This window comes from Aeromonas sp. 601039 (assembly GCF_049174415.1).
Classification (GTDB): Bacteria; Pseudomonadota; Gammaproteobacteria; order Enterobacterales; family Aeromonadaceae; genus Aeromonas; species Aeromonas veronii_A.
The window spans coordinates 112031-208724 of sequence record NZ_JAAKTL010000006.1; the positions used below are offsets into that span (position 1 = coordinate 112031).

Annotated in this window: 90 protein-coding genes, 1 tRNA gene and 1 rRNA gene (1 of these 92 only partly in view); 61 read left to right on the forward strand and 31 right to left on the reverse strand. The window is 58.4% G+C overall.

Features of this window, described 5'->3' with window-relative positions; genetic code table 11:
* The 12 genes from murJ to tppA form a co-directional block, all read left to right on the forward strand.
* Nucleotides 1-807, forward strand: partial view of a murein biosynthesis integral membrane protein MurJ gene (gene murJ / locus G5195_RS07495; protein WP_005348927.1) — the 3' portion only. It extends 756 nt beyond the left edge of the window; only the last 807 of its 1563 coding nucleotides appear in the window; the start codon falls outside the window, past its left edge; the stop codon is at nt 805-807.
* A gap of 154 nt (nt 808-961) precedes the next feature.
* On the forward strand, nt 962-1936 hold the full coding sequence (gene ribF, locus G5195_RS07500) for a bifunctional riboflavin kinase/FAD synthetase (RefSeq protein ID WP_019445579.1): 975 nt from the start codon (nt 962-964) through the stop codon (nt 1934-1936).
* Nucleotides 1936-4797, forward strand: a complete 2862-nt coding sequence (gene ileS / locus G5195_RS07505; protein WP_421235998.1) for an isoleucine--tRNA ligase — start codon at nt 1936-1938, stop codon at nt 4795-4797. The genes ribF and ileS overlap by 1 nt, the downstream gene beginning before the upstream one ends.
* On the forward strand, nt 4797-5294 hold the full coding sequence (gene lspA / locus G5195_RS07510) for a signal peptidase II (protein ID WP_043851174.1): 498 nt from the start codon (nt 4797-4799) through the stop codon (nt 5292-5294). The genes ileS and lspA overlap by 1 nt, the downstream gene beginning before the upstream one ends.
* Nucleotides 5291-5743 carry an FKBP-type peptidyl-prolyl cis-trans isomerase gene (gene fkpB / locus G5195_RS07515; RefSeq protein WP_042030732.1) on the forward strand — a complete coding sequence of 151 codons (453 nt, stop codon included), beginning with the start codon at nt 5291-5293 and terminating at the stop codon, nt 5741-5743. The genes lspA and fkpB overlap by 4 nt, the downstream gene beginning before the upstream one ends.
* A complete protein-coding gene (gene ispH / locus G5195_RS07520) occupies nt 5743-6678 on the forward strand; it encodes a 4-hydroxy-3-methylbut-2-enyl diphosphate reductase (RefSeq protein WP_421222233.1) in 936 nt (311 codons plus the stop codon). Before fkpB ends, ispH begins: the two co-directional genes overlap by 1 nt.
* A 253-nt stretch (nt 6679-6931) precedes the next feature.
* Complete coding sequence (gene tppE, locus G5195_RS07525; RefSeq protein WP_421222231.1) at nt 6932-7435, forward strand: type IVa pilus pseudopilin TppE; 504 nt, start codon at nt 6932-6934, stop codon at nt 7433-7435.
* 14 nt (nt 7436-7449) lie between these two features.
* Nucleotides 7450-7845, forward strand: a complete 396-nt coding sequence (gene pilV, locus G5195_RS07530) for a type IV pilus modification protein PilV (RefSeq protein WP_272950156.1) — start codon at nt 7450-7452, stop codon at nt 7843-7845.
* Nucleotides 7842-8942, forward strand: a complete 1101-nt coding sequence (locus G5195_RS07535; protein ID WP_123173791.1) for a PilW family protein — start codon at nt 7842-7844, stop codon at nt 8940-8942. Before pilV ends, G5195_RS07535 begins: the two co-directional genes overlap by 4 nt.
* 11 nt (nt 8943-8953) lie before the next feature.
* Nucleotides 8954-9430 carry a pilus assembly PilX family protein gene (locus G5195_RS07540; protein WP_421222229.1) on the forward strand — a complete coding sequence of 159 codons (477 nt, stop codon included), beginning with the start codon at nt 8954-8956 and terminating at the stop codon, nt 9428-9430.
* Between the two features lie 10 nt (nt 9431-9440).
* On the forward strand, nt 9441-12761 hold the full coding sequence (locus G5195_RS07545; RefSeq protein WP_421222227.1) for a pilus assembly protein: 3321 nt from the start codon (nt 9441-9443) through the stop codon (nt 12759-12761).
* A gap of 8 nt (nt 12762-12769) precedes the next feature.
* The gene (gene tppA / locus G5195_RS07550) at nt 12770-13171 is read left to right on the forward strand and encodes a type IVa pilus pseudopilin TppA (protein WP_100654567.1); all 402 of its coding nucleotides are present in this window, start codon (nt 12770-12772) and stop codon (nt 13169-13171) included.
* Nucleotides 13172-13174: 3 nt separating this feature from the next.
* Here tppA and G5195_RS07555 read toward each other — a convergent pair whose 3' ends face one another.
* Nucleotides 13175-13564, reverse strand: coding sequence for a type IV pilin protein (locus G5195_RS07555; RefSeq protein WP_100654566.1), 390 nt, complete (start codon nt 13562-13564; stop codon nt 13175-13177).
* 95 nt (nt 13565-13659) lie between these two features.
* Here G5195_RS07555 and G5195_RS07560 point away from each other — a divergent pair, with 95 nt between their 5' ends.
* The 8 genes from G5195_RS07560 (at nt 13660) to luxS (ending at nt 21272) form a co-directional block, all read left to right on the forward strand.
* Nucleotides 13660-14211, forward strand: coding sequence for a pilus assembly FimT family protein (locus G5195_RS07560; RefSeq protein ID WP_421222225.1), 552 nt, complete (start codon nt 13660-13662; stop codon nt 14209-14211).
* A 20-nt stretch (nt 14212-14231) separates the two neighbouring features.
* Complete coding sequence (locus G5195_RS07565; RefSeq protein ID WP_216954532.1) at nt 14232-14819, forward strand: PilW family protein; 588 nt, start codon at nt 14232-14234, stop codon at nt 14817-14819.
* Between the two features lie 4 nt (nt 14820-14823).
* The gene (locus G5195_RS07570; protein ID WP_216952861.1) at nt 14824-15930 is read left to right on the forward strand and encodes a PilX N-terminal domain-containing pilus assembly protein; all 1107 of its coding nucleotides are present in this window, start codon (nt 14824-14826) and stop codon (nt 15928-15930) included.
* Between the two features lie 8 nt (nt 15931-15938).
* Nucleotides 15939-18047, forward strand: a complete 2109-nt coding sequence (locus tag G5195_RS07575) for a type IV pilus modification PilV family protein (RefSeq protein ID WP_421222223.1) — start codon at nt 15939-15941, stop codon at nt 18045-18047.
* A gap of 73 nt (nt 18048-18120) precedes the next feature.
* Nucleotides 18121-19743 carry an NAD+ synthase gene (locus G5195_RS07580; RefSeq protein ID WP_421235999.1) on the forward strand — a complete coding sequence of 541 codons (1623 nt, stop codon included), beginning with the start codon at nt 18121-18123 and terminating at the stop codon, nt 19741-19743.
* Nucleotides 19744-19752: 9 nt separating this feature from the next.
* Nucleotides 19753-20091: a nitrogen regulatory protein P-II gene (gene glnB, locus G5195_RS07585; protein WP_005308848.1), complete on the forward strand. Its 339-nt coding sequence runs from the start codon at nt 19753-19755 to the stop codon at nt 20089-20091.
* A 50-nt stretch (nt 20092-20141) separates the two neighbouring features.
* Nucleotides 20142-20744, forward strand: coding sequence for a transglycosylase SLT domain-containing protein (locus G5195_RS07590; protein ID WP_421222221.1), 603 nt, complete (start codon nt 20142-20144; stop codon nt 20742-20744).
* 18 nt (nt 20745-20762) lie between these two features.
* Nucleotides 20763-21272 (forward strand): S-ribosylhomocysteine lyase, encoded by a 510-nt coding sequence (gene luxS / locus G5195_RS07595; RefSeq protein WP_005340462.1) that lies wholly within the window; start codon nt 20763-20765, stop codon nt 21270-21272.
* 324 nt (nt 21273-21596) lie between these two features.
* Here luxS and G5195_RS07600 read toward each other — a convergent pair whose 3' ends face one another.
* On the reverse strand, nt 21597-22214 hold the full coding sequence (locus G5195_RS07600) for a type II secretion system protein (protein ID WP_421172251.1): 618 nt from the start codon (nt 22212-22214) through the stop codon (nt 21597-21599).
* Nucleotides 22215-22255: 41 nt separating this feature from the next.
* Between G5195_RS07600 and G5195_RS07605 the strand changes: the two genes are divergently transcribed.
* From G5195_RS07605 to deoD, 7 genes are all read left to right on the forward strand, one after another.
* On the forward strand, nt 22256-23035 hold the full coding sequence (locus G5195_RS07605; RefSeq protein WP_216952865.1) for a TatD family hydrolase: 780 nt from the start codon (nt 22256-22258) through the stop codon (nt 23033-23035).
* 216 nt (nt 23036-23251) lie between these two features.
* A complete protein-coding gene (locus tag G5195_RS07610; RefSeq protein WP_005340466.1) occupies nt 23252-24526 on the forward strand; it encodes a NupC/NupG family nucleoside CNT transporter in 1275 nt (424 codons plus the stop codon).
* Nucleotides 24527-24651: 125 nt separating this feature from the next.
* Nucleotides 24652-24822, forward strand: coding sequence for a XapX domain-containing protein (locus tag G5195_RS07615; protein WP_005340467.1), 171 nt, complete (start codon nt 24652-24654; stop codon nt 24820-24822).
* A 424-nt stretch (nt 24823-25246) separates the two neighbouring features.
* The gene (deoC, locus tag G5195_RS07620) at nt 25247-26020 is read left to right on the forward strand and encodes a deoxyribose-phosphate aldolase (protein ID WP_005340468.1); all 774 of its coding nucleotides are present in this window, start codon (nt 25247-25249) and stop codon (nt 26018-26020) included.
* 109 nt (nt 26021-26129) lie between these two features.
* Nucleotides 26130-27461 (forward strand): thymidine phosphorylase, encoded by a 1332-nt coding sequence (gene deoA, locus G5195_RS07625; protein WP_421222219.1) that lies wholly within the window; start codon nt 26130-26132, stop codon nt 27459-27461.
* A gap of 14 nt (nt 27462-27475) precedes the next feature.
* On the forward strand, nt 27476-28684 hold the full coding sequence (locus G5195_RS07630; RefSeq protein ID WP_123173778.1) for a phosphopentomutase: 1209 nt from the start codon (nt 27476-27478) through the stop codon (nt 28682-28684).
* 76 nt (nt 28685-28760) lie between these two features.
* Complete coding sequence (gene deoD, locus G5195_RS07635) at nt 28761-29477, forward strand: purine-nucleoside phosphorylase (RefSeq protein WP_005340471.1); 717 nt, start codon at nt 28761-28763, stop codon at nt 29475-29477.
* A gap of 67 nt (nt 29478-29544) precedes the next feature.
* Here the strand turns inward: deoD and G5195_RS07640 are convergent, their stop codons facing one another.
* Nucleotides 29545-30165 (reverse strand): YtjB family periplasmic protein, encoded by a 621-nt coding sequence (locus tag G5195_RS07640; protein WP_005348965.1) that lies wholly within the window; start codon nt 30163-30165, stop codon nt 29545-29547.
* 120 nt (nt 30166-30285) lie between these two features.
* Here G5195_RS07640 and serB point away from each other — a divergent pair, with 120 nt between their 5' ends.
* Entirely contained in the window at nt 30286-31296 is a 1011-nt protein-coding gene (gene serB / locus G5195_RS07645; RefSeq protein WP_421222218.1) for a phosphoserine phosphatase SerB, read from the forward strand.
* A gap of 28 nt (nt 31297-31324) precedes the next feature.
* Nucleotides 31325-32230 (forward strand): alpha/beta fold hydrolase, encoded by a 906-nt coding sequence (locus G5195_RS07650; protein WP_421222217.1) that lies wholly within the window; start codon nt 31325-31327, stop codon nt 32228-32230.
* A gap of 38 nt (nt 32231-32268) precedes the next feature.
* Here G5195_RS07650 and G5195_RS07655 read toward each other — a convergent pair whose 3' ends face one another.
* Nucleotides 32269-34650, reverse strand: a complete 2382-nt coding sequence (locus tag G5195_RS07655; protein WP_421206094.1) for a PilZ domain-containing protein — start codon at nt 34648-34650, stop codon at nt 32269-32271.
* Nucleotides 34651-34750: 100 nt separating this feature from the next.
* Between G5195_RS07655 and radA the strand changes: the two genes are divergently transcribed.
* Nucleotides 34751-36118 carry a DNA repair protein RadA gene (radA, locus tag G5195_RS07660; RefSeq protein ID WP_005341318.1) on the forward strand — a complete coding sequence of 456 codons (1368 nt, stop codon included), beginning with the start codon at nt 34751-34753 and terminating at the stop codon, nt 36116-36118.
* 56 nt (nt 36119-36174) lie between these two features.
* Here radA and G5195_RS07665 read toward each other — a convergent pair whose 3' ends face one another.
* Nucleotides 36175-36555 (reverse strand): PilZ domain-containing protein, encoded by a 381-nt coding sequence (locus G5195_RS07665; protein WP_216952871.1) that lies wholly within the window; start codon nt 36553-36555, stop codon nt 36175-36177.
* 101 nt (nt 36556-36656) lie between these two features.
* A complete protein-coding gene (gene rsd, locus G5195_RS07670) occupies nt 36657-37139 on the reverse strand; it encodes a sigma D regulator (protein WP_216952872.1) in 483 nt (160 codons plus the stop codon).
* Between the two features lie 337 nt (nt 37140-37476).
* Between rsd and hupA the strand changes: the two genes are divergently transcribed.
* Nucleotides 37477-37749 carry a nucleoid-associated protein HU-alpha gene (gene hupA / locus G5195_RS07675; protein ID WP_005340484.1) on the forward strand — a complete coding sequence of 91 codons (273 nt, stop codon included), beginning with the start codon at nt 37477-37479 and terminating at the stop codon, nt 37747-37749.
* Nucleotides 37750-37893: 144 nt separating this feature from the next.
* On the opposite strand, the gene G5195_RS07680 is transcribed toward hupA, so the two are convergent.
* From G5195_RS07680 to G5195_RS07690, 3 genes are all read right to left on the reverse strand, one after another.
* Entirely contained in the window at nt 37894-38337 is a 444-nt protein-coding gene (locus G5195_RS07680; RefSeq protein WP_064337327.1) for a PACE efflux transporter, read from the reverse strand.
* A gap of 163 nt (nt 38338-38500) precedes the next feature.
* A complete protein-coding gene (locus G5195_RS07685; protein ID WP_421222215.1) occupies nt 38501-39358 on the reverse strand; it encodes a hypothetical protein in 858 nt (285 codons plus the stop codon).
* A gap of 111 nt (nt 39359-39469) precedes the next feature.
* Entirely contained in the window at nt 39470-40693 is a 1224-nt protein-coding gene (locus tag G5195_RS07690; RefSeq protein WP_421222213.1) for an Nramp family divalent metal transporter, read from the reverse strand.
* Nucleotides 40694-40930: 237 nt separating this feature from the next.
* Between G5195_RS07690 and rpsF the strand changes: the two genes are divergently transcribed.
* The 4 genes from rpsF (at nt 40931) to G5195_RS07710 (ending at nt 42919) form a co-directional block, all read left to right on the forward strand.
* A complete protein-coding gene (gene rpsF / locus G5195_RS07695; RefSeq protein ID WP_005308887.1) occupies nt 40931-41317 on the forward strand; it encodes a 30S ribosomal protein S6 in 387 nt (128 codons plus the stop codon).
* 30 nt (nt 41318-41347) lie between these two features.
* Complete coding sequence (gene rpsR / locus G5195_RS07700; RefSeq protein ID WP_005308890.1) at nt 41348-41578, forward strand: 30S ribosomal protein S18; 231 nt, start codon at nt 41348-41350, stop codon at nt 41576-41578.
* Nucleotides 41579-41630: 52 nt separating this feature from the next.
* Nucleotides 41631-42077, forward strand: a complete 447-nt coding sequence (rplI, locus tag G5195_RS07705) for a 50S ribosomal protein L9 (RefSeq protein WP_005340490.1) — start codon at nt 41631-41633, stop codon at nt 42075-42077.
* Nucleotides 42078-42178: 101 nt separating this feature from the next.
* Entirely contained in the window at nt 42179-42919 is a 741-nt protein-coding gene (locus G5195_RS07710; RefSeq protein ID WP_157161433.1) for a ferredoxin--NADP reductase, read from the forward strand.
* Between the two features lie 49 nt (nt 42920-42968).
* Here G5195_RS07710 and G5195_RS07715 read toward each other — a convergent pair whose 3' ends face one another.
* Together G5195_RS07715 and G5195_RS07720 are read right to left on the reverse strand one after the other, a co-directional pair.
* Nucleotides 42969-43319, reverse strand: coding sequence for a hypothetical protein (locus G5195_RS07715; RefSeq protein ID WP_042053367.1), 351 nt, complete (start codon nt 43317-43319; stop codon nt 42969-42971).
* Between the two features lie 19 nt (nt 43320-43338).
* Entirely contained in the window at nt 43339-43635 is a 297-nt protein-coding gene (locus tag G5195_RS07720; RefSeq protein ID WP_040067567.1) for a hypothetical protein, read from the reverse strand.
* A 255-nt stretch (nt 43636-43890) separates the two neighbouring features.
* Between G5195_RS07720 and G5195_RS07725 the strand changes: the two genes are divergently transcribed.
* A complete protein-coding gene (locus G5195_RS07725; RefSeq protein ID WP_335863135.1) occupies nt 43891-44901 on the forward strand; it encodes a Preprotein translocase subunit SecY in 1011 nt (336 codons plus the stop codon).
* A 54-nt stretch (nt 44902-44955) separates the two neighbouring features.
* Here the strand turns inward: G5195_RS07725 and G5195_RS07730 are convergent, their stop codons facing one another.
* Nucleotides 44956-45123, reverse strand: coding sequence for a hypothetical protein (locus tag G5195_RS07730; protein WP_005308905.1), 168 nt, complete (start codon nt 45121-45123; stop codon nt 44956-44958).
* Between the two features lie 56 nt (nt 45124-45179).
* On the opposite strand from G5195_RS07730, the gene G5195_RS07735 reads away from it, so the two are divergent.
* From G5195_RS07735 to gshA, 4 genes are all read left to right on the forward strand, one after another.
* A complete protein-coding gene (locus G5195_RS07735; protein ID WP_421222209.1) occupies nt 45180-46157 on the forward strand; it encodes an NADP-dependent oxidoreductase in 978 nt (325 codons plus the stop codon).
* A complete protein-coding gene (locus G5195_RS07740) occupies nt 46154-46591 on the forward strand; it encodes a YqaA family protein (RefSeq protein WP_421222207.1) in 438 nt (145 codons plus the stop codon). The genes G5195_RS07735 and G5195_RS07740 overlap by 4 nt, the downstream gene beginning before the upstream one ends.
* A 27-nt stretch (nt 46592-46618) precedes the next feature.
* A complete protein-coding gene (locus G5195_RS07745; RefSeq protein ID WP_421222205.1) occupies nt 46619-49432 on the forward strand; it encodes a M16 family metallopeptidase in 2814 nt (937 codons plus the stop codon).
* 61 nt (nt 49433-49493) lie between these two features.
* Nucleotides 49494-51092, forward strand: coding sequence for a glutamate--cysteine ligase (gene gshA, locus G5195_RS07750; RefSeq protein ID WP_064338786.1), 1599 nt, complete (start codon nt 49494-49496; stop codon nt 51090-51092).
* Between the two features lie 97 nt (nt 51093-51189).
* On the opposite strand, the gene G5195_RS07755 is transcribed toward gshA, so the two are convergent.
* On the reverse strand, nt 51190-52980 hold the full coding sequence (locus G5195_RS07755; protein ID WP_368225354.1) for a long-chain fatty acid--CoA ligase: 1791 nt from the start codon (nt 52978-52980) through the stop codon (nt 51190-51192).
* 227 nt (nt 52981-53207) lie between these two features.
* Here G5195_RS07755 and G5195_RS07760 point away from each other — a divergent pair, with 227 nt between their 5' ends.
* Nucleotides 53208-53708, forward strand: coding sequence for a hypothetical protein (locus tag G5195_RS07760; protein ID WP_406596058.1), 501 nt, complete (start codon nt 53208-53210; stop codon nt 53706-53708).
* A gap of 7 nt (nt 53709-53715) precedes the next feature.
* On the opposite strand, the gene rimI is transcribed toward G5195_RS07760, so the two are convergent.
* Nucleotides 53716-54165 (reverse strand): ribosomal protein S18-alanine N-acetyltransferase, encoded by a 450-nt coding sequence (gene rimI / locus G5195_RS07765; protein ID WP_216952883.1) that lies wholly within the window; start codon nt 54163-54165, stop codon nt 53716-53718.
* Between the two features lie 102 nt (nt 54166-54267).
* A complete protein-coding gene (locus tag G5195_RS07770) occupies nt 54268-54702 on the reverse strand; it encodes a DNA polymerase III subunit psi (protein ID WP_257696323.1) in 435 nt (144 codons plus the stop codon).
* Nucleotides 54703-55015: 313 nt separating this feature from the next.
* On the opposite strand from G5195_RS07770, the gene G5195_RS07775 reads away from it, so the two are divergent.
* From G5195_RS07775 to prfC, 4 genes are all read left to right on the forward strand, one after another.
* A complete protein-coding gene (locus tag G5195_RS07775; RefSeq protein WP_216952885.1) occupies nt 55016-56629 on the forward strand; it encodes an ATPase RavA domain-containing protein in 1614 nt (537 codons plus the stop codon).
* Nucleotides 56630-56638: 9 nt separating this feature from the next.
* Nucleotides 56639-58093, forward strand: a complete 1455-nt coding sequence (gene viaA / locus G5195_RS07780; protein WP_216952886.1) for an ATPase RavA stimulator ViaA — start codon at nt 56639-56641, stop codon at nt 58091-58093.
* Nucleotides 58094-58288: 195 nt separating this feature from the next.
* Nucleotides 58289-60136: a diguanylate cyclase gene (locus tag G5195_RS07785; protein ID WP_421236000.1), complete on the forward strand. Its 1848-nt coding sequence runs from the start codon at nt 58289-58291 to the stop codon at nt 60134-60136.
* Nucleotides 60137-60355: 219 nt separating this feature from the next.
* A complete protein-coding gene (prfC, locus tag G5195_RS07790; protein ID WP_005340517.1) occupies nt 60356-61942 on the forward strand; it encodes a peptide chain release factor 3 in 1587 nt (528 codons plus the stop codon).
* A gap of 252 nt (nt 61943-62194) precedes the next feature.
* Here prfC and G5195_RS07795 read toward each other — a convergent pair whose 3' ends face one another.
* Complete coding sequence (locus tag G5195_RS07795; protein WP_110304085.1) at nt 62195-63106, reverse strand: bifunctional helix-turn-helix transcriptional regulator/GNAT family N-acetyltransferase; 912 nt, start codon at nt 63104-63106, stop codon at nt 62195-62197.
* Between the two features lie 139 nt (nt 63107-63245).
* Nucleotides 63246-64442 (reverse strand): multidrug efflux MFS transporter MdtH, encoded by a 1197-nt coding sequence (mdtH, locus tag G5195_RS07800; RefSeq protein WP_005340523.1) that lies wholly within the window; start codon nt 64440-64442, stop codon nt 63246-63248.
* Between the two features lie 92 nt (nt 64443-64534).
* On the opposite strand from mdtH, the gene G5195_RS07805 reads away from it, so the two are divergent.
* On the forward strand, nt 64535-65428 hold the full coding sequence (locus tag G5195_RS07805; RefSeq protein WP_421222200.1) for a LysR family transcriptional regulator: 894 nt from the start codon (nt 64535-64537) through the stop codon (nt 65426-65428).
* A gap of 32 nt (nt 65429-65460) precedes the next feature.
* Here the strand turns inward: G5195_RS07805 and G5195_RS07810 are convergent, their stop codons facing one another.
* Nucleotides 65461-67236, reverse strand: coding sequence for a M4 family metallopeptidase (locus tag G5195_RS07810; protein ID WP_421236001.1), 1776 nt, complete (start codon nt 67234-67236; stop codon nt 65461-65463).
* A gap of 346 nt (nt 67237-67582) precedes the next feature.
* Here G5195_RS07810 and G5195_RS07815 point away from each other — a divergent pair, with 346 nt between their 5' ends.
* Nucleotides 67583-68137 (forward strand): GNAT family N-acetyltransferase, encoded by a 555-nt coding sequence (locus G5195_RS07815; RefSeq protein ID WP_058058672.1) that lies wholly within the window; start codon nt 67583-67585, stop codon nt 68135-68137.
* Nucleotides 68137-68688, forward strand: coding sequence for a ribosomal protein S5-alanine N-acetyltransferase (gene rimJ / locus G5195_RS07820; protein WP_421236002.1), 552 nt, complete (start codon nt 68137-68139; stop codon nt 68686-68688). Before G5195_RS07815 ends, rimJ begins: the two co-directional genes overlap by 1 nt.
* Nucleotides 68689-68750: 62 nt before the next feature.
* Here rimJ and G5195_RS07825 read toward each other — a convergent pair whose 3' ends face one another.
* The 3 genes from G5195_RS07825 to G5195_RS07835 all read right to left on the reverse strand — a co-directional run bounded on the left by G5195_RS07825 (nt 68751) and on the right by G5195_RS07835 (nt 71657).
* A complete protein-coding gene (locus G5195_RS07825) occupies nt 68751-68999 on the reverse strand; it encodes a hypothetical protein (protein WP_005340533.1) in 249 nt (82 codons plus the stop codon).
* 309 nt (nt 69000-69308) lie between these two features.
* Entirely contained in the window at nt 69309-70358 is a 1050-nt protein-coding gene (locus G5195_RS07830) for an oxidoreductase (protein WP_421222195.1), read from the reverse strand.
* A gap of 135 nt (nt 70359-70493) precedes the next feature.
* A complete protein-coding gene (locus G5195_RS07835; RefSeq protein ID WP_421236003.1) occupies nt 70494-71657 on the reverse strand; it encodes a multidrug effflux MFS transporter in 1164 nt (387 codons plus the stop codon).
* A gap of 238 nt (nt 71658-71895) precedes the next feature.
* On the opposite strand from G5195_RS07835, the gene rdgB reads away from it, so the two are divergent.
* Together rdgB and hemW are read left to right on the forward strand one after the other, a co-directional pair.
* On the forward strand, nt 71896-72492 hold the full coding sequence (rdgB, locus tag G5195_RS07840; RefSeq protein WP_005340539.1) for an RdgB/HAM1 family non-canonical purine NTP pyrophosphatase: 597 nt from the start codon (nt 71896-71898) through the stop codon (nt 72490-72492).
* Between the two features lie 90 nt (nt 72493-72582).
* Nucleotides 72583-73728, forward strand: coding sequence for a radical SAM family heme chaperone HemW (hemW, locus tag G5195_RS07845; RefSeq protein ID WP_058056772.1), 1146 nt, complete (start codon nt 72583-72585; stop codon nt 73726-73728).
* Between the two features lie 215 nt (nt 73729-73943).
* On the opposite strand, the gene G5195_RS07850 is transcribed toward hemW, so the two are convergent.
* Both G5195_RS07850 and zntR read right to left on the reverse strand, forming a co-directional pair.
* Entirely contained in the window at nt 73944-74183 is a 240-nt protein-coding gene (locus tag G5195_RS07850) for an alternative ribosome-rescue factor A (RefSeq protein ID WP_234926049.1), read from the reverse strand.
* 214 nt (nt 74184-74397) lie between these two features.
* Nucleotides 74398-74853 carry a Zn(2+)-responsive transcriptional regulator gene (zntR, locus tag G5195_RS07855; RefSeq protein WP_005341244.1) on the reverse strand — a complete coding sequence of 152 codons (456 nt, stop codon included), beginning with the start codon at nt 74851-74853 and terminating at the stop codon, nt 74398-74400.
* 416 nt (nt 74854-75269) lie between these two features.
* Here zntR and purH point away from each other — a divergent pair, with 416 nt between their 5' ends.
* The 4 genes from purH to G5195_RS07875 all read left to right on the forward strand — a co-directional run bounded on the left by purH (nt 75270) and on the right by G5195_RS07875 (nt 79453).
* Nucleotides 75270-76862 carry a bifunctional phosphoribosylaminoimidazolecarboxamide formyltransferase/IMP cyclohydrolase gene (purH, locus tag G5195_RS07860; protein ID WP_123173754.1) on the forward strand — a complete coding sequence of 531 codons (1593 nt, stop codon included), beginning with the start codon at nt 75270-75272 and terminating at the stop codon, nt 76860-76862.
* Nucleotides 76863-76976: 114 nt separating this feature from the next.
* Nucleotides 76977-78263 carry a phosphoribosylamine--glycine ligase gene (purD, locus tag G5195_RS07865; protein WP_201987904.1) on the forward strand — a complete coding sequence of 429 codons (1287 nt, stop codon included), beginning with the start codon at nt 76977-76979 and terminating at the stop codon, nt 78261-78263.
* Nucleotides 78264-78540: 277 nt separating this feature from the next.
* Nucleotides 78541-78915: a cytochrome b562 gene (locus G5195_RS07870; RefSeq protein WP_005349056.1), complete on the forward strand. Its 375-nt coding sequence runs from the start codon at nt 78541-78543 to the stop codon at nt 78913-78915.
* Complete coding sequence (locus tag G5195_RS07875) at nt 78896-79453, forward strand: cytochrome b/b6 domain-containing protein (RefSeq protein ID WP_421236004.1); 558 nt, start codon at nt 78896-78898, stop codon at nt 79451-79453. Before G5195_RS07870 ends, G5195_RS07875 begins: the two co-directional genes overlap by 20 nt.
* Nucleotides 79454-79617: 164 nt before the next feature.
* On the opposite strand, the gene G5195_RS07880 is transcribed toward G5195_RS07875, so the two are convergent.
* The 5 genes from G5195_RS07880 to rpsU form a co-directional block, all read right to left on the reverse strand.
* A tRNA-Ile gene (locus G5195_RS07880) sits at nt 79618-79694 on the reverse strand.
* Between the two features lie 187 nt (nt 79695-79881).
* Nucleotides 79882-81777, reverse strand: a complete 1896-nt coding sequence (rpoD, locus tag G5195_RS07885; RefSeq protein ID WP_263718854.1) for an RNA polymerase sigma factor RpoD — start codon at nt 81775-81777, stop codon at nt 79882-79884.
* A 183-nt stretch (nt 81778-81960) separates the two neighbouring features.
* Entirely contained in the window at nt 81961-83748 is a 1788-nt protein-coding gene (dnaG, locus tag G5195_RS07890) for a DNA primase (protein ID WP_421223846.1), read from the reverse strand.
* Between the two features lie 88 nt (nt 83749-83836).
* A complete protein-coding gene (locus G5195_RS07895; protein ID WP_421223848.1) occupies nt 83837-84280 on the reverse strand; it encodes a GatB/YqeY domain-containing protein in 444 nt (147 codons plus the stop codon).
* A gap of 15 nt (nt 84281-84295) precedes the next feature.
* Nucleotides 84296-84511: a 30S ribosomal protein S21 gene (gene rpsU, locus G5195_RS07900; protein WP_005309452.1), complete on the reverse strand. Its 216-nt coding sequence runs from the start codon at nt 84509-84511 to the stop codon at nt 84296-84298.
* Nucleotides 84512-84690: 179 nt separating this feature from the next.
* Here rpsU and tsaD point away from each other — a divergent pair, with 179 nt between their 5' ends.
* The gene (tsaD, locus tag G5195_RS07905) at nt 84691-85704 is read left to right on the forward strand and encodes a tRNA (adenosine(37)-N6)-threonylcarbamoyltransferase complex transferase subunit TsaD (protein WP_323896500.1); all 1014 of its coding nucleotides are present in this window, start codon (nt 84691-84693) and stop codon (nt 85702-85704) included.
* 244 nt (nt 85705-85948) lie between these two features.
* On the opposite strand, the gene G5195_RS07910 is transcribed toward tsaD, so the two are convergent.
* Both G5195_RS07910 and aspA read right to left on the reverse strand, forming a co-directional pair.
* Complete coding sequence (locus G5195_RS07910) at nt 85949-87268, reverse strand: anaerobic C4-dicarboxylate transporter (RefSeq protein WP_021229055.1); 1320 nt, start codon at nt 87266-87268, stop codon at nt 85949-85951.
* Between the two features lie 126 nt (nt 87269-87394).
* Nucleotides 87395-88837 carry an aspartate ammonia-lyase gene (gene aspA, locus G5195_RS07915; RefSeq protein ID WP_005341227.1) on the reverse strand — a complete coding sequence of 481 codons (1443 nt, stop codon included), beginning with the start codon at nt 88835-88837 and terminating at the stop codon, nt 87395-87397.
* A 442-nt stretch (nt 88838-89279) separates the two neighbouring features.
* Here aspA and G5195_RS07920 point away from each other — a divergent pair, with 442 nt between their 5' ends.
* Complete coding sequence (locus tag G5195_RS07920) at nt 89280-89756, forward strand: FxsA family protein (RefSeq protein WP_421223850.1); 477 nt, start codon at nt 89280-89282, stop codon at nt 89754-89756.
* A 47-nt stretch (nt 89757-89803) separates the two neighbouring features.
* Here G5195_RS07920 and G5195_RS07925 read toward each other — a convergent pair whose 3' ends face one another.
* Nucleotides 89804-91138, reverse strand: coding sequence for an MATE family efflux transporter (locus G5195_RS07925; protein WP_266134786.1), 1335 nt, complete (start codon nt 91136-91138; stop codon nt 89804-89806).
* 260 nt (nt 91139-91398) lie between these two features.
* Here G5195_RS07925 and G5195_RS07930 point away from each other — a divergent pair, with 260 nt between their 5' ends.
* From G5195_RS07930 to G5195_RS07950, 5 genes are all read left to right on the forward strand, one after another.
* Nucleotides 91399-91692 carry a co-chaperone GroES gene (locus G5195_RS07930; RefSeq protein WP_005340573.1) on the forward strand — a complete coding sequence of 98 codons (294 nt, stop codon included), beginning with the start codon at nt 91399-91401 and terminating at the stop codon, nt 91690-91692.
* A gap of 43 nt (nt 91693-91735) precedes the next feature.
* Nucleotides 91736-93370: a chaperonin GroEL gene (gene groL / locus G5195_RS07935; protein WP_005341224.1), complete on the forward strand. Its 1635-nt coding sequence runs from the start codon at nt 91736-91738 to the stop codon at nt 93368-93370.
* 104 nt (nt 93371-93474) lie between these two features.
* A complete protein-coding gene (locus tag G5195_RS07940; protein WP_216952894.1) occupies nt 93475-93975 on the forward strand; it encodes a molybdopterin-binding oxidoreductase in 501 nt (166 codons plus the stop codon).
* A 23-nt stretch (nt 93976-93998) separates the two neighbouring features.
* Nucleotides 93999-95930, forward strand: a complete 1932-nt coding sequence (locus G5195_RS07945; protein WP_421223852.1) for a putative bifunctional diguanylate cyclase/phosphodiesterase — start codon at nt 93999-94001, stop codon at nt 95928-95930.
* 453 nt (nt 95931-96383) lie between these two features.
* Nucleotides 96384-96694 (forward strand): 16S ribosomal RNA (locus tag G5195_RS07950); the annotation flags it as partial.

Sequence of the window (96694 nt, forward strand, 5' to 3'; positions counted from 1 at the left end):
CAGATCAACCTGCTGGTCAACACCATGCTGGCTTCCTTCCTGGCGACTGGTGCCATCAGCTATCTCTACTACTCGGATCGCCTGCTGGAGTTCCCCCTCGGGCTGTTTGCGGTGGCCATCAGTACCGTGATCCTGCCAGCGCTGGCCAAGAAGCATGTGGATGCCGATCCGGCGGACTTCTCCCGCACTATGGATTGGGGGGTGCGGATGGTGATGCTGCTCGGCCTGCCCGCCATGATAGGCATTGCGGTCATGCGCGAGCCCATTTTGCGAGTGCTGTTCATGCGCGGCGAATTTGGCCTGCATGAAGTGAGCATGTCGAGCGCCAGCCTGCTGGCCTCCACTACCGGTCTGCTCTCCCTGATGCTGATCAAGGTGCTGGCCCCCGGTTATTACGCCCGTCAGGATACCAAGACGCCGGTGCGGATCGGGGTGATGTCGATGATTGCCAACATGGTCTGCAACCTCATCTTCATCTACCCGCTCGGTTACGTGGGGCTGGCGCTCTCGACCGCCTGCTCGGGCACTCTGAATGCGGCCTTGCTGTTCAAGGGGTTGTACCAGCAGAGCGTCTATCGTCCCTCCCGCCATACTGGCGTGTTCTGCCTCAAGCTGCTGGTCGCCAGCGTGCTGATGGGAGGCGTGCTCGCCTATCTGTCGCCGGATTTGGCCCAGTGGGGGGCGTGGAGCATGGGCAAGGCCAGTTTGCAGCTGACCATGCTGCTGTCGCTGGGGGCTGCGGTCTATGCCGTGGTGTTGCTGCTGCTGGGCATTCGGCCGCGTCACCTTAAATCGGGGCAGCAGTAGCCGTGATCCTGCGGCGCCATGGGGATAGTGCCTCATGGCGCCGCAGGGGGCGTGATTGGGCCCGGATAGTTGAAATCAGGCTATGAGGGCTGACCCTGCCTGCTGCCTGATATATAATCCGCCGATTTCCATGGCAGCAACGCACAAGGCACTGATGGAGCTTATTCGCGGCATTCACAATCTCAAGCCCCGTCACCGGGGATGTGTATTAACCATTGGCAACTTTGATGGGGTTCATCAGGGTCACCATGCGGTATTGGCACGTCTCAAGGAGAAAGCGGCCCAGCTGGGATTGCCCGCCTGCGTCATGCTGTTTGAGCCGCAGCCGCTGGAACTGTTTGCCGGCACGGCAGCGCCCGCCCGGCTGAGCCGGTTGCGGGAAAAGTACGAAGCGCTGCAGGGGCTGCATATCGATCGCATGCTCTGCGTGCGCTTCAGCCACCGTTTTGCCGAGCAGGCGGCCTCGACCTTCATCGAGCAGTTGCTGGTGGAGAAGCTCGGGGTGCGCTATCTGGTGGTCGGCGATGATTTTCGCTTCGGCAAGGGGCGGGAAGGGGATTTCCACCTGCTGGAGGAGGCGGGCCATCGCTTCGGCTTCGAGGTGATCAGCACCCAGAGCTTCCAGCTCGAACGGCAGCGGGTCAGCAGCACCCTGGTGCGTGAAGCCCTTAAGGCGGGCCGGATGGCGGAGGTGGAGCTGATGCTTGGCCGCCCCTACACCATCAGCGGCCGGGTGGCCCACGGCGACAAGCTAGGGCGCACCATAGGTTTTCCCACCGCCAATCTGGCCCTCAAGCGTCAGGTGATCCCGGTCGGTGGCGTGTTTGCGGTGGAAGTGATATGTTCCGGCAAGACCTTCCCCGGTGTAGCCAATGTGGGTGTTCGGCCGACCTTGAGCGGTACACAAGCCAGATTGGAAGTACATCTATTTGATTTTTCTGGTGATCTATATGGTCAGCAGGTCAAGGTGCTGCTTCGCCACAAGCTGCGCGAAGAGCAGAAGTTTGCCTCTTTCACTGCCTTGAAAGAGCAGATCGAACGAGATGCCCTGGCGGCCCGAGCCTGGTTCGGGCTGCCACAATTCAATTTACCCAGCACTCTTTTAGAAAAGAAGGGAACCCAGGACTGATGAGCGACTATAAACACACCCTGAATCTTCCGGAAACCGAGTTTCCGATGCGTGGCGATCTGGCCAAGCGCGAACCCAACATGCTGAAACGTTGGTACGATCAGGATCTCTACGGCGCTATTCGCCGCGCCAAAGCGGGCAAGCCTTCTTTCATTCTGCACGATGGCCCCCCCTATGCGAACGGCAACATTCACATCGGTCACTCGGTCAACAAGATCCTCAAAGACATCATCATCAAGTCCAAGGGCCTCTCCGGTTTCGATTCCCCCTATGTGCCGGGTTGGGATTGCCACGGTCTGCCTATCGAACTGAAAGTGGAAGGCATGGTCGGCAAGCCGGGCGAGAAGGTTTCCGCTGCCGAATTCCGCGCCGAGTGCCGCAAATACGCCAAGACCCAGATCGAAGCGCAGAAGACCGACTTCATCCGTCTGGGTGTGCTGGGCGACTGGGAACATCCCTACCTGACCATGGATTTTGGCACCGAAGCCAACATCATCCGCTCCATGGCCAAGATCGTTGAAAACGGCCACCTGCACAAAGGTTCCAAACCGGTGCACTGGTGTACCGATTGCGGCTCCGCGCTGGCTGAAGCCGAAGTGGAGTACTACGACAAGAACTCCCCCTCCATCGATGTGCGCTTCAAGGCCGTTGATGAGGCATCCGTTGCCGCCAAGTTTGACTGCGCCGAAGGCCACACCGGCAAGGGCCCGATCTCTGCGGTGATCTGGACCACTACCCCGTGGACCCTGCCGGCCAACCGCGCCATCGCCATGCACGCCGATCTGGACTACGCACTGGTTCAGGTTGAAGGGGAGAACCCCGAGCGTCTGATCCTGGCCGCCGAGCTGGTCAAGGATGTGATGGATCGCGCCGGTATCGAGCACTACCACAACCTGGGCTACGCCAAAGGTGCTGCTCTGGAGCTGCTGCGCTTCAACCACCCCTTCTACAGCTTTGATGTGCCTGTGGTACTGGGCGATCACGTCACTCTGGATGCCGGTACCGGTGCCGTTCACACCGCCCCTGGCCACGGTCAGGAAGACTTCGTAGTCGGTCAGAAGTACGGTCTGGAAGTGGCCAACCCGGTTGGCAGCAACGGCGTCTATCTGCCGGATACCGAACTGTTTGCCGGCCAGCACGTATTCAAGGCCAACGCAGCGGTTGTCGAGGTGTTGACCGAGCGTGGCGCCCTGCTGCACCACAAGGTGTTCAACCACTCCTATCCGCACTGCTGGCGTCACAAGACCCCGATCATCTTCCGTGCCACCCCGCAGTGGTTCATCAGCATGGAGCAGAAGGGTCTGCGCAAGCGTGCTCTTGAAGAGATCGAGCGTATCGAGAAAGAGGGCATTGCCCAGCACGGTCAGAGCGGCTGGGTGCCGGCTTGGGGTAAAAACCGCATCCAGGCGATGGTCGAGAACCGTCCTGACTGGTGTATCTCCCGTCAGCGTACCTGGGGCGTGCCTATCTCCCTGTTCGTTCACAAGGAGACTCAGGCACTGCATCCGGAATCTGTACGCCTGATGGAAGAGGTGGCCAAGCGGGTCGAGCAGTCCGGCATCCAGGCTTGGTGGGATCTGGACAAGGCCGAGCTGCTGGGCGCCGATGCCGACAATTACGAGAAAGTGCCTGACACTCTCGACGTCTGGTTTGACTCCGGTTCTACCCACGCATCCGTGGTCGATGCCCGTCCCGAGTTCAACGGCAAGCCGGCCGACATGTATCTGGAAGGTTCTGACCAGCACCGTGGCTGGTTCATGTCCTCCCTGATGATCGGCGTGGCCATGAAAGACAAGGCTCCCTACAACCAGGTGCTGACTCACGGCTTCACCGTGGATGGTCAGGGTCGCAAGATGTCCAAGTCCATCGGCAACGTGGTGAGCCCGCAAGACGTAATGAACAAGCTGGGTGCCGACATCCTGCGTCTGTGGGTAGCGAGCACTGACTACACCGGCGAGATGACCGTCTCCGACGAGATCCTCAAGCGCTCTGCCGATGCTTATCGTCGTATTCGCAACACTGCCCGCTTCCTGCTGGCCAACCTGAACGGCTTCAATCCGGCGACCGATATGGTGGCGCCTGCCGACATGGTAGTGGTGGATCGCTGGGCTGTGGGTCGTGCCAAAGCGGTACAGGCCGAGATCGTGGCTGCGTTCGACGAGTACAACTTCCACGGCGTGACCCAGAAGCTGATGCAGTTCTGCTCCATCGAGATGGGCTCCTTCTATCTGGATGTCATCAAGGACCGTCAGTACACCGCCAAGGCTGACAGCCTGGCACGTCGCTCCTGCCAGACCGCCCTCTATCACATCGCCGAGGCCATGGTGCGCTGGATGGCGCCGATCATGAGCTTCACCGCCGACGAGATCTGGGCTCTGCTGCCGGGTGAGCGCGGTGAGTTCGTCTTCACCGAGGAGTGGTACGATGGCCTGTTCGGGCTGGAAGCGGGCGAAGTGCTGAACGACGAGTTCTGGGCCGAGATCCTCACCGTGCGCGGTGAAGTGAACAAGGCGCTGGAAGTGGCTCGTGGCGAGAAGCGCATCGGTGGTTCCCTGCAGGCCGAGCTGACCCTGTTCGCCAAGCCGGAGCTGGCTGCACGTCTGAACGCGCTGGCCGATGAGCTGCGCTTCGTGCTGCTCACCTCCAAGGCCAAGGTAGTCAGCGTCGATGCCGCACCGGCAGATGCCGTGGCGACCGAGCGCGATGACCTGTGGCTGAGTGTGGCCCAGTCTGCCGCCGCCAAGTGCGACCGCTGCTGGCACCACGTAGAAGATGTGGGCACCATCGCGGGTCACGAAGAGATCTGTGGCCGCTGCGTCACCAACGTCGAGGGTGACGGCGAAACGCGTCAATTTGCCTGATGAACATGACTCAACATAAAAGCGGCCTGCGTTGGCTGTGGCTGGCGGTGCTGGCCTTCGTACTGGACCAGGCGAGCAAGCTCGCCGTGGTCAAGTTGCTGCCATTTGGTTACCCGGGGGTGGAGATCACCCCCTTCTTCAACCTGGTTCACGTCTACAACAAGGGCGCAGCTTTCAGCTTCCTGGCTGATCAGGGGGGCTGGCAGCGCTGGTTCTTTGCCCTACTCGCTTTTGCCATTTGTGGTCTGCTGATCCATTGGTTGCGCAAGCAGTCGGTTGCTCAGCGCTGGAGCGGCATCGCCTATTCGCTGATCATCGGCGGGGCGCTCGGCAACGTGTTTGACCGGCTGGTGTTGGGCCACGTGGTCGATTTCCTCGATTTTTACTGGGGTTCCGCCCACTGGCCTGCGTTCAACCTGGCCGACAGCTTCATCTTCATCGGAGCCGCCATGATCGTGCTGGATGGCTTTCGTGGCGAGAAAAAGGAGCAGGCATGAGCCAGCAGATCACCGCTGACAGCAGCGTGCTGTTTCACTTCACCATCAAGCTGGAAGATGACTCGGTGGCAGACAGCACGGCGCTGCACGGCAAACCGGCCCGTCTGCGGATGGGGGATGGCAGTCTGACGCCGAGCTTCGAGCAGTGCTTGCTGGGGCTGCGCGAAGGAGAGAGCAAGAGCTTTACGCTGGCGCCGGAGGAGGCCTTTGGCCTCTCCAACCCCGACAACATCTACCATCTGGATCGCGCCAAGTTTGGCGCCGATGTGGAGCCCAAGGTTGGCACCATCATCCTGTTCGACCAGCCCAACGGCAGCGAGCTGCCGGGGATCATCCGGGCGGTGGAAGGTATGTCGGTCACTGTCGATTTCAACCACCCCCTGGCCGGTCACACCGTCACCTTCGAGGTGGAGATCCTGGGGGTTGATGACGAGGAGAAGGTTCACTGATGGATATTCTGCTGGCTAACCCCCGTGGCTTCTGCGCCGGTGTCGACCGTGCCATCAGCATCGTCGAGAGTGCGCTGGAGAAGTTCGGTGCTCCCATCTATGTTCGTCACGAAGTGGTACATAACCGCTATGTGGTGAACAAGCTCAAGGAGGCGGGCGCCGTCTTCGTCGAGGAGCTCGATGAGGTGCCGGATGACAGCATCGTCATTTTCTCTGCTCACGGCGTGGCCAAAACAGTGCGCGAGATGGCCAAGTCCCGCGCCCTCAAGGTATTTGATGCCACCTGTCCGCTGGTGACCAAGGTTCACATGGAAGTCCATCGCGCCAGTCGCAAGGGCTCCGAAGCCGTGCTTATCGGTCATGCTGGCCACCCTGAGGTGATCGGGACCATGGGGCAATACGAGAATCGCGAAGGTGGCATGTATCTGGTGGAGACACCGGAAGATGTGGCCAGGCTCAAGGTGAAGAATCCGGATGACCTCTGCTTCGTCACCCAGACTACCCTGAGCGTGGATGAGACCTCTGACGTGATCGATGCGCTGCGCAAGCACTTCCCCAAGATCCAGGGGCCGCGCAAGGACGATATCTGCTACGCCACCCAGAACCGTCAGGATGCGGTGCGGGAGATGGCGGGGCTGGTGGACGCCATGCTGGTGGTGGGGTCTCGCAACTCCTCCAATTCCAACCGTCTGCGCGAGCTGGCCGAGAAGGTGGGCGCCAGAGCCTATCTTATCGACGATGCGTCGATGATTGAGGCGAGCTGGCTGGAAGGGGTGAAGGCGATCGGCGTCACTGCCGGTGCGTCCGCTCCCGAGGTGCTGGTGCAGTCCGTGATTGCCCGCTTGCGGGAGTTGGGTGGCAAGGTGGTCGCCGAGCATCCAGGCCGTGAAGAGAACGTGGTGTTTGAAGTGCCGCCAGAGCTGCGGATCCTCTGATCCCTCTCATCTCGCTGGATGTCGGTTTATTGCCAGAGCCACCTCGTTGAGGTGGCTTTGTTTTTTGGCTCTAACGAGTCCTCTTTGCATGTTCGCAACTAGATTGCAGCAAAAATTGATGATGCAGCTCGAACTTTTGCATTGCCGGGATTGAAACACCAAGTGCCCGGCATAGACTGCCATCAAGCCCTTACTCTGGCTTAGCACACATGGAGTGTGTCTGTCCTCCTGGAACAAATCAGAGCGAAACAGGATGTTTTTGCGTTCAGGTTTTAGCCTTATCGAGCTTATGGTCACCATAGCGCTCGTCTCTTTGTTACTCACGTTGGGGGTTCCTTCCTTCAACGCTTTGCTGCGCACTATTTCTCTCAATTCTCAGGCTAACAACTTTGTTGCGGCCATCAACCTTGCCCGCTCAGAAGCCATTCGCCGCAACACGGTAGTGACCCTCTCCGCCTCTGCCGATAACCTGACCCAGCATCACTGGGAGGCTGGCTGGCAGATCTGGGTCGATGGCAACGGTAACGGCATACTGGATAATGGTGAGTTGTTGCGAGGCTTTCCCGACATGGGGGGCGGGGTATTGAGCAGCAATACCTCCCTGCTGCGTTTTAATAGCGAGGGTTTTCTTGATGGCCGCACTCAGTTGGCACGGGTATTTTCCCTGCGTCCTGATGAGTGTCGGAATGAGCCCTCCCGTGATATCAACATCACAGTGGCTGGTCGCCCTTCCATTACCGAGGCTAGCTGCCCATGATGCGAGAACGGGGTTTGTCACTGCTTGAAATCATGATCTCGGTACTGGTGCTCTCCATCGGTATTCTGGGCATGGCGACTCTGCAACTGCAGGCTCTCAAGAGTAACCAGTCGGCGCTGACGCGTACCGAGGCGACCCAGTATGCATACATGATCAACGACATGATGCGGGCTAATCGCAGCGCGGCTCTGAACGGGCAATACAATATCGACTTGGGCGAAACTGTCTCGGGTAGCTCTATGGCGGTTCAGGATCTGCAACACTGGAAGCGGGTCGTAGCCGAGCTACCAGGTGGCGATGGCGCCGTATCGGTCAGTGCCGGAAGGGCCACCATCACTATTCAGTGGGATAGCAGTCGGCTGTCGACTGATCCTGCGTCGCGCAGCATGATCCTGAGGACGGACCTATGAGCAGGAGCGGTTTGCCGCTACACCAGCACGGGATCGGCTTGGTCGAGGTGATGATCGCCTTGGTGCTCTCGCTGATAACGGTGGGGGTCATGATTCAGGTGTTTCTCGGCAATCACAAAACCTATCTCACTGGCGAGGCCATTGCCCGGGTGCGGGAAGATAGCGGATTTGCCACCAATCTGCTGCAAAAAGAGCTGCGTATGGTGGGCTATCAGGGGTGTCTCAGCAAACAGGGGGTCAATATCACCAATACCCTCAATAACAGTACGGCACTGCCCTACAACTTCACCACCTTTTTGCGTGGTTACGACAATGTGACGTCCACTTTGCCAGCCGAGCTGTCTGCTCTGTTCAGCGGTTCCGAGCCCAGACCCATGCCGGGTAGCGATATCCTGTTGGTTCAGGGGCCGGTTGGGGTTGGGGTTCCGCTCAGTCGTGATAATCATAACAGTGCCGCCCAGCTCTTTGTGCAGCAGCTATCCAGCAAGGCCGACTATTGTGGTTCCGGCGCACAGGGTTATAGCGATCTGTGCGAGGGAGATATTGTCATGGTCTCCGACTGTCAGAAGGCCAGAATATTTCAGGTCACCAAAGTACAGGGCGTGGCAGGGGGGCGTGAGGTCAATATCGTCCACTCCAATGACAACAAATATACGCCAGGCAATGCCAGCAGTTCCTGGGGGGGGGCCAGCAGCCCACCCGAGGAGCGATTCGGTCTTGGCTCGGTCGTGAACAGGGTGGAAACCCGTCTCTACTATATCGCCCGCCCCTCTGCCAGCAGCCCCTACGCGCTTTATCGCAAGAACGGGGTGGCTGCAGGTATGCCCCTTATCGAAGGGGTGGCCAATATGCAACTTACATTCGGCGAGGATCAGAACCGGGATCGGGCGGCAGATCGCTATGTGAGCGCCGCCAGCAATCCAAACTGGAACAATGTACTGGGGATTGGAGTACAGCTTCTTATGCGCAGTAACCAAGGCAATGTGGTGTCGTCTCCGCAGGCCCTTAGCTTTGCCGGAGCCACCTTCCGGGCGACCGATCGCAACTGGTACTGGGTCGCCGAAACCACAGTTGCGCTGCGCAACCGGCTACCTTGAGGAGCCCAGTCATGATGGATCGACAGCAGGGGATGGCGCTGGTGATCAGCCTGATTTTTCTGGTCATGGTGAGCCTGCTGGGTATGGCCAGTATGCGTGGGGCGCAGTTGCAAGAGAAGATGGCGGGTAACCAGAAAGAGGCGCTGCAGGCATTGCAGGCGGCAGAAGCGGGCCTGCGCGCTGCCGAGCGCTATATCGAGGCTGGCAACTCGGGTCCCTATGACAACAGCGCGGGCCTGTATGAATTTATCGACACCGCGGTGGATCCTGCCTCCCCTTCGACCGCTTGGCGTACCTATACCCACAGTGGTCTGGCGGGGCGCGCTCCCGAATACTTTATCGAACGGTTGCCCTATACCCAGGGGGGGAGCGAGGATCTGGCAGTCGATGAGCCCATCAGTGAGCGTCGTCTATATCGTATTACTGCAAGGGGATTTGGTCTCTCTGACGAGAGCCGGGTGCTGTTGCAATCGACCTATAGTCGCTAGGAGGCGGTGTATGGGCAAACTTGGTTTTGGCCTTTCGGTGATGCTCTGCTGTGCTTCGGCACAGGCGGCGCTCGATATTGCCCAGGTTCCCCTCTATCTCGGCACCCGGGCCGATCCCAATATCATGTTTACCCTAGATGATTCGGGTTCGATGCATTTCGAGATCATGCCCGAGTCCTTGATCGAGAACGATGCGCGTTATGTCTATCCACGCGCTAGCCAAGTCTACGGGAGTGATGATTACGACAACTATACGATCACCTTTGCCAGCGACAACGCCCGCAATGCCTACGTGCGCTCCAGCCATAACAACAAGCTCTATTACAACCCGCAGCTGACCTATCGTCCCTGGGCCAATGCGGATGGCTCCTTGATGGCCAATGCCAAAGTGACCTGTGCCCCTCACAACCCTATGAAGACGGCGGCCGGTTGTCGCAACCTGACTGAAACTAATCGGGCTTGGTGGGCCATCTATTACACTGATTTTTCTCCTTATTATTTCAACCGTGACGAGAGTTTCTGGCCGGCTGTCTATTTCGACTATAAGGGTAGCGGTAATGTGAAGCTGGCAAACAGCTATACCCGAGTGGAAATTCAGTCTGGCAAAACATATGGTGACCGTTCCAATCGCAGTGACTGCAAAAACGCTCCCGTTTGTAGCTATGACGAAGAGATCCAGAATTTTGCCAACTGGTATACCTATTACCGCTCGCGGATTTTGGCTGCTCGGGCAGGCGTGGGACGAGCTTTTGCCAGTCAGGGAGAGGGAATTCGGGTCGGCTTTGCCACCATCAATGCCAAGGATAGTGTTATTCGTGGTGTCACCCCTTTTTCGGGTACCGACAGAAGCGCATTTTTCAATGAACTGTATGGCCGCGATATTTTGGCGAAGGGGACACCGCTGCGTACCGGTCTGAAAGAGGTAGGGGAGTATTTTTCCCGCAGTGACAATAATGGCCCTTGGTCTGCCCGTGCCGGCAGCACGCTTCCTCATCTGACTTGCCGCCAGAGCTACAACATCCTGATGACTGATGGTTACTGGAACGGGGATTCGCCCTCGGTCGGCGATCAGGACCTGGATGGCATCAAGAACACCTTGGCGGACGTGGCCTTCAAATACTGGAAAACCGACCTGCGTGCCGATTTGGCCGACAAGGTGCCGGCCAGCACGGCGGATCCTGCCAACTGGCAGCATCTGGTCAACTTTACCGTCGGACTCGGGGTCAACGGGTCGCTCAATCCTGCCAACGGTATCCCGGGCAGTTGGCCGAATCCTTATGATTCCGATGAGTTCAAGATCGACGATCTGTGGCATGCGGCTGTCAACAGCAAGGGGAGCTTTTTCAGCGCGGCAGATCCCGATACCTTCGCCGCAGCCCTGAGCAGTACGCTGGCACAGATTGCCGCCCGTAACAGCTCAGCCAGTTCAGTGACCGCCAACGCAACCCGGCTGGACAGCAATACCCACATCTACCAGGCCCGCTACAACAGCGGCGACTGGTCGGGGCAACTGGTCTCGATCCCGCTGAACAGCGATGGCACCCTTGGGGAGATCGCTTGGGATGCCGCTACCTTGATCCCCGAGCCTTCGGCACGCAATATCTTCACCCGGCAAGATGGTGTCGGCATCCCCTTTCGTTGGGATACGCTGAATGTGACCAACCGGGCTCTATTCAATGTCGCTGGTGACAACCAGGGAGAAAGCCGTGTCGCCTATCTGCGCGGTGATCGCAGTGGTGAGCAGCGCAATGGTGGTGCGTTTCGTAATCGTAGTGATCTGCTCGGCGACATCATCAATTCTGATCCCGTCTACGTGGGCAAGCGTGATTACGGTTACAGCAGTGCAGCCGGTCTGACCCAGACCGAGCGGGAGGGTTACCAGGCTTTTCTAAGCTCGACGGCGATTACCCGCCGCCCACCCATACTCTATGTCGGTGCCAATGACGGTATGCTGCACGGATTTCGAGTCGCCGACGGTGTCGAGCGACTGGCCTATATCCCGTCCAGCCTGCTGGGCGAGCTGAATCAGTTGACCAGACCGAATTACAGCCATCGCTACTATGTGGATGGGACGCCCAGGGTGGGCGATGCCTATCTGGGCAGTCGCTGGAAGAGCATCTTGCTGGGATCCACCGGTGCCGGTGGCAAGGCGGTATTTGCCATCGATGTGACGGCCCCGGATAACTTCACCGCCGACAAGATGCTGTGGGAGTTCACCGATAGCGAAATGGGGGTTGCACTGGCGGCACCCACTCTGGTACGTGTCAAAGCCGACAACAAATGGGTTGCTCTGGTTGCGAATGGTTACAACAGCACCAGTCAGACTGCGAGGCTTTTTGTGCTGGATCTGGCGACTGGCGCCATCATCAAAGAGATTGATACCGAGGTAGGGTCTTCCAGCGAGCCCAACGGTCTATCTTCCCCCTTGCCGGTAGATCAAGACGGGGACAGGGTTGTCGACTATGTCTATGCCGGTGACCTGCACGGCAATCTGTGGAAATTCGATCTGACTGACAGAAACAGTGCCCAGTGGGGAAGTGCTTTGAAAACGGGCAACAAGCCCAAGCCGCTGTTCCAGGCCTGTAATGGCAGCTGCAGTGCCGGTACGCGTCAGCCGATCACCATGCGTCCTTTGGCTATTCGGCACCCTAAAGGGGGGGTTATGGTGATGATGGGGACTGGCAGTTATTTTACCAATGATGACAAACTGGTTCCCGCCACGCCGAGGCTGGAAGCGGTGTACGGTATCTGGGATACGGGGGCTACCGTGCTCAGTAGCCAGCTGTTGCAGCAGATCATCACCCATGAGTTTGTGGCCAACGGCACCACTATCAAGTTCAACGTGAGGGTTGTCTCCAACCGGAATGTCAATTACACCAGCCAAAAGGGTTGGTATCTGCTATTGAAATCGCCAAGCTTGAGCAAGGGGGTCGGTGAGCGGGCCGTCTCCGAGATGCTCTATCGGCATAAGCGACTGATCTTCAATACCTTGATCCCGTCGGCGGATGCCTGTGACTTTGGTGGCCGCTCTTGGTTGATGGAGCTGGATCCCATCTCGGGGGCCAGACTCACCTACTCGGTGTTCGACGTTAACGGCGACGGGGCTGTCAACGATGATGACTACGTCGCGATCAAGGATGATTCTGGTAATGACATCAAGGTGCCGGTCAGCGGCAAGCAATTTGATGAGCTCACCACGACGCCAAGCGTAGTGGAAGATGCCGAGATGGAGCGCAAATATATCAGCGGCTCCAGCGGAAATATCTCGGTCACGCTGGAAGAGGGGGCAGGCGATCTGGGTGGCCGCCAGTCCTGGTTGCAACTGGAGTAGAGGTTGGCATGGAACGTGGTTTTACCCTGATTGAGTTGATGATAGTGGTCGCAGTGGTCGCCATTCTGGCCGCGATCGCGTATCCCAGTTACAACAACTACATGGCGGCTGCCAAGCGGGCCGAAGCCAAGGCAGTGTTGCTGGAAGCGGCGCAATATCTGGAGCGGGAGTTTACTGCCAATGGCAATTACGACGCCGGTAACCTAGCCTCTGCCGGCTTGGCGACCCTGCCGAGGGATGGGGGGGCTGCGTATTACAATGTAGCGCTCAATGCCAGTGGGGCCCGTTATACCCTGACCGCCATTCCGACAGGTGTGATGAATGGCGATCCCTGTGGATTGTTGACTCTCGATCAGAGCGGACTGCAGGGGGTATCACGAGCCACCATGACAGCCACCGAATGCTGGTAGCGTTCAGTTCCAGCACTCGGCAGGCGTCTTGATGTCGGCCTTGTTGATAGTCAGGGTATCACAGGCCGTATTGCCGGCCTTGTCGCCGACCTGGGCCCCCTTGCTGGTGGCCACTAGTGTGTAGGCGGTGGCGCTGGCGCCAGAAATGCTAAAGGTGTAGTAATCGCTGGTTGGGTTGCCCACACTGGCTATCGCACTGCTGTAACTGGCATTGGAGATGCGAAATTCTTCTTGTTTGAGCTGCATGGTCAGCAAGCCCTTGATGGCATCGGCTCGACGAGATTTACGCAGACCGTCAGTAAAGCTCGGGTAGGCGACAGCGGCAATGATGGCAACGATGGCAACGACCACCATCAATTCCAGCAGGGTGATTCCGGATTGTTTGATTCTCATGGGCGCGGCAGGGTTCGTTAAACAGATAGATACTATAGGATAGTACTGACATCATACTCTACTGGCATGTGCGAAAAGAAAGGAGTCTTTAGCCAATGGAATTCGCAGAGGGGCGCTCAGCCGGTTTTACCATGATTGAATTGATGATCGCCATGGCTCTGGTCGCCCTGCTGCTAACCGTAGCCATCCCCAGTTATCAGTCATTGCGCCAGGAGCAGATGGTCAAGGCGGCTACCCAAGCCGTTTACACGGATATCATGCTGCTCAAGTCTGAGGCTATCAAACGTAATAAACCGATAATCTTCAAGATATTCAATGCGGGGCAGGCCAATTGGTGCTATCGCATCGCTCTTGATTCGGCATGTAATAGCTGCTCGGATTCATGTTCTGCTATTGAAGGTCGCAAGGGCGTCGATGCCAGCGAGTTTAACGGCATTACTCTGACGACAAACTATGAATTATCCGGTTCTGAAAATGCTCTTGAAATCAATAACCGTAGAGGCTCATTCAAAGATCTTCACGGCAGTGGCGGTTTGGGCAATGGTTCTATTTGTCTGAAGAACGGGACCTCTGAGCACAGGGTTATTATTGCCACAAATGGGCGAGTGAGAACCGAGTCAGTCACGGGGAGCTCTCCATGCGATTAGGTCTAGCACGAGGCTTTAACATCGTCGAGTTAATGGTGGCCATGGTCGCAGGTCTGTTTTTGGTTGCAGCCGTAACATCCTTGTTCGCCACTATTCTCAAGGCCAATCAAACATCGATGCAGGTAAGTCGTCTAAATCAGGAGTTGCAAAGTATCACGGACATGATTGCCCGTGATGTACAGCGAACTGGTTACGATCAGGGAGCTACTGTGTTTCTCAATGCTGCATCAGGCTCCAGATCCCCCTTCTATTTTGATACTGGCAGCGACCTGATGAATGAGACGATCACTGGTTCCAAGATTTATCGCTGTATCCGGCTGAAATACGATGATGATAACAATGGAACCCTCGGTGCCAATGAGATCTTTATTTACAGCTACGACAGTACCGACAAAGGGGTGCAGCTCGGTACCAGTTGCAGCACGGGGAATTTACTCAGTACCGATGACACCATTGAGGTGACTGACCTCACTTTTTCGCTGCTTGGAAGCAGTGCGTCGGCTGGCGCGAGAACGGTGCGCTTGGCCATATCGGGTCAGTTAAAGGCAAATAGTGCACTTAAACTCACCTTGCAGCGTGATATCAAGCTGCGTAACGACGGGTATTGATGCCATGAAACGTTATCTTGGCTTTACCACATTCACTATTACGCTGCTGCTTATTGTGATCCTGCTTGGCATCTCTTTGCTGGTGGGCAAGCTGATGGTTGCTGACCGTCGTGTCAGTCTTAATGAAGTACAGTACCGGCAGGCGTTGGCACTGGCCGAGCTGGGTCTCTCGGATGGGGTCGGACGGCTTGCGCAGGATGCAGCTTGGCGCACCCCCAGTAGCGGTATATCTATCACTGTTTCGGCTGGCAATTATACCCTGTGGGCTCTGGATGAACCGACCGTGATTGTCGGTGGGGCGAACGTAGTTCCGGTTAAAGTGCGCACTATGGCAACCCTGGTGGACAGTACCGCCAATGCAGAGGTTGAGGTGAAGGCCATCAAGATAAGCGTGTTGGCCGGCACTCCCGCAGCCCCCCTGACAGTTGCCGGTGGTATGGCAGTATCCGGCAACTTCACTGTGGTGGCCAACCCTAACGGTGGGGGGCCAGGGGTTCCGCTATCTGTCTGGACGAATGGCAATGTGGATTTGACCAATGGTTCTGGTCAGACTTGCCACCAGGGAGACTACAGCGGCGGGTGCAGTACCTACATTAGCCAGAAGGGTGATAAGCAGTCGGACATCAAAGATAATGATACGGCATTCCCCACAGACCTGGTCTGGTATCTGTTTAACGAGAATGATGACGCTACGGGGTGGGCCAATCTGGAGTCACGAGCAGTACAACGGTTGAATAATTGTGACTCGCTCTCGACCGCCTCAAGCGGCCTTATTATCGTCGATGGAGACTGCAAACCGGGTGGGTCTATCGGCTCGGTTGCTGCGCCCGTGGTACTCATCGTTCGCAATGGCAATCTGATGGTCAATGGAAGCGCTACCCTCTATGGGCTGGTGTTTGCCTATTCATCCACACCTGCTACGGCGACTACTGATATCAGCTTGAAGGGGGGGGCTATCGTCAACGGTGCCGTGGTGGCCAACTATCAACTGGGCAAAACGGCTAACGGCACCTTTGATGCCAAGTATGATCAGGCGGTGTTGAGCAATATCGAAAATGGGGCTGCGTTTCAGAGCATCAATCTGGTGCCTGGTAGCTGGCGCGACTGGTAGGAGCATGTATGAAACCGCACAAGGGATTTGGGCTGTTAGAGATTTTGATCACCCTGGTTCTGCTGGGAGTGGGGGTCGCAGGACTGGTGGCTATGTCTCGTTCGTTGCTCAATACCTCCCAGGATAGCCGCCGTTATGAGGTAGCCATGCGTCTGGCGGAGTCAAAACTAGATGCGTTTCGTACCTTCAATGGAGTGGTAAGCGCGGTTTCACCGCTTACTGCTTATAACAGTATCGCGGCAGGTTCCAGTTCGGCGACACCTCCTGATGGCGGTGGGACTTATGCCCTTAGTTGGAGCGTCAGTAATCAGTACTGGAATGGCTCTGGCTGGCAGACGGCTATCCCGGCGGGTTATTTGCATGCCTATCCTGGCCGAAAGGTGGTCAATGTCACTGTCAGTTGGAGCGACAGCGTCGGGCAGTCCCATTCCTTGTTGCTTTCCGGTGCGGTATCGCCTGCTGAGTCATTAACCCAGAATCAGTTTAACGGGGGGTTGGATACCAGTCGTGAACCGCCCCATGTGGTTTATACCCCCGGGGTCGCGCCCGATGTCATTTCCATCCAGATTGACCAGGAAGGGCGCAAGCAAGAGACCAGCAAGCCATTGCCCACCGTGACCTCCAAGGATGGTTCTGTTGGCAAACTGGTGCAATTCGAGACTGTTACCTATAAGCCAGACAATGGTGGCAATACTCAACAGGTTCTGCAGGATCTGGCATCGGTCTCCTGTTCCTGCAGTTATGGCTCGAGTGTCAATGCCTACCTGCCCGGTAAGGCCATTTTGACCAGCAGCAACCTGTTGTACTGGAATGTGGGCTCCCAGGTTACCAAGCAGACCGGGGTACTCAACAGCAGTGTCAGAGATCAACCGAGTCTCTGCACCAGTTGCTGCAAGGATCATTTCGATGGCAGCGGCAGCAGTTTCGAACAGTTTTACGCTCCACTCAATACCAGTCGACTGCGTTACAACAGTGGCCTCTCATCGGTCAATAGTGGCGATTATGTGGATGCCTGCCGCTTTGTCAGACTTGATGGTTACTATCGCCCGCTGCCTGACTGGAACCTGATCAAAGTTGTCGTGACCAGCGCTGATTTTCTTGCCAAGCCCGCAAACCAGACCAGCTATCAGAACTACATCAAGTACGTAGTTACTACCTACATCACCTGGCAGAAAAACACCCTCAACTGGACCGCAAACCCCACGGCCACGCCGCCGACGATCACCGAATTTGCGGATTGGTTGCCTGCCAATGCTGCGACAGGGGGAGATACCAGCACCAAGATCACCATGAATACGGGGACCGCCCAGTTGATTGCTAGAGGTATCTACGTGGATCTGCTCGCGCCGGACAGTCTCTCGAAGCTCGATCTGACTTCTCAGGATCTGTTGGCCAAGGTTCCGTTTCAGGATATCAATCTGACCATGCTGGCGGAGTGGAGCTTGGTGCCATTGAGTGGCCAGTTGACTGGCAGTGCCTCTGACTATGTCGGTGTGACCAACGAGCCGGTCAAGACAGTCGTTGATCTTGGCAGCTATTATTTTGGTAGCTACAGCCGTGGTTATCTGTCCGCCAAGAAGAGCACCAAGGATGCATCCAACGTGTTGCAAAGTGCATCGATCAAGGTGACGGCCTACCAAGGTAACTCGGGGATCACAGCTTCACTTATCTCACCGGTAGATCGAAGTGAGGCCAAGGTCGCCACCATGCCTATCTCGATCGATACCAGCTCCCAGACTGTGCCAACTCTCACTGTATCGGGACGCATAGAGTGTCTTGAGCAAGGGAATGGCAACAATACTGCGCCAGTATCTTGCGGCAAAAATACCTTCAGTGGCTTGAATGTCAGTACCACAACTTCGGGGGCTACTTGCCGTATTGATAAACCCCAGGCTAACAACCAGCCGGCTACCTATGTCTGTACGGCAGCGCAAAATAGTAGCTTGGTGGTGAACTTCTCCTACAGTGCACAGGGCAATAAAACTTACTTGTTGAAACCTGCTTCCCTCAGCATCGCCATGACGCCACCCGCCAACGGTCAGGTGATTAGTGGTCCTTGTGCCCTGCTGGTGGATAATGGTGTAACCAATGCAGCTAATCTAAGTTGTACCCCTTGAATCCGGGGCGCTGGCACAGCCAGCGCCTTTTCTTTATCATTCCCCATCATTTTCGAATACAAGATGCATCGCCATGGCAAAAGCCCTCTCTCTGATGCTTGCCCAGTTGAATCTGACGGTAGGCGCCATCGAAGATAACACTGACAAAGTGCTCGCTGCGGCGGCTCAGGCCGAGCAGCAAGGTGCCGATCTGCTGGTCTGCTCCGAGCTGGCCCTGACCGGCTATCCACCGGAAGATCTGCTGCTGCGCGCCGATCTGATGATCCGGGTCGAAGCCGCGTTGGCTCGTGTTGCCGAATGGCAGGGCAACTGTGCCATTTTGGTGGGGCATCCCTGGCGTGAAGGGGAGGCGCTCTACAACGCGGCGTCACTCTATGAGCAGGGCAAGCTGATTGCCCGTTACTTCAAGCAGGACTTGCCCAACTACGGCGTGTTTGATGAGAAGCGCTACTTCACCGCGGCAACCGAGACCTGCGTGGTGCCGTTCCGTGGTCACCAGCTGGGGCTGCTCATCTGTGAAGATCTGTGGCAGCCGGGTCCGGCGCTGGCTGCCAAGGCGGCGGGTGCCGAGCTGCTGCTCACCATCAATGCGTCGCCATACGATCAGGAAAAACCCTGGATCCGCCGCGAGCTGATGGCCGAGCGCTGCGATCAGACCGGTCTGCCGCTGGTTTACCTCAATCAGGTATGCGGTCAGGATGAGCTGATTTTTGACGGCTGCTCCAAGGTGTTCAACAGCCAGGGCGAGTTGACCCACAAACTGGCCCCGTTTGCCGAAGAGCTGGCGCTGGTACGTTTTGCCGATGGCCAGCCGGTGAAAGAACGGGAGCCCGCTGCGCCGCTGGAACCCTTGGCCGAGACCTATCAGGCGCTGGTGCTGGCGGTGCGCGACTATGTCACCAAGAACGGTTTCCATGGTGCCGTACTGGGCCTATCCGGCGGTATCGACTCGGCGCTGACGCTGGCCATCGCGGCCGATGCCATCGGGGCCGACAAGGTGCAGGCGGTGATGATGCCGTTCCGCTATACCGCCCAGATGAGCGTGGAGGATGCCAAGGAGCAGGCCGAGCGGATGGGGGTTGAGTTCAACATCATCTCCATCGAGCCGATGTTCGAAGGATTTATGACCCATCTGGCGCCGTTGTTTGAAGGTACCGCTCGCGATACGACCGAAGAGAACCTGCAGGCCCGCTGCCGCGGCGTGCTGTTGATGGCGCTCTCCAACAAGCGTCGCCGTATCGTGCTGACCACCGGTAACAAGAGCGAAATGGCGGTCGGTTATGCCACCCTGTACGGTGACATGGCGGGCGGTTTCGACGTGCTGAAAGATGTGCCCAAGACGCTGGTATTCAAATTGTGCGAATATCGCAACTCGGTCGACTATGTGATCCCGCAGCGGGTTATCGACCGTCCTCCTTCAGCGGAGCTGGCGCCGGATCAGGTGGATCAGGATAGTCTGCCCCCATACGACATCCTCGATGCCATTCTCAAGTGCTACGTGGAAGAGGATGCCTCGGTCGCCGACATGGTGGCGGAGGGCTTCGAGGAAGCTGTGGTACGCAAGGTGATCCGACTGGTGGATCTCAACGAATACAAGCGCCGTCAGGCGGCGGTCGGGCCCCGCATTACGGCTCGCAACTTTGGTAAGGATCGCCGTTACCCCATTACATCCGGGTTCGGCAAACAGAACTGGTAAGGAGTCACCATGAAGAAGATTGAAGCCATCATCAAACCGTTCAAGCTGGACGATGTGCGCGAGGCCCTGGCAGAGATCGGCATCAACGGCATGACCGTATCCGAAGTCAAAGGCTTCGGCCGCCAGAAGGGCCATACCGAGCTCTATCGCGGCGCCGAATATATGGTCGACTTCCTGCCGAAAGTGAAGGTGGAGCTGGTGGTGCAGGATGAGGATCTCGATGCTTGTCTGGAAGCGATCCAGAACACCGCCCGCACCGGCAAGATTGGTGACGGCAAGATCTTCGTTTGCGAGGTGGAGCGCGTCATTCGTATCCGTACCGGCGAAGAGAACGAAGACGCTATCTGATGTCGTTTTTGCCTCGTTATGTTCAGGAGAGCAAATCAAGTTCTGCTCTGATGTCCCGAAAGCGCATGGTGGCGGTGGCAGGCCTGCTGGCAGTACTCACTGCGTGCAGTACCCGCCCGCCGGCTCAGCCGGAAAACCTGTGCCAGATCTTTCGCGAGAAGCCGGAGTGGCACAAGGCCGCGCTCAAGATGAACGAGAAGTGGGGGACGCCGATCCATGTGGTGATGGCCATGATGTATCAGGAGTCCTCCTTCGTACACGACGCCCAGCCGCCGATGGAGTATTTCCTCTTTATTCCGACCGGGCGGGCGAGCTCGGCTTATGGCTACGCTCAGGTGAAAGACGAGACCTGGGCTGATTACCAGCGAGAGACCGGCAATAGCTGGAGCGATCGCGATGACTTTGCCGACGCCATCGATTTTATGGGCTGGTACACTAACAAGGCCCAGCGGCTCAATGGCACCTCCAAGTGGGATGCCTATGGCCAGTACCTCAACTATCACGAAGGGTGGGGTGGCTACCGGCGTGGCAGCTATCGCAGCAAGGGGTGGTTGATGAAAACCTCGCGCAAGGTAGAGGCTCGCGCCCAGCGCTACGGCGCCCAGTATCGACAATGCAAGGATCAGCTCTCCCGCGGGGGCTGGTTCTGGTAACCCAATCAGGAGTCAGAAATGCCGTTATTGGACAGTTTTACCGTTGACCACACCCGTATGGAAGCGCCAGCGGTGCGTGTGGCCAAGACTATGCAGACCCCGAACAAGGACACCATTACCGTGTTCGACCTGCGTTTCTGTGTGCCGAACCAGGAGATCCTCTCCGAGCGCGGTATCCATACGCTGGAGCACCTGTTCGCCGGTTTTATGCGTGATCACCTGAATGGCAACGGCGTGGAGATCATCGATATCTCCCCCATGGGTTGCCGTACCGGCTTCTACATGAGCCTGATCGGCGCGCCGGACGAAGCCCGTGTTGGCGCAGCCTGGCAGGCGGCCATGAGCGACGTGCTGACCGTGCAGGATCAGGCCAAGATCCCCGAGCTGAACGAGTATCAGTGCGGCACCTACAGCATGCACTCGCTGGAAGAAGCGCACGCCATCGCCCGTCATGTGCTGGAGCGTGGCATCGGTGTTAACCACAACGACGAGTTGGCTCTGCCGGAAGAGAAACTGAAGAGCCTTTGAGGCGGATGAGCTATCGCTCATCTGATAACCTCTTCAGGGAATCTTAAAAGAGCCGGTCAGCCATGCTGACCGGCTCTTTCTATCTCAACCGACCGCAAAAATTGGGATGGCTTGCTCCCCTTGTCGACTCTGATTAGGATGGTTTTTGACCTGAACCTGTTGGCGGAGGTGTGACGATGAAAGGGGTATTGCTGCGTTGGCTGGCCCGTTACGATGCGTGGTGCGAGGAGTGGGGGCTCACTCAGGAGAACCGGCGCTGCTGCACACCGGTTCGTTATAATGAGGACTCAAGCAAAGAGCGAGCTTGCGCAGAAGAGGCTGAGCTCAATCAAAATTGCGGGTCACGGCACCGGTAACACTGTTGTACTCGAAGCCGAGGCCGTTGGGGTGATCCGGGAAGCGGCCGATAGAATCACGCAGGATATAGCGGCAGTTGTGATGCTCTAACCCTCCGATCTCAGTTTGGTCATCTGCAATAATAAGTTCGGAACTATAGTCGGTTTCAGTGTTGTTATTGTCTAAGTCAGGAACAGTCTGCTCTGTATCAAGTAATCCAGTGAAGAGTAGCTTGCAGTCATCTTCGTTGTTAACAGAGATCTGGTTTTCGTTAGAGCCAGGTGGAAATGTTGTATCTGGCGCTTGGTTATAGTCCTCTTTCGTGCCTACAGGCCAACCATAGCGATTAATATCAAGATCGCCTTTGCCAAAGCTACTCAAGTTGTAGAGCCCGATAGACTCCCCCTTCACTTTCACCGACCAGCCGGCATTTGCCAGTTGAACTGCACTGGCAAAGCTGCCAGCAGTCGCCGAGACCGTGCTTTTCAGGGCATCATCCTTGATATTGATAAAGCGTGGCAGGGCGGTGACGGCCAGGATCCCCAGCACTATGATCACCAACACCAGTTCAATCAGGGTAAAGCCGTTGTTTCTGTTGTTCATCATGTTCAATGACCCATTAAATACCGCAAACAGGTGTGAGTGATATGCAGCTGATAGATACCCATTGCCATCTCGACTTTCCGGTGTTCGACCAGGACAGGGAGGCGCTGCTGGCCCGTTGCCGGGCATTAGGGGTGACGCAGTATATCATTCCTGCCATCGCAGAGGATAACTGGACTCGTGTGATGGCACTGGCAGATCAGCATGACGGCCTTTTTTATGGTTTGGGCATTCATCCCTGGTATACCGGTGAGCAGCGGGAGGGGGTGATGGAACGGCTGCGAGCGTTGGTGATGAGTCAACCTGCCAGGCTGGTGGCCATTGGTGAGTGCGGGCTGGACCTCCGTTCTCACGTGCCGCAGGAGGGGCAGCTTGCGCTGTTTGAGGCTCAGATCCGGCTGGCTGCTGATGCTGGGCTCCCCCTGATGATCCACTCGGTGCGCGCCAATGACACTGTGGTCAAGCTGTTGCGCCGCTTCAAGCCGCCTCGTGGCGGGGTGATTCATGCTTTCAGCGGTTCGTTGCAGCAGGCGGAGGCTTTCTGGCAACTGGGCTTTCGGCTCGGGGTGGGCGGGGTAATCAGTTTTGAGCGGGCGAACAAGACGCGAGAGGTATTTCGTGCTATGCCGCTCGAGGCCCTGGTGCTGGAAACCGATTCGCCCGATATGCCGTTACAAGATGAGCAAGGCACTCGGAATACCCCGGAAGCGCTGCCGAAAATAGCTGAAATATTGATGACTTTGCGGGAGGAATCATCGGTAGATGTTGCTAAGGTGTTATTTGAAACTGCCCGGCATATTTTCCATCACGACCCATTGCCATGAAACAAATTCGCAACACCTGATTTAGTTGTCAGGAAAAAAAATGAGCGTAAAAATCGTTTGCTGTCTAATTTTGTGACACTTGGACATTTTGATAACGATAAAATGTGACCAGCATTCTATTTTATCGGACTTTAATTAGTATAATGCGCTCCCCTTGATTAGTTGGGTTTAATAACAACTCGCTAACAAGCCAGGTGCTACTAGAGGAAGATAATAATGAATTTGTTCATGGGTCTGGTAGGGATGGCGACGCTCGTCCTTATCGCGGTGCTGTTCTCCAGCAATCGCAAGGCAATCAACGTGCGTACCGTTGTCGGTGCGTTCGCAATTCAAGCCGGTCTGGGGGCGTTTGTTCTCTATGTTCCGGTTGGTCGCGATATCCTGGTCGGCGTGTCCGACGCGGTATCCAGCGTGATCAGCTACGGCCAGAACGGGATCGACTTCCTGTTTGGCGGTCTGGTCAGCAACAAGATGTTTGAAGTGTTCGGCGGCGGCGGCTTTGTCTTTGCCTTCCGTGTTCTGCCGGTCATCATCTTCTTCTCTTCCCTGATTGCCGTGCTCTACTACCTGGGCATCATGCAGATGGTCATCAAGTTGCTGGGCGGCGGTCTGCAGAAAGTACTGGGAACTTCCCGCACCGAATCCCTGTCTGCAACTGCCAACATCTTCGTCGGTCAGACCGAAGCGCCGCTGGTGGTTCGTCCTTACATCGCCAAGATGACTGACTCCGAGCTGTTCGCTGTCATGTGTGGTGGTCTGGCTTCCGTTGCCGGTTCCGTACTGGCCGGTTACGCCTCCATGGGCGTGAAGATGGAGTACCTGATTGCTGCCTCCTTCATGGCTGCACCGGGTGGTCTGCTGTTCGCCAAGCTGCTGGTTCCCGAGACCGAGACCCCGAACTACGACGAAAGCTCTGCCGATGCCGAGCTGGATGACAAGCCTGCCAACGTCATTGACGCTGCTGCTGCTGGCGCTTCTGCCGGTATGCAACTGGCCCTGAACGTCGGCGCCATGCTGCTGGCCTTCATCGGTCTGATCGCCATGATCAACGGCATCTTCTCCGGTGTGGGTGGCTGGTTCGGTTATCCGCAACTCTCTCTGGAACTGCTGTTGGGCTGGATCTTCTCCCCGCTGGCCTTCCTGATCGGTGTGCCCTGGAATGAAGCAGTGGTTGCCGGTTCCTTCATCGGTCAGAAGCTGGTAGTGAACGAGTTCGTGGCTTACCTGAACTTCGCTCCGTACCTGAAAGACGAAGTGCTGATCAACGGTGTGGCCATGTCCGATCACACCAAGGCGATTATCTCCTTCGCACTGTGTGGTTTTGCCAACCTCTCCTCTGTTGCCATCCTGCTGGGTGGTCTGGGGTCCATGGCGCCGAACCGCCGCGGCACCATTGCACGCTTTGGTCTGAAAGCCGTACTGGCTGGCTCTCTGTCCAACCTGATGTCTGCCACTATCGCAGGCTTCTTCCTGGCACTGTCCGGCATGTAATCGCCGCCTGACTGACAGGGTATAAACACGAACGCCACGGCATCTGCCGTGGCGTTCGCGTATGGAGCGGTGACAACCGTTTTCCTATCTAAACTAATAATAAAATGAGTCAAATCGGAGGTTATATGAATGAAGTGCTACTGGCGATGGTGGCCGGCTTTATAGTTGGTTTGTTGTTTTCTTTCCTCAAATTGCCGATCCCGGCGCCTCCCGTTTTGTCCGGGGTAATGGGGATCGTCGGGGTCTATCTGGGGGGATTGGCCTACTCATGGATCCTGACCCGTTTCTTTTCGTAAGGCTTTTTTAGACCTGGATTTGTCAGATGTGAGGTACCTCTGAAATTGGCAAATCCGGCTTGCAAACAGGGGGTATCTCGGCTGAAATAGGCGTTGCCAGCAGGGTGCTGGCAATGACTAATACTCGATGAAATCGGGTGTTGGCGGTCAAATGGAATTGATTGGGAAGTCGGGTCAGATGTTGTCGGCCTTTCTCAAGTCTTCATGGAACCAAGTCCGCACTTTTGTAAGAAAGTGACAGGGCTCTTGCCTTATTTACAGTCGCAGTGCCTGCAGGGTGTTTTGAATAGCATCCCGATAGTGCCGGTGCCTTCGCACTGTAATTCCATTCCCGTATAGCTGGGGATTACTGCCTGTGCATCCATCGCTGGATGGTATGGTGGTGCCCGGTTATCTGGATTAAATCGAGACTTTGGAGAACAGAATGACTGATCTGAAAGTGGCCGCTCAGCGCGCTCTGAACCTGATGGACCTGACCACCCTGAACGATGACGACACCGATCAGAAGGTGATCGACCTGTGCCATAAGGCCAAGTCACCGGCTGGCCTGACCGCCGCCGTCTGCATCTACCCCCGTTTTATCCCTATCGCTCGCAAGACCCTGCGTGAGATCGGCGCTGCCGACGTACGCATTGCGACCGTGACCAACTTCCCGCACGGCAACGACGACATCGAGATCGCCGTGGCCGAGACCCGTGCCGCGGTCGCCTACGGTGCCGACGAAGTGGACGTAGTGTTCCCGTACCGCGCCTTCATGGCTGGTAATGAACAGATCGGTTTTGATCTGGTCAAAGCCTGTAAAGAGGCCTGCGGTGCCAACGTGCTGCTGAAAGTGATCATCGAAACCGGCGAGCTGAAAGAAGAGGCGCTGATCCGTCGCGCTTCCGAAATCTGTATCGATGCCGGTGCCGACTTCATCAAGACCTCCACCGGCAAGGTGCCGGTCAATGCGACCCCAGAAGCGGCACGCATCATGATGGAAGTGATCAAGGCCAAGAATCCGAAAGTCGGCTTCAAGCCTGCCGGTGGCGTGAAAGATGCCGCCGTTGCCGGTCAGTATCTGGCCATGGCCGAAGAGATCCTCGGCAACGACTGGGTATCTGCCCGTACCTTCCGCTTTGGTGCATCCAGCCTGCTGGCCAGTCTGCTGGCCACTCTGGGGCATGGCGACAAGCCGGCCAACACCAGCGGTTACTAATAGGTTGATGAGAGGGCGGACTGCTGTCCGCCCTGTTAGCCCCCACCATGCGGTGTGCGGGCAAGGATTCAGGCTTGTGTAACGCCAGCAATGGCGGAGGGAATGAAAGATGTTTTTGCCTCAAGAAATTATTCGCAAGAAGCGCAACGGTGAAGCGCTCAGTACCCAAGAAATTCAATTCTTCGTCCAGGGCATTACCAATAACACCATCGGCGAGGGGCAGATCGCTGCACTGGCGATGGCGGTCTACTTCAAAGACATGACCATGGATGAGCGGGTCGCCCTGACCTGCGCCATGCGCGACTCCGGCATGGTGCTAACCTGGGATCACCTCAATCTGGGTGGCCCGATTGTCGACAAACACTCCACCGGCGGTGTGGGTGATGTGGTCTCTCTGATGCTTGGCCCGATGGTCGCTGCCTGTGGCGGTTTCGTGCCGATGATCTCCGGTCGTGGTCTGGGCCATACCGGCGGTACCCTCGACAAGCTGGATGCCATTCCCGGCTACCAGACCTCGGTCGACAACGACCGTTTCCTGAAAGTGGTGAAAGAGGCGGGTGTCGCCATCATCGGCCAGACCGGCGATCTGGCCCCCGCTGACAAGCGTATCTATGCAGTACGTGACATTACTGCAACCGTCGAATCCATCGCCATGATCACCGGCTCCATCCTCTCCAAGAAGCTCGCCTCCGGGCTCGAAGCGCTGGTGATGGATGTGAAAGTGGGCTCCGGCGCCTTTATGCCAACCTTCGAAGCCTCCGAAGAGCTGGCCAAGAGCATTGTGGCAGTGGCCAACGGTGCCGGTTGCCGCACCTCTGCGCTCTTGACCGATATGAACCAGGTGCTGGCCTCCAGCGCCGGTAACGCGGTGGAAGTACGTGAAGCGGTGCGTTACCTGACAGGTGAATACCGCAACCCGCGGATCCACGAAGTGACCATGGCGCTGTGCGCCGAGATGCTGATCTCCGCCGGTCTTGCCAGCGACGAGCGTGATGCCCGTGCCAAGCTGCAGGCGGTGCTGGATAACGGCAAGGCGGCCGAGATCTTCGGTCGCATGGTGACAGGTCTCGGTGGCCCGGCCGATTTTATGGAGCGTTACGACGCTTACCTGCCCAAGGCAGCCATCGTACGCCCGGTCTTCGCGGCCAATAGCGGTTTTGTGACCGCCATGGATACCCGCGATCTGGGGCTGGCCGTGGTCGCCATGGGCGGTGGTCGCCGCGCTGCCGGTGACAAACTTGATTATGCGGTCGGTCTGACCGACTTTATCCGCCTGGGTCAAAGTGTTGATGCTGACAAGCCGATCGCGATGATCCACGCTCAGACTGAAGAGCAATATGCTCAGGCTGCCAGCATGGTGCAGGCGGCTGTCCGGATTGGTGGCGAGCGGCCGGAAGCACTGCCTGAAGTGTACCGCCGTATCACCCTGGCCGATTTGTAACAAGGGGAAGACCCATGAAACGTACCTTTATTCTGATGATGGACTCTTTCGGTATTGGCGCTGCTGCCGACGCCGACAAGTTCGGAGATGTGGGCGCCAACACCCTTGGCCATATCGCCAAGGCGTGTGCGGCAGGTGAAATTGAAGGCCGTGGCGCCCTCAATCTGCCCAACCTCAACAAGCTGGGTCTGGGCCACGCCTGCGAGCAGGCCTCCGGCTACTTCCCGGAAGGGCTGAAGAAAGATATCGAGGTGGTCGGTGCCTACGGCTTTGCTCAGGAGCTCTCCTCCGGCAAGGACACCCCGTCCGGTCACTGGGAGATCGCCGGCGTGCCCGTGCTGTTCGAGTGGGGCTACTTCAAGGATCACCACAACAGCTTCCCGCAGGAGCTGCTGGACGCCATCGTCGAGAAGGCTGGTCTGCCGGGCTATCTCGGTAACTGCCACGCCTCTGGTACCCAGGTGCTGGACGATTTGGGCGAAGAGCACATGAAGACCGGCAAGCCGATCCTCTACACCTCTGCCGACTCCGTGTTCCAGATTGCCTGCCACGAAGAGACCTACGGCCTCGAGAAGCTCTATGAGCTGTGCCACATAGTGCGCGAGCTGCTGGAGCCCTACAACATCGGCCGCGTGATTGCGCGTCCGTTCGTCGGCACTGGCAAGGGCAACTTCAAGCGTACCGGCAACCGCCACGACTACTCAGTGCTGCCGCCGGCGCCGACCGTGCTGGATTACATGAAAGATGCGGGTGGCCAGGTGGTCTCCATCGGCAAGATTGCCGACATCTATGCCCAGCAGGGCATCACCAAGCAGGTGAAAGGGACCGGTCTGACCGAGCTGTGGGATCGCACGCTGGAAGAGGTGAAAGCGGCTGGTGACAACACCATCGTCTTCACCAACTTCGTCGACTTCGACTCCTCCTACGGCCACCGCCGTGACGTTGCCGGTTATGCCGGTGCGCTGGAGTATTTCGATTCCCGCCTGCCGGAGCTGTTTGATCTGCTGCAGGATGGCGACGTGGTGGTGCTGACTGCCGACCACGGCTGTGACCCGACCTGGGGTGGCACCGACCACACCCGCGAATACATTCCGGTGCTGTTCTTCGGCAAGCCGGTCAAGGCTGGCTCCGTTGGTCGTCGTGAGACCTTTGCCGATATCGGCCAGAGCATCGCGGCTTATCACGGCCTGCCGAAACTGGCGTACGGTACCAGCTTCCTGTAATTTACCCGCCCGCCACTTCGGCGGCGGGCAATTTATAAAACAATAAAACTCAACCTAGTGTGAAGGAATCAAGAGAATGGCAACTCCTCATATCAATGCGAAAGATGGCGCCTTTGCTGATACCGTGCTGATGCCGGGCGACCCCCTGCGCGCCAAGTACATCGCTGAAACTTTCCTGGAGAACGTCGAGCAGATCTGCGACGTGCGCAACATGTTCGGTTTCACCGGTACCTACAAGGGCCGTCGTATCTCTGTAATGGGGCACGGCATGGGTATCCCCTCCTGCTCCATCTACGCCAAAGAGCTGATCACCGATTACGGTGTGAAGACCCTGATCCGTGTGGGCTCCTGTGGCGCCGTGCGTGAAGACGTGAAACTGCGTGACGTGGTGATCGGTATGGGTGCCTGCACCGACTCCAAAGTAAACCGTCTGCGCTTCAAGGATCACGACTTCGCTGCCATCGCCGACTTCGACCTGGTTGCCAACGCTGTACAGGCCGCCAAGAACAAGGGCGTTGCCGTGCGTGTGGGTAATATCTTCTCCGCCGACCTGTTCTACACTCCGGACCCCTCCATGTTCGACGTCATGGAAAAATACGGCATCCTGGGTGTCGAGATGGAAGCCGCCGGTATCTACGGCGTGGCTGCAGAGTACGGTGCCAAGGCGCTGACCATCTGCACCGTCTCCGACCATATCCGTACCGGTGAGCAGACCACCTCTGAAGAGCGTCAGCTGACCTTCAACGACATGATCGAAATCGCGCTGGATTCCGTCCTGCTGGGCGACAAGTAATTCCCTTGCGAATAAGAAACGGCGGCCTTCTGGCCGCCGTTTTTGTATCTGCTCTCTGGTTGCGCCATCAGTTTTCCGGAGGCGGCGCGGGGGGCGTACTCTTTTTCTTGTGCTTGCGCACCCGCATGTAGTTGCGGCGCACGCCGTAGGAGATGAGCACTCCGGCCAGCAGGGCGACCAGCAGCATCAGCCGCTGTTTCTCCTGCACCACCTTGAGCCGGGTGTCCTTGTCTGCCAGCATCTGCTGCTCTTCCAGGGTGATGCGCAGGAAGCCGATGGTCTGCTCGCCATCCCGGATCTCCTGCACGAACTGGATCCGCCCCTTGCCCTGCTCCGGTAGTGACTTGTTATCGCTGCCGATGGGCAGCAGGCTCTCCAGCGGCACCGCCTGCTCCGATTGGGCGAGGGGAATGCCGCGTCCGTCGTAGAGGGTGGCATCGAGGATCTCCGGCTCCGCCGCCAGATCCCGCGCCAGCCGCTCCAGCTCGCTGCTCTTCTCCTCCTTGATCCAGCGTTTCATGTCGCGGGCTGCATAGGCGACCAGCGCCTGTGCCCGGTTGCGCGCTTCGCTGTGCAGCGAGGCCTGGCTTTCACCCTGCATATGGATGAGCACACCGAGCACCCAGCATCCGAGCAGGATACCGGCACCCAGGCTGAGAACACGTTTGATGGGAAGATGACGCTGCAAGCGCGAGACCTCATGGTAACAAGGAGTGGCGGGATCTTGGCGCTTGCCTGTACAAAAAGCAATACGCTACTCTGGGCCAGCATTGTTAACCCCCTGATCACCAAGGAAGGCGTATCCCTTATGTTGTTGTCCCGGCTCCCCCCTCTGTTATCCGATTGGCCCGCGTTGTTGTCCGGCTCACCCTGTTGGCAGCTCCACGCAGATGCGTTGCAACCGACAGAGACCCCGCAGACTAGCGGCTGGTTGGTGCTGTTTGGCAAGGGGCTGGGCGCCTCCCATCTGGCGCGTCTGTCGCCACTGTTGGCTGCACAGAAGTTGGCGGCCACCCTCTATCCTCCCACCGAGGTGGCGGGCGTGCCGTTGCTACTGCTTGGCTGCGATAGATTTTCTGCCGAGCTGGTGGCCGAGCTCAAGAGCGGTGAGTGGGAGATCGATCTCTGCCATCTGCCCGCGCTACCGACCCTGAACGAGCCCGGCCTGCTGGTGATGGATATGGATTCCACCGCGATCCGTATCGAGTGCATCGACGAGATCGCGCGGCTGGCGGGGGTCGGCGATCAGGTGGCGGCGGTAACAGCTGCTGCCATGCAGGGCAAACTGGAGTTCTCCGACAGTCTGCGCAACCGGGTGGCCCTGCTGGCTGGAGCGCCGGTCACCATTCTCGACGAGGTGGCCGCCAACATGCCGTGGATGCCCGGCTTGCAACTGATGGTCGATACCCTCAAAGAGGCTGGCTGGAAGGTGGCCATCGCCTCCGGCGGTTTTACCCGTTTTGCCGGCGAGTTGCAGCAGGCGCTGGGGCTCGATGCTATCTTCGCCAACGAGCTGGCGGTGGAAGGGGGTCAGCTGACTGGCAAGGTGAGCGGGCGCATCGTTGATGCCAGCGTCAAGGCCGAGGTGTTACAGCAGCTTGCTCAGGAGTACGGCATTGCTGCCGCCCAGACCGTGGCCATCGGCGATGGTGCTAACGATCTCAAGATGATGGGCGTGGCAGGTCTTGGGATTGCTATTCATGCCAAGCCGCTGGTGCGGGCGCAGGCTGCGGCCACCCTCAATCATCACGATCTGGAGGGGGTGATCTGCCTGCTGGCGGCGCGGGCCTGCAGCGAACAACGCTGGGACAAGCGCTGACTGTGTTTCAAGGAGGAAACCAATAAAAATGGAATTGTTGCAGCAGTCTCTGTTTATCCCCTGTGGCGCCCATCAACTGCATGTTCGCCACATCAAACCCCGGGTCGCCGTGCATGGCGAGCCGATCCTGATGGTGCACGGCGCCATCGAGAACGGCCGCATCTTTTACAGCGAATCGGGCAAGGGGCTGGCCTGTTTTTTGGCCCGCCACGGCTATCAGGTCTATGTGGCTGATTTGCGGGGACGGGGGCTCAGCACTCCGGCCATCGCCGAGCTGGCGGAGCACGGCCAGCACGAGCTAATCACCGAGGACTTGCCCGCCCTGCATCGCTGGATTGCCGAGTGCCATCATGGCTTCAAGGTGCACTGGGTGGCCCACTCCTGGGGCGGTGTCATCATGGCCTCGACCCTGGTGCGCTTCCCCGAGCTGGCGGAGCAGGTGGCCAGTCTGCTGTTTTTTGGCACCAAGCGCGGTGTGTCGGTGCACAATCCCGAGCGCTGGCTGAAGGTGGATCTGATCTGGAATCGGCTGGCCCCCTGGCTGGCTCGCCGCCGTGGTTTTCTGGCGGCTCGTACTCTGAAGATCGGTGCTGACGACGAGCCGCTGCGCTATCTGCAGGAGACCATCCCCTGGGTCAAGTGTGGCCCCTGGCGGGATCCTCACGACGGTTTTGCCTATGACGAGGGGGCGGCACGGGTCAACTGGCCGCCACTCTGGATGATCTCTGCCAGAGCCGACAAGGTATTGGGCCATCCGACCGATGTGCGCCGTTTCAGCGACGAGATAGGCTCGGCTGCTCGTCACACCCGCCTGGGGCGTGATAATGGCAACCGGCTTGACTATGACCACATCAATATGCTGACCGCCCCGCAGGCGCAGGAGGATCACTTTCCCCGGATCCTGGAATGGCTGCTCAATCCGCAGGCAGCATGACAAAAAACAGGGCACATAGTGCGCCCGTGTCGATGGGATCAGCGGGGCGGCTGCGTGATGCCGAACCGGAACAGAGTTGCCTGGGTGGTGTCGGTCAGCTCGCCAACCCCCACGACACTCCACAACTCCTCTTCCAGCCGCTTTGCCTTGTGAATGGCGAACTTGGCGATGTAGTCCAGCTCATTGGCAATGAAGTTGGTGTCGGGGCGTCCGGTGCGGGAGATGCCGACCAGCACCGAGTAGAATTCTCCCTGCTGCAGTGCCAGCTCGATGAACTGGCGCTTCTCTTTTAGGTTGCTAAAGCTGCTGGCGAGGCGGCTGGTGAAGATGGGGAGGCCCGCCTTGGTCTGGATGCTGGCAATATAGACCTCATCTTCACGCGGTTTGTCCTCCCGCTCGATGGCTCGCAACGGATTCATCAGCAGCTCCTTGAACAACTCCCCCTGAAACAGCGGATAGAGGTTCTCCTGCTCAGGTTGCTCGGCACAGGCGGTTAACAGTTGTTGCAGGCTGCGCGGAGTGAGTGACTTGCCGATGGCGGCTGGCTTGGGGGCACCCTTCAGTTTGTTGATATAGACCGGTGAGTTGAACAGGTGGTGGGTGTAAATATTGCGCAGGGCTCGCGCCAGTCCGCGATAACGGCGCTGCTCCTGCGCCGCCTTGAGCTTGTTCTGGTTGCTCTCGATCAGCAGGCTGAAGAACTGACGACCGGTATGACGATCGGAATCCCCGTCGATACAGAGGTGCAGCACGGTGCGAGTCATGTTGAGACTAACCAGCCGGTAGGAGAGATGCTGCAGATCCATGCTCTTGGATAACTCCTGCAGACGGGGCAGGGCGATGGTCACCACATCGTTTTTCTCGCCGATAAAGGCATCTTCCAGCTCGACCTGCAGGCCATGGGCAGAAATATCTCGGGTCCAGCCAAGCCATGACTTGCCATTGTGATGGATGGCAACGGCTGTTTTGTGGATATAGCGCAGCTCCTTGCGCAACTGGACATAGTGCAGGGATTCAATCTCGAAGGGGGCAACGCCCAGCTCGTGACCAAAACGTTGCAATTCATTGGCATTATTGCCCAGCTCGCCCTCCGGGCGGAACTCCTCCCGTTGGGACTCCAGACTGATCTCCTGCAGCAGGCCGCAATACCCAATCAGTTTGAGACGCTCGAGTAACAGAATATCCTGCAGTTGCGAATTTTCGACCCCCTGCAACTGCCCTACATCTGCCTCCAGCGATTCACACGCCTCCAGTGAAAACTTGTAGACACGCCAGCTGGGACGTCGGGAGCCCACCTGGAAGAAGAGGGCGGTGAGACCACTCTGGCGCAGCTCTTCAGCAGTGGCAGAGAAGAAATAGATATGGCTGCGTACCGTGTGGGTGAAGCAGTAGATGAGGGTTTCGGTCGTGGTGCCGGGAGCAGGGCAGAGGCGTTTCATCCGTTTTGCTGAGAAGAGTCCCGCCAGGGCATCGCGGTTTTTCTCGTCGCGCCAATACTCCAGCAGGTGCTGGTTGTTCTCGGTGCGCAGTGCTATCTCGAGTGAGGGACAATCTCCTGTGCTGAAGAAGAGCGGCATGCCGGTCATCCGTGGCAGGTAGAACTGCTCATATCCCTTGATGATGGCGGCGGAGAGCAGATAGTCGACGCTGACCCGATAGCGGATCTTGTTGGCTTCGATAAAGTCGCTGAGGAAGGCATCGAAGGCGGGCTGCTCACCGGAGCGTACCAGCCTCAGCCAATACTTCCCTTCCTTGCTCTCTTCACCGAGGATCTGGTAACCGACCGGCTGATGCAGCACCGGATTGGGGTGATCCCGCTCTAGCCCGGTAAAGAAGACCTCGACCTGAGCGCCGGTCTGGTAATTGGGCAAATAGGGGACCGAGACTCTCATGCCGCCGAGGGAAAGATCGGAACTTTTGGCGAACAACTTCTCCCCGTCATGAAGTTTGATGAGCAAGGGCGAGCTAAAGTGCATCCGCTCTTGTCGTCGCCCGTAGTAACTGGCAAAGACGATGGTGTTGACGTCGTATTGCCGGAAGGGGCTGACAGGGGGTTGCAGCAGGCCATCCACCCGGGCGTGGTGATGGTTCTTTTGCCATTGTTGCAGCGCTTCGTAAACGCCAAGGGTATAGGCGTCACGGTAGAGATAGCACTGGGACTGAAACAGTCCGATGGCCTCGGCCGGCATAAAGTGGGTGATACCGTCGAACTCGTGCACCAGGCACTCGTCCTCCAGTTCATCGCGCATGTCGATAACCCTGCGGCAAGGGGAGCATTTGCGATTGAGCTCCATCTTGATCAGAAAACGGCCGTTACTGTTTTCGTCCTGGGTCAGACGGTTGAAGATCTCTTCGAAATCTTTCTCCCGCAGCAGGGGTACAAGTTGTTCAATCAGATGTTGTTGGTGTACTGAATCCATGTGTTCCTGCCACGGAAAGTCACTTTTCCGATTCTGGGTTTGATCTGTCGGTCGCAAACAAGTATATCAAGCAGGAATTCATCCTGTCCCCGAGTTATCAATGGCTAAAAATAAAACTGCTTATGTTTGTTCCGAATGTGGTGCCGACTTCACACGCTGGCAAGGTCAATGCAGCGAGTGCAAGGAGTGGAATACCATCACCGAGGTACGCCTTGGCTCCGTCACTCCCGCAGGCAAGAGTGCCCGTTACACCGGTTATGCCGGCGCGGTCGGCAGTCAGGTACAGACACTGGCAGAGATCGCCACCACCGAAATCCCCCGTTTTACTTCCGGTTTCAAGGAGTTGGATCGGGTGCTTGGTGGCGGTGTGGTGCCCGGCTCGGCGATTCTGATCGGTGGTAACCCGGGGGCGGGTAAATCGACCCTGCTGCTGCAGACCATGTGTGGTCTGGCAGAGCGGATGAAAACTCTCTATGTCACCGGTGAGGAGTCGCTCCAGCAGGTGGCAATGCGGGCCAACCGCCTTGGTTTGCCTACCGACAAGCTACGGATGCTCTCCGAGACCAGCGTTGAGCAGATCTGCCTGATTGCCCAGCAGGAGCAGCCGCAGATCATGGTGATCGACTCCATTCAGGTGATGCATGTGGCGGATGTCCAATCTTCTCCCGGTTCGGTCTCACAGGTGCGTGAGGCAGCAGCGTTACTGACCCGTTACGCCAAGCAGAACCATGTGGCCATCTTCATGGTGGGTCATGTGACCAAGGATGGCAGTCTGGCTGGCCCCAAGGTACTGGAACACTGCATCGACTGCTCTGTGCTGCTTGACGGTGGCCATGACTCCCGTTTTCGGACTCTGCGCTCTCACAAGAACCGCTTCGGTGCGGTCAACGAGCTGGGGGTCTTTGCCATGACTGAACAGGGGATGCGCGAGGTGAGCAATCCCTCCGCCATCTTCCTCAGTCGGGGGCAGGAGCAGGCGCCCGGTTCCATCGTCATGGTGATCTGGGAGGGCACCCGGCCGCTGCTGGTGGAGTTGCAGGCGCTGGTGGATTACTCCCAGCTCTCCAACCCGCGTCGGGTAGCGGTGGGGATGGATCACAACCGGCTCGCCATGTTGCTGGCGGTGCTGCACCGTCACGGTGGGCTGCAGATGGCGGATCAGGATGTCTTCATCAACGTGGTTGGCGGGGTCAAGGTCGAGGAGACCAGTGCGGATCTGGCGCTGCTACTGGCGATGGTCTCCAGTTTCCGGGATCAGGCGCTGCCCAAGGATCTGGTGGTGTTTGGCGAAGTGGGGCTCTCAGGGGAGATCCGTCCTGTCCCCTCTGGTCAGGAGCGGCTGCAGGAAGCGGCCAAACACGGTTTTCGTCGTGCCATCGTGCCGCACGCCAATGCCCCCAAGCATCCTATCGAGGGGATGGAAGTGGTGCCGGTCAAGAAGTTATCAGAGGCGCTCGAGGCGTTATAACCGTAGCAATAGAGGCTGAATGAACAGAAAAGAGCACCATGTCTGGCCGGGCGTCGTTACGACTGGTTGTGCTCCTGATGCTCGTTCAACAGCTGTTCCAGCTCCCGATGCAGCAGCTCTTCGTCACCTACGTTGAGCTCTATCATCCGCTTGAGGTGGGTGGCGCTGTCGATATCGATGTGGTGGCAGTAGAACCCCAGCTTCTTGCTGGCTTCATGGGTTAGCTCGACCTGCATCTTGATCTCGATGTCGCTGCCACTCAGGACAAAACTGAGCTGGTACTCCTTGTTGTCACGGCTCTCCCAATCATCCGGTCGGATTAACAGGGCGCCCTGCAGGGATATGTCGACAAGCTGAGTCTGCCACTTGTGCTCCCCCTGGGTGAGTTCGGCCGTGGTCAAATAGAGGATCCGTGCAAAACGGCGGCGCTCAGACATGCTCATCTCCTAGTTTGGAATCAGCTGGACACAGGGAATCATTGCTCTGAGTGTAATGCACCTTGGCTGCCAGTATCTTGAACTTGCTCCGAAAATAGCAATCAGGCTTGCTGGGCACTGAGGAACTCCACCACATGGAGTGCCTTGACCAGGCGATCTTCCTGTTTGAAGCGATCCTCCAGTACCGGGCCCAATTCGTTGAGGTCATCATCGAGCAGTAGCAGTTGGGCCTCGTCGGCATCACTGTATTTGTCGTTGAATTCGAGGGCAAACTCGGTAGTGGCACGAATATGGGGATAAATGCGCTTGGCCAGCTCCAGTGTTTCGCCGCTGGCTTGCTCGAAGGCGGTGACGACGTGGTGGTAGATCTCGAAATGGCCTGCACTGACATAGTCGACCAGGCGGTCGCAAAACTGATGCAGCTCTTCTGTTTTGGGCAGGCTGCGTTGCTTGGTCCGCGCCGGAGTGAGGCCTGCCAGCTGCATGTATCCAACCAGCAACGCTTGCCTTGCATCCAGCCAGTCGTCGATAGCCTTATGCTTGCCTGCCAGCGCCTGCTTGGTCTGTTCCAGTTTCGTCAACATAATCCCTATCCCTCCGTGGGGCAAAGGCTGGCCGATTGTTCGGTATTCCGAGCCGTTTGAGCAGTGACACAACCTATAACTAGGGAAAATCTGGGCAAGCGTCAATAGCCATGGGGGGATAATGTTAAGTGGCGAAGAAATAGCCAGCGGATTGTGTCTGCGTGCTAGCAGGTTTCAGGCCTGCTCACGGTTTTTCGCGTGTGGAATGTGACTATTTCCGCAGATCTTGATGAAAACCCCAGCGTTTGACGCGTTCGGCTCGATAAAGGCTTTGCCTGTGCGTTTTTTTTTGCATAGAGTGACCCAGCGCTAAATGCCCGATCATAAAGGAAATGTTATGAACAAAGCTCAACTTGTCGATGCGATTGCCGCCAAAGCAGATCTGAGCAAAGCTCAGGCCAAAGTGGCTCTGGAAGAGATCATCAATGGTATTACCCAGAGCTTGAAAGAAGGCGATGCTGTGCAACTGGTCGGTTTTGGCACCTTCAAGGTCACCCACCGCGCAGGCCGCACCGGTCGTAACCCGCAAACTGGTAAAGAGATCCAGATTGCTGCTGCCAACGTGCCTTCATTCGTGGCTGGCAAGGCTCTGAAAGACGCCGTCAAGTAAGTCCGAAAGTCTGTTTTGTCCAATGCCAGTCAGCTCGCTGACTGGCATTGTTTTTATGGGGCTTTCCCATCCTTCCGGTTTTAGTGCTCCCTGGCTTTTCCTGCCTTTTTGGTTTCTTCTGTCGGCCTCATTGCGGCTGAGGCCTTATGCCGTTTGCGGAGTGGATGGCAGCGGCCAGATCCGCTCATAGGCCCAGGTAAAGACCATGATGTAGACGAGGTAGAAGGCGACGAAGCCGAGATCCAGCATCAGGGCGTCCCACACTCCCAAATCGAGCCAGAACATGACGCAGGGGAGGGAGAGCATCATAAAGCTCGCCTCATAGCCAAACGCGTGCAGGAAGCGGTCCAGTGGTCGCTTGTTGGTGCGCCCGCACAGTTTGAGCAACCCCTTGTCGAACAACAGGTTCCAGCCGTAGGTCCAAGCGGTGGCGACGATGGAGAAGAAGATGGCCAGTGAACCGACCTCGGCGACGCCCTGACCGAACAGCTGGCTGATCAGCGGCGCGACCAGTGCCAGCCCGATGCCTTCGTAGAGAACCAGATAACGAAGTCGATCAGGGGTGGTGCGTAGTTGGGTACTACTCATGGGTGATGTGCCTCCTGTGGGAGGCGCATTCTAATCAGGGAGTGGTTAAAAGAGAAGCATCGGCCCGTCATGACGGGCGTTGAGGGGCATGATGATGCCCCCTCTTTGCGATACTTTTCTATTGCCAATTTGGGCGTGAGCCCTGAGGGGGCAAGTCAGCGACTCAGGCGCCGGTTGGCGTGACCCGTGTCAGCATGGCACAGCCCTCTTCCACTTGAGTGAGCTGTACCTTGACCTCCCCCAACTCGGCGAGCGAGGCAACATGAGTGCCACCACAGGGGATGGTGACCTCCTGGCCTTCCAGCATGCAGTGCCAGTAACGGGAATCGATGATCGCCTCGCCAGCGCGGCTACGGCGGATCTCGCCTCCGGCTGCGATCCAGTCGGCCAGTTGCTGGTTGACCTTCTCTTCAATCACCGCCAAATCTGCCAGCAGCGTCTCGCTGTTGACCCCCTTCTTGCGCAGGCTCTTGCCGATTCGGTACTGCTCCCGTGATCCGCAAGGCTCGACCCGCGAGCTTTGAATAGCCAGGCGGTCGAAGTCGGGCTGGCCCAGTGCATCACGCTCGCTTACCTCCTTGCGCCAGTAGGGAGTTAGTACTCGATTGAGCGCCAGCGCGGCCAGATGGCAGCCGCTATGGCCCAGACTCAGGGCATGGCGGGCGGCGCTATCTACTTGCAATTCGACCTGGCTGCCAACGGCTAGCGCGTGGTCTCCGGTCAGCGGGTGGACCACCACGAAACGCCACCCCTCTGCGCTCCGCTTGACCGGAATGGCAGTATCGACGAACAGCTCGCCATCAGGGCTGATAGCCCCCATCCGGCAGGGGCCAATGGCGGCTTCGCCCCCTTCCCAGCGAGCATGGCCCACGTCCCCCGGCTGATCGGGCCAGAGGTGGCTCTGGGGATGAAAGGGGGTGAGGTCGGTGACCAGCAGCGTGGTGTCACCGCGCTGGCAGCAGACCACGCTGGCCTGCTCCTGATGATGGCCCAGTACGAAGCTGGCTCGGGTATGTTCCATGGCAAGACTCCCGCAACGATAAATGAGAAGAGAAAGCGGCAGCATACGCCAGAGTGCGAAAGGGCTCATTAACCAGTGTTAATGAGCCCCTCTTCTCGGTTTTACGGTTCGCTAGATCATGGCAACCAGCAGATAGGCGTTGAGCCCGATCACCAGCGCAACGATAAGGCGTCCTACCGCCTGGGTGACGGGGTGGTTGCGATACTCCCCCATCAGGGCGCGATCGCCGGTCAGCATCAACAGCGGGATCAGGGCCAGCGCGATGCCAAAGCTCAGGATCACCTGACTCAACACCAGAATTTCGGTGGTGTTGAGACCCATGGCGATTACCACGAAGGCGGGAGCCATGGTGATGGCGCGACGCAGCCAGAGCGGGATGGTAAAGCGGACAAAACCCTGCATTACCACTTGCCCGGCCAGGGTCCCTACCACGGTAGAGCTGATGCCGGATGCGACCAGCGAGAGGCCAAACAGGGTGGCTGCTGCCTGACCCAGCAGGGGAGTGAGGGTCTGATAGGCGGATTCCAGCTCCGCTACCTGCTGGTGGCCCGTGCTGTGGAACGCGGCGGCCGCCATCGCCATCATCGCCAGATTGACGAAGCCGGCGATAGTCATGGCAATCGCCACATCGACCCGGGTGGTGTGCAGCCGCTGGCTGACTGAACCCTGATCCTGCGTGTGCTGGGTCAGTGCCGAGTGCAGGTAGATAACGTGGGGCATCACGGTAGCACCGAGCACACCGGCGGCCAGATAGACGGCATCGCTGTTGGGCAGACCGGGGAAGAGGGCGCCCTCCAGCAGGCTGGGCAGATGGGGGCGGGAGAAGATCAGCTCGACGATGTAGGCCGCCGCGACAAACAGCAACAGGCCACCGACCACGAACTCCAGCGGTTTCTGGCCGCGGGATTGCAACATCAGGATCCCCCAGGTCACCACGGCGGTGATGCAGGCCCCTTCAAGCAAGGTCACGCCAAGCAGCAGCTTGAAGCCGACTGCGGCGCCGATAAATTCGGCGAGGTCGGTGGCCATGGCGATGATCTCTGCCTGCACCCAGTAGGCCCAGACCGCCGGTTTTGGCAGTCGGTCGCGGATGTGCTCCGCCAGATTCTTGCCGGTGACGATACCGAGTTTGGCCGAGAGGGTTTGCACCAGCATGGCCATCAAGTTTGCCCATACCACTACCCAGAGCAGTTGGTAGCCAAAGGTAGAGCCCGCCTGAATATTGGTGGCGAAGTTGCCCGGGTCGATATAGCCGATGGCGGCGATAAAGGCAGGCCCGAGCAGGGTTAGCTTGAATTTGCGGGCTGGAATCGTAGTCGTCAGTGCGGGTTGCATGGCATCACCCTCCATAAGGATATGGAGAGAGAATAGATCTAAGTGATAATCATTATCAATTATTGTTTCTGATGATTTCCATCGGGAAAAACATTTAAAGCGGTCAGTTGCAGTGAGGGATGTGATTTCGTACAATACGCCGCCCTAGAAAAGCAGCGACTAAACACCTTTATGTTCCTTGCCTCCGAGGTCTGGCTGCACCTGGGCGGAGGCTGAATTAATCCGTAAGGAGCTAAAATGCGTCATTACGAAATCGTCTTCATGGTTCATCCGGACCAGAGCGAGCAAGTTCCCGGCATGATCGAGCGTTACACCGGCGCCATCACCACCTCCGGTGGTACCATTCATCGCCTGGAAGATTGGGGCCGTCGTCAGCTGGCTTACCCGATCGACAAACTGCACAAAGCCCACTACGTTCTGATGAACGTAGAAGCAGAGCAAGCCGTTATCGATGAGCTGGAAACCAACTTCCGCTTCAACGATGCCGTTATCCGCAACATGATCATGCGCACCAAGCACGCAGTGACTGAAGTTTCTCCGATGGCCAAGGCCAAAGAAGAGCGCTTCACCCGTCGTGACGACGAGCGCCGCGAAGAAGCTACTGAAGCTGCTTCCGAAGAGTAATTCTGGATCACTGACTAGAGGATAAAGGCCATGGCACGTTATTTCCGTCGTCGTAAGTTCTGCCGCTTCACCGCCGAGAACGTTACCGAGATCGACTACAAAGATATCGTTACTCTGAAAAACTACATCACTGAATCTGGCAAGATCGTACCGAGCCGTATCACCGGTACCCGCGCCAAGTATCAGCGTCAGCTGGCACGCGCCATCAAGCGTGCTCGTTACCTGGCTCTGCTGCCGTACACCGATCTGCACAACAAGTAAGAATCGGCCCGGCACTTAAGCCTAACTCAACGAAATTTATAGAGGAAAGGTAATGCAAGTTATCCTGCTCGACAAAATCGCCAAACTGGGCGGTCTGGGTGACCAAGTTTCCGTGAAATCTGGTTATGCCCGTAACTACCTGATCCCGCAAGGCAAAGCTGTTATGGCTACCAAGGCCAACATCGAAGCTTTCGGTGCTCGTCGCGCTGAGCTGGAAGCCAAACTGGCTGCCAACAAAGCTGCTGCTGAAGAGCGTGCTGCCAAGCTGGCCGAACTGGCTACCGTGGTTATCGCTTCCAAGTCTGGCGACGAAGGCAAGCTGTTCGGTTCCATCGGTACCCGTGACGTGGCTGAAGCCATCACTGCTGCCGGCGTAGCCGTTGCCAAGAGCGAAGTCCGCATGGGCAACGTTCTGCGTAACACCGGTGACTACGAAGTTGCTGTTCAGCTGCACGCTGACGTTAAAGCAACCGTACAGATCCAGGTTGTTGCCCTGTAATAGCGATTCGCTTTTGCAGAAAAAACCCGCGCTCTTGCGCGGGTTTTTTATTTTCCGGCCCGGGGGTAGAGTGAAGGTCTGTTCCACTGGAGGAGATCCTTATGGCTTGGGTAGAAGGTCGCGTCATCGAACGCATCGAATGGACACCCACCCTGTTCTCCCTGCGGGTAGCGGCCGAGCTGGTCCCCTACAAGGCAGGCCAATTCACCAAGCTGGCCCTCGAGCAGGGCGATCGCCGCATTCAGCGCGCCTACTCCTTCGTCAATCCCCCCTCTGCGCCATACCACGAGTTCTATCTGGTCGAGATCCCGAGCGGTGAGCTGACTCCGTCCCTTGGCTTGCTGCAAGCGGGCGATACATTGCTGGTGCAATCCCAGGCCACCGGCTTCCTGACGCTGGATGAGGTGCCCGCCGGGCGCGATCTCTGGCTGCTCTCGACCGGCACTGCCATCGGCCCCTTCCTCTCCATGCTGGCAGATGGGGAAGCCTTCAACCGTTTCGAGAATCTGGTGCTGGTGCACGGGGTGCGCAAAGGCGAAGAGCTGAGCTATCAGGATTTGATCACCAGCTTTGCCGAGCAATATGGCGCGCGTTTTTGCTATGTCCCCTTTGTCAGCCGCGAGCCCTGGCCCGATGCAATGGCAGGGCGGATCCCGGCGGCTATCGCCAATGGTCAACTGCAGGCTCGAGTGGGGTTGGTGTTCTCACCCGAGCTGAGCCAAGTGCTGATCTGCGGCAATCCGGAGATGGTGAAAGAGACCCAGCAGACCTTGCTGGCGCAGGGGTTGGCCAAGAATCTGCGGCGGGCGCCGGGCAATATCAGTGCGGAGAATTATTGGTAAAACAATCAGCACAGGGGCGCCAGGCCCCTGCTGCATCAAGAGAGGGAGTTCAGTTCTTCTTGCCGTTACCCTTGTTTTTATCCTTCTGTTTGTCGTGACCTTGCCCGGGGTTATTGCCGCTGTGGATGCTGCGGTTGTAGTGATCCCGGTACTTGCCATCCATCTTGTCGCAGTTGAGTTTGATCCGGCTGTCGCCAATGCCAAGATCCAGACAGTTGTCCTGCCACCAGTCGTACTCCTTGTCATCCCAGTCGAGATTGATCTTGATGTCATCACCGGAGATCTTGATGCCATCGCTATTTTTGCTTGGCGGTGCCGCAACCGCGATGCCGTGCGCCATGAGCAGGGAAAGCAGCAGGGCGCCGCGCCGGATAACGGGGTTGTGTTTAGCTTGGGTCATCGCAAGGGTACTCCTGTTGTTACTGGTCGCTCTGCGAGTTGGCAGGGACCTGGTTGGTTTTCGGTGGCTGGTTGCGATTCTCTTCATCTTCCAGATTGAATTTGACCGCCTTGCAGTCGACGGAGGAGGTCTCCCCGATATCCAGAGTGAGGCAGTCGTTCTGGGTCCAGCCGAACTGTTTGTCATCCCAGTCCAGATTGAATTTAAGCTCATCGACGGAAAATTCGGTGCCACCGCTCTCTGGATATTGCTGTGTCGCAGCGGCGCCGCCGGTAACCAGAAGAAGGGAGAGTAGCAAGGTGGTCGTACTGTTCATGATGGCCTCGGATAATTGCAACGGTGGATGAGTGTACGGATCTGGGCTGAACCCGGGCGGAATCGCACCTCATCTCACCACATGATCAAGTCAGGGAGGAATTGTATCGCTTTTCTGCTGCCGATTTGTCCGTTTTGGTCGCACTCTGGGCAGCTGGTTGCCAATCTGAAGGATTTCAGTCATTTGCCCTTCTCTGTGCGAGTCTGGCGACTATAATCGGCAGCCAACTTTTCCTGCACAGCACACCCCTTCATCATGACCACACAGGACTCCTCCACACAGCGCTACCCCAAGGGGTGGTTCGCTCTGACGACGGTATACAGTTTTACCGGATTGGCCATTCTGGCCTCCATTATCTTCTCCCTGCTGCTGTTCCTCTCCATCGATGACAACCCGCTGATGAAGTGGCTGTTCGGCGGCTTGGCCATCATCTTCGAGCTGGGCAAGTTTTACGTCTGGTACGAGTACGGCGAGCGCAAGGCGCGGCGGGATTTGAGTGGTGCTCTCTGGTCGCTGCTGTTTTACAGCGTGCTGGCGGCCATATCCATCGGCGGCAGTATCGGTGGCATCAACAGCGCCACCAATACGGTGTTGAGCCAGCAGGCGCGCCACGAGCGGGAGCTTGCCCGTTTCGACGAGCAGATCGCCAGCATCGAGCGGCAGATCCAGCTCAACGAGGAGGCGGCCCGCAAATACATCGAGCTGGAGCGCATCTCCAGTGGCGTCTCCTCGTTGCAGCATGCCAACACCAAGCTGCGCTTGCAGCAGGATGAGCTGCGTCAGCAGCGCGATGCGAAGCCGGTCAACGAGCAATCCTCCATGCTGGGGCTGATGAGCAGTCTGGCGGACGGGGTCGGGATGAGCATCAGCCAGGTGCAGTTCCTGCTGGTCTGCTTCCTCTCGGTGCTGCTCGACGTGTTCGGCGCCTTCTTCGTCAGCCTGATCGGCGAGGAGAACCGCTTTCGCCGGATGTGGCGCTGGCAGCAGGATCAAGCTCGCAGAGAGGCGCAGGCAGAGTTGGCGATGGCAGCCCAGCCCGAGCCCATCATGCCCCCAGAACCAGCCCCCGAAGTGCTGGAGCAGGTGCGCGGTGCGCTGATGAGTGGTGAGCTCAAGTGCAGCAAGCGCTCGGTTGCGCAGGCTTTGTCACTCTCGCTGGAGGAGGTGGATCGGGTGTTCCACCATCTGCTATCGCAAGGGGTGCTGGGGCAGGGGAGCAATCGCCACTACTACCTCAATCCGGCGCTGGAGCAGCAACCCGGATAGTGAGAAGGCCACCGAAACTCGGTGGCCTTTTTCGTTATCGAGTGGCTGTGGCACTCAGTGAGTCAGCACCATCATCAGGCTGAGGAAGGCGGCCAGTCCGCCACCGATGCCGATGATCCAGTAAAACCCCTTGGCCCCTTGTTTGAGCGGGATGCGGAAGTAGAGCAGAAATGCCCACCACCCCAGTGCCAGCAACAGAGGAATAAGAAACATTCGAGCCATGGTGCCCTCGCTGTTATTCTGTTGACCCTTGATCAATCAACAGGATGGATTGTGCAATGACGCAACTACAGATTACCGCATTCGGTGACCCCTCGGTACTCAAGCTCAACCCTTCCCTCGATAAGGTGCCAGCCGATGGCGAAGTGCGGGTACGCATCTGCTTTGCGGGGGTGAACCCCATCGATGCCAAAACTCGCGCAGGTCTTGGCTGGGCGGCGGCCCAGAACAAGGACAAGCTGCCCTGGACGCCGGGTTATGACATCTCCGGCGTGGTGGAGAAGGTAGGCCCCGGCGTAACCTCGCTGATCGAGGGGGATTTCGTGTGCGGCATGGTCGGTTTTCCCCTCGCCGCCGGTGGCTACGGGGAGTCTGTGGTGGCAAGCGAGAGCGAGCTGGTCAAGCTTGACGGGGTGAGCCTTCAGCAGGGAGCTGCGCTGCCGCTGGCCGGTCTCACCGCTTGGCAGGGGCTGCTTGAGCACGGCGGCCTCCAGAGCGGTCAGCGGGTATTGATCCTCGCCGGTGCCGGTGGTGTCGGCCATCTTGCGGTGCAGTTTGCCAGCGCCTATGGCGCCGAGGTGGTGGCTACCGCCAGCCCCGACAACCATGGCTTCCTGCACGCACTGGGGGCGCGCTGGATGGTGGATTACCACGATGCGAACTGGCCGGCACGAGTGGTGGCAGAGGCCGGCCAGGTCGATCTGGTGCTGGATCTGGTGGGCGGCGAGAGCGGCAAGGCGGCGCTCGCCTGCGTCAAGTCGGGTGGCCGTCTGGTGACGGTACCCACCATCACTGCCCAGCAGATCAAGGATGCAGGGGCAGCGGCGGGTATCGAGGTGGTCGGCATGCTGGTTCACCCCGACCAGAAGCAGCTGGGGCAGATGTTGATGCTGCTGCGTCAGGGGGAGGTGAAGGTCACCCTCGCCGGTGAATTCCCCCTGGCCGAGGGGGCGCTGGCCCATCAAGCCATCGAAGGGGGTCATGTGCGCGGCAAGCTGCTGCTGCGGATGCCTGCGGCCGATGGCTATCCCGGATGAGCGAAATGATGGAGATGGGGCTGGGGTGGCTCTTTTTAAGCGCGTTTACCTCCGCCACCCTGCTGCCCGGCAGCTCCGAAGTGCTGCTGGGGGCCATGGCGGCCAAGGGGGAGTGGAGCATGGCGAGCCTGCTGCTGTGGGCGACGCTGGGCAATACCCTCGGATCCATGACCACCTGGTGGCTCGGCTGGCTCGCCACCTTCAAGAAAAAACCGGAAGATTTTCAAGGCCGTGGGGAACAAAAAGCCTTAGGCTGGCTCAAACAACATGGTCACTGGTGTCTGCTGCTTGCCTGGACGCCGGTGGTCGGTGATGGTCTCTGTCTGTTGGCCGGTTGGCTGCGCCTCTCCTTCTGGCGCTCTTTCATCCTGATCGGGCTCGGCAAATTGTTCCGTTATGCCCTGGTTTTTCTGCTGGCCAGTCACATTTTCTAGCCTGTTTTTGTCACTCACGAGGTTACCGTGAACAAAGTCATACCTTTAACGATTCTGCTGGGCTTCACCCTGCCGGTGCTGGCGGCACCGACCCTGATCGCCGAACAGGGCAAGGAGGAGGGCAAGCTCGCCATCCCCTACCAAATGTACAAGCTGGACAACGGCCTGACCGTGATCCTGGCCCCCGATCGCTCCGATCCGCTGGTGCACCTCGATGTGACCTATCACGTCGGTTCATCCCGCGAGACGGTCGGCAAGTCCGGTTTCGCCCACTTCTTTGAGCACATGATGTTCCAAGGCTCGAAACACGTCGGTGATCAGGAGCATATGCGGATCATCAACGAGGCCGGTGGCGACATGAACGGCACCACCAACAAGGATCGCACCAACTACTACGAAACTGTGCCGGCCAACCAGCTGGAAAAAGTGCTCTGGCTGGAGGCGGATCGGATGGGCTTCCTGCTCGATGCGGTGAGCCAGAAGAAGTTCGAGATCCAGCGCGCCACCGTCAAGAACGAGCGGGCCCAGCGGGTCGACAACCAGCCGTACGGGTTGGTGAGCGAGAAGGTGGGGGAGGCGCTCTATCCGCGTACTCACCCCTACTCCTGGCAGCCTATCGGTTACGTGGAAGATCTCGACCGGGTCGATGTGAACGACCTCAAGCAGTTCTTCCTGCGCTGGTATGGCCCCAACAACGCCACCCTGACTCTGGGCGGCGACTTTGACAGCAAGCAGGCTCTCGAGTGGATCGAGAAGTACTTCGGCTCCATCCCGCGCGGCCCGGACGTGGCCGAGCCGACGCCAAAGCCGGTGACCCTGCCCGAGACCCGCTACGTGACGCTGCAGGACAAGGTGCACCTGCCGCTGCTCTATATCAGCTACCCCACCGTCTCTCTTGGCGATCCGCAGGAGCCGGCGCTCGATATGTTTGCCGATGTGCTCGGTGGCAGCGCCAGCTCCATGCTCTACCAGTCGCTGGTGAAAACCGGCAAGGCGATCGATGTGGGGGCGTCCCACTACTGCGAAGAGCTGGCCTGTACCCTGACCGTCTACGCCTACCCCAATCCGTCGGTGGATGGCAGCCTCAAGACCCTCAAGGGGGAGGTGGACAAGGTGATCGGCGAGTTCGCCCAGCGCGGCCTCAAACCGGAAGATCTGGAGAAGGCGATCGCCAAGTACCGCGCCTCCGCCATCTGGGGTCTGGACAGCGTCTCCGGCAAGGTGAGCCAGCTCGCCATGGGTCAGGTGTTTGCCCAGGATCCCAACTATGTGTTCAAGACGCTGGATGCCATCGGCAAGGTGACACCGGAGCAGGTGAAGGCCGCCTACGACAAGTTCATCGCCGGCAAGCCAGCGGTGGTGCTAAGCGTGGTACCCAAGGGCAAGACAGAGTGGCAGGTCGCCACCCCGAACTTTACCCCCGCCAAGCGCGAGCTGCCGGATTACAGCAAGCATGACGAGGCGCTGGCCGAACGACCGGTAAAAGACAATTTCGATCGCAGCGTGCAGCCCAAGGCGAGCGAGGCGGTGAGCGTCAAGGTGCCCGCCATCTGGCACGGCAAGCTCGATAAGAACATCGAGATTATCGGTACCAAGAGTGACGAGATCCCCGCGGTCTCCATCATGATTGCCCTGCCGGGCGGCATTCGTGCCGAAGATAAAGGGCAACTGGGGCTGGCCAATCTGACTGCCGCCATGATGGGGCAGGGCACGGTGCGCCTGACCGAGGCTCAGCTGAGCGACGAGCTGCAAAAGCTGGGATCTTCCATCGATGTCTCCAGCGCCCAGTACAACAACCTGATCACCGTCAGCTCGCTGGCGGACAAGTTGCCCCAGACCCTGGCGCTGGTGCGCGAGGTGCTGGAGCGCCCGGGCATGCGGGAGGCGGACTTCGAGCGGGTCAAGGCGCAGCTGCTGCAAGGGATGCAACAGGCCCAGCAGCAGCCCGAGTGGCTGGCCGGGCAGGCGTTCCGCGAGCTGGTCTACGGCAAGCAGAACCGCCTCGGTCAACCTACCGACGGGGTACCTGCCGATGTGGCCAAGCTGACCCTGGCGGACGTGAAGCACTTCTATCAGGCCTACTACAACCCCACCAACGCCAAAGTGGTGGTGGTCGGTGATGTGGATCAGAAGCAGATCGAGGAGCAACTTGGTTTCCTGACCGAGTGGAAGGGGGCCACGCCAACTCTGGGGGATCTCAAGCTCAAGGGTGAGCAGGCCAAGCCGGGTATCTATCTGGTCGACAAGCCGGGGGCGCCCCAGTCGGTGATCCGCATCGGTCGTCGCGCCATGCCGTTCGATACCACGGGGGATTACTTCACCGCCGGGCTGATGAACTTCAACCTGGGTGGCAACTTCAACAGCCGCATCAACCTCAACCTGCGGGAAGACAAGGGCTACACCTACGGCGCCAGCTCGGGTTTCTCCGCCAACCGCGAGGTGGGCACCTTCGCCACCGGCGCCAATGTGCGGGCCGATGCGACTGTGGATGCCATTCGCCAGTTCCTCAAGGAGATGGACAACTACCGCAAGAGCGGCCCGACGCCGGTCGAGCTGGCCTATATGCGCAGCGCGGTCTCCCAGCAGGATGCCCTCTCTTACGAGACCTTGGGCCAGAAGGCGGGCTTCCTGCTGCAGATGGTGATGTATGACCTGAAACCGGACTATGTGCAGGCCCAGAACAACCTGATCAAAACGGTGTCTCCCGAGGCGCTGAAGGCCAGTGCCGCCCGTTGGCTCAATCCGGCCGACATGGTGATCGTGGTGGTGGGAGACAAGCAAAAGCTTGAAAAACCCCTGAAGGAGCTTCATCTTCCCATCTATCCGCTGCAGTTGCCGTAACTGACGCTTTATAAAAATCAAGAGCCGCCCCGGATGGGGCGGCCTCACATGAGCCGTGAATATGACTACAACAAGCTTGTCGCTCACCGAGTTGCTGAATGCGTTGGGATCACCGGAGCGCCTGACCGCGCTCAAGGGGATCCGGCGCGGGATCGAACGTGAATGCCTGCGCATCACGCCGGATGGCCGACTCGCCCAGAGTGACCATCCCCGGGCGCTGGGCTCGGCCCTGACCCATCCCAATATCACCACCGACTACTCGGAGAGCCTGCTGGAGTTCATCACCCCGGCCACCGACTCCATCGACAGCCTGATGGAGCAGCTCGGCGACATCCATCACCATGTGATTCAGCATCTGGGTGACGAGCGGATTTGGCCGCTCTCCATGCCCTGCTTCGTCGGCGGGGAAGAGAGCATCCGGCTGGCCCAGTACGGCAGCTCCAACATCGGCAAAATGAAGACCCTCTACCGTCAGGGCTTGAAGAACCGTTACGGCAGCCTGATGCAGGTTATCGCTGGGGTGCACTTCAACTTCTCCATGCCCGACAGCTTCTGGAGCGAGTGGCAGGATCTGGTGTGCGAAGGGTGCTGCAGCCAGCGCTTTATCTCCGATAAATACATGGGGCTTATTCGCAACGTCTACCGCTTCGGCTGGCTGGTGCCCTATCTGTTCGGCGCCTCCCCGGCCATCTGCGAATCCTTCCTCAAAGGGCGCAAGAGCAACCTGCCGTTCGAGAAGACCGGCAAGGGCACCCTCTATCTGCCTTACGCCACCGCGCTGCGTCTCTCCGATCTTGGCTATACCAACAGCGCCCAGGCTGGGCTCAAGATCAGCCACGACAATCTGCCGGCCTATGTCAGCAGCCTGCGCCGCGCCATCAACACCCACAATCCCGACTTTGCCAAGATCGGGGTCAAGGTGGATGGGGAGTATCGCCAGCTCAACGACAACGTGTTGCAGCTGGAGAACGAGCTCTACGCCCCGATCCGCCCCAAGCGCACCCCGCGCAGCGGCGAGAAGCCCTCGGATGCGCTGGATCAGCGCGGCATCGAATACATCGAGCTGCGCACCGTAGACGTCAACCCCTTCACTCCGCTCGGTATCGATGCCGACCAGATCCGCTTCTTCGATCTGTTCCTGGTCTGGTGCCTGCTGCGCCCCTCTCCGGTGCTGAGTGACGAGGAGATTGCCCGCAACCGCCGCAACCAGAACAAGGTGGTGCTGGAAGGGCGTCGTCCCGGCCTGACGCTGGAAGATGAGCAGGGCAATGCCATTGGCCTCAAAGAGTACGGCCTCAAACTGTTCGACGAGCTGGCTCAGGTGGCCGACTTGCTGGATCGCTGCTGCGGCCGCAACCGCTATCGCGAGACGCTGGCGATGCACCGCGAGAAGCTGCTCAACCCCGAGCTCACCTACTCCGCCCGCATGCTCAAGGAGCTGCTGGAGAGCGGCAAGGACAACGGCTGCTACGGTGACAAGCTGGCGACCCGCTATCGCGAGGAGCTGCTGGCAGGGGAGCTGCAGTACTGGGATGAAGCCTACTTTGCCGGTGAGGCGAAGGATTCCTTGGCCAAGCAGCGCGAACGCGAGCGCAGCGACAGCCTGTCGTTCGATGACTTCCTGGCCGACTACTTCGGGACCAGTAAGACCCCGGCCTGAAGGCGGGTTCGTACCAACCAAAGTGCCAACAAAAAGCCGCTCGAGTGAGCGGCTTTTTTATTTCTCTGAACCTGAGCGATATCAGACGTGGTTGTACTCAGACATGGTTATACATGGCCTCGATTTCACTCTGGTACTTGGCCTCGATGATCTTGCGGCGCAGCTTCATGGTGGGAGTCAGTTCACCCAGCTCCATGGAGAAGGCGCTCGGCAGCAGGGTGAACTTCTTCACCTGCTCGAACTTGGCCAGCTCTTTTTGCAAGTCGGCGATGCGTGCTTCGAAGAACTCCATCACCCGGGAGTGGCGCAGCAGCTCGGTCTTGCACTGGTACTGCAGGTTGATGGAGCGGGCGTACTCCTCAAGCGACTCGAAGCAGGGCACGATCAGCGCCGAGACGAAGTGACGGGCATCGGCGACGATGGCGATCTGCTCGATAAAGCGATCCTTGCCGATGGTCCCTTCCACCAGTTGCGGTGCTACGTACTTGCCGTTGGAGGTCTTCATCAGCTCCTTGAGACGTTCGGTGAAGTAGATATTGCCCTGGCTGTCGAGCTCACCGGCATCGCCAGTACGCAGGAAGCCATCCTCGGTCATCACCTCGGCGGTCGCTTCCGGCTTGTTGTAGTAGCCGCGCATTACGGTGGGGGAGCGCACCAGCAGTTCGTTGTTCTCACCCAGCTTCACCTCGATGCCGTTCAGTGCCGTGCCGATGGAGCCCAACTTGAACTGGCTATCCTCGTAGCAGCAGACGGTGGCGGTGGTCTCGGTCATGCCGTAGCCGTACTTGAGATTGAGCCCCATCGCCTGGAAGAAGAGGTTCACATCGTCGGCCAGACGGGCGCCCGCCACCGGCAGGAAGCGGGTACGACCGCCAAAACGGGCGCGCAGCTTGCGAAACACCAGTCGCTCGGCGAGCCAGAGCTGGCCGTAGAGCAGGGGGGAGGCGGACTTGCCCGCCTGACGGGTGGCAACCATCTGCTTGCCGACCTTGGTCGCCCAGCCAAACAGGGCGCGGCGCAGAGCCGGAGCCTGAGCGACTTTGGCCTGGATCATGGCGTAGGCCTTCTCGTAGAGGCGCGGCACGGCGCACATCACGGTCGGCTGCACCTCGCCAATCACATCCATCACCTTCTGCGGATCGCGGATATAGACGTTCTCGGCGCCGCAATAGAGCACGTAGTAGCTCCATGCCCGCTCGAACACGTGGCTGAGCGGCAGCATGCAGAGCGACACATCCTGCTCGTTCAGGTCGAGGCGGCTGTTGTGCATCTCGAAACAGGCGGCGATGTTGCTGAAGTCGAGCATGACCCCCTTGGGCTCGCCGGTGGTGCCGGAGGTGTAGATCAGGGTCAGCAGATCATCCATCCGGTACTGGGTTTCCCGTACTCGCAGTTCCTGCTCGCTGGGCTGATGGTTGCCGGAGACCAGAAATGTCTGGAAGTGGCTCGCCTGCTCGCAGCCGCGCAAGTTGACGCTGCCGTCGAGGGCGATGAGCTGGCGGATCTCGCCGCTTTCAATCAGTTGCAGCGCCTGATCGAACTGAGGTTGTTCGCCAACGAACAGCACCTTGATGCCGGCATCTTTGACGATGTAGCGCAGCTGATCGAGCGTGCTGGTGGGGTAGATAGGGACGCTGACGCCGCGGGCGGCAAGGATGCCGAGATCGGCCTGGGTCCACTCCGGCATGTTGCGGGCATAGATGCCGACCATTTCGGTTGGCTGGTGGCCGGCACGGATCAGCGCCTGTGCGCAGTAGTCCATGGCCTGGCCCAGAGTACGCCAGCCGATGGCGCGCCACTGGCCATCTTGCTGAACCCGCAGGGCAGCCTTGTTGCCAAGCTGGGCAATACGTTCACGCATCAGTCGAACCAGATGAAGCTTCGGCATCAGTTAAACATCCTTTAATTACAGTTGTACGCCCGCGAGGGCACTAAAAATCGGGCTAGAGTTTAAACTCCAAGATTACAGCTTACAAGTGTTCGCTGTTTGTCTTGGATCACAAAGAGTGCAAATAGCTCTTCCTTTGTGCAGAGTGGCCGATACTGCAAAGGAGCAAAGGGAGAGTTAACGATATGAATCTATGGATGAAAGGGGCATTGGCCGTGATCGGGCTCATGATGGTGGGGGGCGGGGCGGCCTGGTACTTTCTGGGCAAGACACAGCAGCCTGCGAATCCCTGGTATGAAGGGGCGGAGGGATACCAGCAGGCCCAACAGCAGGCATTGGCGCTGGGCTATCCGCTGCTCTATGTGCTGGAGACCCCCAAGTGCCGTCGCTGCAAGGCATTGAACGAACGCTTCTGGCGCAGTGAAGAGATGAGAGTGCCGTTGAGCCGATTGGTCAAGGTGCGGCTCAATCCGGGCAAGGGGGATGGTAGTGAACAGATCCTGCGCCGTTTTCCCAAGGTGGCCACACCGCCCGGCATCTATATCCAGCAGCCGGGTCAACCCCTCAAACCGATCAAGATAGTGGTGGATATACAGCAGATCTGGATGCCGGGGAAAACCTGGCTGCGGGGCTTCTATATGCCGCTTTCCGCCGCCGGATTCGAGGCGGTGGTTCACACCACTCTCTCCTTGCAGGATCCGGCGATGGACAATGCCCCCCTCGATTGAGGCGGGATCAGCTGAAGTCGAACAGGCGGGACATCAGTACCGCATCTTCCCGATCATTGCCGGTGCCGTAGTAGTCGGCGCGGCGGCAATACTCGGCAAAGCCGGCGCTCTCGTAGAGGTTGATGGCGGTCTGGTTGCCTGCCCGCACCTCGAGAAACCAGGCCTCTGCCCCGGCTTGTTTGCTGCGAGTCAGGTAGGCTTGCAGCAGTGTCCGTCCCAACCCCTTGCCCTGAAATTCGGGGTGGACACAGATATTCATCAGCGAGCTGTCTCCGGCCACCAGATCCGAGATATAGAAGCCGGCCGGGCGACCATCGACCAGCATCAAGCCGTTGAGATAGCGAGGACCGAAGCAGGATAGCAGGTTGGCCTGGCTCCAGGGCTCCTTGTGGGCGGCCTGCTCTATGGGATAGACAAGGTCGAAATCGGCTTCGAGCAGGGGACGAAACTCAGGCATGTTGACTCCGGGTGACTGGGTGGAGGATGTCGGGGTTGGCAAAGACGACTTTTGTAAAATCAGGTAAAAAGAGCGGCTTCCAAGAGGGCGTTGAAGGCATGATCATGCCGTACTGTTCGCCAGGTGTCGGCGTAGTTGTTGCCACAGGGCGCGCTTTTGTGCGGCACTGGGGGCCAGCGGACAGATCAACGCATCGGGTCGTTCCGGGTTGGCCTCCGTCAGCCAGAGCAGCGGTGAGGCATCCGCCGTTTGCAGATCGGCAGGCGGCAGCTCGCTGAGCAGTGAGACCTCGTCGGGGGTCATGCCGAGCAGCTGGCAGATATCCGCCAGCAGCGTGGTGGCAGGCAGCTGAGGCGCCAGCAACCAGAGTTTGCCGCTGGGCAGCGGAGCGCGGGTGGCCGGTGCTGTCTGGTCGGGCTGCACGGCATCTTGCGCAAGCTCGGGTACGAGATCTGCACCCAGCAATGCCGGACGACGCAGTTGCCAGCTTTGAATGCCCATGCGGGCCAACATGCTCTGACGAACGGGATCTTGCATCTGGGGCGACTCACTCTTGATCTGCGTTGGGGAAAATTGTGTTGCGCAGGGTACACTCGAACCGCTTTTGCTGCACCCTTTGCAACGCATCATCTGGCGCATGCGGGCATGGTGCCATCACGACACTGGCTATGCATGGGCGCAGCACGCTGCCGATACGGTATCGCACTGCCTTTGCGTTTTTTCCTGCCAGAGGCGGGTATTGTGCGGCAAGAGATACCAGAATAAACATCATAACAAGACAAAACCCAAGGTCGAGCAAATGGATATCGCGCCTTGGGGCTAACATCATCCCAGCTTCGGAACACTCTCTATGTCGTCTTTAGCTCAAGCCCAGAACCCTGCGCGTCTTATTCCCATCCAGGAGCGCCTGCCCCGGCTGCTGGCAGCCCTCGGTGAGGGGCTTTATGAACGGCAGGATGCCCTGCGCCTCGGTCTGCTGGCAGCCCTCAGTGGCGAGAGTGTCTTCTTGCTGGGGCCACCCGGTATCGCCAAGAGTCTGATTGCCCGTCGCCTCAAGCTGGCCTTTCACGACGCCCGCCACTTTGAATATCTGATGACCCGTTTTAGCACACCGGAGGAGGTATTTGGCCCCCTCTCCATTCAGGCGCTGAAAGAGGATGGCAAATACCTGCGCCTCACTGCCGGCTATCTGCCGGAGGCTGAGGTGGTGTTCCTCGACGAGATCTGGAAGGCGGGTCCCGCCATTCTCAACACCCTGCTCACCGCCATCAACGAACGGCAGTTCCGCAATGGTGATAGCCAGCATCCCATCCCCATGCGGCTGCTGGTGACCGCCTCCAACGAGCTGCCGGCGCCGGACAGCGGGCTGGAAGCGCTCTACGACCGGATGCTGGTGCGGATCTGGATGGACCGGGTGCAGGAGAAAGCCAACTTTCAATCCATGCTGGCCAGCGACGGTCACGCCCACCAGAATCTGCCGGAATCCCTGCAGATCCGGGGGGATGAGTACGAGCAGTGGCAGAGCCAGATTGAGCAGGTGCGCCTGCCGGATGCCTGTTTCGAACTTATCTATCAGCTGCGCCAGCAGCTAGACAGCCAGCTGGCCCATCGCTGTTATGTGTCGGATCGCCGCTGGAAGAAGGCGGTACGGCTCATCAAGGCGAGCGCCTTCTTCAATGGCCGCGATGAGGTCGCACCGGTAGATCTGCTGCTGTTCAAGGATTGTCTCTGGCACGACGAGGAGTCCCGCACCGCCCTGCTGGAGATGATGACCGAGTTCTCCCGTCTCTACGGTTATCAGCAACTGGCCTTGACCCGCCAGCTGCTTGCCCTGCGGGATCAATTCAAACAGCTCAAACAGGGCGTGGCCCAGCGTCTCTGCTGCAAGGCGCGCAAGCGCAAGCAGTGGTTTGGCAGACGGGCGAGGGGGATCGAGATCCCGCTCGCCAACGCCAGACCCTTTGGCAAGCAGGTGCACTTCCATCTGCTCACCCCGGCCCCGCTGGATGGCAGCGATCCCGAGCGTCTCACCAGCACCCTGGTGTTCGATCGTACCCTGCTTTCCCATTGGCATCCGACCGGTGAGGCGCTGGTGGGTTATCAATATGGCAACCCGAAAGAGGGACACTACGAGCTGGTACTTGACGATGAGCTGCGCCTGCAGGTGCTCGATATCCAGCGCCAGCAGATCCCGCTGGTATTGATGGAGCGCAACGCCATCCCTGAGGTGGTGCTGGAGCCCTGGCTGCAAGCGCTCGATGAGCTGCTTGCCCAGGTTGGCAAGGTGGTGCAGGAGCTTAAACAGCAGCGCACTCTGTTCGATCGTCATCGGCAGCACCTCTTTATTGCCCAGCGCTGGCTGCAACAGGTGGAAGACAGCTTCTTCGTGCTGAGCCGGGATCTTGAACTGCTGCGCGGCGAGCTGACACAGTGGCGCGAGCGGTTGCCAAGGCTGGACGAGTAAGGAGCGCTCATGCTTGAGATTGGCATGCTGGATCTGGGGCTCCTGATCGGTGAAGGGGAGCTGGCAGGGGAGGTGGCTCTTTTGCTTGCTGCGTCGCCCAAGATCTCCGAGTTCATCAAGCGCTCCCCGCTGCAGGGCAAGCTGCTGAAAAAGCGCCTGCAGAGCTGGGGTGAGCAGCTTGGCGAGGAGATCCGTCACAAGCCGGTGCCGGTGGCGCTGGAGCAGGAGTACCTGCTCTATCAGGCGCACCGGCAGTTGCCGATGACCGAACTGATAGGCCGTTTGCCCGCCCTGCTGGAGTCGCTGGATCACTACAGCCCCTTTGCCGGTGAGGCCCGTTCGCTGGTTCGCCAGCTGATGGCTCACCCCACCGAGGGGCTGCGCCAGCTCTTTATCGATAAGTGGCGCGCCAGTCTGGTGGGGAGCCTGCTGCAACTGCAGCAGCAGATCGCCGAGGCGGAGCGGGAGAAGCAGCGTCAGGAGATTGAAGATCAGCTGCTGGCGAGCCGCACCCTGGCCGATGCCCTCGATCCGAACCAGATCTCAGCCGGTGGTCTTTGGGATCTGGCGCAGGGGCACTGGCACAAACGCAGTCTGGTGCTGGTCAAGCAATACGCCCGTATGTTGCAGCGCGAGCCCTTGCTGGCGGAGATTGCCGCTCTGCTCGGGCGCAGCGAGCGGGATCGCCGGGCGCAGGAGCAGCCGGTGCCACCGGTTCAGGTGCTGGAGCTGGAGCCCGCCCCCAGCGACGATGTGCCGGACGACCTGGTGGGCATCCACCAGGCGAGCGACCTGATGCGGCTACTGCCAAGCGAGGCGGTGATGCTGGGGCTGCCGGAGCTGGAGCTGGAGTTCTACCGCCGCTATCTGGAGCGGCGCCTGCTCAGTTACCAGTCACGCGGCACCTTGCCGCGCCAGCGCATCATGCTGCGCACCCCGGAGCAGGGGGGGCAGCAGTTGCAGCAGCGGGGCCCCTTTATCGTCTGTGTCGATACCTCCGGCTCCATGGGGGGCTATCCCGAGGAGTGTGCCAAGGCACTCTTTCTTGCGCTGCTCAAGGTGGCGATGGATGAGAAGCGCGGTTGCTACCTGATGCTCTTCTCTACCGAGGTGGCGACCCTTGAGATCACCGCCGATACCGGACTGGACAAGGCGGAGCGCTTCCTCTCCATGAGCTTTCACGGTGGTACCGATCTGGTGCCTTGTCTGGAGAAGGCGCTGGTCAAACTCGATGAGCCCGCTTTTGCCAAGGCAGATGTGCTGGTTATTTCGGACTTTATCGCTCAGAGTCTGCCCCATGCCCTGCTCGAGCAGATGAACCGCTATCGCCAGCGCCAGACCCGCTTTCACGCAGTGGCCATGTCCCGGCACGCCAAACCGGCACTGTTGCGGGTCTTTGACAACAGCTGGCTGCTCGATTGCGGTCTGCGCGGCCGGCTACTGCGGCGCTGGCAGCATCATTAGTTACCGGGAGGGAGCCAGCCCCCTCTTTCGCTCTGTATCCCCCTCCTCATTCCAACGTTATGATATTGCTGTAAAATGTGAGATGAAACCCATTCAAGTCCTCTCTCCTTGCGGTAGCCTTTACAGCCGTTGTTACAGGGTGATTTTCCGGTATCGGGTCGCCTGCTGCTCTTTCCCCATTCATCCGGAGTGTTTATGAGCCGACTTGCCTTGCTGCTGTTGCTGGCGGTATTCGGGCTGGCAGCCAGACCCTTGTCCCCCGAGCAGTTGGAAAATGAACTGGAGGAGATGGAGCAGGTCCATCAGCCTATCGAGTTGCTGCGGGAGCGCGTTGCTCGCTTGCTGCGGGATGGCAGCGACTATCCACCGTCCCAGCTGATGCGGATCAGTCGTCTGGCTTGCTGGGCCCAATCTGCCGATGACATCCAGGCGTCTCGCCGTGCGATTGCGTATGCCGACAGCCAACTGGTGCTGGCTCAACAACGGGGAGATGACGCAGCCATTGCCGAGTTGCTCATCTGTCGTGGCTGGTTCAATCAGCTGCTCGGCGAGGTGGCACAGGCCCGTCGGGATTATGATGAGGGGCTGCGGTTGGCAGGGGAGGCCGCTGTGCTCAAGCTGGAGGCGCTTGCGCTGTCCCACCGGGGAGCCATGTTGTCGTTTCAGGGGGCGTCAGGGCAGGGGCTGGTGGATCTCACCAGGGCGCACGACATCTACGAACGGTTGGGATTGACCACCTGGTATAACCGGGCGCAGCTCGAGATTGCCGCCGCGTTTCGCCGCATGGGTCTCTATGCCGAGGCGCTCACTACCCTGAACCGGTTGCATGAACACTTTGCCCACAACCATGACGGGTTCGGTTTGGCCAGGATGAGAGAGCAGCTGGCTCTGGTCTATCTGGAGACGGGGCGCTATCAGGAAGCGCAGCAGGAGCTCGAACGTAGTCTCGCCTTTTTGCAACAACCCGAGTACCGGATTGAACATGCGGATCGTCAAGTGATGCTGGCGGAGGCTCTGCTCGGTCTGGCGCGCCTGGAGCAGGCCGGACGCTTGCTGGCGCAGGCAGCAGGCGTGCTCACCCCTGAAGTTGATCCTATCCTCCACGCCCATCTCGAGCTGGTAATGGCCAAACTGCAGGTGAAAATGCGGGATCCGGTCCCGGCCTTGAGCGCACTGGCGAAGATTGAACCGATCCTGAAGGCTGAGGGGCACACTCGTTACCTGATGGATCTCTACGCAGTGCGCAGCGAAGCATTCGAGCTGCAACGGGACTATCCGGCTGCGCTGGCGGCCTTGCGGGATCATTTGGTGCAAGAGCAGCGCCTCGACCAGATGCAGCGAGAGCAGAGTACAGCCTGGGTGCGCGGCCAGTTTGAACTGACCCGCCAGGCGGAAGAGAACAAGCGGTTGCGGGTCGAGCAGCAGTTGCAGCGGCAGGAGCTGGCGCAGATCAAGGAGCGTCGCTTCTGGTTGCTGGTGGTGATGGTGCTCTGCGGTGGAGTGGCTCTGCTGACGATGAGGTGGTTGCTGGAGCGCAATCGTCGGATGCATCGGTTGGCCTTTACCGATGAGCTGACCGGCATCGATAACCGGCGTCGGGTGCTGGTGGATGGGCGCGAGCACTTTGAGCTGGCCCGCAGGCAGCGAATGCCCTTTTCTCTGCTGCTTTTTGATATCGATCACTTCAAGCGGATCAACGATTCGCTGGGTCATCATCAGGGAGATCGGGTACTGCAGTGGGTATCCAGAATGGTGGCAAGAGAGTTGCGGCAGCAGGATCTGCTGGGCCGTACCGGTGGAGAGGAGTTTTTGGCACTGCTGCCGGAGACGGGGCTGGAGGAGGCGTCCCGTTTGGCTGAGCGGATCCGCGCCAGGGTCGGCCAACGGGCGTTGCCCGGTTTGTCCCATCCGGTGACCATCAGCATCGGGTGTGCCTGCCAGCGCGATGATGATCAGGATCTGGCCGCGTTGATCCGGCGTGCGGATGAGGCTCTCTACCGGGCAAAAGGGGCCGGGCGCAACCGGGTGGAAACAGACGACTGACGGACTGGGTATTTTTCACTCGCGCGGGTATAATGTCGCGCAATTTTGCTTTGACTCAGGCGAGAAGACCCATGTAACGCAACCCTCCTCCCTCTCTCCACCAGGTTGGCAATACGCCAGCTGGCGTGGCTTTCGTTGCGTATACATGTGCCGTGAGCGGCATTCCGGATTTATTCCCACGGTGGCTGATGCCACCGCTCAATAGAAGAACGTTGAATTATGTCAGCTGAATTTCTGAGTGAAGTCTCCAAGAGACGCACTTTTGCGATCATTTCGCACCCGGATGCGGGTAAAACCACCATCACCGAGAAAGTCCTGCTGTTCGGACAGGCCATTCAGCGCGCCGGTACCGTCAAGGGCCGTGGCTCGGGCCAGCACGCCAAATCCGACTGGATGGAGATGGAGAAGCAGCGTGGTATCTCCATCACCACCTCGGTGATGCAGTTCCCCTATGCCGATTGTCTGGTCAACCTGCTCGACACCCCGGGTCACGAGGACTTCTCTGAAGATACCTACCGTACCCTGACCGCGGTCGACTGCTGCCTGATGGTCATCGATGCCGCCAAGGGTGTTGAAGACCGGACCCGCAAGCTGATGGAAGTGACCCGTCTGCGTGATACCCCCATCCTCACCTTCATGAACAAGCTGGACCGCGAAGTGCGCGATCCGATGGAAGTGATGGACGAGGTGGAGCGCGAGCTGAAGATCATGTGTGCCCCCATCACCTGGCCTATCGGCTGTGGCAAATCCTTCAAGGGTGTCTACCACCTCTACAAGGATGAGACCTATCTCTATCAGAGCGGTCAGGGCCACACCATCCAGGAGAAGCGGGTGGTCAAGGGGCTGAACAACCCGGATCTGGATGCCGCCGTCGGCGAAGATCTGGCCCAGCAACTGCGCGACGAGCTGGAGCTGGTGCAGGGCGCCTCCCCCGAGTTCGATCACGATGCCTTCATCGCTGGCGAGATGACCCCGGTCTTCTTCGGTACCGCGCTCGGTAACTTCGGTGTCGACCACATGCTGGATGGCCTGACTGACTGGGCGCCGTCTCCCATGCCACGCAAGGCCGAGAGCCGCGAAGTGGTGGCGACCGAGGAGAAGTTCTCCGGTTTCGTATTCAAGATCCAGGCAAACATGGATCCGAAACACCGTGACCGTATCGCTTTTATGCGTATCGTGTCAGGTACTTACAGCAAGGGCATGAAGATGCGCCACGTGCGTATCGGCAAGGATGTGAACATCTCCGACGCCGTGACCTTTATGGCCGGTGACCGTGAGCAGGCGGAAGACGCCTTCGCCGGTGACATCATCGGTCTGCACAACCACGGCACCATCCAGATCGGCGACACCTTCACCCAGGGTGAGGATCTCAAGTTCACCGGTATCCCGAACTTTGCGCCGGAACTGTTCCGCCGCATCCGCCTGCGCGACCCGCTCAAGCAGAAGCAGCTGCTCAAGGGGTTGGTCCAGCTCTCCGAAGAGGGGGCGGTACAGGTGTTCCGTCCGCTGATTAGCAACGATCTCATCGTTGGTGCGGTCGGTGTGCTGCAGTTTGACGTGGTGGTTTCGCGCCTCAAGAGCGAGTACAACGTCGAGGCCATCTACGAGGCGGTCAACGTCTCCACCGCCCGCTGGGTGGAAGGCACCGACGTCAAGAAGTTCGAAGAGTTCAAGCGCAAGAACGAGGTCAACCTGGCCCTCGATGGCGGTGACAACCTCACCTATATCGCACCGACCATGGTCAACCTGCGCCTGGCTCAGGAGCGCCACCCCGACGTCGAGTTCCGCCAGACTCGCGAGCACTGATCACCGCTGGTTTGCTTATTGGCAGATAATCAAAGAGACCCCGCTTCGGCGGGGTCTCTTGTTTTGTGCCGTTTTGCCTGTTTAAGGAGGGATGCAGGGGGGAATGGTTCAGCATATACCAGTCGCAAGCAGCCCTCACCCTAGCCCTCTCCCGGAGGGAGAGGGAACCATCGGAGGTCTTCCTGAAAGATCGCGGAAGTGTTTTGCCCCCTTCTCCCCTTGCGGGAGAAGGGCTGGGGATGAGGGGGGGGGCTACCCAAGTGTCAGCACCATGCAGATCTCGCAATCCCCGTGGCCGGTGCAGCCAAGGGGGCCAGGCAGATGTTCAAAGCCCAGTGATTCATAGAGGCTGGTGGCTTCGCGCAAGACCTCGGTCGTTTCCAGATAGCAGCGCTGATAACCAAGTGCGCGCGCCTCGTCCAGTGCCTGCAACACCAGCCGCTTGCCAAGGCCCAGTCCGCGCAGGGCGGGCATAAAGTACATCTTCTGCAGCTCGCAGACTCCCTCTTCTCCCGCCAATGGCGCGATACCACCACCGCCGAGGATGGAACCGTCCGGCCCTTCGATAACCCAATAGCGGCTCTTTTCCCCCTGATAGCTCTGGGAGAGGGTGTCGAGATTGGGATCGGATACCCCATACCCCTTGTCGGCGGTGAGGCCATATTCGGCCGAGACGGCGCGAATTACCAAGGCGATCTGGGCATTGTCCGCCGCCGTGATGGGGCGGATCTGGTAACCCCGCTGGCGACGGGCGCGGGAGAGGGCGCTGCGATAGAGCCGCAGCCCTTGCCAAAGCTGCTCCCGCTCGGGCAGGCTCAACTGCGCCAGCATCTCTTCCATCGCCCCGTCCATCTCCCGGTGCAACTCCAGCAGCATCCCCTGACCGTTGACGGTGAGGCGGGCCTCCTTGCTGCGGCCGTCGGAGGGGTGCGGGTGCCAGCTGATGAGCTCCCGCTCGGCGAGGCGCGCAAGCGGACGACTGGCGTTGGATTTGTCGATGTGCAGCTTTTCTGCCAGCTGCTGGTTGGTGGCCGGGGCGTTTTCCAGCTCGATCAGCAGATGAGCCTCGATGGGGGTGAGGGCCAGGTTGCCGCACTGCTGGGAGAGCATGCCGAGTTCGCGAACCAGATCGCGCGACAGGGCGCGCAGGGGACGGGGATCCATATCGTGGGTTCCTTTTTAGTTGTGCATGACAACTAAAATAGCGTAAAAGTTGTAATTCGCAACCTTTTGCTGTGATGACTTGCAGAATATGAGGTGAGCGGCAGCCCCGTTGATTGGGCTGCCGCAGGTGGGGCGGTCGTCAGGCGGCGGCTCTGATAGCCAGCTCCGGGCGGCGGGAGAAGCAGCGGGCGAGCAGCAGCATGGTGGCGACGCCTATGGTGCCCAGCACCAGCCAGGGGAGGGCCGGTTGTCCCTGTTGCAGCGAGAAGTCATAGAGGGAGCCACCGCCCACGTAGCCGGTCATGCCTCCCAGCGCCAGTCCGAGGCGGCTGAAGCCCATGTAGCTGCCGCGGGCTGTGGGGTTGGCAAGCCGGGTCATCAGGGTCTCCCGGGCCGGTTCACAGATGATGATCCCCAGATAGAAGCAGGCCAGCAGTACGAAGATGCCGGAGAGGGTGCTGACGAAGGCGACCAGCCCGATCCCCACCGTCATGAGCAGGATACCCGCCATCAGCCGGCTCTCCAGCCGATAGCGCCGCTCGCTGAAACGGGCGATAGGGTAGAGCAGCGCCAGTGACAGCGCCGTTTCCAGGCTGTACATCCAGCCCACCGCCGTGGTGGTACCTGAGAGCTGCTTGACCAGAATGGGGAAAATCAGCATCACCTGTACCCACAGCATGTAGTAGCCGCTCAGGATCAGTACCAGTCGGCAGAAGGCGCGATCAGCCAGCACCTGTCCCAACCCTTCCCGCATCGGGGTCGGTTTGACCGAGAGGCGGTAGGCGGGCAGCAGGGTCCAGTTGCAGAGAGCCGCCAGGGTGAAGAGTCCGGCGCCCAGCAGGCAGACGTAGGTGAAGTCAAAGCGCAGCAGCCAGCTGCCGAGCAGGGCACCGGTGACTGCTCCCGCACTCTCCAGCATCATCAGCAGGGAGATAAAGCGGCCCCGCTCATGGGGACGGGTAAATTTGATCACCAGTGCGGCTCGTGGCGGGTCGAACAGGCAACCGCCCAGTCCGGAGAGGAAGCAGGAGAAGATCAGCATGGCGCCGCTGTCGGCCCAGGCCAGGGTGGCAAAGCCGACGGCGCGCAACAGCATGCCGGTGACGATGAGCGGGCGGGCGCCAAAGCGGTCGGCCAGCGAGCCGCCGAAGATCCCCAGCCCCTGCTGGGTCAGCTGGCGCAGGCCGAGGGCCAGCCCCACCAGACCGGCGGCCCAGCCGAGCTGGTCGACGAAGCGCAGGCTGATCATCGGCATCACAACAAAGAAACCCAGGATCACCAGTGTGGTATCCAGCGCCAGAAACCAGCGTCCCCAAAACCTCGCCCTATCGACCATAACGCCCTCTCATTCACAGATACCTTCATTCTGGAGAGGGTTTAGATATAGTGGTAGACGACAACTACCTATATTTCATATCAGGATTATTTATGTCTATGGATCTGGACGATCTGCAACTGCTGCTGGATGTGGCTGAGCTGGGCAGCTTCAGTCAGGCGGCGGCCATTCGCGGCTGGTCACAGCCGCTCGTGAGCCAGCGGATTGCCCAGCTGGAGGAGAGCCTCGGGGCGCCGCTGTTTCAGCGTCATCGGCGCGGGGTGACGCCGACCCGTGCCTGCGAGGAGTTTCTGCCATCGGCCCGCTCTGCGCTGGCGATCCTGAGCGAAGGGCGGCTGGCACTGCAGGGGGCGCCTGCGCTGCCTTGTATCCATCTCTCCAGCCTGCCATCCCTCACCTCGGTGGTGTTTGGCTCGCTATTGATGGAGCTGGTGGACGAGCCGTTCGAAATCCGCTGCACCACGGATCACTCCGGCGAGATCATGCAGTCGCTGCTGACCGGGGAGGCCGATATCGGCTTTGTACTCAAGCGCCCGCCGGTTGCTGGCCTGCAGATGGAGCTGCTCTGCTGCTCCCCCATTATCGCTATCGCCTCGCCATTGCATCCGCTGGCCGGTTGTCACGGGCTCACCCTGGAGGATATTGCCGACCAGCGGCTGGCGCCTCAGGTATGGGGGCCGGGGTGTGACGTCTTTATCCAGCAGTTGCGGCGGCTGCGGCGGGCCGCCAGCCCCCTGCATGCGGTGCAGCCCGCCAGTGCGGCGCGGGATCTGGCGCTGGAACACGGGTTTATCACCCTGATGCCGGAGCTGGCCATCAAGCGGGATCTGGAGGTGGGGCGGCTGGTCAGGCTCGATGTGCGCAATCTGCCGCAAGAGCATTGGGATGTGATGATGGCGTGGCGAGGTGGCAAGCGGCCCAACCCGGCCCGGGAAACCGTGTTGGCCACCGCCCGCACGCTGGCGAAACGGTGGCGCAATGAGTAGAGCGATGCGGGACAAGGCCCGCATCGGGTGGATCAGTAGCTGGCCTTGAGGGTCACGCCGCTGAACGCTGTAAACCCTGACAGCTGCACATGCCAGGTGCCTGCCTTGGGATTGGTGAACGAGCAGCTTTCGTTATTGCCCCCCTTGTAGGGGCGGCAGTCGTAACTGCTGCTGGTGGGGGCGCTGCCAAAGCGGACGTAGAGGTCGGCATCTCCGGTACCGCCGCTGCTGCTGATCTGCAGCGACCTAGTGCCCGCCGGTACGTTCAGGGTGTAGTTGAGCTTGCCCCCCTTGCTGGCGGCGAGGTTGCTCACCGGCACGCCGTTTTGCAGCACGTTGTCGCTCGGTGGCGGCGTGGTGCCGCAGCTGGCATCGACCCCGACGGTCTGGAAGGCCCGTGCCACATCCTCCTGACTGTAACCCAGATCGGCGGTCGCCCGGCTGACGCCGCAGGCCCCTTGCTGGTAGTTGGTGTTGGCGCCCCAGTAGAGGCGGTTGGCCAGCAAGAACACTTCAAATGCCTTGCGGGTGTTCCAGCCGCTGCTGGTGGCGAGCAGGTAGAAGGCGCGGTTGTAGACCCCGGAGCTGTGGTGTACATCCATCCCCTCCTGATAATCCGCGGCATGGCCGATGGATCTGCCATCCCGGGTCGGATCCTCGAAGTAGCGTAGGGAGCCGTTGCCCTTGAAGATCTGGGCGCCGACCAGCCAGTCGTTGCTCCCCTTCATGTAGAACTCGGCCGCTTCCCCCGCCATATCGGAGAAGGCCTCGTTGATGCCGCCGGATTGTCCTGAATAGATCAGCCCGGAGTTCTGCTCGGTAAAGCCGTGGCTCACCTCGTGGGCCGCCACATCGAGGCTGACCAGCGGGTGGAAGGTGGTGGCGCCATCACCAAAGGTCATCTGGCTGCCATCCCAGAAGGCGTTCTCGTAATTCTTGCTGTAGTGAACCCGCATCTTCAGTTTGAAGGTGAGGGGCGCCGTGTTGTACCAGTTGCGGTACATGTCGAACACCACGTTGCCGAAGTAGTGGGCGTCGTTGAGGGGCGAGTAGGCGCCGTTGATCTCCTTGACACGGTTCTCCGGACAGGTGAACTGGTGGATGGCACCGCCTGAGGTGGCGTGGTTGAGGTTGATGGTATCGACGTTGGGGCTGGTCATCCGGCAGTTGTCATCCACGATGAGCGGGCCAAAGTCGGTGCCGTAAAAGTATTTGCCGGTCTTGATGTTGCCCCCCGGGCCGGTGGCGTCCTTGTGGTTGATCCCCTCCCAGCGTTTGAGCTCCTCGCCGCTCTGGGCATCAAGGATGACGAAGGGGCGGCTCGGTTTGTCACCTTCGGCGATGAAGGAGACCTGATAAACCAGCCGAGCCAGCCCGTTCTCATCCTGCATCACGTAGAGTTTGACCTGCTCGTTGCTCCCCTTGCTGCCCGCCTTGGCCTTGCTGGCGGCATCCTGTGGCGAGAGGGTGGCGGCCGGGCTTGCCACGTCCTGATCGATCTGGCGCAGCATGCGTCCACTGGCCTGCTGCAGCTGGCCGTTCAGGCTCTTGTCAGCCACCACCACCTGACCCATTACCGGGATGCCGTTCCAGACCTGCTCGTAGCGGATCCGCTGCTGGCCGTTGGGCAGCTTGACCACCCGCACCTGACGAAACTCGCCATCTTCCAGCTGCAAGGTACCACTCGCGGCACTGAGGCCTGTCATGGCCCGGATGCCGTTTGCCGTTACGTTGATCTCTACCTCTTGCGCCGCCAGTGCGGCGCTTCCCCAGCAGGCCAGCGCAACGGCCAGATAAATTTTATTCATCTCTTCTTTCCTTAAATCGATGAGATTGATAAACCGACCGAAGGTCGGGCGTTTTGAAGCTAGTGCCGGTGGGGGAAAGTGCCCCCTGTCAAAAGTGACAGCGCAGCACAAAGGGGTAGCAGGATCTGCCAAAGTGCCGTTTGGGGGCATTCGTCGGCGCCATGTGGAGAGCATTATCCGGTTTCGGACACCCACCCTCCTCTTTTGAGGGAGGAGAGTACGTGCGCTGTCACTCTCTGCGAAGCCTGCCGGAGGGGGGCCGTAAAAGTGGCTGGCGCGGCCAGTGGCGATTGGCTACATTGGGTGCTGATTCGCTATTTGATCACTGATTTGAAAGGAGAATCCCATGTTTTCATGGCAGTTGGACGACGAGCTTGCGCTGCTCTTCTTGCAGCCAGATATGGCGAGCGAACTGTTTGCCCTCTGCAATGACAACCGGGAGTACCTCTCCCAGTGGCTACCCTGGCCGCCACTGATCCAGCGCCCCGTTGACAGCGCCCTCTTCATTCGCAGTGCCATCGAGAAGTTCGCCCGCGGCGAGGGGCTCACCACTGCCATCGAGTATCAGGGGGAGGTGGTGGGGGTCATAGGTTACAACAGCATCAATCACGACCTTGGCAAGGTGGTCATCGGTTACTGGCTGGCGGAGCGCTGGCAGGGCAACGGTATCATCACCCGGGCCTGTCAGGCCCTGATCCACCACGCCTTCGAGGAGATGGGGATGGAGAAGGTGGAGATCAGCGCCGCCACCGATAACGAGCCCAGCAGGGCTGTTTGTGAACGGCTCGGGATGCAGCTGGAGGGGGTGACCCGGCGTGCAGAGCGGCTGGGCAACCGGATTGTGGACCATGCCCACTACAGCTTGCTGCGCGATGAGTGGCTAAGACAGCGGGAGTCCTGATGTCGCTGCCACATATCAAGACGGCCCGCACCCACCTGACCATACTGTCGCCGGATCAGGCCCCCATGATGCTCGACTTCTACCGGCGCAACCGTGCCCATCTCGCCCCCTGGGAGCCGCTGCGCGATGACCATTTCTACACGCTTTCTTACTGGCATAACCGGCTGCAGGATAGCTACAGCCAGTTCTTCAACGGTACCGGCGTCAATCTGGTGGCCCTCGATCCGGCTGGCGAGCGGGTGATCGCCACCTGCAACTTCAGCAATATCCTGATGGGGGTCTTCAAGGCGTGTCATCTGGGCTATGCCATCGACCAGCAGCATCAGGGGCAGGGGGTGATGGGAGAGGTGCTGTCAGCCGCCATTGACTACCTGTTTCGGGAGCACGATCTGCATCGCATCATGGCTTGCTATATGCCTGCCAATCAGCGTAGTGGCGCCTTGCTGGAGCGGCTCGGCTTCGAGCGGGAGGGATTCGCACGGGCGTATTTGATGATCAATGGCCGCTGGGAGGATCACATCCTCACCTCGCTGATTAATCCGGCCCCCTGAGCGACAGATAAAAAAACGGGCCCGAAGTTGCCTTCGGACCCGTCTTCGAATGAGGTGCAGGCTTAGTTGGCCTTGGCATCGCTCACTGCAGCTTCAACCTTGGTAGCGGCTTCGGTAGCAGCTTTTTCTACGGTTGCAGTCGCTTCGGAGGTGGCCTTCTCTACGGTAGAGGTGGCTTCGCTAGCGGCTTTTTCTACAGTGGCAGCAACTTCGGCGGCCGGAGCAGCAGCAGGAGCGGCAGCTTTTTCTTCTTTCTGACCGCAAGCAGTCAACATCAGACCCAGGATACCGGCTACCAGTACTTTGTTCATGTGCATTCCCTCAAAAAAAGATGGAGAGATGGTCTGTGCAACCATCACAGCGCCCACCGTTGCCCGGTATTGAAACAAGAAGCCGGGAGGCAGCAGGCGGGCGCAATATAGCCCCATTAGTTACCGATGAAAACGGATATCACAATGACATTTTTTCGTGCCGTGGATAAAAAGCTCCACTGCAACGACTGATATCAATACAAGATGCCGTTAAATAGCGCTAATTGCACAATAAAACACCACTTTATTGCCATCTTGTGGCGGTTTAACAAGGTCAAGGTTGGTCAAGCGCGGCCGATGGCCCACACCTTAGTCAGACAGCTTCTGACAGGGCAGTCGTTTTCCCTCAAGGTGGCTCTGACGGGCCAGATCCAGCAGCGCCATCACCGCCAGCGCTTCACTTGCTGGCACCGGGTCGCTCCCTTCGCCCTTGATGGCGGCGCAGACACCGCGATAGTAGGCGCCATAATCCCCCGCCTCACCCACCACGCTCTGCTGCTGTAACTGACCATCGACAATGCGGCTGAGCTGACCGGGTTCACTATCCATGCCCCAATCCGCCGCCGGTGGCCGCAAGCCCTGCTTGAGTTGATCTTCCTGCACATCCATACCGAATTTCACGAACGAGCCCTGGCTGCCGTGAATGACAAAGCGCGGCATGGTGGCCGAGACCAGACAGCTGCCATGCAGAATAACCCGCAGAGCACCGTAACCCAGCACCACATGGAAGTAGTCGTCCGCCAGTGCGCCGGGGCGCTGCTCGGCCAGATCGGCCTGTAGCCAGTCCGGTTGGCCGAACAGCTGCAGCGCCTGATCCAGTACATGGGGGCCGAGATCGAACCAGAGGCCGGAACCCGGGCCACCCGCTTCGCGCCAGCGCTGGCGCACTTCGGGGCGATAGCGATCGAAGTGGGATTCGAACTGGGCTATCTGCCCCAGACTCCCTTCTACCAGCAGACGGCGCACGGTAAGGAAATCCCCGTCCCAACGGCGGTTGTGGAAGATGCTGAGCAGTCGCTGCTGCTTTTCGGCCAGTTCGACCAGTGCTTGCGCCTCGGCCAGATCCAGTGCAAAGGGCTTGTCGATCACCACATGTTTGCCTGCCAGTAGCGCCTGGCGGGCGAGGGGGGCATGGGTGTCGTTGGGGGTGGCGATCACCACCAGATCGACGGTCTCATCGCTTAGCACCTCCTCCAGTGAACCGACCCGGCAGTCGGGCAGATCGGCCTGCACCTTGGCGGCATCGCGACTCACCACCCAACTCAGGGACAAGCCCGGCGTGGTGGAGAGGAAGGGGGCGTGAAAGGTTTTGCCTGCAAAGCCATAGCCCACTAGGGCTGCGTTGAGAGTGTGGCTCATCGGGAGTTCTCCGCTGACATCGAGTGAGTGGGGTTGCCATCGCAGGCTCTCTGCCGGATGGCCATTCGTTGTAAAGGCGATACAAACGAGAAGGGGGCCGATGGCCCCCTGAGTGTGCCCATCAGAGCACAGGATTTATTGCAAACACAAGCGGCGACCGCGTCGGGTCATCAGCATCACCAAGGGCGGCAGCAGCAGCCACATATGCAGCGCCAGCTGGCTCAGCGGGTCGTGCATCAGGGCGCCGGTCAGGCCAACCAACGCGCCGGATCCGCTCATCTGGAACAGGCCGAGCAGGGCAGCGGCGGTACCGGCGCAGTGGCCGAACGGTGCCAGCGCCATCCCGGCGGCCGAGCCCAGAATCATGGCAAAGCCGATGCTGGAGAGGAATACCGGCCCCATCATCGCCAGCGGATGTTCGATGTGCATGGCCAGAGTCAGGGTGATGGCCGAGAGCATCAACACCAGCAGGCCGATGCGCAGAGTGCGTCTTGGCCCCACCTTGGCGATAAAGCGTGGTGCCATGAAGCAGGCCAGAATGTTGAGCGCGGCGTTGGCGGTAAACCAGTAGCTAAAGCCGCTCATATCGAGCCCCAGTTTCACCATCAGTTGTACCGGCGCGGCGGTGACATAGGCGAGGATCACCGCCATCGCCAGCATGCACAGCGCCGCGTTGAACAGGAAGCTGGGGGAGCGCAGCACCGGGCTGTAGCGGGACCAGCTGATGAGGGCCCCTTCGTTGCGGGTCTCCTCCGGGCGGGTCTCCGGCATCCGCCACATCAGCCAGCTGCCGACGATAAGCGCATAACCGGCCATAAACCAGAAGTTGGCAGACCAGCCCGCCTTGGCGGTGAGCCAGCCACCGAGCAGGGGGGCCAGCGCAGGAATAAAGCAGATGGCGCCATTGAGATAGGAGATCATCTGACCGCTCTTTTTCGGGCCGTAGCTGTCACGTACCACCGAGAAGGCGGCGACCGAGGTAGCGCAGGCGCCGAAGCCCTGCAGCACTCGCGCCAGCATCAATTCGCCGAGGCTGGCGGCAAAACCGGCCCCCAGCGCGCTCAGGCCATAGAGCAGCACGCCGCCCAGGGCGATGGGCTTGCGACCGTAGCGATCGGCCAGCGGGCCAACAAGCAGTTGCCCCAGCCCCATGCTGAACAGGAACCAGGTGATGGTGCCCTGCATCAGTGTCACTTCGGCGCCCAGCTGCTCGGCCATCTGCGGAATGGCGGGCAGGTAGATGTCGATAGCCAGCGGACTGAACAGCACCAGTAGTACGAGCAAAAGTATCAATGGCATCTGTCACCTCTTTAGTCAGCCAGGTTAATGAATTGGGGCGCGAGTCTACTGACTCACAGTAATGAATAGAAATGGTATTTAATCACTTTGGTTATTCCATTATGGAAACATGTATTAAAAAGCTGGTTATTCGATGGCGGCAAATCCCCCGCAACCCCATCACAGCGGGTGTAATTGACGCTTTTACTAAACGCTTGCGCCGCATAGAATGCGCAGATTATTTTTGCGGAGGTGCTCGATGAACAAGCTTGTCCTGGCAACAGGTAACCAGAAAAAGGTGAAGGAATTGGCCGCCATGCTGGCCGATATGAAGATCCAGGTGATCCCACAGAGCGAGTTTGCGGTCTCCGATGCCGATGAGACCGGCACCACCTTCGTCGAGAATGCCATCATCAAGGCCCGCCACGCCGCCCGTATTACCGGTCTGCCCGCCGTGGCCGATGACTCCGGTCTGGAAGTCGATCTGCTGCAAGGGCGCCCCGGCGTCTACTCCGCCCGCTTTGCCGGTGTGGGTGCCGGCGACAAGGCCAACATCGAGAAGCTGCTCGGCGAGCTGCAAGGTGCCCCCGAGTACCTGAAGAGCGCCCGCTTCTGGTGTGTGCTGGTCTATATGCGCCACGCTGACGATCCCACTCCCATCATCTGTCAGGCGAGCTGGGAAGGGATGATCATCGACGAGCCGCGCGGTCAGCACGGTTTCGGCTATGACCCGGTCTTCTTCGTGCCGGATCACGACTGCACCGCCGCCCAGATGCCAGCCGAGCTGAAAAACCAGCTGAGCCATCGCGGTCAGGCGCTGGCCAAGCTCAAAGCGGCGCTGGCTGCGGCGCACTGAGTCACTTCGCCACCTTGTCGGTTACACACGGTCAATTACACATAGTCATCTACAATGGGGGCCTTGAGCCCCCGTTTTATTGGAAGCCCCATGCTGCAACTGCCGCCGCTCTCTCTCTATATTCATGTGCCCTGGTGCGTCCAGAAGTGCCCTTACTGTGACTTCAACTCCCATGCCCAGAAGGGGGAGTTGCCTCACCTCGAATATGTCGCCGCTCTGCTGGAGGATCTGGATCAGGATCTGAAGTGGGCGCAGGGGCGGCCGCTCTCCTCGATCTTTATCGGCGGCGGCACCCCCAGCCTGCTGACGGTGGAGGCGATGCAAGCCTTGCTGGACGGGGTACGGGCCCGCATACCGCTCACCGCAGATTGCGAGATCACCATGGAGGCCAACCCGGGCACGGTGGAGGCGGACAAGTTTGCCGGTTTCCAGCGCGCCGGTATTAACCGCATCTCCATCGGCGTGCAGAGCTTCCAGCAGGAGAAGCTGACCCGCCTCGGCCGCATTCACGGCCCGGAAGAGGCCCGCAAGGCCGCCGCACTGGCCCATGCCATCAAGTTGCCTACCTTCAATCTGGATCTGATGCATGGTCTGCCGGATCAGAGTCTGGATGACGCCCTTTATGACCTGCAGCAGGCTATCGACTGCGCCCCGCCGCACCTCTCCTGGTATCAGCTCACCATAGAGCCGAACACGGCATTTGCCTCCAAACCGCCCAAACTGCCGGAAGATGACACCCTGTGGGATATCTATGAGCAGGGCCACGCCATGCTCACCGCCAGCGGTTATCGCCAGTACGAAATCTCGGCTTACGCCAAAGAGGGCTATCAGTGCCATCACAACCTCAACTACTGGCGCTTTGGTGACTATCTGGGGATTGGCTGTGGCGCCCACGGCAAGGTGACCGATCTCGCGAACCAACAGATCCTGCGCACCGCCAAGGTGAAGCATCCGAAAGGGTATCTGGACAAGAGTCGCCCCTATCTGGACGAGCAGTGGCAGGTGACGGCAGACGATCTGCCGCTCGAATACTTTATGAACCGCTTCCGCCTGTTTGAACCGGCCCCCAAGGCGGAGTTCGAGGCCTATACCGGCTTGCCGCTGGAACGGGTGGAGACAGTGCTCGCCATCGCCCAAAGCAAGGAGCTGATCGAGGATTTGGGGGATAGCTGGCAGCTCACTTCTCTCGGCCATCGCTATCTGAACGTATTGCTCGAACTGTTTATGGATGAGTGAAAACTGGCTCACGATCTGGCTGCGAAGCCGTGATCAAGGTTCATGCGCTGCTCGGAAGCCTCACGTATCTCTATACGCTCCGGTTCCTGCGCTGCTCTTCACCTCGCTGACAGCTTCTCGCGACAGGTCGTGAGCCAGTTTTGGCGAACCGTGTTTCGAGATAACAATCAGGGCGCCAATGGCGCCCTGATCGTTTATGGTCGGTAGAAACCCGCTCAGCAGCAGACGCTGATCATCTGTTGTTGGCCGGGCTCCCACCGCTTGCCAAATTTGGCCTTGCGCTGGTAACTCCCCTTGCCCTTCTTGTTGCGCTCGACCCGGCTGCGAAACAGGGGATCGGAGAGCAGGGCATGCAGATGGTTATCCTTTATCTCGCCGCGCTGATGGGCATAGCTGCCCCCTTGCGCATTTTCCTCACGGGGGAGGGCGGGTTGGTCGACCCGGATCTTGGCCATGATGGCTCCTCTTCTTTTCTCTTGGTGTGTTGATGCTTGTGTCTGGATGGCGGTTTTCGCTGCGGGCGCCTGTTCAGGCTAACGCCCGGCAACCGGATGCACTGGCACCGGTTAAAAACGCGGCGATTTTGTCACCAAATTGCCGCCGGAGCAATGCGTCGGGCGCGCCGAGTCAGTCACTCTGAGCCAGGCACGCTCAGTCAGGCATACCATGTCAGCCGTGAACCGGGTCATGCTGGTCGTGGCTGTGGTGCTCGTGATGGGCCGGGGCGCCAGATTCCAGCGTCTCGAGGATGGCGCAGTGCTCCGCCGAGCGGGGGCCGCCGCAGCAGATATTGGAGAGTTCGCGCAGGTTGTCGCGAAAGCGGGTCAGTTCGATGATCTTCTGCTCCACCTGGGCCAGCTTGGTGTCGGCCACTGCTTTCACCTCCTGACAGGTGACTTTGGCCTTGTTGGTATCGAGGTCGAGCAGTTCGCCGATATCGGCCAGCGAGAATCCCACCGACTTGGCGCGAATGATGAACTCCAGCCGTCGCTTGTCCTGTTCGCTGTAGAGACGGTAGCCGGATTCGTTGCGGATCCCCGGTGAGATAAGCCCGTTCTTCTCGTAAAAACGCAGGGTATCTGCCTTGACCCCGCACGCCTTGGCCAGTTCACCGATCCGATACATGCCCTTTTCTCCCCTTGAATGTATGCCGCCACAAAAACCGGAATCCACTATCACCCCTTTGCCCATGGATTGCCAGCCAATGGCATAAAAGGGGCAGATAAACATCTCCTGGCGACCCTTTTTCCCATAAAACACTGAAAGTGCAAACGTTTCGAGAAAATCAAGTAGAAAACGTTTAACGCCGCGCCAAATAAGGCTTTGCTGTTTCAAAAAATCCACCACGGGTCACATTTTTTGTGTAGAATACGCGCCCATAACAGAGCGCCGCACCAAGCGGGCATTTCCTAAAACGCTTTTGCCGGATGTCGGGGCGAGAGTGGTTTGCGAAATCCCCCACTTCCATTTATTTGGGGACTCTCTGTGTTGAGCCTCGCCTCCCATGGAACGGTCCCCGTTATGTTGAGGACGATAGTGTGATGGAACAAGCTCGACCCATTCGCCGTGCACTGCTGAGTGTGTCTGACAAAACTGGCATTCTGGAATTTGCCAAGGCACTCAACGAGCGTGGTGTTGCCCTGCTCTCCACGGGCGGTACCGCCAAGCTGCTTGGCGAGGCGGGTCTGCCGGTGACCGAGGTCTCCGACTACACGGGTTTCCCTGAAATGATGGATGGCAGGGTCAAGACCCTGCATCCCAAGGTTCATGGTGGCATCCTCGGCCGTCGGGATCAGGATGACGCCATCATGGCCCAGCACGCTATCTCCCCCATCGACATGGTCGTCGTCAACCTCTACCCCTTCGCTGCCACCGTGGCCAAAGCGGGCTGCACCCTGGCCGATGCAGTCGAGAACATCGACATCGGCGGCCCGACCATGGTGCGTTCTGCCGCCAAAAACCATAAAGATGTCGCTATCGTCGTCAAAGCTGCCGACTACGATCGGGTTATTCGCGAAATGGATGCCAACGGCAACAGCCTGAAACTGGCCACCCGTTTCGATCTGGCCATCGCAGCCTTCGAGCACACCGCCGCCTATGACGGCATGATCGCCAACTACTTCGGCACCATGGTTCCTTCCTACGGTGACAACAAGGAGGGTGACGAGGAGTCCCGTTTCCCGCGCACCTTCAACAGCCAGTTCATCAAGAAGCAGGACATGCGTTACGGCGAAAACAGCCATCAGGCTGCAGCTTTCTATGCCGAGGAGCATGCCGCGCCGGGTTCTGTCTCCAGCGCTACCCAGTTGCAGGGCAAGGCGCTCTCCTACAACAACATCGCCGATACCGATGCGGCGCTGGAGTGTGTGAAGGAGTTCGACGAGCCAGCCTGCGTCATCGTCAAGCATGCCAACCCCTGCGGTGTGGCCATCGGTAACGACCTGCTGAGTGCCTACGATCGCGCTTACCAGACCGACCCCACCTCTGCTTTCGGCGGCATCATCGCCTTTAACCGTGAGCTGGATGGCGCCACTGCCGCTGCCATCGTTGCCCGCCAGTTTGTCGAAGTGATCATCGCCCCGACCGTCAGCCAGGAGGCCCGCGATGCGGTCGCCGCCAAGCAGAACGTGCGTCTGCTCGAATGCGGTCAGTGGACGGCACCGGCGCAAGGCTTTGACCTCAAGCGTGTCAACGGCGGCCTGCTGGTGCAAGAGCGAGATCTCGGCATGGTGACGCTGGGCGACCTGACCGTGGTCAGCAAGCGTCAGCCGACCGAGGCCGAGCTGCAAGATCTGCTGTTCTGCTGGAAAGTGGCCAAGTTCGTCAAATCCAACGCCATCGTCTACGCCAAAGATGGCCAGACCATCGGCGTCGGCGCAGGCCAGATGAGCCGTGTTTATTCGGCCAAAATCGCCGGTATCAAGGCGGCGGACGAAGGGCTGACCGTGGCGGGCTCCGTGATGGCCTCCGATGCCTTCTTCCCGTTCCGCGACGGTATCGATGCTGCCGCGCAGGCCGGTATCTCCTGCGTGATCCAGCCCGGTGGCTCGATGCGCGATCAGGAGGTGATCGACGCCGCCGACGAACACGGTATGTGCATGGTCTTTACCAACATGCGCCATTTCCGTCATTGATGGGTCAGGGGCTGCCGATGGCGGCCCTTTTGTTGTCTCTTTTCAACTGACTATTTCCACTGACTGACGGCCCGAGTGGCCGTCCAGTGACCACAAATAGAAGCGAGCGATACGATGAAAGTACTGATCATTGGCAACGGTGGCCGCGAACATGCTCTGGCCTGGAAGGCCAAACACTCCCCACTGGTACGTCACGTTTTTGTGGCGCCGGGCAACGCAGGCACCCAGCTTGAGCCGGGTGTCGAGAACGTCGCCATCGAGGCGACCGATATCGAAGGGCTGCTGGCCTTTGCCAAAGAGAAGCAGGTCGGCCTCACCATCGTTGGGCCGGAAGCGCCGCTGGTGAAAGGGGTGGTGGATGCCTTCCGCGCCGCCGGTCAGCCCATCTTTGGCCCGACCGCTGCCGCTGCCCAGCTGGAAGGCTCCAAAGCTTTCACCAAGGATTTCCTGGCCCGTCACGCCATCCCGACTGCCGAGTACCAGAATTTCACCGAAGTGGAGCCTGCGCTCGCCTACTTGCGCGAGAAGGGCGCCCCCATCGTCATCAAGGCCGATGGTCTGGCGGCAGGTAAGGGGGTGATTGTCGCCATGACCTTGCAGGAAGCGGAAGACGCGGTGCGCGACATGCTCTCCGGCAATGCCTTTGGCGAAGCGGGCTCCCGTGTGGTGATTGAGGAGTTTCTGGAGGGGGAAGAGGCGAGCTTCATCGTCATGGTCGATGGCGAGCACGTGCTGCCGATGGCCACCAGTCAGGATCACAAGCGGGTTGGCGACGGTGATACCGGCCTCAACACCGGCGGCATGGGGGCTTACTCCCCGGCGCCGGTAGTGACCGCCGAGGTACATCGACGCGTGATGGAGCAGGTGATCATGCCGACTGTGCGAGGCATGGCGGCCGAGGGCAACGTCTACACCGGTTTCCTCTACGCCGGTCTGATGATCGACGGTGCAGGCAATCCCAAGGTGATCGAGTTCAACTGCCGCTTTGGCGATCCCGAGACCCAGCCCATCATGCTGCGGATGCAATCCGATCTGGTGGAGCTCTGCCTGGCCGCTTGCGCAGGCAAGCTGGATCAGAAAGAGGCCATCTATGATTCCCGCGCCGCCATCGGCGTGGTGTTGGCGGCGGGAGGCTATCCCGGCGATTACAGTACCAATCACCCCATCAGCGGCTTGCCGGTGGATGAAGTGGCGGGTGAGAAGGTGTTCCATGCCGGTACCCGCCTGGAGGGCGATACCAGCCTGACTGCTGGCGGTCGTGTACTGTGCGCCACCGCCCTCGGCCACACCGTTGCAGAAGCCCAGCAGCGTGCCTATCAGCTCGCTGGCCGCATCAAGTGGGATGGCGTCTTCTACCGCAAGGATATCGGCTGGCGCGCCATTGCTCGCGAACAGGAGTAACTGACGCAAGCCATTGGCCAGCTGATTCAGACCCCGCTACGGCGGGGTTTTTTGTCGCTGTTTACCGCTTTCAACCATCCCCATGGTGCGTGTCACCTGCGTTCAATCAGTTACCAAGCGCAAACAAGCGCGGCATATCCGTCACTATTTGCCACAAAAAACAGCATTTTTCACAAACGTTTCACCATGAGTCATGGCATCATGCTGGTGATGAATTCTTGTTTGGATTCATAAGTACCCCTAACAATTCGAGCATGTCGTTATATAAGGAAATCCCATGTTGAAAACCGTCCGCCCCCTGCTGCTGCCCCTGATGTTTGGCCTGATGACCCTGCCTGCCGTGGCGGGTGATCTGGAACAGCCGATGAAGAAGATTGGCTTCAACTACAAGCAGGCCGTCAAGGCTGATGATGCAGCCACCATGGAGAAGCACATCAACGAGATGAAGGCCCAGCTGGATGTGGCCAAGCAGAAGAACATGCCGGCCGCCAAGAAAGAGAAATTCCTTGAAGGGATGAACGAGGTACAGACCGAGCTGGACGCCAGCCTGGCCGCACTCAAGGCGGGTGATGAGGCCAAGGCGCGCGAACATCTGGCCAAGGTCAACGACCTGAAGAAGGAGTACCACAAATATGCCAAGCAAAAAGGGTGAGCCCTTTCGCTGGGATGCGCTGGTTCGCCTGACCCACTGGGGCTTGGCGGCGGTCTGCATCGGCAACCTCTGGGTTAACGAAGCGGGGGAGGAGTGGCACGAGTGGCTGGGTTACTGCGCCATTGGGCTGGTCTCCTTGCGTCTGCTCTGGGGGCTTACTTTTGCCCGTGGCTACGCCCGCCTTGGTGCCCTCATCCCCAGCGGTGAGGATTTTCGCCAGCAAGCGCGCGAGATGCGTGAGCGGCAGCCTCCGGCACCGGGTCATCACGGTAGCGGCAAGCTGGCCGTGTGGGCGCTCTGGCTGGTTGTGCTGGCCACTGCTGGCAGCGGCTGGTTTCAAAATACCGAGACGGGATTTGAACTGGGGGCTGACGAGTGGCATGAGTGGTGCGTGGTGGCGCTACAGGGGTTGATTGGTCTGCATCTGCTGGCCATTGTTTTCACCTCCTGGCGTCAGCGCAGCAATCTGGTTACCCGGATGCTACCTGCCATCGGGCGTCGCTCGTCCATCCAGAGCGGCAGCAACGAGCAAACCTGAGGCTCAGCATTAGGCTCCTTGTCTCTGAGTGAGGCGCCTGATCCGGACCCTGCCCAGACCCACCCATGGCGGGTCTTTTCTATGGCCTCCTCGAGCTTATCACGGGACATTGCCCGATACGTAGATGCAAAAAGGCCGCTCATTATGAGCGGCCTTTTCTAATTTGGTGGCCCCTGGGGGACTTGAACCCACGACCAATCGATTATGAGTCGACTGCTCTGACCAACTGAGCTAAGGGGCCAAATTGTGCGTTTAGCGGCGTGGATTATAGGGGAAGAGGAAAGGGCAGTCTATAGGCATATCAACCACTTGGCGACTAATTGTCCAGGTCGATAGAGGGGGCAAAGCGGGTCGCAAGGGTAAATGCCAGACAAAACAAAGCCCCGCATGGCGGGGCTTTGGCAGAGCAGTTTGACACAGGGTCAGGACTATTCGTCCAGGAAGCTGCGCAGCACTTCCGAGCGGCTCGGGTGGCGCAGTTTGCGCAGTGCCTTGGCTTCGATCTGACGAATACGCTCACGGGTAACGTCGAACTGCTTGCCCACTTCCTCTAGGGTGTGGTCAGTGTTCATGTCGATACCGAAACGCATCCGCAGCACCTTGGCTTCGCGGGCGGTCAGGCCAGCCAGCACTTCGCGGGTGGCGTTGCGCAGGCTTTCGCTGGTCGCCGCATCCGCTGGCAGAGCCAGGGTGGTATCTTCGATGAAGTCGCCCAAGTGGGAATCTTCATCATCACCGATGGGCGTCTCCATGGAGATAGGCTCTTTGGCGATTTTCAGTACCTTGCGGATCTTGTCTTCCGGCATACCCATGCGCATGGCCAGCTCTTCCGGGTTCGGTTCGCGACCCATTTCCTGCAGCATCTGACGGGAGATACGGTTGAGCTTGTTGATGGTCTCGATCATGTGTACCGGGATACGGATGGTACGGGCCTGATCCGCAATGGAGCGGGTAATGGCCTGACGGATCCACCAGGTTGCATAGGTCGAGAACTTGTAGCCACGACGGTATTCAAACTTGTCTACCGCCTTCATCAGACCGATGTTGCCTTCCTGGATGAGATCGAGGAACTGCAGACCGCGGTTGGTGTACTTCTTGGCGATGGAGATAACCAGACGCAAGTTGGCCTCAACCATCTCTTTCTTCGCACGGCGGGCTTTGGCCTCACCGATGCTCATGCGACGGTTGATATCCTTGATCTGGGCAATCGACAGACCGGTTTCTTCTTCAATCTGCTGCAGCTTGCCGATGGCGCGCTGAATATCCTCGTCCATTTCAACCAGACGGGGAGACCAGGCTTTACCAGCCTGCTTCTGGTATTCGAACCAGGCAGTTTCACACTCGTTGTTGGTGAAGGCCGCGACGAAGGTTTTCTTCGGCATCTTGGCCTGCTCAACGCAGAGCTTCATGATGATGCGTTCCTGCACGCGGACGCGCTCCATCATTTCACGCATGTTGTTGACCAGGCGATCGAACTGCTTGGGCATCAGGCGGAATTGACGGAATACATCGGCCAGCTGGGCAATGGCGGCCTGGGTATCTTCGTGCGCGCGACCATTCTTCTGAATGGAGAGGCGGGTCACTTCATACTGGGCACGCAGTTCGCCGAACTTTTCACGAGCAACTTCCGGATCCGGACCGCCGTCACCGTCGTCGTCAGAGCTGTCGCCATCTTCGTCTTCGTCTTCTTCGTCTTCTTCATCTTCGTCGGCCAGATCGTCTTCGCCGAGCTCGGAACCGATATGCGTGGCGGTAGGTGCCATGTCTTCAGTTTCGTTCGGGTCAATAAAGCCAGAGATGATGTCAGAGAGACGGAGCTGCTCGGCTTCATACTTGTCGTACTGTTCGAGCAGGTAAGTAATTGCTTCAGGGTACTCGGCTACGGAGCTTTGTACCTGGTTGATACCGTCTTCGATCCGCTTGGCGATGTCGATTTCGCCTTCACGGGTCAGCAGTTCGACGGTACCCATTTCCCGCATGTACATGCGGACGGGATCGGTCGTGCGACCAATCTCAGATTCAACAGATGCCAGAGCCTGGGCCGCTGCTTCGGCAGCGTCCTCATCGGCGGTACCACCTTCAGCCATGATAAGGTCATCGGCATCCGGAGCGTTTTCAACCACTTGAATGCCCATATCGTTGATCATCTGAATGATGTCTTCGATCTGGTCTGAATCGACAATGTCTTGCGGGAGGTGATCGTTCACCTCGGCATAGGTCAGGTAGCCCTGTTCTTTACCTTTGGCAACGAGGAGTTTAAGCTGAGACTGCGGGGTTTGCTCCATAGAACTCATCCGGTTGGTGTTGCTAGGTTGCGCGTACAGTGCGCTGCTGCGCAAATAGCCAATTCTAATAGAAAACCGCCAGACATGCTATGTCTGGTTGCGGCGTCGGTCATGAGAAACCCCTGCCCGCAGTATTGTCGGGGCCAGGCGGTTATAAAAATTTTGCTTTTCATCCCGTCGATTCGGGCAACGCTATCCATATTGGGACTAATCACTCAAATATCAAGCCCCACTCTCATTTCTTTTCTCAATTTGCACCTCTCTTATCAGCATCATCAGCTCTTGGGTTTCTTCGGAGCTTAGTCCTTCCTGAGCCACTTTGGCCTGCAATTCTTCGATCCGCTGCTTCAGAAACTGGTTGATGAAGCCGACGAAGGTGTCCTGCAATTCTCCCAGAATATCCGGCTCCTGATCGAGTTTGATCTCCTCGAACAGGTCGTGCATGGCCAGCTGAGCAAGGATCTCTCCTTCCTTGGTACCACGCCAGTGTTCCAGCAGGATACCGGTTGTGATACCAGGCTGTGCCTGGATTTGCTGGTGCAGTTGCAGCAGGAACTTGATGCCCTGTACGCGTAGTCCGGCCAATTCCGGCATGGGGGGAAGCTCAGCCGTTACTGCCGGATATTGCACCATCAGTGCCAGTGCACGCCGCAGTGGTGTCAGCTTGGCTGCCTTGGGTTTGTTGACCTCGGCCTTGGGCTGACTGTTGCGAGCAAAGAGCTCGGCGATGCGCTGTTTGTTCTCGCCCCAACGCATCATGCTGGAGAGACGAGTGATCAGCCCTTCGCGGGTAAACCCTTCCGGAACGCGACGAATAAGCTCGGCGGCCTTGTTGGCCACTTCGAACTTGCCTGCCTCACCCGAAAGTGCGGCATCCCGGCCGAGACGCTCGAACATGAAGTCGGCGAATGGCTGGGCTTCATCGAGCAGGGCTTCAAAGCCCTCCTTGCCGATCTGGCGTACCAGCGAGTCGGGATCCTCGCCATCGGGCAGGAACACGAACTTCAGCTCGCGGCCATCCTGCAGATGAGGGAGGGCATTATCCAGCGCGCGCCAGGCGGCTTCACGACCGGCGTTGTCACCGTCGTAGCAGCAGACTACCTCGGCGGTGGTGCGAAACAGGGTGTGGATATGGTCGCTAGTCGTTGCAGTACCCAGTGCCGCCACCGCGTAGTCGATGTCGTACTGACCGAGTGCCACCACATCCATGTATCCTTCCACCACCAGGATCCTGCGCGGGTCCTTGTGTGCTTGCTTCACCTCGTAGAGACCGAACAGCTCCCGCCCTTTATGGAAGATGGGGGTTTCCGGCGAGTTCAGGTACTTGGGGGTGCCATCACCCAGCACCCGGCCACCGAAACCGATAACCCGGCCACGCTTGTCGCGGATCGGGAACATGATGCGATCGCGGAAACGGTCATAGCTGCCCGGGCCATTGTCACGGGTGATCAGCATGCCGCCCGAGATAAGCAACTGCTCGTGATCCCGGCTGGCGCCGAAGCGGCGGCGTACCTGATCCCAGTCACTTGGGGCATAACCGATGTTGAAGCGCTTGACTACTTCGCCGGTCAGACCGCGCCCTTTGAGGTACTCCACCGCGTGGGGAGCACTCTTGAGATTGCTCTCGTAGAAGCGGGCGATCTGGTTCATCAGCTCGAACAGATCCTTGCTAACAGCGGGCTGACTATTGGCCGAGCCGCCGATGCTCTGCTCGCGAGGTACCTGCATGCCCTGCATGCTGGCGAGCTCTTCGATGGCATCGGGAAATTCGAGACCGTCGTACTCCATGACAAAGCCGATGGCGTTGCCGTGGGCGCCACAACCGAAACAGTGGTAGAACTGCTTCTCCTGGCTAACGGTAAAAGAGGGGCTTTTTTCGTTATGAAAAGGGCAGCAAGCCTGGTAGTTCTTACCGGCTTTTTTCAGCCGCACTCGCGAGTCGATCAGCTCGACTATGTCTGTGCGTACGAGCAGATCGTCGATAAAGGATTGGGGGATCCTGCCTGCCATAACCGTCCTGTTTCATTGCGGAGAAAATAAAAAAGCCGCGCATTCCAAGGGAAGCACGGCTTCTTCGACCAAACAAGAGAGTTGCCTGTTACGCCAAGCTGGTTTTCACCTGAGCACTGACGGCGCCGACATCGGCACGCCCCTGAATTTTCGGCTTCAAGACAGCCATGACCTTGCCCATATCAGCCATGATGGCAGCACCACTTTCAGTGATGGCTTGCTCGATCAGGGCAGCAATTTCATCTGCGGTCAGCTGTTGCGGCAGGAATTCCTGTAACACAACGATCTCGGCGGACTCTTTGTCGGCGAGATCCTGGCGACCGGCAGCTTCAAATTGGCTGATGGAATCGCGGCGCTGTTTGACCATTTTGGTCACGACAGCGAGGATATCCTCATCATTCAGCTCGATACGGGTATCGACTTCACGTTGCTTGATTTCTGCCATCAACAAGCGGATCGCTCCCAGACGTGCCTTATCTTTGGCAAGCATGGCGAGCTTTTGCTGATCCTTGAGTTGATCCTTCAGAGACACGGCAATATCTCCCGATTAGTACAGGCGGATACGACGTGCGTTTTCGCGAGACAGCTTCTTGGCGTGACGCTTGACAGCAGACGCTTTGGCGCGCTTACGAATGGTAGTCGGCTTCTCGTAGAACTCACGGCTACGAACTTCGGACAGGATACCGGCTTTTTCGCAAGAACGCTTGAAACGACGCAGAGCAACGTCAAACGGCTCATTTTCACGGACTTTGATTACTGGCATGTGCCTTTCACCTCAGTGATAAATTGTTAGCTGACCTTCAATCGATCAGCATGTCTTAAAATGGTGCGAAATTATACTCTGGACAGGGAATGAAAGTAAACCCGCAGAGATCTCTCTGGTTTAAAAAACCCGCGAAGGTTACCATAGCCGTCTCATTTTAGCAGTGAAATTTTTTAGCAATGCGTGTATTGGGCATAGAGACATCCTGTGACGAAACCGGGATCGCGATCTTCGACGATCAAAAAGGGATCCTTTCCCATCAGTTATACAGCCAGGTCAAGCTGCATGCGGACTACGGTGGCGTTGTCCCCGAACTCGCCAGCCGGGATCATGTTCGCAAGACGATCCCGTTGATCCAGGCCGCATTGCAAGAGGCGGGACTGGGCAAAGATGACATCGACGGCATCGCGTATACCGCGGGTCCGGGTCTGGTTGGCGCCATTCTGGTGGGGGCGACCATTGGCCGCTCGCTGGCGATGGCGTGGAACAAGCCGGCTATCGCCGTCCACCATATGGAAGGCCACCTGCTGGCCCCCATGCTGGAAGAGAAAGCCCCCGAGTTCCCCTTCGTGGCGCTGCTGGTCTCCGGTGGTCACTCCATGCTGGTGCGGGTTGACGGCATCGGCAGCTATCAGCTGTTGGGCGAATCCATCGACGATGCCGCTGGCGAAGCGTTCGACAAGACCGCCAAGCTGATGGGGTTGGACTATCCGGGTGGTCCGCTGCTCTCCCGTCTGGCCGAGAAGGGCACTAAGGGGCGCTTCCACTTCCCCCGTCCCATGACTGACCGTCCCGGGCTCGACATGAGCTTCTCCGGCCTGAAGACCTTCACCGCCAACACCATCGCTGCCAATGGTGATGATGAGCAGACCCGTGCCGATATCGCTCGGGCGTTTGAAGATGCGGTGGTTGATACCCTGGCCATCAAGTGCCGTCGTGCCTTGAAAGAGACCGGTCTCACGCGTCTGGTGGTGGCCGGTGGCGTCAGTGCCAACCGTCACCTGCGTGCCCAGCTGGCCGAGCTGATGGAGAGCCTCAAGGGTGAGGTGTTCTATCCGCGCACCGAATATTGCACCGATAACGGCGCCATGATCGCCTACGCCGGTATGCAGCGCCTGAAAGCGGGCGTGTTTGAGCCGCTGGCGGTCAAAGCCGTGCCGCGCTGGCCGCTGGATACCCTGGAGCCGGTCTGATCCGACGGATCCCGCCTTCTGACGTGGTGGTGAGTACCATGGTGGCCTACTACTCCGGCAATCCGGCAGCGGTGGTTATAGCGCTGCTGGCACGCTGATGTGGTGTCTGCTGTCGCCGTGGTTGAGCCATACGGATAAGAGGTCAGCCCTCTTGCTTGCAGACAGCCAAGCACAGAGTAAAGAGATAAAAAAATCCCCGCCAACTGGCGGGGATTTTTTGTTTGGCGATCGGCAGACGATAGGATTACAGCAGGATGCCGCCGAAGAAGAAGCCCAGTGCCACGGCGATGGCGATGGTGGCGGTGCCCGGTACGAAGAAGGGGTGGTTGAATACCGCCTTACCGATACGGGTGGAGCCGGTGTCGTCCATCTCTACCGCAGCCAGCAGGGTCGGGTAGGTCGGCAGTACGAACAGGGCGCTCACGGCTGCGAAAGAGGCAATCGCAGTCAGCGGGCTGACACCCAGTGCCAGTGCGGCCGGCATCAACGCTTTGGTGGTGGCACCTTGTGAATAGAGCAGCATGGCGGCGAAGAACAGCACCACGGCCAGCAGCCAAGAGTACTGGTTCAGCAGGTCGCCAGCGATCAGCTGGATGGTGTCCATGTTGCCTTTTACGAAGACGTTACCCAGCCAGGCCACACCCAGTACGCAGATACAGGCGGACATACCGGACTTGAAGGTCGGCATGTTGGTGACCTGGGTGGCGTCCAGTTTGCACACCAGGGTCATGATGGTGGCCGCGGCCAGCATGATGCCCATGATGGCGCCGTCACGGGGGATCGGCGGGTTGGTGATCAGGCCCACTTTACCGGAGATGGCAGTGGCATAAGCCATGACAGCAACGATGGCGGCGATGAAGATCCAGACCGACAGCTTGGCGTACGGTTTGATCTCGAGCTTGGTAGTACCACGCAGTTTGATCAGACCCTTGGCTTTGCGCTCCAGATAGACTTCGTCCTGCTCCAGCGGCTTGCCCATCATGTTGGCAATGAAGGCGCCCAGGATACAGGCCAGGAAGGTAGAGGGGATGCAGATGGCCAGCAGGGTCAGGTAGTCAACACCAAACGGCTCGAGCATACCGGAGAAGGCAACCACAGCGGCAGAGATCGGGGAAGCTGTGATGGCGATCTGGGAGGCGACAACTGCGATGGAGAGCGGACGGGACGGACGGATCCCCTGCTCTTTGGCCACTTCCGCGATCACCGGCAGGGTGGAGAAGGCGGTATGACCGGTACCGGCCAGCATGGTCATCAGATAGGTGACCACCGGGGCGGCGAAGGTGATGTATTTGGGGTTCTTGCGCAGCGCTTTTTCTGCCAGGAAGACCAGATAGTCCATCCCGCCAGCCAGTTGCATACAGGCGATGGCACAGATGACGGACGCGATGATCATGATCACATCCCAAGGGATGTAGCTGACCAGTTGATCGCTCGGGATGGGCATGCCCAGACCCCACGTCAATACCAGTACCCCCAGACCACCGGCAAAGCCGATGCCGATGCTGCCTATCCGGGCCCCCAGATAGATAGCGGCGAGCACGACAAGTAACTCGATTCCAATCATAGCGATAACTCCATTTTTTAGTTTTTTGGTTTTTATTTGGCAAAAAGCCAATTCCCGATCGGGCTGGGGATAAAGACCAATCGGGAACTGACTTTATGGGCCGGGAAGATCCCGGCCCACACTCGCTTATACGGCAGCTTCGCGGGTGAAACGCTTGGCTTTGTATTGCGGGTTCATCAGGTTCTCGATGGAGAGAATTTCGTCCAGCTGCTCGGCGCTCAGCAGGCCGCGCTCAAGAACGACTTCGCGGACGTTCTTGCCGGTCTGGGCACAGATCTTGCCGACGATATCCCCTTCGTGGTGGCCGATGAAGGGGTTCAGGTAGGTCACGATACCGATGGAGTTCAGCACGTGATTCATGCAGATTTCCGGGTTGGCGGTGATACCTTCCACGCACTTCTCGCGCAGGGAAATACAGGCTTTTTCCATCAGGCTCAGTGATTCGAACATCGCCTGACCAATCACCGGCTCCATGACGTTCAGCTGCAGCTGACCGGCTTCGGCGGCGAAGGTGATGGTGATGTCGTTACCGAATACCTTGAAGCAGGATTGGTTGACCACTTCCGGGATAACCGGGTTGACCTTGGCCGGCATGATGGAGGAGCCCGCCTGCATTTCCGGCAGGTTGATCTCTTTCAGTGCGGTGCGCGGGCCGGAGGAGAGCAGACGCAGGTCATTACAGATCTTGGACAGCTTCATGGCCAGACGCTTGATGGCGCCGTGCAGCATGACGTAGGCGCCACAGTCAGAGGTCGCTTCGATCAGATCTTCTGCCGGCACATAGGCACGACCGGTGATCTCGGCCAGACGCTTGATGGCCAGTGCAGAGTACTCGGGCGGAGTGTTCAGACCGGTACCGATGGCGGTCGCGCCCAGGTTCACTTCCAGCAGCAGCTCCTGACAACGCTTGATGGACTTGATCTCTTCACGCAGGGTCACGGCGAATGCGTGGAACTCCTGACCCAGGGTCATCGGAACCGCATCTTGCAGTTGGGTACGGCCCATCTTCAGGATCTTCTTGAATTCTTCTGCTTTGGCATCAAAAGCGGCGATCAGTGCTTCCAGAGCATGCAGAGTCACGTCAGTGCTGTTGACCACAGCAACGCGGAAACCGGTCGGGTAAGCATCGTTGGTGGACTGGCACTTGTTGACGTGGTCGTTCGGGTTGATGACGTCGTAACGGCCTTTCTCCAGACCCATGATTTCCAAGGCGATGTTGGCCAGTACTTCGTTAGTGTTCATGTTGACGGAGGTGCCGGCACCTCCCTGGTAAACGTCGACCGGGAACTGGTCGAAGCATTTGCCTGTGTTCAGCATCAGGTCGCAGGCTTCTACGATCTTGTCAGCAATTTCAGGACGGATGGTACCGAGCTCGCCGTTTGCCAGTGCAGCAGCTTTCTTGGTCAGCACCATACCGCGGACAAATTCCGGAACGTCAGAAATCTTCTGAGAGCTGATCTTGAAGTTCTCGACAGCGCGCAGGGTGTGCACACCGTAGTAGAGATCATTGGAAACTTCTTTGGTGCCCAGCAGGTCTTCTTCAATGCGGACGTTCTTGATGTCGCTCATTGTAATGCCTCAGAAATCAGATAAATGGAAAAATCCTCACCGAGTGGTCGCGAGTTCCTTGCGCACAGCTCATCCTGAAGCACCACACATCGAGTGGGGCGGTAGGGAGAGTGACCTCCCGAAAAACTAATCAATATACTACTCCAATTGAGGTATCGGTTATTAGAGGTGGATCACTAAATTTGCGACATTTTCAAATTACTTTGAGGAAAGTACACATATGTTATGAAGTTTTTATCGTGATGATTTTTATATATTTTTGTGACTTTTTGCTGGTTTTTTAGATTGCTGATGACGTAGGAGTCAGTTGATCAACTTGAAAAAGGGGGGACGGCCCCCATTTATTCAGGGCAGAAAGTGGTGATGACGGGGCGGCAAAATCGCCTCTGACCATCGTTGGATGGGCGCCACTTTTTCTCAATTTACCGGTGCTGGAGTGGATATGGGCAAGTTGTTTTTGTTGTTGGTGGGTCTGGTTGTGCTGGAGCTCACCATGATGATCGAGGTCGGCTCGGTAATCGGGGCGCTGCCGACTGTCGGCTTGCTCATACTGACTGCGGTATTGGGCTCCTCGCTGGTGCGCAGTGAAGGGATCAAGACCCTGTTCAGCGCCCAGCAAAAGATGCAGATGGGCGAGATGCCGGGCCGCGAGGTGATGGGGGGCATGATGCTGGCGTTGGCGGGCCTGCTGCTGATTATCCCGGGTTTCGTGACCGACATGTTCGGTGTGCTGTTGCTGCAACCCTGGCTGCGCAACAAACTGGCTGACAAGCTGATCGGCAGCAGCCAGTTCCGGATGCAGATGGGCGGTTTCCAGCGTACTCAATCGCCGTTTGGCAACGCACCGTCCGATGATCATCTGGGGAACGCCAAGCAGGGCGGCACCACCATCGAAGGCGAATTTGAGCGCAAAGAGTGAGCGTAAAGAGTAATCGACGAAACGAAAACCCGAGGCGAGTGACTGAATCAGGGTTTACCCTGATGGCACAACGCCTCGAAGCGGTGTCGGGCATACCACCATGCGAGGGTGCCCGCCGCCAGATTGGCCAGCAAGATCCCCAGATATATCCCCTGTTCTCCCCCCAGCTTTGCCCCCAGCCAGGCTCCTGGCAACAGAAAACCAAACAGTCGCAATCCGTTGAACAAGAACGAAATACTGGATGCCCGCACGCCATTGAGTGCCGAGGCCAGCAGCATCACCATGCCCTGAAATCCGTAACCGATCGGCACTAGATGCAGATAGAGAATAATCAGGCGGATGACCTGTGGATGATCGCTGAACAGGTTAGCGATGAGTGGCGCCAGTAGCCAGGTCAGGCCATAGATGGCGAGCTGGAAAAGCAACGCAAAACTCATGCAGCTCTGCAGTGCAGCTTTGGCGCGGGCCGGATTGCCGGCGCCACAGTTTTGCGAGATGAAGGGGGCCAGTACGGAGGCGAGGGCCATCATCACAATCAGCAGCAGCGCCTCGACCCGCGATGCGGCGCCGTAAGCGGCCACCACCTCGGTACCCAGTCCTGCAAAGATCGTCATCAGCACTGCATTGGCCAGGGGGTTGAGCATATTGGTAAAAGAGGCGGGGACGGCGACATGGAGCAGCGCCCGCCAGTGGGACAGCAACCGGGCCCGCGGCGAGAGGCGCCACAGCAGCAAGCCCTCCCGATGACGCAGGATATAGAGGCTGACCAGCATCGCCATCAACCAGGAGATAGAGGTGGCGATGGCTGCCCCGCGGATCCCCCATTCGGGAAAGGGGCCGATACCGAAGATCAACAGAGGATCCAGTACCCCGTTGACCAGCCCGGCTATGGCCATCACCAGACTGGGGGTTTTGGTATCGCCGGTCGCCCGGATGGCGGCATTGCCCACCATGGGCAGCACCAGCATGGGGACGGTGAGATACCAGGTCAGCATGTAGTCATGGATGAGGGAGATAAGCTCGGCACTGGCTCCCAACAGGGTAAACAGGGGGTTGATGGTGAGAGCCCCCCCCGCGGAGAGCAGGGCTACCATGATCACCGCCAGAAACAGGCTGTCGGTGGCGAGATGGGCCGCCTCATCGTGTTTGCCCTGCCCCAGGGTATGACCGATCACCGCTGACAATCCGGCGCCCAATCCCATCGCCAGCGAGGTAACCACAAAAGTGACGGGAAAGGTAAAGCTGATGGCGGCCAGTGCTTCGGTGCCCAGCATACCGATAAAAAAGGTATCGACCAGATTGAAGGCCAGAATGGCGATGATGCCGAAGATCATGGGGCCCGTCATCTGGCGCAGTACGACCGGAATAGGGGCTGTCAGCATGGGGTTGGTGCGGGTCAAGGGCTCGTCTCTACAGCTGGCTTTGAAGGTTCTTGCATCGAAAACGGGCGGCTTGAACCGACCTTGCACCAGAGTGCGGACATGGCTGAACCATCGAAGATGTTTATAGTACGTGAAAAAATTTTTTTTGTATTTGCCCTTGAAGGGTTAGCAACTCTGCCCCACATCAGGGACATATCTAATTTGGCCTGGAACGGCCATTCCTCAAAGCAACAATGAGACTCATTTTGGGAGAGTTATCGATGAAAATTCGTCCACTGCACGACCGCGTCATCATCAAGCGCATCGAAGCTGAAGCCAAATCTGCCGGCGGTATCGTCTTGACTGGTACTGCGGCCCAGAAGTCCACCCGTGGTGAAGTGCTTGCCGTGGGGACTGGTCGCATCCTGGATAATGGCGAAGTCAAAGCGCTGGCCGTGAAGGTTGGTGACAAGGTTATCTTCAACGAAGGCTACGGTGTTAAGACCGAGAAGCTGGATGGTCAGGACGTCCTGATCCTCTCCGAAACCGACATCCTGGCGATTGTCGAAGAGTAATCCATCCTCCTTTTCCCCGAATTGATTTAAGGATTGAAGAAAAATGGCAGCTAAAGACGTTAAGTTTGGTAACGAAGCCCGCATCAAGATGCTGGAAGGCGTAAACATCCTGGCTGATGCCGTCAAGGTGACTCTGGGCCCGAAAGGCCGCAACGTGGTGCTGGACAAGTCCTTCGGCGCCCCGACCATCACTAAAGATGGTGTATCTGTTGCGCGCGAAATCGAGCTGGAAGACAAGTTCCAGAACATGGGCGCCCAGATGGTCAAGGAAGTGGCTTCCAAGGCGAACGATGCTGCGGGTGACGGTACCACTACTGCAACCGTTCTGGCTCAGGCCATCGTCAACGAAGGTCTGAAAGCCGTTGCCGCCGGTATGAACCCGATGGATCTGAAGCGCGGTATCGACAAGGCCGTGGTGGCTGCCGTTGCCGAGCTGCAGGCGCTGTCCCAGCCGTGTGCTGACAGCAATGCCATCGCTCAGGTTGGCACCATCTCCGCCAACTCCGACGAGAAAGTGGGCAAGCTGATTGCTGAAGCCATGGACAAAGTGGGTCGCGATGGCGTCATCACTGTTGAAGATGGTCAGGGTCTGGAAGATGAGCTGGCAGTTGTTGAAGGTATGCAGTTCGACCGCGGCTACCTGTCCCCCTACTTCATCAACAAGCAAGAGACCGGTTCTGTTGAACTGGACGACCCGTTCATCCTGCTGGTTGACAAGAAAGTCTCCAACATCCGCGAAATGCTGCCGGTGCTGGAAGGCGTTGCCAAAGCTGGCAAGCCGCTGCTGATTGTTGCTGAAGACGTAGAAGGCGAAGCCCTGGCGACTCTGGTGGTTAACACCATGCGCGGTATCGTGAAAGTGGCTGCCGTCAAGGCGCCTGGCTTCGGTGACCGTCGCAAGGCCATGCTGCAGGATATCGCTGTACTGACTGGCGGTACCGTCATCTCCGAAGAAGTTGGCATGGAGTTGGAAAAAGCGACTCTGGAAGATCTGGGTCGTGCCAAGCGCATCGTCATCACCAAAGAGAACACCACCATCATCGATGGCGTGGGTGATGCCGGTGTGATCGAAGGCCGTGTTGCCCAGATCCGTCAGCAGATCGAAGAGACCTCTTCCGACTACGATCGTGAGAAGCTGCAAGAGCGCGTAGCCAAGCTGGCTGGCGGTGTTGCCGTGATCAAGGTTGGCGCAGCCACCGAAGTCGAGATGAAAGAGAAGAAAGCACGCGTTGAAGATGCCCTGCACGCTACCCGCGCCGCTGTTGAAGAAGGCGTGGTTGCCGGTGGTGGTGTTGCTCTGGTTCGTGTTGCTGCCAAACTGGCTGGTCTGCGCGGTGACAACGAAGACCAGAACGTCGGTATCAAGGTTGCCCTGCGCGCCATGGAAGCCCCACTGCGTCAAATCGTCATCAACGCCGGTGAAGAAGCCTCCGTCATCGCCAACGCGGTGAAGAATGGTGAAGGCAACTTCGGTTACAACGCTTACACCGAGCAGTATGGCGACATGCTGACCATGGGTATCCTGGATCCGACCAAGGTCACCCGCTCTGCCCTGCAGTTCGCCTCTTCTATCGCCGGCCTGATGATCACCACCGAGTGCATGGTGACCGAGCTGCCGAAGAAAGATGCTCCAGCCATGCCTGATATGGGTGGCATGGGTGGCATGGGCATGATGTAATCATCATCCCGGCTCTGTTTGAGAAACGGCTCGCCTTGGCGGGCCGTTTTTTTATATCTGACTAAACTGAGTCTGTTGATAGCAGAAAAGTGTAAGGGGGAAAGATGAAGGTGCTTGGATGGATAACTCTGCTGTTTGCATTGATTGCCATGCCGCTTGTGGCTGCCGAGGCCCTCAAGGGGCCTGTGATCTTGAAAGTAAGCGGCAATATCAGCTCCCCAGATGAGGTGGACGGCAAAGTGCTTTTTGACTTGGCCACGCTGCAGGCGTTGCCGCAATATGAGATAGTCACCAGCAACCCTTGGGTTGATAAACCTCACAAGTACAGAGGGCCCAAGGTGGCGGACGTGCTGGCCGCAGTGGGGGCTAATGGCAAGAGCATAACCTTGACAGCATTGAACAGTTTTCAGATCCGCATCAATTGGGACAAAGTTGCCAAGTATAACCCTATTCTTGCTTGGGAAGATGACGGGGTAGCCATGAGGGTCCGTGACAAGGGGCCGCTCTGGTTTATGTTGCCGCTTGATCAATATCCGGAGCTGAAGCGCTCTGAATATACCGACATGATGATTTGGCAGCTGGACCTGATAGATATTCAACACTGATAAAAGAGTCACGGGAGCACGGGGTGAAAGGAAAGACCAGGGCGTGGCCACTGCTCGTCATTCTGTATGTATCCATTCTGTCGTTTACCGGGAGCACCCTTTATTGTCTGGTTCAGCTCCAGAATGCGACCAGAGCGATGGAGAAATATACCTATGATGTCTCCTGGGCGCTGATGCAGCTGCAGCTCGAGTTGGGGCGTTTCCTCAGTGCTGTAGAGGTCTACCATTATGGTGGAATAGAGCACAATGACCTGATGTTGCGCTATGACATTCTTTGGAGCAGAACCCCCATCCTGTTGAGCGGTCAGTTGCGTAAAAGCATGCAGGATAAGCAGAAAACCTTGCGCTTGGTGCAACTGATTGAAAACAACATTCGCGATATAGAGCCTGTCATTACCAAGCTGCAGAGCGGAGACTCTGTCTACCAGCAAATAATGATGCGCCTAGCCCCCTTGCAGGAGCCTTTATCCTATGCACTAGCTTCCGTTATGCAGAAGAACATCAACATCTACTCAGAGAATGATCGCCATTTTGGTCAATTGCGTAATGCTCTGCTGTTGATGGTGTCGGGGTTGGTTATCTCGGTTTTACTCCTTAGCTTGCTTCTTGTATATGAAGCTCGACGTCACTTTAGGGCAGCAAGGCGTGACCCGTTGACGGGTCTCTCCAATCGGGTGGCATTGCTGGAACGGATGGAGCTCTGTGCCACTCAGGAGGTACCTTTCGGATTGGTATTGGTCGATATCAACGACTTCAGAGATATCAACAGCAAGTTTGGTTATGATGCGGGCGATTTTTTGCTCAGTGAATTGGCCAGACGGATCAGATTGCTCTGTGAAGAAGGGGAGTGGAGTGGTCGGTTGGGTGGCGATCAATTTGCCATTATCCAGCGTGGTAGCAGCGATCTGCGTCAGGTCAGGGAGCTGGTAGCGCGACTGCTGCACGTTCTGAAGCAAGATATCGTCTATGATAACTATCCCTTCCGGCTCGAGGTGGGGATCGGGATTGCCTTCTATCCGATGGACAGCGATAAAACACAGGAGTTATTGAGTCGTGCGGAACAGGCTCTGTTCCATAGCCGCAAGACCCATGTCCCCTATGTGATTTACGATAACTCCTTGCTCAACGAGACGGCGCGGCGCAAGCATTTGGCCTCGGACATGATCATGGCGCTGGAACACAATGCGTTGGAACTCTATTACCAACCCATCGTCAATCTCGAGAGTGGCCGTTGTGAAGCTGTCGAAGCACTGCTGCGCTGGCGGCATCCGGAGCTGGGCTTTATTCCGCCAAACGAAGTGATCATGGTGGCTGAGGAGTTCCAGCTTGCCGAGCGTCTGGGCGGCTGGGTGTTGAACACCGCTTGCGAGCAGCTTTATCAGTGGCATCATTTGGGTATGGTCGACCTGCAGATGTGCGTGAATATCTCGCCGGGCATGTACCAGCGCAATTTGCTCAAACTGGTGGCCAAGGCATTGATGGAGAACCACCTGCCAGCCAGCAGTCTGGTTTTGGAGGTCACTGAAGATACCACCATGCGCGAAGTGAAGAATTCGCTGCAACTGATGCAGGATCTCAATCAACAGGGTGTGTTGCTGGCATTAGACGATTTTGGGACTGGTTATTCATCTTTGAGTTATCTGCAAAAGCTACCGGTCAGCAAGGTGAAGATTGACCGCTCCTTCATACAGGGCATTGATACTTCCATGGAGGCATCCGAGCTGGTCGCCAATATTTGCCGGATGGGATCCATGTTGGGCAAGAGTCTGGTTTGTGAAGGGATTGAGACTCAGGCCCAGCTTGATGTACTGCGATCCCTGACCGATATCCACTTGTATGGACAGGGCTATCTGTTCAGCCGGCCAGAACAGGCGGAGAAAATCTATCAAACTTTGCTGGAGATGGAGGAGCTTTGGCTGGCGCGTCAACAATCGGAAATGGCTTATATGAGTTAAGAAGAGGCTTGCCTGTCATCTGCCTCCATAATGTGTGATTTAGCTCGAATTTTCTTCTTGTTGTTTGTTGTTTGAACGGTTGTGCGGTCTTATCAAAAAAATATGCAAATTACCCTTGCCAGAAAGAATCGGCTCCCTATAATGCGCCTCCATCGACAGGGCAAGCGGCAACGCAAACAACCTCGTCGGTAACCTCGAAAAGCCTTTGAAAATAAGGCTTGACTCGAGAAGGCGGTCGAGGAGAATTCCACTCCCGCAGCAACACTCTGTTGCGTCGCTCTTTAACAATTTGAATCAAGCAATCTGTGTGGGCACTCGCAGCATCGAGCATCAAAAACAATTTTTGATATCAATGTCTGATGAAGTGACCAAAGCAACTTTTAGTTGCAGCAGTTAATTCAGCAATTCATTGAGCCGCTGAACTTCGGCAACGAAGCGACGCAAACCAAACTTAAATTGAAGAGTTTGATCATGGCTCAGATTGAACGCTGGCGGCAGGCCTAACACATGCAAGTCGAGCGGCAGCGGGAAAGTAGCTTGCTACTTTTGCCGGCGAGCGGCGGACGGGTGAGTAATGCCTGGGAAATTGCCCAGTCGAGGGGGATAACAGTTGGAAACGACTGCTAATACCGCATACGCCCTACGGGGGAAAGCAGGGGACCTTCGGGCCTTGCGCGATTGGATATGCCCAGGTGGGATTAGCTAGTTGGTGAGGTAATGGCTCACCAAGGCGACGATCCCTAGCTGGTCTGAGAGGATGATCA

Bases quoted from the DNA above. Each gene is read 5' to 3' on its own strand.
- ribF (WP_019445579.1), top strand. From the start codon at position 962: ATGGAGCTTATTCGCGGCATTCACAATCTCAAGCCCCGTCACCGGGGA.
- ileS (WP_421235998.1), top strand. From the start codon at position 1,936: ATGAGCGACTATAAACACACCCTGAATCTTCCGGAAACCGAGTTTCCG.
- lspA (WP_043851174.1), top strand. From the start codon at position 4,797: ATGAACATGACTCAACATAAAAGCGGCCTGCGTTGGCTGTGGCTGGCG.
- fkpB (WP_042030732.1), top strand. From the start codon at position 5,291: ATGAGCCAGCAGATCACCGCTGACAGCAGCGTGCTGTTTCACTTCACC.
- ispH (WP_421222233.1), top strand. From the start codon at position 5,743: ATGGATATTCTGCTGGCTAACCCCCGTGGCTTCTGCGCCGGTGTCGAC.
- tppE (WP_421222231.1), top strand. From the start codon at position 6,932: ATGTTTTTGCGTTCAGGTTTTAGCCTTATCGAGCTTATGGTCACCATA.
- G5195_RS07535 (WP_123173791.1), top strand. From the start codon at position 7,842: ATGAGCAGGAGCGGTTTGCCGCTACACCAGCACGGGATCGGCTTGGTC.
- G5195_RS07540 (WP_421222229.1), top strand. From the start codon at position 8,954: ATGATGGATCGACAGCAGGGGATGGCGCTGGTGATCAGCCTGATTTTT.
- G5195_RS07545 (WP_421222227.1), top strand. From the start codon at position 9,441: ATGGGCAAACTTGGTTTTGGCCTTTCGGTGATGCTCTGCTGTGCTTCG.
- tppA (WP_100654567.1), top strand. From the start codon at position 12,770: ATGGAACGTGGTTTTACCCTGATTGAGTTGATGATAGTGGTCGCAGTG.
- G5195_RS07555 (WP_100654566.1), bottom strand. From the start codon at position 13,564: ATGAGAATCAAACAATCCGGAATCACCCTGCTGGAATTGATGGTGGTC.
- G5195_RS07560 (WP_421222225.1), top strand. From the start codon at position 13,660: ATGGAATTCGCAGAGGGGCGCTCAGCCGGTTTTACCATGATTGAATTG.
- G5195_RS07570 (WP_216952861.1), top strand. From the start codon at position 14,824: ATGAAACGTTATCTTGGCTTTACCACATTCACTATTACGCTGCTGCTT.
- G5195_RS07575 (WP_421222223.1), top strand. From the start codon at position 15,939: ATGAAACCGCACAAGGGATTTGGGCTGTTAGAGATTTTGATCACCCTG.
- G5195_RS07580 (WP_421235999.1), top strand. From the start codon at position 18,121: ATGGCAAAAGCCCTCTCTCTGATGCTTGCCCAGTTGAATCTGACGGTA.
- glnB (WP_005308848.1), top strand. From the start codon at position 19,753: ATGAAGAAGATTGAAGCCATCATCAAACCGTTCAAGCTGGACGATGTG.
- G5195_RS07590 (WP_421222221.1), top strand. From the start codon at position 20,142: ATGTCCCGAAAGCGCATGGTGGCGGTGGCAGGCCTGCTGGCAGTACTC.
- luxS (WP_005340462.1), top strand. From the start codon at position 20,763: ATGCCGTTATTGGACAGTTTTACCGTTGACCACACCCGTATGGAAGCG.
- G5195_RS07600 (WP_421172251.1), bottom strand. From the start codon at position 22,214: ATGATGAACAACAGAAACAACGGCTTTACCCTGATTGAACTGGTGTTG.
- G5195_RS07605 (WP_216952865.1), top strand. From the start codon at position 22,256: ATGCAGCTGATAGATACCCATTGCCATCTCGACTTTCCGGTGTTCGAC.
- G5195_RS07610 (WP_005340466.1), top strand. From the start codon at position 23,252: ATGAATTTGTTCATGGGTCTGGTAGGGATGGCGACGCTCGTCCTTATC.
- G5195_RS07615 (WP_005340467.1), top strand. From the start codon at position 24,652: ATGAATGAAGTGCTACTGGCGATGGTGGCCGGCTTTATAGTTGGTTTG.
- deoC (WP_005340468.1), top strand. From the start codon at position 25,247: ATGACTGATCTGAAAGTGGCCGCTCAGCGCGCTCTGAACCTGATGGAC.
- deoA (WP_421222219.1), top strand. From the start codon at position 26,130: ATGTTTTTGCCTCAAGAAATTATTCGCAAGAAGCGCAACGGTGAAGCG.
- G5195_RS07630 (WP_123173778.1), top strand. From the start codon at position 27,476: ATGAAACGTACCTTTATTCTGATGATGGACTCTTTCGGTATTGGCGCT.
- deoD (WP_005340471.1), top strand. From the start codon at position 28,761: ATGGCAACTCCTCATATCAATGCGAAAGATGGCGCCTTTGCTGATACC.
- serB (WP_421222218.1), top strand. From the start codon at position 30,286: ATGTTGTTGTCCCGGCTCCCCCCTCTGTTATCCGATTGGCCCGCGTTG.
- G5195_RS07650 (WP_421222217.1), top strand. From the start codon at position 31,325: ATGGAATTGTTGCAGCAGTCTCTGTTTATCCCCTGTGGCGCCCATCAA.
- G5195_RS07655 (WP_421206094.1), bottom strand. From the start codon at position 34,650: ATGGATTCAGTACACCAACAACATCTGATTGAACAACTTGTACCCCTG.
- radA (WP_005341318.1), top strand. From the start codon at position 34,751: ATGGCTAAAAATAAAACTGCTTATGTTTGTTCCGAATGTGGTGCCGAC.
- G5195_RS07665 (WP_216952871.1), bottom strand. From the start codon at position 36,555: ATGTCTGAGCGCCGCCGTTTTGCACGGATCCTCTATTTGACCACGGCC.
- rsd (WP_216952872.1), bottom strand. From the start codon at position 37,139: ATGTTGACGAAACTGGAACAGACCAAGCAGGCGCTGGCAGGCAAGCAT.
- hupA (WP_005340484.1), top strand. From the start codon at position 37,477: ATGAACAAAGCTCAACTTGTCGATGCGATTGCCGCCAAAGCAGATCTG.
- G5195_RS07680 (WP_064337327.1), bottom strand. From the start codon at position 38,337: ATGAGTAGTACCCAACTACGCACCACCCCTGATCGACTTCGTTATCTG.
- G5195_RS07685 (WP_421222215.1), bottom strand. From the start codon at position 39,358: ATGGAACATACCCGAGCCAGCTTCGTACTGGGCCATCATCAGGAGCAG.
- G5195_RS07690 (WP_421222213.1), bottom strand. From the start codon at position 40,693: ATGCAACCCGCACTGACGACTACGATTCCAGCCCGCAAATTCAAGCTA.
- rpsF (WP_005308887.1), top strand. From the start codon at position 40,931: ATGCGTCATTACGAAATCGTCTTCATGGTTCATCCGGACCAGAGCGAG.
- rpsR (WP_005308890.1), top strand. From the start codon at position 41,348: ATGGCACGTTATTTCCGTCGTCGTAAGTTCTGCCGCTTCACCGCCGAG.
- rplI (WP_005340490.1), top strand. From the start codon at position 41,631: ATGCAAGTTATCCTGCTCGACAAAATCGCCAAACTGGGCGGTCTGGGT.
- G5195_RS07710 (WP_157161433.1), top strand. From the start codon at position 42,179: ATGGCTTGGGTAGAAGGTCGCGTCATCGAACGCATCGAATGGACACCC.
- G5195_RS07715 (WP_042053367.1), bottom strand. From the start codon at position 43,319: ATGACCCAAGCTAAACACAACCCCGTTATCCGGCGCGGCGCCCTGCTG.
- G5195_RS07720 (WP_040067567.1), bottom strand. From the start codon at position 43,635: ATGAACAGTACGACCACCTTGCTACTCTCCCTTCTTCTGGTTACCGGC.
- G5195_RS07725 (WP_335863135.1), top strand. From the start codon at position 43,891: ATGACCACACAGGACTCCTCCACACAGCGCTACCCCAAGGGGTGGTTC.
- G5195_RS07730 (WP_005308905.1), bottom strand. From the start codon at position 45,123: ATGGCTCGAATGTTTCTTATTCCTCTGTTGCTGGCACTGGGGTGGTGG.
- G5195_RS07735 (WP_421222209.1), top strand. From the start codon at position 45,180: ATGACGCAACTACAGATTACCGCATTCGGTGACCCCTCGGTACTCAAG.
- G5195_RS07740 (WP_421222207.1), top strand. From the start codon at position 46,154: ATGAGCGAAATGATGGAGATGGGGCTGGGGTGGCTCTTTTTAAGCGCG.
- gshA (WP_064338786.1), top strand. From the start codon at position 49,494: ATGACTACAACAAGCTTGTCGCTCACCGAGTTGCTGAATGCGTTGGGA.
- G5195_RS07755 (WP_368225354.1), bottom strand. From the start codon at position 52,980: ATGCCGAAGCTTCATCTGGTTCGACTGATGCGTGAACGTATTGCCCAG.
- G5195_RS07760 (WP_406596058.1), top strand. From the start codon at position 53,208: ATGATGGTGGGGGGCGGGGCGGCCTGGTACTTTCTGGGCAAGACACAG.
- rimI (WP_216952883.1), bottom strand. From the start codon at position 54,165: ATGCCTGAGTTTCGTCCCCTGCTCGAAGCCGATTTCGACCTTGTCTAT.
- G5195_RS07770 (WP_257696323.1), bottom strand. From the start codon at position 54,702: ATGCAAGATCCCGTTCGTCAGAGCATGTTGGCCCGCATGGGCATTCAA.
- G5195_RS07775 (WP_216952885.1), top strand. From the start codon at position 55,016: ATGTCGTCTTTAGCTCAAGCCCAGAACCCTGCGCGTCTTATTCCCATC.
- viaA (WP_216952886.1), top strand. From the start codon at position 56,639: ATGCTTGAGATTGGCATGCTGGATCTGGGGCTCCTGATCGGTGAAGGG.
- G5195_RS07785 (WP_421236000.1), top strand. From the start codon at position 58,289: ATGAGCCGACTTGCCTTGCTGCTGTTGCTGGCGGTATTCGGGCTGGCA.
- prfC (WP_005340517.1), top strand. From the start codon at position 60,356: ATGTCAGCTGAATTTCTGAGTGAAGTCTCCAAGAGACGCACTTTTGCG.
- G5195_RS07795 (WP_110304085.1), bottom strand. From the start codon at position 63,106: ATGGATCCCCGTCCCCTGCGCGCCCTGTCGCGCGATCTGGTTCGCGAA.
- mdtH (WP_005340523.1), bottom strand. From the start codon at position 64,442: ATGGTCGATAGGGCGAGGTTTTGGGGACGCTGGTTTCTGGCGCTGGAT.
- G5195_RS07805 (WP_421222200.1), top strand. From the start codon at position 64,535: ATGTCTATGGATCTGGACGATCTGCAACTGCTGCTGGATGTGGCTGAG.
- G5195_RS07810 (WP_421236001.1), bottom strand. From the start codon at position 67,236: ATGAATAAAATTTATCTGGCCGTTGCGCTGGCCTGCTGGGGAAGCGCC.
- G5195_RS07815 (WP_058058672.1), top strand. From the start codon at position 67,583: ATGTTTTCATGGCAGTTGGACGACGAGCTTGCGCTGCTCTTCTTGCAG.
- rimJ (WP_421236002.1), top strand. From the start codon at position 68,137: ATGTCGCTGCCACATATCAAGACGGCCCGCACCCACCTGACCATACTG.
- G5195_RS07825 (WP_005340533.1), bottom strand. From the start codon at position 68,999: ATGAACAAAGTACTGGTAGCCGGTATCCTGGGTCTGATGTTGACTGCT.
- G5195_RS07830 (WP_421222195.1), bottom strand. From the start codon at position 70,358: ATGAGCCACACTCTCAACGCAGCCCTAGTGGGCTATGGCTTTGCAGGC.
- G5195_RS07835 (WP_421236003.1), bottom strand. From the start codon at position 71,657: ATGCCATTGATACTTTTGCTCGTACTACTGGTGCTGTTCAGTCCGCTG.
- rdgB (WP_005340539.1), top strand. From the start codon at position 71,896: ATGAACAAGCTTGTCCTGGCAACAGGTAACCAGAAAAAGGTGAAGGAA.
- hemW (WP_058056772.1), top strand. From the start codon at position 72,583: ATGCTGCAACTGCCGCCGCTCTCTCTCTATATTCATGTGCCCTGGTGC.
- G5195_RS07850 (WP_234926049.1), bottom strand. From the start codon at position 74,183: ATGGCCAAGATCCGGGTCGACCAACCCGCCCTCCCCCGTGAGGAAAAT.
- zntR (WP_005341244.1), bottom strand. From the start codon at position 74,853: ATGTATCGGATCGGTGAACTGGCCAAGGCGTGCGGGGTCAAGGCAGAT.
- purH (WP_123173754.1), top strand. From the start codon at position 75,270: ATGGAACAAGCTCGACCCATTCGCCGTGCACTGCTGAGTGTGTCTGAC.
- purD (WP_201987904.1), top strand. From the start codon at position 76,977: ATGAAAGTACTGATCATTGGCAACGGTGGCCGCGAACATGCTCTGGCC.
- G5195_RS07870 (WP_005349056.1), top strand. From the start codon at position 78,541: ATGTTGAAAACCGTCCGCCCCCTGCTGCTGCCCCTGATGTTTGGCCTG.
- G5195_RS07875 (WP_421236004.1), top strand. From the start codon at position 78,896: ATGCCAAGCAAAAAGGGTGAGCCCTTTCGCTGGGATGCGCTGGTTCGC.
- dnaG (WP_421223846.1), bottom strand. From the start codon at position 83,748: ATGGCAGGCAGGATCCCCCAATCCTTTATCGACGATCTGCTCGTACGC.
- rpsU (WP_005309452.1), bottom strand. From the start codon at position 84,511: ATGCCAGTAATCAAAGTCCGTGAAAATGAGCCGTTTGACGTTGCTCTG.
- tsaD (WP_323896500.1), top strand. From the start codon at position 84,691: ATGCGTGTATTGGGCATAGAGACATCCTGTGACGAAACCGGGATCGCG.
- G5195_RS07910 (WP_021229055.1), bottom strand. From the start codon at position 87,268: ATGATTGGAATCGAGTTACTTGTCGTGCTCGCCGCTATCTATCTGGGG.
- aspA (WP_005341227.1), bottom strand. From the start codon at position 88,837: ATGAGCGACATCAAGAACGTCCGCATTGAAGAAGACCTGCTGGGCACC.
- G5195_RS07920 (WP_421223850.1), top strand. From the start codon at position 89,280: ATGGGCAAGTTGTTTTTGTTGTTGGTGGGTCTGGTTGTGCTGGAGCTC.
- G5195_RS07925 (WP_266134786.1), bottom strand. From the start codon at position 91,138: ATGCTGACAGCCCCTATTCCGGTCGTACTGCGCCAGATGACGGGCCCC.
- G5195_RS07930 (WP_005340573.1), top strand. From the start codon at position 91,399: ATGAAAATTCGTCCACTGCACGACCGCGTCATCATCAAGCGCATCGAA.
- groL (WP_005341224.1), top strand. From the start codon at position 91,736: ATGGCAGCTAAAGACGTTAAGTTTGGTAACGAAGCCCGCATCAAGATG.
- G5195_RS07940 (WP_216952894.1), top strand. From the start codon at position 93,475: ATGAAGGTGCTTGGATGGATAACTCTGCTGTTTGCATTGATTGCCATG.